Annotated in this window: 105 protein-coding genes and 3 pseudogenes (1 of these 108 only partly in view); 44 read left to right on the plus strand and 64 right to left on the minus strand. The window is 62.0% G+C overall.

Annotation, left to right across the window (positions count from 1 at the left end; translation table 11 throughout):
- Window positions 1–46: 46 nt before the first annotated feature.
- The gene (gene rnt / locus M5C01_RS24595; protein WP_103494165.1) at window positions 47–724 is read right to left on the minus strand and encodes a ribonuclease T; all 678 of its coding nucleotides are present in this window, start codon (window positions 722–724) and stop codon (window positions 47–49) included.
- Entirely contained in the window at window positions 721–1,767 is a 1,047-nt protein-coding gene (pyrC, locus tag M5C01_RS24600) for a dihydroorotase (protein WP_152741343.1), read from the minus strand. Before pyrC ends, rnt begins: the two co-directional genes overlap by 4 nt.
- Before the next feature lie 158 nt (window positions 1,768–1,925).
- On the opposite strand from pyrC, the gene M5C01_RS24605 reads away from it, so the two are divergent.
- Window positions 1,926–2,849: an OmpA family protein gene (locus M5C01_RS24605; protein ID WP_177102766.1), complete on the plus strand. Its 924-nt coding sequence runs from the start codon at window positions 1,926–1,928 to the stop codon at window positions 2,847–2,849.
- A 129-nt stretch (window positions 2,850–2,978) separates the two neighbouring features.
- Window positions 2,979–4,196: an argininosuccinate synthase gene (locus M5C01_RS24610; protein WP_100944481.1), complete on the plus strand. Its 1,218-nt coding sequence runs from the start codon at window positions 2,979–2,981 to the stop codon at window positions 4,194–4,196.
- A 63-nt stretch (window positions 4,197–4,259) separates the two neighbouring features.
- Here M5C01_RS24610 and M5C01_RS24615 read toward each other — a convergent pair whose 3' ends face one another.
- Window positions 4,260–4,802 carry a hypothetical protein gene (locus M5C01_RS24615; protein WP_152741342.1) on the minus strand — a complete coding sequence of 181 codons (543 nt, stop codon included), beginning with the start codon at window positions 4,800–4,802 and terminating at the stop codon, window positions 4,260–4,262.
- Window positions 4,803–5,694: 892 nt separating this feature from the next.
- Here M5C01_RS24615 and M5C01_RS24620 point away from each other — a divergent pair.
- Complete coding sequence (locus M5C01_RS24620) at window positions 5,695–6,321, plus strand: response regulator transcription factor (RefSeq protein ID WP_040070340.1); 627 nt, start codon at window positions 5,695–5,697, stop codon at window positions 6,319–6,321.
- 187 nt (window positions 6,322–6,508) lie between these two features.
- On the opposite strand, the gene M5C01_RS24625 is transcribed toward M5C01_RS24620, so the two are convergent.
- From M5C01_RS24625 to metG, 8 genes and pseudogenes are all read right to left on the minus strand, one after another.
- On the minus strand, window positions 6,509–6,688 hold the full coding sequence (locus M5C01_RS24625; RefSeq protein ID WP_100944479.1) for a hypothetical protein: 180 nt from the start codon (window positions 6,686–6,688) through the stop codon (window positions 6,509–6,511).
- 107 nt (window positions 6,689–6,795) lie between these two features.
- Window positions 6,796–7,434, minus strand: coding sequence for an endonuclease III (gene nth / locus M5C01_RS24630; RefSeq protein WP_103494161.1), 639 nt, complete (start codon window positions 7,432–7,434; stop codon window positions 6,796–6,798).
- Window positions 7,431–8,054, minus strand: coding sequence for an Rnf-Nqr domain containing protein (locus M5C01_RS24635; protein WP_152741341.1), 624 nt, complete (start codon window positions 8,052–8,054; stop codon window positions 7,431–7,433). Before M5C01_RS24635 ends, nth begins: the two co-directional genes overlap by 4 nt.
- Window positions 8,047–8,646 (minus strand): RnfABCDGE type electron transport complex subunit G, encoded by a 600-nt coding sequence (locus tag M5C01_RS24640; RefSeq protein ID WP_152741340.1) that lies wholly within the window; start codon window positions 8,644–8,646, stop codon window positions 8,047–8,049. The genes M5C01_RS24635 and M5C01_RS24640 overlap by 8 nt, the downstream gene beginning before the upstream one ends.
- Window positions 8,643–9,635: an RnfABCDGE type electron transport complex subunit D gene (locus M5C01_RS24645; protein ID WP_152741339.1), complete on the minus strand. Its 993-nt coding sequence runs from the start codon at window positions 9,633–9,635 to the stop codon at window positions 8,643–8,645. The genes M5C01_RS24640 and M5C01_RS24645 overlap by 4 nt, the downstream gene beginning before the upstream one ends.
- A 19-nt stretch (window positions 9,636–9,654) precedes the next feature.
- Window positions 9,655–10,452: pseudogene (gene rsxB / locus M5C01_RS24650) on the minus strand (electron transport complex subunit RsxB); the annotation flags it as partial.
- Window positions 10,449–11,036, minus strand: coding sequence for an Rnf-Nqr domain containing protein (locus M5C01_RS24655; RefSeq protein ID WP_152741338.1), 588 nt, complete (start codon window positions 11,034–11,036; stop codon window positions 10,449–10,451). The gene M5C01_RS24655 and the pseudogene rsxB, both read right to left, overlap by 4 nt.
- Before the next feature lie 112 nt (window positions 11,037–11,148).
- Window positions 11,149–13,200 carry a methionine--tRNA ligase gene (gene metG / locus M5C01_RS24660; RefSeq protein WP_152741337.1) on the minus strand — a complete coding sequence of 684 codons (2,052 nt, stop codon included), beginning with the start codon at window positions 13,198–13,200 and terminating at the stop codon, window positions 11,149–11,151.
- 142 nt (window positions 13,201–13,342) lie between these two features.
- On the opposite strand from metG, the gene apbC reads away from it, so the two are divergent.
- Window positions 13,343–14,437, plus strand: a complete 1,095-nt coding sequence (gene apbC, locus M5C01_RS24665) for an iron-sulfur cluster carrier protein ApbC (RefSeq protein ID WP_152741336.1) — start codon at window positions 13,343–13,345, stop codon at window positions 14,435–14,437.
- 247 nt (window positions 14,438–14,684) lie between these two features.
- On the opposite strand, the gene M5C01_RS24670 is transcribed toward apbC, so the two are convergent.
- The gene (locus tag M5C01_RS24670) at window positions 14,685–14,894 is read right to left on the minus strand and encodes a cold-shock protein (RefSeq protein ID WP_002554837.1); all 210 of its coding nucleotides are present in this window, start codon (window positions 14,892–14,894) and stop codon (window positions 14,685–14,687) included.
- 374 nt (window positions 14,895–15,268) lie between these two features.
- On the opposite strand from M5C01_RS24670, the gene dcd reads away from it, so the two are divergent.
- From dcd to M5C01_RS24685, 3 genes are all read left to right on the plus strand, one after another.
- On the plus strand, window positions 15,269–15,835 hold the full coding sequence (gene dcd / locus M5C01_RS24675; protein ID WP_100944471.1) for a dCTP deaminase: 567 nt from the start codon (window positions 15,269–15,271) through the stop codon (window positions 15,833–15,835).
- 109 nt (window positions 15,836–15,944) lie between these two features.
- Window positions 15,945–16,178, plus strand: coding sequence for a hypothetical protein (locus M5C01_RS24680; protein WP_103498263.1), 234 nt, complete (start codon window positions 15,945–15,947; stop codon window positions 16,176–16,178).
- 188 nt (window positions 16,179–16,366) lie between these two features.
- The gene (locus M5C01_RS24685) at window positions 16,367–17,212 is read left to right on the plus strand and encodes a transporter substrate-binding domain-containing protein (protein ID WP_103498264.1); all 846 of its coding nucleotides are present in this window, start codon (window positions 16,367–16,369) and stop codon (window positions 17,210–17,212) included.
- Between the two features lie 13 nt (window positions 17,213–17,225).
- Here the strand turns inward: M5C01_RS24685 and M5C01_RS24690 are convergent, their stop codons facing one another.
- From M5C01_RS24690 to M5C01_RS24715, 6 genes are all read right to left on the minus strand, one after another.
- Window positions 17,226–17,990, minus strand: a complete 765-nt coding sequence (locus M5C01_RS24690) for an ATP-binding cassette domain-containing protein (RefSeq protein WP_103498265.1) — start codon at window positions 17,988–17,990, stop codon at window positions 17,226–17,228.
- Window positions 17,991–17,997: 7 nt separating this feature from the next.
- Entirely contained in the window at window positions 17,998–19,116 is a 1,119-nt protein-coding gene (locus M5C01_RS24695) for a succinylglutamate desuccinylase/aspartoacylase family protein (protein WP_152741335.1), read from the minus strand.
- An 11-nt stretch (window positions 19,117–19,127) separates the two neighbouring features.
- Window positions 19,128–19,838, minus strand: coding sequence for an ABC transporter permease (locus M5C01_RS24700; RefSeq protein ID WP_100944466.1), 711 nt, complete (start codon window positions 19,836–19,838; stop codon window positions 19,128–19,130).
- On the minus strand, window positions 19,835–20,563 hold the full coding sequence (locus tag M5C01_RS24705; protein ID WP_103498267.1) for an ABC transporter permease: 729 nt from the start codon (window positions 20,561–20,563) through the stop codon (window positions 19,835–19,837). Before M5C01_RS24705 ends, M5C01_RS24700 begins: the two co-directional genes overlap by 4 nt.
- A gap of 58 nt (window positions 20,564–20,621) precedes the next feature.
- Window positions 20,622–21,401 carry a transporter substrate-binding domain-containing protein gene (locus tag M5C01_RS24710; RefSeq protein ID WP_152741334.1) on the minus strand — a complete coding sequence of 260 codons (780 nt, stop codon included), beginning with the start codon at window positions 21,399–21,401 and terminating at the stop codon, window positions 20,622–20,624.
- Window positions 21,402–21,713: 312 nt separating this feature from the next.
- Window positions 21,714–24,167, minus strand: a complete 2,454-nt coding sequence (locus M5C01_RS24715) for a penicillin acylase family protein (RefSeq protein WP_152741333.1) — start codon at window positions 24,165–24,167, stop codon at window positions 21,714–21,716.
- Window positions 24,168–24,289: 122 nt separating this feature from the next.
- On the opposite strand from M5C01_RS24715, the gene M5C01_RS24720 reads away from it, so the two are divergent.
- On the plus strand, window positions 24,290–24,886 hold the full coding sequence (locus tag M5C01_RS24720; RefSeq protein ID WP_152741332.1) for a cysteine hydrolase family protein: 597 nt from the start codon (window positions 24,290–24,292) through the stop codon (window positions 24,884–24,886).
- On the opposite strand, the pseudogene M5C01_RS24725 reads toward M5C01_RS24720, so the two are convergent.
- Window positions 24,845–25,060 (minus strand): annotated as a pseudogene (locus tag M5C01_RS24725) (ABC transporter ATP-binding protein); the annotation flags it as partial. The gene M5C01_RS24720 and the pseudogene M5C01_RS24725 overlap by 42 nt on opposite strands.
- A gap of 352 nt (window positions 25,061–25,412) precedes the next feature.
- On the opposite strand from M5C01_RS24725, the gene M5C01_RS24730 reads away from it, so the two are divergent.
- Entirely contained in the window at window positions 25,413–26,300 is an 888-nt protein-coding gene (locus M5C01_RS24730; RefSeq protein WP_152741331.1) for a hypothetical protein, read from the plus strand.
- 20 nt (window positions 26,301–26,320) lie between these two features.
- On the opposite strand, the gene M5C01_RS24735 is transcribed toward M5C01_RS24730, so the two are convergent.
- The 9 genes and pseudogenes from M5C01_RS24735 to M5C01_RS24770 form a co-directional block, all read right to left on the minus strand.
- Window positions 26,321–27,418 carry a DUF1513 domain-containing protein gene (locus tag M5C01_RS24735; protein ID WP_152741356.1) on the minus strand — a complete coding sequence of 366 codons (1,098 nt, stop codon included), beginning with the start codon at window positions 27,416–27,418 and terminating at the stop codon, window positions 26,321–26,323.
- Window positions 27,419–27,420: 2 nt separating this feature from the next.
- Entirely contained in the window at window positions 27,421–28,485 is a 1,065-nt protein-coding gene (locus M5C01_RS24740) for an imelysin family protein (RefSeq protein ID WP_152741330.1), read from the minus strand.
- A gap of 12 nt (window positions 28,486–28,497) precedes the next feature.
- Complete coding sequence (locus M5C01_RS24745; RefSeq protein ID WP_152741329.1) at window positions 28,498–29,919, minus strand: di-heme oxidoredictase family protein; 1,422 nt, start codon at window positions 29,917–29,919, stop codon at window positions 28,498–28,500.
- A gap of 124 nt (window positions 29,920–30,043) precedes the next feature.
- Window positions 30,044–30,121 (minus strand): annotated as a pseudogene (locus M5C01_RS32995) (outer membrane lipoprotein carrier protein LolA); the annotation flags it as partial.
- A gap of 43 nt (window positions 30,122–30,164) precedes the next feature.
- On the minus strand, window positions 30,165–31,505 hold the full coding sequence (locus M5C01_RS24750; RefSeq protein WP_152741328.1) for an imelysin family protein: 1,341 nt from the start codon (window positions 31,503–31,505) through the stop codon (window positions 30,165–30,167).
- Window positions 31,506–31,677: 172 nt separating this feature from the next.
- Window positions 31,678–33,729 (minus strand): bifunctional diguanylate cyclase/phosphodiesterase, encoded by a 2,052-nt coding sequence (locus tag M5C01_RS24755; RefSeq protein WP_152741327.1) that lies wholly within the window; start codon window positions 33,727–33,729, stop codon window positions 31,678–31,680.
- Window positions 33,730–34,015: 286 nt separating this feature from the next.
- Window positions 34,016–34,612: a superoxide dismutase [Fe] gene (sodB, locus tag M5C01_RS24760; protein ID WP_103498275.1), complete on the minus strand. Its 597-nt coding sequence runs from the start codon at window positions 34,610–34,612 to the stop codon at window positions 34,016–34,018.
- Window positions 34,613–34,791: 179 nt separating this feature from the next.
- Window positions 34,792–35,394, minus strand: coding sequence for a LysE/ArgO family amino acid transporter (locus M5C01_RS24765; RefSeq protein ID WP_103498276.1), 603 nt, complete (start codon window positions 35,392–35,394; stop codon window positions 34,792–34,794).
- Window positions 35,395–35,399: 5 nt separating this feature from the next.
- The gene (locus tag M5C01_RS24770) at window positions 35,400–35,801 is read right to left on the minus strand and encodes an ACT domain-containing protein (protein ID WP_103498295.1); all 402 of its coding nucleotides are present in this window, start codon (window positions 35,799–35,801) and stop codon (window positions 35,400–35,402) included.
- Window positions 35,802–35,896: 95 nt separating this feature from the next.
- Here M5C01_RS24770 and M5C01_RS24775 point away from each other — a divergent pair, with 95 nt between their 5' ends.
- The 4 genes from M5C01_RS24775 to M5C01_RS24790 all read left to right on the plus strand — a co-directional run bounded on the left by M5C01_RS24775 (window position 35,897) and on the right by M5C01_RS24790 (window position 39,394).
- Complete coding sequence (locus M5C01_RS24775; RefSeq protein ID WP_152741326.1) at window positions 35,897–36,790, plus strand: LysR family transcriptional regulator ArgP; 894 nt, start codon at window positions 35,897–35,899, stop codon at window positions 36,788–36,790.
- A gap of 52 nt (window positions 36,791–36,842) precedes the next feature.
- Window positions 36,843–37,841 (plus strand): NAD-dependent epimerase/dehydratase family protein, encoded by a 999-nt coding sequence (locus M5C01_RS24780; protein ID WP_152741325.1) that lies wholly within the window; start codon window positions 36,843–36,845, stop codon window positions 37,839–37,841.
- A gap of 114 nt (window positions 37,842–37,955) precedes the next feature.
- Window positions 37,956–38,804 carry an ATPase gene (locus M5C01_RS24785; protein WP_152741324.1) on the plus strand — a complete coding sequence of 283 codons (849 nt, stop codon included), beginning with the start codon at window positions 37,956–37,958 and terminating at the stop codon, window positions 38,802–38,804.
- Between the two features lie 272 nt (window positions 38,805–39,076).
- The gene (locus tag M5C01_RS24790) at window positions 39,077–39,394 is read left to right on the plus strand and encodes a hypothetical protein (RefSeq protein WP_152741323.1); all 318 of its coding nucleotides are present in this window, start codon (window positions 39,077–39,079) and stop codon (window positions 39,392–39,394) included.
- 15 nt (window positions 39,395–39,409) lie between these two features.
- Here the strand turns inward: M5C01_RS24790 and M5C01_RS24795 are convergent, their stop codons facing one another.
- A complete protein-coding gene (locus tag M5C01_RS24795) occupies window positions 39,410–40,528 on the minus strand; it encodes an enoyl-CoA hydratase/isomerase family protein (protein WP_152741322.1) in 1,119 nt (372 codons plus the stop codon).
- 130 nt (window positions 40,529–40,658) lie between these two features.
- Between M5C01_RS24795 and ung the strand changes: the two genes are divergently transcribed.
- Window positions 40,659–41,351 carry a uracil-DNA glycosylase gene (gene ung, locus M5C01_RS24800; RefSeq protein ID WP_152741321.1) on the plus strand — a complete coding sequence of 231 codons (693 nt, stop codon included), beginning with the start codon at window positions 40,659–40,661 and terminating at the stop codon, window positions 41,349–41,351.
- 142 nt (window positions 41,352–41,493) lie between these two features.
- On the opposite strand, the gene M5C01_RS24805 is transcribed toward ung, so the two are convergent.
- Genes M5C01_RS24805 through M5C01_RS24815 form a run of 3 tightly spaced genes read right to left on the minus strand, consistent with a single transcriptional unit; the run spans window position 41,494 to window position 44,506 of the window.
- A complete protein-coding gene (locus M5C01_RS24805) occupies window positions 41,494–43,008 on the minus strand; it encodes a tripartite tricarboxylate transporter permease (RefSeq protein WP_103498283.1) in 1,515 nt (504 codons plus the stop codon).
- 1 nt (window position 43,009) lies between these two features.
- Entirely contained in the window at window positions 43,010–43,468 is a 459-nt protein-coding gene (locus M5C01_RS24810; RefSeq protein WP_152741320.1) for a tripartite tricarboxylate transporter TctB family protein, read from the minus strand.
- Between the two features lie 57 nt (window positions 43,469–43,525).
- Window positions 43,526–44,506, minus strand: a complete 981-nt coding sequence (locus M5C01_RS24815) for a tripartite tricarboxylate transporter substrate binding protein (RefSeq protein WP_103498285.1) — start codon at window positions 44,504–44,506, stop codon at window positions 43,526–43,528.
- Between the two features lie 244 nt (window positions 44,507–44,750).
- Here M5C01_RS24815 and M5C01_RS24820 point away from each other — a divergent pair, with 244 nt between their 5' ends.
- Both M5C01_RS24820 and M5C01_RS24825 read left to right on the plus strand, forming a co-directional pair.
- The gene (locus tag M5C01_RS24820) at window positions 44,751–45,422 is read left to right on the plus strand and encodes a response regulator (protein ID WP_103498286.1); all 672 of its coding nucleotides are present in this window, start codon (window positions 44,751–44,753) and stop codon (window positions 45,420–45,422) included.
- Window positions 45,415–46,806, plus strand: a complete 1,392-nt coding sequence (locus M5C01_RS24825; RefSeq protein WP_152741319.1) for a sensor histidine kinase — start codon at window positions 45,415–45,417, stop codon at window positions 46,804–46,806. The genes M5C01_RS24820 and M5C01_RS24825 overlap by 8 nt, the downstream gene beginning before the upstream one ends.
- Here the strand turns inward: M5C01_RS24825 and M5C01_RS24830 are convergent.
- Together M5C01_RS24830 and M5C01_RS24835 are read right to left on the minus strand one after the other, a co-directional pair.
- Window positions 46,803–47,624, minus strand: coding sequence for an HDOD domain-containing protein (locus M5C01_RS24830; RefSeq protein ID WP_103498288.1), 822 nt, complete (start codon window positions 47,622–47,624; stop codon window positions 46,803–46,805). The two genes, M5C01_RS24825 and M5C01_RS24830, sit on opposite strands and share 4 nt — an antisense overlap.
- A 23-nt stretch (window positions 47,625–47,647) precedes the next feature.
- Complete coding sequence (locus M5C01_RS24835; protein ID WP_152741318.1) at window positions 47,648–48,589, minus strand: folate-binding protein YgfZ; 942 nt, start codon at window positions 48,587–48,589, stop codon at window positions 47,648–47,650.
- Between the two features lie 151 nt (window positions 48,590–48,740).
- Here M5C01_RS24835 and M5C01_RS24840 point away from each other — a divergent pair, with 151 nt between their 5' ends.
- Together M5C01_RS24840 and M5C01_RS24845 are read left to right on the plus strand one after the other, a co-directional pair.
- Window positions 48,741–48,995, plus strand: a complete 255-nt coding sequence (locus M5C01_RS24840; protein ID WP_100944438.1) for a succinate dehydrogenase assembly factor 2 — start codon at window positions 48,741–48,743, stop codon at window positions 48,993–48,995.
- A complete protein-coding gene (locus M5C01_RS24845; RefSeq protein WP_177102744.1) occupies window positions 48,979–49,431 on the plus strand; it encodes a protein YgfX in 453 nt (150 codons plus the stop codon). The genes M5C01_RS24840 and M5C01_RS24845 overlap by 17 nt, the downstream gene beginning before the upstream one ends.
- Here M5C01_RS24845 and nadB read toward each other — a convergent pair.
- Entirely contained in the window at window positions 49,400–51,016 is a 1,617-nt protein-coding gene (nadB, locus tag M5C01_RS24850; RefSeq protein ID WP_103498291.1) for an L-aspartate oxidase, read from the minus strand. The genes M5C01_RS24845 and nadB overlap by 32 nt on opposite strands.
- Before the next feature lie 541 nt (window positions 51,017–51,557).
- Between nadB and rpoE the strand changes: the two genes are divergently transcribed.
- From rpoE to M5C01_RS24870, 4 genes are all read left to right on the plus strand, one after another.
- Window positions 51,558–52,139 carry an RNA polymerase sigma factor RpoE gene (gene rpoE, locus M5C01_RS24855; RefSeq protein WP_017127586.1) on the plus strand — a complete coding sequence of 194 codons (582 nt, stop codon included), beginning with the start codon at window positions 51,558–51,560 and terminating at the stop codon, window positions 52,137–52,139.
- Between the two features lie 31 nt (window positions 52,140–52,170).
- Window positions 52,171–52,764, plus strand: a complete 594-nt coding sequence (locus tag M5C01_RS24860) for an RseA family anti-sigma factor (protein WP_103498292.1) — start codon at window positions 52,171–52,173, stop codon at window positions 52,762–52,764.
- Between the two features lie 8 nt (window positions 52,765–52,772).
- The gene (locus M5C01_RS24865; protein ID WP_152741317.1) at window positions 52,773–53,750 is read left to right on the plus strand and encodes a MucB/RseB C-terminal domain-containing protein; all 978 of its coding nucleotides are present in this window, start codon (window positions 52,773–52,775) and stop codon (window positions 53,748–53,750) included.
- A gap of 206 nt (window positions 53,751–53,956) precedes the next feature.
- Window positions 53,957–55,390, plus strand: a complete 1,434-nt coding sequence (locus tag M5C01_RS24870; RefSeq protein ID WP_152741316.1) for a DegQ family serine endoprotease — start codon at window positions 53,957–53,959, stop codon at window positions 55,388–55,390.
- Window positions 55,391–55,453: 63 nt separating this feature from the next.
- Here M5C01_RS24870 and M5C01_RS24875 read toward each other — a convergent pair whose 3' ends face one another.
- From M5C01_RS24875 to M5C01_RS24960, 18 genes are all read right to left on the minus strand, one after another.
- Entirely contained in the window at window positions 55,454–55,939 is a 486-nt protein-coding gene (locus M5C01_RS24875) for an RDD family protein (protein WP_152741315.1), read from the minus strand.
- A gap of 115 nt (window positions 55,940–56,054) precedes the next feature.
- The gene (locus M5C01_RS24880; RefSeq protein ID WP_003175786.1) at window positions 56,055–56,267 is read right to left on the minus strand and encodes a cold shock domain-containing protein; all 213 of its coding nucleotides are present in this window, start codon (window positions 56,265–56,267) and stop codon (window positions 56,055–56,057) included.
- A gap of 426 nt (window positions 56,268–56,693) precedes the next feature.
- Window positions 56,694–57,818: a glycine cleavage system aminomethyltransferase GcvT gene (gene gcvT, locus M5C01_RS24885; protein ID WP_103494223.1), complete on the minus strand. Its 1,125-nt coding sequence runs from the start codon at window positions 57,816–57,818 to the stop codon at window positions 56,694–56,696.
- Between the two features lie 59 nt (window positions 57,819–57,877).
- Window positions 57,878–59,254, minus strand: coding sequence for an L-serine ammonia-lyase (locus M5C01_RS24890; RefSeq protein WP_152741314.1), 1,377 nt, complete (start codon window positions 59,252–59,254; stop codon window positions 57,878–57,880).
- Between the two features lie 265 nt (window positions 59,255–59,519).
- Window positions 59,520–62,369: an aminomethyl-transferring glycine dehydrogenase gene (gcvP, locus tag M5C01_RS24895; protein ID WP_152741313.1), complete on the minus strand. Its 2,850-nt coding sequence runs from the start codon at window positions 62,367–62,369 to the stop codon at window positions 59,520–59,522.
- 9 nt (window positions 62,370–62,378) lie between these two features.
- Window positions 62,379–62,756, minus strand: a complete 378-nt coding sequence (gene gcvH / locus M5C01_RS24900; RefSeq protein ID WP_152741312.1) for a glycine cleavage system protein GcvH — start codon at window positions 62,754–62,756, stop codon at window positions 62,379–62,381.
- 310 nt (window positions 62,757–63,066) lie between these two features.
- The gene (locus M5C01_RS24905; RefSeq protein ID WP_152741311.1) at window positions 63,067–64,575 is read right to left on the minus strand and encodes a sigma-54-dependent transcriptional regulator; all 1,509 of its coding nucleotides are present in this window, start codon (window positions 64,573–64,575) and stop codon (window positions 63,067–63,069) included.
- A 111-nt stretch (window positions 64,576–64,686) separates the two neighbouring features.
- Window positions 64,687–65,046: a DUF5064 family protein gene (locus M5C01_RS24910; protein ID WP_103494217.1), complete on the minus strand. Its 360-nt coding sequence runs from the start codon at window positions 65,044–65,046 to the stop codon at window positions 64,687–64,689.
- Window positions 65,047–65,101: 55 nt separating this feature from the next.
- A complete protein-coding gene (gene arcC / locus M5C01_RS24915) occupies window positions 65,102–66,031 on the minus strand; it encodes a carbamate kinase (RefSeq protein WP_152741310.1) in 930 nt (309 codons plus the stop codon).
- Window positions 66,032–66,181: 150 nt separating this feature from the next.
- A complete protein-coding gene (locus M5C01_RS24920; RefSeq protein ID WP_152741309.1) occupies window positions 66,182–67,192 on the minus strand; it encodes an ornithine carbamoyltransferase in 1,011 nt (336 codons plus the stop codon).
- 158 nt (window positions 67,193–67,350) lie between these two features.
- A complete protein-coding gene (gene arcA / locus M5C01_RS24925) occupies window positions 67,351–68,607 on the minus strand; it encodes an arginine deiminase (RefSeq protein WP_103494214.1) in 1,257 nt (418 codons plus the stop codon).
- Between the two features lie 34 nt (window positions 68,608–68,641).
- Window positions 68,642–70,069, minus strand: coding sequence for an arginine-ornithine antiporter (gene arcD / locus M5C01_RS24930; RefSeq protein WP_152741308.1), 1,428 nt, complete (start codon window positions 70,067–70,069; stop codon window positions 68,642–68,644).
- Window positions 70,070–70,735: 666 nt separating this feature from the next.
- The gene (locus tag M5C01_RS24935; RefSeq protein WP_152741307.1) at window positions 70,736–72,088 is read right to left on the minus strand and encodes a CoA transferase; all 1,353 of its coding nucleotides are present in this window, start codon (window positions 72,086–72,088) and stop codon (window positions 70,736–70,738) included.
- Window positions 72,089–72,345: 257 nt separating this feature from the next.
- Window positions 72,346–72,753 carry a YbaN family protein gene (locus M5C01_RS24940; protein ID WP_152741354.1) on the minus strand — a complete coding sequence of 136 codons (408 nt, stop codon included), beginning with the start codon at window positions 72,751–72,753 and terminating at the stop codon, window positions 72,346–72,348.
- A 199-nt stretch (window positions 72,754–72,952) separates the two neighbouring features.
- On the minus strand, window positions 72,953–73,561 hold the full coding sequence (locus M5C01_RS24945; protein WP_152741306.1) for a biliverdin-producing heme oxygenase: 609 nt from the start codon (window positions 73,559–73,561) through the stop codon (window positions 72,953–72,955).
- A gap of 114 nt (window positions 73,562–73,675) precedes the next feature.
- Window positions 73,676–76,261, minus strand: coding sequence for a TonB-dependent receptor (locus tag M5C01_RS24950; protein ID WP_152741305.1), 2,586 nt, complete (start codon window positions 76,259–76,261; stop codon window positions 73,676–73,678).
- A 118-nt stretch (window positions 76,262–76,379) separates the two neighbouring features.
- A complete protein-coding gene (locus M5C01_RS24955; protein WP_152741353.1) occupies window positions 76,380–77,285 on the minus strand; it encodes a FecR domain-containing protein in 906 nt (301 codons plus the stop codon).
- A gap of 164 nt (window positions 77,286–77,449) precedes the next feature.
- Window positions 77,450–77,968: an RNA polymerase sigma factor gene (locus tag M5C01_RS24960; protein WP_178129965.1), complete on the minus strand. Its 519-nt coding sequence runs from the start codon at window positions 77,966–77,968 to the stop codon at window positions 77,450–77,452.
- A 387-nt stretch (window positions 77,969–78,355) separates the two neighbouring features.
- On the opposite strand from M5C01_RS24960, the gene M5C01_RS24965 reads away from it, so the two are divergent.
- Window positions 78,356–78,685: a hypothetical protein gene (locus M5C01_RS24965; protein WP_178129966.1), complete on the plus strand. Its 330-nt coding sequence runs from the start codon at window positions 78,356–78,358 to the stop codon at window positions 78,683–78,685.
- 311 nt (window positions 78,686–78,996) lie between these two features.
- Here M5C01_RS24965 and M5C01_RS24970 read toward each other — a convergent pair whose 3' ends face one another.
- Together M5C01_RS24970 and gap are read right to left on the minus strand one after the other, a co-directional pair.
- Window positions 78,997–79,461, minus strand: coding sequence for a methylglyoxal synthase (locus tag M5C01_RS24970; RefSeq protein ID WP_100944170.1), 465 nt, complete (start codon window positions 79,459–79,461; stop codon window positions 78,997–78,999).
- Between the two features lie 35 nt (window positions 79,462–79,496).
- Window positions 79,497–80,498 (minus strand): type I glyceraldehyde-3-phosphate dehydrogenase, encoded by a 1,002-nt coding sequence (gap, locus tag M5C01_RS24975; RefSeq protein WP_103494206.1) that lies wholly within the window; start codon window positions 80,496–80,498, stop codon window positions 79,497–79,499.
- Window positions 80,499–80,710: 212 nt separating this feature from the next.
- On the opposite strand from gap, the gene edd reads away from it, so the two are divergent.
- The 4 genes from edd (at window position 80,711) to M5C01_RS24995 (ending at window position 85,891) form a co-directional block, all read left to right on the plus strand.
- Window positions 80,711–82,537 carry a phosphogluconate dehydratase gene (edd, locus tag M5C01_RS24980; RefSeq protein WP_103494205.1) on the plus strand — a complete coding sequence of 609 codons (1,827 nt, stop codon included), beginning with the start codon at window positions 80,711–80,713 and terminating at the stop codon, window positions 82,535–82,537.
- Entirely contained in the window at window positions 82,534–83,493 is a 960-nt protein-coding gene (locus M5C01_RS24985; protein ID WP_103494204.1) for a glucokinase, read from the plus strand. The genes edd and M5C01_RS24985 overlap by 4 nt, the downstream gene beginning before the upstream one ends.
- Before the next feature lie 216 nt (window positions 83,494–83,709).
- Complete coding sequence (locus M5C01_RS24990) at window positions 83,710–84,441, plus strand: response regulator transcription factor (RefSeq protein WP_100944075.1); 732 nt, start codon at window positions 83,710–83,712, stop codon at window positions 84,439–84,441.
- Complete coding sequence (locus tag M5C01_RS24995) at window positions 84,431–85,891, plus strand: HAMP domain-containing sensor histidine kinase (RefSeq protein ID WP_103498587.1); 1,461 nt, start codon at window positions 84,431–84,433, stop codon at window positions 85,889–85,891. The genes M5C01_RS24990 and M5C01_RS24995 overlap by 11 nt, the downstream gene beginning before the upstream one ends.
- On the opposite strand, the gene M5C01_RS25000 is transcribed toward M5C01_RS24995, so the two are convergent.
- Window positions 85,860–86,504 (minus strand): AP2/ERF family transcription factor, encoded by a 645-nt coding sequence (locus tag M5C01_RS25000; RefSeq protein WP_152741304.1) that lies wholly within the window; start codon window positions 86,502–86,504, stop codon window positions 85,860–85,862. The two genes, M5C01_RS24995 and M5C01_RS25000, sit on opposite strands and share 32 nt — an antisense overlap.
- A gap of 303 nt (window positions 86,505–86,807) precedes the next feature.
- Between M5C01_RS25000 and M5C01_RS25005 the strand changes: the two genes are divergently transcribed.
- The 7 genes from M5C01_RS25005 to M5C01_RS25035 all read left to right on the plus strand — a co-directional run bounded on the left by M5C01_RS25005 (window position 86,808) and on the right by M5C01_RS25035 (window position 95,136).
- The gene (locus M5C01_RS25005) at window positions 86,808–88,046 is read left to right on the plus strand and encodes an AGE family epimerase/isomerase (protein ID WP_152741303.1); all 1,239 of its coding nucleotides are present in this window, start codon (window positions 86,808–86,810) and stop codon (window positions 88,044–88,046) included.
- 150 nt (window positions 88,047–88,196) lie between these two features.
- Window positions 88,197–89,483 carry an ABC transporter substrate-binding protein gene (locus M5C01_RS25010; RefSeq protein ID WP_152741302.1) on the plus strand — a complete coding sequence of 429 codons (1,287 nt, stop codon included), beginning with the start codon at window positions 88,197–88,199 and terminating at the stop codon, window positions 89,481–89,483.
- Window positions 89,484–89,637: 154 nt separating this feature from the next.
- Entirely contained in the window at window positions 89,638–90,546 is a 909-nt protein-coding gene (locus M5C01_RS25015) for a sugar ABC transporter permease (RefSeq protein WP_152741301.1), read from the plus strand.
- Window positions 90,539–91,384 (plus strand): carbohydrate ABC transporter permease, encoded by an 846-nt coding sequence (locus tag M5C01_RS25020; protein ID WP_103498592.1) that lies wholly within the window; start codon window positions 90,539–90,541, stop codon window positions 91,382–91,384. Before M5C01_RS25015 ends, M5C01_RS25020 begins: the two co-directional genes overlap by 8 nt.
- A 2-nt stretch (window positions 91,385–91,386) precedes the next feature.
- Window positions 91,387–92,547, plus strand: a complete 1,161-nt coding sequence (ugpC, locus tag M5C01_RS25025) for a sn-glycerol-3-phosphate ABC transporter ATP-binding protein UgpC (protein ID WP_152741300.1) — start codon at window positions 91,387–91,389, stop codon at window positions 92,545–92,547.
- A gap of 161 nt (window positions 92,548–92,708) precedes the next feature.
- Window positions 92,709–94,055, plus strand: a complete 1,347-nt coding sequence (locus tag M5C01_RS25030) for a carbohydrate porin (RefSeq protein ID WP_152741299.1) — start codon at window positions 92,709–92,711, stop codon at window positions 94,053–94,055.
- 226 nt (window positions 94,056–94,281) lie between these two features.
- A complete protein-coding gene (locus tag M5C01_RS25035; protein WP_103497606.1) occupies window positions 94,282–95,136 on the plus strand; it encodes a D-hexose-6-phosphate mutarotase in 855 nt (284 codons plus the stop codon).
- A 120-nt stretch (window positions 95,137–95,256) separates the two neighbouring features.
- On the opposite strand, the gene M5C01_RS25040 is transcribed toward M5C01_RS25035, so the two are convergent.
- Complete coding sequence (locus M5C01_RS25040; RefSeq protein WP_177096979.1) at window positions 95,257–96,117, minus strand: MurR/RpiR family transcriptional regulator; 861 nt, start codon at window positions 96,115–96,117, stop codon at window positions 95,257–95,259.
- 226 nt (window positions 96,118–96,343) lie between these two features.
- Between M5C01_RS25040 and zwf the strand changes: the two genes are divergently transcribed.
- From zwf to M5C01_RS25055, 3 genes are read left to right on the plus strand one after another with little or no spacing between them, the layout of a single operon-like run.
- Entirely contained in the window at window positions 96,344–97,813 is a 1,470-nt protein-coding gene (gene zwf, locus M5C01_RS25045; protein WP_152741298.1) for a glucose-6-phosphate dehydrogenase, read from the plus strand.
- Complete coding sequence (gene pgl, locus M5C01_RS25050; RefSeq protein ID WP_152741297.1) at window positions 97,800–98,513, plus strand: 6-phosphogluconolactonase; 714 nt, start codon at window positions 97,800–97,802, stop codon at window positions 98,511–98,513. The genes zwf and pgl overlap by 14 nt, the downstream gene beginning before the upstream one ends.
- Before the next feature lie 17 nt (window positions 98,514–98,530).
- Window positions 98,531–99,196 carry a bifunctional 4-hydroxy-2-oxoglutarate aldolase/2-dehydro-3-deoxy-phosphogluconate aldolase gene (locus M5C01_RS25055; protein ID WP_100944088.1) on the plus strand — a complete coding sequence of 222 codons (666 nt, stop codon included), beginning with the start codon at window positions 98,531–98,533 and terminating at the stop codon, window positions 99,194–99,196.
- A gap of 134 nt (window positions 99,197–99,330) precedes the next feature.
- On the opposite strand, the gene M5C01_RS25060 is transcribed toward M5C01_RS25055, so the two are convergent.
- Both M5C01_RS25060 and M5C01_RS25065 read right to left on the minus strand, forming a co-directional pair.
- Window positions 99,331–100,515, minus strand: coding sequence for an aminotransferase class V-fold PLP-dependent enzyme (locus M5C01_RS25060; protein ID WP_152741296.1), 1,185 nt, complete (start codon window positions 100,513–100,515; stop codon window positions 99,331–99,333).
- Between the two features lie 26 nt (window positions 100,516–100,541).
- Window positions 100,542–100,778, minus strand: a complete 237-nt coding sequence (locus M5C01_RS25065) for a DUF3820 family protein (RefSeq protein WP_027619874.1) — start codon at window positions 100,776–100,778, stop codon at window positions 100,542–100,544.
- Between the two features lie 208 nt (window positions 100,779–100,986).
- On the opposite strand from M5C01_RS25065, the gene M5C01_RS25070 reads away from it, so the two are divergent.
- Window positions 100,987–101,451 (plus strand): PA2169 family four-helix-bundle protein, encoded by a 465-nt coding sequence (locus M5C01_RS25070; RefSeq protein ID WP_152741295.1) that lies wholly within the window; start codon window positions 100,987–100,989, stop codon window positions 101,449–101,451.
- Between the two features lie 51 nt (window positions 101,452–101,502).
- Here M5C01_RS25070 and M5C01_RS25075 read toward each other — a convergent pair whose 3' ends face one another.
- Complete coding sequence (locus M5C01_RS25075) at window positions 101,503–101,973, minus strand: MaoC family dehydratase (RefSeq protein ID WP_017126221.1); 471 nt, start codon at window positions 101,971–101,973, stop codon at window positions 101,503–101,505.
- 72 nt (window positions 101,974–102,045) lie between these two features.
- Window positions 102,046–102,990 (minus strand): alpha/beta hydrolase, encoded by a 945-nt coding sequence (locus M5C01_RS25080; protein WP_152741294.1) that lies wholly within the window; start codon window positions 102,988–102,990, stop codon window positions 102,046–102,048.
- Between the two features lie 242 nt (window positions 102,991–103,232).
- On the opposite strand from M5C01_RS25080, the gene fadD2 reads away from it, so the two are divergent.
- Together fadD2 and fadD1 are read left to right on the plus strand one after the other, a co-directional pair.
- A complete protein-coding gene (gene fadD2, locus M5C01_RS25085; protein WP_152741293.1) occupies window positions 103,233–104,921 on the plus strand; it encodes a long-chain-fatty-acid--CoA ligase FadD2 in 1,689 nt (562 codons plus the stop codon).
- Between the two features lie 405 nt (window positions 104,922–105,326).
- On the plus strand, window positions 105,327–107,024 hold the full coding sequence (gene fadD1, locus M5C01_RS25090; protein ID WP_152741292.1) for a long-chain-fatty-acid--CoA ligase FadD1: 1,698 nt from the start codon (window positions 105,327–105,329) through the stop codon (window positions 107,022–107,024).
- A gap of 58 nt (window positions 107,025–107,082) precedes the next feature.
- On the opposite strand, the gene M5C01_RS25095 is transcribed toward fadD1, so the two are convergent.
- The gene (locus M5C01_RS25095) at window positions 107,083–107,463 is read right to left on the minus strand and encodes a hypothetical protein (RefSeq protein ID WP_103497597.1); all 381 of its coding nucleotides are present in this window, start codon (window positions 107,461–107,463) and stop codon (window positions 107,083–107,085) included.
- A gap of 210 nt (window positions 107,464–107,673) precedes the next feature.
- Here M5C01_RS25095 and M5C01_RS25100 point away from each other — a divergent pair, with 210 nt between their 5' ends.
- From M5C01_RS25100 to def, 3 genes are all read left to right on the plus strand, one after another.
- Window positions 107,674–107,865, plus strand: a complete 192-nt coding sequence (locus M5C01_RS25100; protein ID WP_103497596.1) for a CsbD family protein — start codon at window positions 107,674–107,676, stop codon at window positions 107,863–107,865.
- A 186-nt stretch (window positions 107,866–108,051) separates the two neighbouring features.
- A complete protein-coding gene (locus tag M5C01_RS25105; RefSeq protein WP_152741291.1) occupies window positions 108,052–108,996 on the plus strand; it encodes a YihY/virulence factor BrkB family protein in 945 nt (314 codons plus the stop codon).
- A gap of 2 nt (window positions 108,997–108,998) precedes the next feature.
- Window positions 108,999–109,538 (plus strand): peptide deformylase, encoded by a 540-nt coding sequence (gene def / locus M5C01_RS25110; protein WP_152741290.1) that lies wholly within the window; start codon window positions 108,999–109,001, stop codon window positions 109,536–109,538.
- Between the two features lie 22 nt (window positions 109,539–109,560).
- On the opposite strand, the gene M5C01_RS25115 is transcribed toward def, so the two are convergent.
- Window positions 109,561–110,397 (minus strand): class I SAM-dependent methyltransferase, encoded by an 837-nt coding sequence (locus tag M5C01_RS25115; RefSeq protein ID WP_152741289.1) that lies wholly within the window; start codon window positions 110,395–110,397, stop codon window positions 109,561–109,563.
- Window positions 110,398–110,456: 59 nt separating this feature from the next.
- Complete coding sequence (locus tag M5C01_RS25120; protein WP_152741288.1) at window positions 110,457–110,894, minus strand: GNAT family N-acetyltransferase; 438 nt, start codon at window positions 110,892–110,894, stop codon at window positions 110,457–110,459.
- A 317-nt stretch (window positions 110,895–111,211) separates the two neighbouring features.
- Between M5C01_RS25120 and M5C01_RS25125 the strand changes: the two genes are divergently transcribed.
- Window positions 111,212–111,819: the 5' portion of a fatty acid desaturase gene (locus M5C01_RS25125; protein ID WP_152741287.1), read on the plus strand. Its footprint extends 334 nt past the window's final position; the window shows 608 of its 942 coding nt (coding positions 1–608); it begins with the start codon at window positions 111,212–111,214; its stop codon lies beyond the right edge, outside the window.

Genomic DNA, 111,819 nt, shown 5'->3' on the forward strand with positions numbered 1-111,819 from the left:
TTGATGACCGGTTTTTTTATGGGCGGGGATTGCTTCGTCGACCGGATCAGTCGTTGTAGTCTTCCCAGCCACCCATTTGTTTCCAGCGGTTGACGATGCCGCAGAACAGATCGGCGGTCTTCTCGGTGTCGTAGCGGGCCGAGTGGGCTTCGCGTCCGTCAAAGTCGATATCGGCCGCCTGGCAGGCCTTGGCCAATACGGTCTGGCCGTAGGCGAGGCCGGCGAGGGTGGCGGTGTCGAAGCTGGAGAACGGGTGGAACGGGTTGCGCTTCATGTCCAGCCGCGCCACGGCGGCGTTGAGGAAGCCCAGGTCGAAGCTGCTGTTGTGACCGACCAGGATCGCGCGTTTGCAACCGTTGGCCTTCAGGGCCTTGCGCACACCACGGAAAATGTCGGTCAGTGCGGCTTCTTCGCTGACCGCCATGCGCAGTGGGTGATCGAGCTTGATCCCGGTGAACTCCAGGGCAGCGGCTTCGATATTGGCGCCTTCGAACGGTTCGACGCGGAAGAAATAGGTGTGCTCCGGGAACACAAAGCCTTTTTCGTCCATGCCGATGGTGGTCGCGGCGATTTCCAGCAGGGCGTCGGTGGCGGCGTTGAAACCTCCGGTCTCGACATCGACGACAACCGGCAGGTAGCCACGAAAGCGTGCGGCCATCGGGTGCCGGGAACCGGTACCGCCGCCATTGCCTTCTTGTTCGTCGTCGAAATGCTCTTCACTCACAGCGTTTTCTCCAGCAGGCGCCAGCGCAGTTTTTCACCGGCGCGCAGCGGGATGACTGACAGCTCGCCAAATGGCAGGCTGGTCGGGGCGGTCCATTCTTCACGGACCAGGGTGATCTGTTCGGTGTTCGCCGGCAGGCCGTAGAAGCGCGGGCCATGCAGGCTGGCGAAACCTTCGAGCTTGTCCAGCGCATTGCGCTGTTCGAAGGCTTCGGCATACAACTCGATCGCGGCATAGGCGGTGTAGCAGCCGGCACAACCGCAGGCGGCTTCCTTGGCGTGCTGGGCATGGGGCGCCGAGTCGGTGCCGAGGAAAAACTTCGGATTGCCGCTGGTCGCTGCCGTCAGCAGGGCTTCCTGGTGCGTGCCGCGCTTGAGGATCGGCAGGCAGTAGAAGTGCGGGCGGATACCGCCCACCAGCATGTGGTTGCGGTTGTACAGCAGGTGATGGGCGGTAATGGTCGCGCCGACGTTGGCCGGGGCCTCGCTGACAAACTGCACCGCATCCGCCGTGGTGATGTGTTCGAACACCACCTTCAGGCTCGGGAAACGCTCGACGACGCGGCGCATATGCTCGTCGATGAAGAGTTTTTCGCGGTCGAACACATCGACCTCGCCACGGGTGACTTCACCGTGGATCAACAGTGGCATGCCGACTTCGGCCATGGCTTCCAGGACCGGGAAGATCGTGTCGATGCGGGTCACGCCGGAGTCCGAGTTGGTGGTCGCGCCGGCCGGGTAGAGCTTGGCGGCGTGGACGAAACCACTGGCCTTGGCGGCGCGGATGTCCTCGGGCTGGGTCCGGTCGGTGAGGTAGAGCACCATCAACGGTTCGAAGCGGCTGCCGGCCGGGCGCGCAGCGAGAATACGCTGGCGATAGGCGTCGGCTTCCGCGGCGTTGCGCACCGGTGGCAGCAGGTTTGGCATGATGATGGCGCGGCCGAAGGTGCGCGCAACATCCGCGACAGTGTGGGGTAACGCAGCACCATCGCGAAGATGAATATGCCAGTCGTCGGGACGCAGCAGGGTCAGGCGGTCGGACATTGGGGATTCCAGGCGGGTCGAACTGAAGGGAATGCTACCGGAAAAGACGGCCTCAGGCACTCGCTATCAAGTTTTGCCACGGGCAACCGATACCACAGAGGTAGGGCGTGGAATCGGCATGCCTGTCTTGACGATGTAGACATTCAGTGGAGCCTCCCGTGCGCCAGCGTTATTTAGCCTTGCTCAGTATGTTCGCCAGCCTGCCCGCCATGGCCATGACTTTCCAGACCCGTCTGGAGAGCATCGAGTGGAAGGTGGAAGGGGACAAGTTCGAGTGTCGGCTGAGCCAGCCGATCACCGACTTCGGTGCCGGTGAGTTCGTGCGCCGGGCCGGCGAGCAGGTGATCTTTCGCCTGAAATCCTACAACCACGTACTCGGTGGCGGTTCGGCGACCCTGCTGGCCGCTGCGGCACCGTGGCAGCCGGGGCGCGGCGACATCAACCTGGGCTCGGTGCAGATCGGCAGTGGCGATGTGCTGTTTAACAGCTCCCAGGGCCAGGCCGGGCGTCTGGTCAGTGGCCTGATGGAGGGCCGCAGCCCGTTGGTTCGTCACTACTCCAGAGACGGTGGCGTTTCGGAAATACGCCTGCTGCCGGTGAAGTTCAGCAAGGCCTACAGCGACTACCAGGAGTGCACCGCGAAACTGCTGCCGAAGAATTTCGAGCAAGTGAAACAGGCGCAGATCGGTTTTCCCGGCACCGGCGTCGACCTCGATGCCCAGGCCAAGGCCGAGTTGCAGGTGATGCTCGACTTCATCAAGGCCGACCCGACCGTCAACCATATCGAGCTCGACGGGCACTCCGACAATGCCGGCAATCGCCTGGCCAACCGTGACCTGTCACGCCGCCGGGCGCTGGCGGTGATGGACTTCTTCAAGGCCAATGGCATCCCCGAATCGGAGATTGTCATGCGCTTCCACGGCGAACGTTATCCGCTGGTGCCGAACAACAGTGCGGCCAACCGGGCGAAGAATCGCCGGGTCAATATCCATCTGGAGCGTGTCCCGGTCGCCGAGAAGTCCGCGCCGGCTCCTGCTCCCGCGCCTGTCGCCAATGCGGCGAGTGCCGCGAAGACCTCCTGAAGCGGCTGTTTTCGTCGCCGCCTCGACATTATCTGTCGCTTTGCCGTCCTAAGCTGTCGCGCCTCTGTAAATCCACCGGTTTGAGCGTTAGAATCGACGCCTTTCCGTACAACCCCGTGGAGTGATGGCATGGCCGACGTAAACAAGGTCGTTCTGGCGTATTCCGGCGGCCTGGACACTTCGGTGATCCTCAAGTGGCTGCAGGATACTTATAACTGTGAAGTGGTGACCTTCACCGCTGACCTGGGTCAGGGCGAAGAGGTCGAACCTGCACGTGCCAAGGCGCAAGCCATGGGCGTGAAAGAGATCTACATCGACGACCTGCGCGAAGAGTTCGTGCGCGATTTCGTGTTCCCGATGTTTCGTGCCAATACCGTCTACGAAGGCGAGTACCTGCTGGGTACTTCCATTGCGCGTCCGCTGATCGCCAAGCGCCTGATCGAAATCGCCAACGAAACCGGCGCCGACGCCATTTCCCACGGCGCTACCGGCAAGGGCAACGACCAGGTCCGTTTCGAACTGGGTGCCTACGCCCTCAAGCCCGGCGTGAAAGTCATTGCTCCGTGGCGTGAATGGGACCTGCTGTCCCGTGAAAAGCTGATGGATTACGCTGAAAAGCACAACATCCCGATCGAGCGTCACGGCAAGAAAAAATCCCCGTACTCGATGGATGCCAACCTGCTGCACATTTCCTATGAAGGCGGCGTGCTGGAAGACACCTGGACCGAGCACGAAGAAGACATGTGGCGTTGGACCGTCTCCCCGGAGAACGCGCCTGACAAGCCGCAGTACCTGGAACTGACCTACCGCAACGGCGATATCGTCGCGCTGGACGGCGTCGAAATGACCCCGGCCACCGTGCTGGCGACCCTGAACCGTATCGGTGGCGAACACGGTATCGGTCGTCTGGACATCGTCGAGAACCGTTATGTGGGCATGAAGTCCCGCGGCTGCTACGAAACCCCGGGCGGCACCATCATGCTGCGCGCGCACCGGGCGATCGAGTCGATCACCCTGGACCGCGAAGTCGCTCACCTGAAAGACGAGCTGATGCCCAAGTACGCCAGCCTGATCTACACCGGCTACTGGTGGAGCCCTGAGCGTCTGATGCTGCAGCAGATGATCGATGCTTCCCAGGCCCACGTGAACGGTGTGGTTCGCCTGAAGCTGTACAAGGGCAACGTCATCGTCACCGGCCGCAAGTCCGACGAGTCGCTGTTCGATGCCAACATCGCCACCTTCGAAGAAGACGGCGGCGCCTACAACCAGGCCGACGCGGCCGGCTTCATCAAGCTCAATGCGCTGCGCATGCGCATTGCGGCGAACAAAGGCCGTCGCTTGTTCTGATCGGTTGTTGCCCTGAAAAGCCCCGGCCACTGGCCGGGGCTTTTTTTTGCCGCCGGGACGGTATTATTCATCCCGATGGTCGTTGCGGTGATTGAGTTCGAAGCGGTAGTTTTTCCCGAGTTCGCAGACCTGGCGCACGGTCAGGTCGAGTTTTTGTGCGATTTCGATGGCGGTGTAACCGAGCGCGCAATAGTGCATGGCATGTCCGGCTATCGCATCCTGGGCGAACTCCGCGGTGGCGGAGTGCGACGCCCGGCATTTTCGAGTGAGGTGCAGCGAGCGGCTCTGGACGATCTTCAGACCGTTTTCCCGGGCCATGCGCTTTATCTCGTTCTTGTTCATCTTGAGCGAGTACTGCAGGGCGCAGATGCCCGCTCCTTTGGTAATCAGCTCGCGCAGCAGTTCGGTTTTGCGGGCTCTTTCCTGTTCCTCTTCCTCCGATGTGGGGGCGTGATCACCAGTGTCCGGCGGTGCTTGCTCGCAGACCGGGCCTTGCACGCGATCAATGGTGCCGCCGCGTTTGAGGAAGTCGTCTATGGCCAGATCCAGGTCAAGATCCAGAGGTTTGTGTGGGCTGAGATGCTTTTTGAAGGTGTGGTCGTTCATTATATATGGCCTGCTCGTCCGAGTCGTAGGATAGACCTTTGCTAATGTCATTCGATGTTAGGAATTGAATAAACGATTGGGTGGTGTTCGAAGGTCTTGAAGTGAGTCAGCAAGTATCGAGTTTGCAGCCCGCCAGGAAAGGATCAAGTCAGAGGGGGGGCTTTCGGGCGATGCTTGTAGAATTGAAGGTAAGCGTTCTTGGCGGGGTGTAGTCCATTTCCTGTTCTTTTTATCGGTTGTGGATTGGCGTTTTTAAAGTGTGAGGTTTTACGGCTGTTAATGCTGAGGGCCGGGCGATATGGAGGTTGAACGACTCGGGGCAGATTGTGTAGGGGCGCGCGAAGAGCGCATGCAAGTTGTCAAACGTTTCTGGTGACTGAATCTTAGAATAAACATCTTTTTGATAATGCGGTCTTTACTTATGTGTATGCCGGAGCGTTTTATGGCCACTTCCCAAGCCTGGCCCCGTGTGGCCCATGGACACGGGTGTCACCTGTCCAGGCAACGAGCGCGGGGGGGGGCGGCCAGGGCAGGGCTTGCCGCACAGGGATGCATTATTTCTTGTTGCAGAAATCCATTAGACACACCATCGCCTTGCGTTCTAATGTTTGAAACCGGCAAAACGAAGCAAGAGGATGTCGTTCTGCTGGGGCCATAATGAAACTCTTCCGGGGAGGGGTGTTTATCATGGACTGTATGGCGCCCGGACGACTGGTTGTCCTCTGAGGCGTTGCACTTTTTATGATGGTGCTTTTTTTGTAGGGCAAATCTCTGTTGTTTGTAGGGAATGTCTTTGGCTGGTACTGCCCGGTGGAGGCGCTATGCCCAGGAGGGTATGACTAGGCTATTGTGCTGACTCTGAAAATTCGAACAGCGAAAATTGGACTTGCCCATGAATAAAGTGCTGATCGTGGATGATCATCCCGTCATTCGTCTTGCTGTACGTATGCTGATGGAACGTCATGGCTACGAAGTCATTGCGGAGACGGATAACGGTGTAGATGCTTTACAGCTGGCGCGGGAACATGCGCCGGACATTGTTATACTCGATATCGGGATCCCCAAACTGGACGGGCTGGAAGTCATTGCCCGTTTAACGTCTATGGGACTTTCTTTCAAAGTTCTGGTGTTGACCTCGCAGGCCCCGGGGCATTTCTCCATGCGTTGCATGCAGGCCGGCGCCGCGGGTTATGTGTGCAAACAGCAGGACCTGACTGAAATGCTCAGCGCCATCAAGGCGGTGCTATCCGGCTACAGCTATTTCCCCAACCAGGCCTTGCACACGGTGCGCTCCAGCCTGGGGAATGCCAGCGAGGCCGATATGGTCAACCGGCTTTCCGGCCGTGAAATGATGGTGTTGCAGCAATTGGCGAGAGGGAAGAGCAACAAGGAAATTGCCGATGGCATGTTCTTGAGCAACAAGACCGTCAGTACCTACAAAACGCGTTTATTGCTCAAGCTCAATGCCCGCTCGCTGGTTGACCTGATCGAGCTGGCACAGCGCAACGGTCTGGTTTAACGGCTGGCATTTGGCAGAGGACGCTTGGAGAAGGGGGAAGGCAGCAGGGACGACAAGGAGAGCCCCTGGTATTTAGCCGGCAGGAGAGGGCCGCCGGTGCGGCATCGATGATGCTCCGTGTGAACAACGACACCTCTATAAACCGAAAAGCCTCCGCAAAGGAGGCTTTTGAGTGGGCGCATGTTAATTACAAGTCGAAATCATAATCTGCCAATTGCCTTTTCAGGCGGCGCTCTTCCAGCAGGTTATCGATGGTGCGGCGCTTGCTGAGGTTGGTTTTGGCGACTTCCACCACGGGTTCGCTGTCCTCGGTTTCGGCAGCGATGAAGTCGTCTTCTACGTCCAGTTGCTCTTTGTCGGTGCTCATAAACATAACTCCGGGCTAAGACTGCCGTTGGCGCCCCTTATATCGATAAATGCCCGTCTGGTAAAAAAGATTTTTTCAATCGCCTCATCAATAAAACCAATAGCGCCTCAATCGTCCGAGGTCTTGTCCTTGTAATCGCACAGGTCTTCGATCCGGCAACTGCCACAACGCGGTTTGCGCGCCTGGCAGACGTAACGCCCGTGGAGGATCAACCAGTGGTGGGCGTCGAGCAGGTAAGGCTTGGGTACAAACTTCATCAATTGCTTCTCGACCGCCACCACATCTTTGCCTGGCGCCAGGCCGGTGCGGTTGCTGACCCGGAAAATATGCGTGTCGACGGCCATGGTCAGCTGCCGGAACGCGGTGTTGAGCACCACATTGGCGGTCTTGCGGCCGACGCCGGGCAGGGCTTCCAGGGCCTCGCGGGTTTGCGGCACTTCGCCGCCGTGGTTTTCCACCAACAGGCGGCAGGTCTCGATCACGTTCTTGGCCTTGCTGTTGAACAGGCCGATGGTCTTGATATACGCCGACAGCCCTTCGACCCCGAGGGCGTGGATGGCTTGTGGGGTGTTGGCAACGGGATAGAGCTTGGCGGTCGCCTTGTTCACGCTGACGTCGGTGGCCTGGGCGGAGAGAATCACCGCGATCAACAGTTCAAAGGGGCTCGAGTAAGCCAGCTCGGTCTTGGGATCGGGATTGTCTTCGTGGAATCTGCGAAAGATCTCCAGGCGTTTGGCGGCGTTCATGGGGCGGTGGATTCCTTTGAAATTGAGGTTGGGCCCGGCTTGGCTGGCTGGCGCTGGCTCCAGGCCTGCCTGGCGGCCAGCAGCAGGCCCAGAAGGATAAAGGCCCCCGGCGTCAGGCTGGCCAGGTGCAGCCCGTCCTGGGTGGTCCACAGGCGTGGCAGCTCGCTCGCGCTCGGGACCAGCCAGCGCATATGATCCAGCAAGGTGCCGTTACCCAGCAGTTCTCGTAGCGCTCCCATGAGCAGCAGGCCTACCCCGAGGCTGGCGAGCAGGGTGGCGCTGGTCGTCAGGTGACGGCGCTCGAATGCTCCCAGGCGTTCCAATAGCAGGCATTGCAGGCTGATCAGGGCCGGGTAGATGCCCAGGGCCTGGTGCAGTTCCCAGGCCCAGGCCTGAAGGCCGAGGGACAGGCAACTGACCAGGGTGGCGGCGAGCAGGATGCCGCCCAGCGCGGCCAGACCCGGGTGAATCCAGGGTTTGAGAGCCCGGCTCAACAAGCCATAGGCGCTGATCGTGATCAGGCTCAGGAGCCCGATCGAGAACGCCTTGAGCAGCGAGTCGCTGGCACCGAGCAACGGCGCCAGGACCAACGTTCCCTGGAACATCGCGGGTCTATTCATGAGCGGTTGTCCCCATGAGTGGCGCCAGGTGTTCATCGAAGTAGCGCAGGGCATCATGAATGGCGTCGACGGCGGCGCGGGAGGTGATCGTTGCGCCGGCGATCTGGTCGAATTGCCCGCCATCTTTTTTCAGTTTCCAGTCGTTATCGGGGGTATCCGCACTGGATTTGCCCAACCACTGTCGCCACCAGAGATTACCCGGGTCAGCGATTTTTGCTCCCAGCCCGGGTGTTTCCGAGTGCGACAAGGTCTTGACCCCGAGCAACCTGCCGTTGGCGCCAATCCCGATCATCAGTTCCAGCGGGCCAGCGTAACCCTGGGTCCGACTTTGCAGGACAACCGCTGCCGGTTGTCCATCCTTGAGCATCAGGACGGCGCTGATCAGCAGGCTGTGGGGTTGCTGCGGCGCCTCCAGCAACAGAGGGCGGTTCTGGTATTGCCCTGGCGGCAAAACATCGAGCAGCCTGCGGTTTTCAATCGCCTCGCGTTGCTCCTGGACCCGCGGCCACGCGTGTTGCCGTGCCTGCCAGGTCAGGCCGATCCCCAGCCCGGCGATGGCCAGCAGGATAAGTGCCGAGGCGGTTCTGTTCATGCTGTCGGCTCCTTCACAGGGCTGGCCGTCAGGCGTTCCAGGGACGGTACCGCGAGGTTCATCAGCAGCACGGCAAAGGCCACGCCATCGGGGTAGCTGCCCCAGGTGCGGATCACGTAGGTCAGCGTGCCGACGCCGATGCCGAACAGCAGGCGTGCCCTGGGGCTTCTGGCGCCGGAGACCGGCTCGGTGACGATGAAAAATGCACCGAGCATGGTCGCGCCAGTCAGTAGGTGAAACAGCGGCGAGCCGTGGGAATCCGAGCCGGAACCATTCCAGAACAGCAGGCTGAGGATAAACAGGCTGCCCAGCATCCCCGCCGGCGCATGCCAACTGAAGACTTTTTGCCTGAGCAGAAAGGCGCCGCCGGCAAGAAAGGCCAGATTGAGCCATTCGCTGCCCTTGCCGCCAAAATGCCCGAACGCGGGGTTGCCGGCAAAGAGCTCGTCCATGGTCAGGCTTTTGTTGATACGCAGGGTATCGAGTGCGGTGGCCTGGACCCAGGCGTCCGGCTGCCCGTCGAGATGCACACCGAAGACCGATTGCAGGCCGCCGAGCAGGTCCAGGCCATGGTTGATCGACCAATGGGTCATGGTGCCGGGAAAGCTGACGAGGACCAGGGCATAACCGAGCATGGCCGGATTGAATGGATTTTTCCCCACCCCGCCATACAGGTGTTTGCCCAACAGCAAGGCGCTGGCCGCCGCGGTGACGGTCAACCACCAGGGGCAATAGGGCGGCAGGGCGATGGCCAGCAGGACGGCGCTGACCAGGGCGCTGCCGTCCATCAACGCGGGGCGTACCGGACGGCGACGCAAACCGAGGGCCAGCGCTTCGGCCGCCAGCGCGGTGGTACCGGCCAGCAGCAGGTTGATCAGGATGGCCCAGCCCGTGAGCCAGAGCAGCACCGCGATTCCAGGCAAGGTGGCGAGCAACACCCATTGCATGGCCTGGCGGGTGCGTTCGTCTGGCGTTTCAAGGGGCCGCATGGGCTTTCTCGGCGTCGCGCAGGGCCTGTTCCGCCGCCTCGAATTGCTCTTGCAGCAGCACCAGTTGCGCGGCCTGTTCGGCAATGGGCGGGTGGCCGAAAGCTTTCAGCGATTTGTTCAACTGCGCCCGGCTCATGGCCAGAGTGATCTTGGCTTTTTTCAGGGCCGCGTCGGCGGCCTCGGCTTTCTGCGCCTTGATCCGCGCAATGGCGTCCTGCACCGGGTTGGTCGCAACGGGCTCGGGTTGCGCCGCACGCTGCGTACGGGCCAGGCGTTCGGCCTGCTTGCGCTGTTCTTCGGCGTGCAGCCGGGCGTTACGGTTTTCGAAGCGCCGCCGGGCGCGATTGCGTTTTTCCGTGCGCGCCTGTCGTTCTTCGGTGCTGTTGGCCAGGCCGCCGACCACCGGCACGACCTGGGCGATGGGCAGCGGATGCATTTCGATGCAATCCACCGGGCAGGGCGCCACGCACAGGTCGCAGCCGGTGCACTCGTCGACGATCACGCTGTGCATCCACTTGGCTGCGCCGACAATGGCATCCACCGGGCAGGCCTGGATGCACTTGGTGCAACCGATGCACTCGGCCTCGCGGATAAACGCGACCTGGGCCGGGGCGCTGCCGCGTTCCGGATCCAGCAGCAGGACCGGCACGTGCAGCAGTTCGGCCAGGGCGGCAATGGTTTCGCCACCGCCCGGCGGGCATTTGTTGATCGCTTCGCCCTGGGCGATGCCTTCGGCGTAGGGCTTGCAGCCCGGGTGCCCGCATTTACCGCATTGGGTCTGCGGCAGCAGGGCATCGATACGTTGAATCAGGCTCATGGTTTGACCAATGCAGTGAAACCGAGGAAAGCCACGCCCATCAAACCGGCGCCGATCAGCTCGATCGGCAGGCCGCGAAAGGGTAATGGAACCTCCTCGTGGAAAGTACGCTGGCGCAGGTCGTTGAACAGGCTCAGGACCAGCCAGAAACCCAGTCCGGCACCCAGGCTGGTGAGGAGCGCCTGGGCCAGTCCCTGGTCATTGGCGGCGTTGAGCAGGCTCAAGCCGAGGATGCCGGCATTGCCCAGCAGCAGCGTTGTGAGTCCGGCAAACGGCAGGCGTGGCAGGCAGCGCGCAAGCAGGGTCAGGACCGGGCCGATCAGCAATACGCTGGTGGGCAGGAAGACGAACAGCTTGAAGGCCTCCAGACCCTGGGGCAGCAGCACATAGTGGTAGAGGCTGTGGCTGATCAGCGTTGTGATCAGCATCAGGGTGCTGGTGGCAATTCCCAGCGCGTGGAGTGCCAGGCGTTCGCCGGCGGCGTCTGGCCTGGCCTGCAGCAGTGGATCGACGCCCAGGGGCCAGTGCAACACGAAATTGTTGAGCAGGGCTGCGCTGACGAGGGGAAAAACAAAATCGATCATGATCATGCCGGATTAGCGAACAACACTGATTATCCGGCAAGGAGGGACTGCGTACCAGTTTTGCGACATCGCGGGCCATGAATGCACATGGCCCGCGAGCAGGGGCGGACGGTTACTTGATCCGCTGGCCTGGCTTTGCGCCGGTATCCGGGCTCAGCAGGTAGATTTCTTCACCGCCGGGGCCGGCCGCCATCACCATGCCTTCGGAGATGCCGAAGCGCATTTTCCGTGGCTTGAGGTTGGCGATCATCATGGTCAGGCGACCTTCCAGTTCGGCCGGGTTCGGGTAGGCGCTCTTGATCCCGGAAAACACGTTGCGTTGCTCATCGCCGATATCCAGGGTCAGGCGCAGCAGCTTGTCCGCGCCTTCGACGGCTTCGGCCTTGAGAATCAGCGCTACGCGCAGGTCGACGGCGGCAAAGGCGTCGAAGTCGATTTCCGCCGACAGCGGGTCCTTGGCCAGCTCGCCGTTGCCTTGCGGGGCGGCGCTACCGGTGTCGGTCTGGCTGGCGGTGAGGTCTTCCTTCGAGGCGTCGGTCATGGCTTGTACTTTTACCGGGTCGATACGGGTCATCAAGGGCTTGAACTCGTTCAACTGATGGTTGGCGAGCAAGGTGGCGTGATCGTTCCAGGTCAGCGGCGCGACATTCAGGAAGGCCTCGGCATCGGCGGCCAGCAGCGGCAGCACCGGCTTGAGGAAGATGATCAACTGGCGGAACAGGTTGATGCCCACGGCACAGACGGCCTGGACTTCATCCTGCTTGCCTTCCTGCTTGGCCAGGGACCAGGGTGCCTTGTCGGCGATCCAGGCGTTGGCGCGGTCGGCCAGACCCATGATTTCGCGCATGGCCCGGGCGAAATCCCGTGCCTCGTAGGCCTCGGCGATGCTCGGGGTGGCGGCGAGGAAGGCGTCGGTCAGTTCCGGCGCGGCGTTGCCGGCCACCAGCACACCGGCATTGCCCTTGTGGATAAACCCGGCGCAACGGCTGGCGATGTTGACTACCTTGCCCACCAGGTCCGAGTTGACCTTCTGCACGAAGTCTTCCAGGTTCAGGTCGAGGTCGTCGACGCCTTTGCCCAGCTTGGCCGCGTAGTAGTAACGCAGGTATTCCGGTGACAGGTGGTCCAGGTAGGTACGGGCCTTGATAAAGGTGCCGCGGGACTTGGACATTTTCTGGCCGTTGACGGTCAGGTAGCCGTGCACGTTGATCCCGGTCGGCTTGCGGTAGCCCGCGCCTTCGAGCATCGCCGGCCAGAACAGGGCGTGGAAGTTGACGATGTCCTTGCCGATGAAGTGGTACAGCTCGGCGGTGGAGTCCTTGCCCCAGAACGCGTCGAAGTCCAGTTCCGGACGCCGTGCGCAGAGGTTCTTGAAGCTGGCCATGTAGCCGATCGGCGCGTCCAGCCAGACGTAGAAATACTTGCCAGGCTCATCCGGGATCTCGAAGCCGAAATACGGCGCATCGCGGGAGATGTCCCACTGTTGCAGGCCGGCATCCAGCCATTCGGCGATCTTGTTCGCCACGGCGTCCTGCAAGGTGCCGCTGCGGGTCCAGGTTTGCAGCATGGCCTGGAAGTCCGGCAGCTTGAAGAAGAAGTGCTGGGAATCCTTGAGCACCGGCGTCGCCCCGGAAATCGCCGATTTCGGGTCTTTCAGGTCGGTCGGTGCATAGGTGGCGCCGCATTTCTCGCAGTTGTCGCCGTACTGGTCTTCGGTGCCGCATTTCGGGCAGGTGCCCTTGATGAAGCGGTCGGCCAGGAACATCTGCTTTTCCGGGTCGAAATACTGGGTGATCGAACGCGTGGCGATATGCCCGGCGTCGCGCAGGCGCAGGTAGATCTGATTGGACAGTTCGCGGTTTTCCTCGGCGTGGGTCGAATGGAAATTATCGAACTCCACGAGGAAGTCGGCGAAGTCGCCGCTGTGCTCGACCTGGACGTTGGCGATCAACTGTTCCGGGGTGATGCCTTCCTTCTCGGCGCGCAACATGATGGCCGAGCCGTGGGCGTCGTCAGCGCAGACGTAGATGCATTGATTGCCGCGGTGCTTCTGGAAGCGCACCCACATGTCCGTCTGGACATACTCGACCATGTGGCCAAGGTGAATGGAACCATTGGCATAGGGCAGGGCGCTGGTGACGAGGATCTGGCGTGGCTCGGACATGGGGCTCGGCTACTTGAAGTGAAACGGAGATCGGCCACTATAAAGCCCCGGCGCACATAATTCACCCCTTGTGGAATGTCTCTGCGCTTCAGAACGGTTAGGATAGCTGCCTGTTTTACTCAGTCTTTTTCGGGAGTTGCCCATGAGCGCAGTCAATCGCGCAGCGGTGGAGGCCGTCCTCCGCCAGTACACCGACCCTTATCTGAACCAGGACCCGGTCAGCGCCGGCTGCGTGCGGGCCATCGATATCCAGGGTGATCGCGTAACGGTCCGGCTGGAGCTGGGTTATGCCGCCGGCCTGTTCAAGAGTGGCTGGGCGCAGATGCTGCAGATGGCCGTCGAAGGCCTGGACGGCGTGGCTTCGGCCAAGGTCGAGATCGATTGCGTGATCGCCGCGCACAAGGCCCAGGCGCAGATTCCGGGCCTGGCCAACGTGAAGAACGTGGTGGCGGTGGCCTCGGGCAAGGGCGGGGTGGGCAAGTCGACCACGGCGGCCAACCTGGCGCTGGCGCTGGCTCGCGAAGGGGCTCGGGTGGGGATTCTCGACGCCGATATCTACGGGCCGAGCCAGGGCATCATGTTCGGCGTCGCCGAAGGCGCGCGGCCGAAGATCAAGGACCAGAAATGGTTCGTGCCCATCGAGTCCCATGGCGTGGAAGTGATGTCCATGGCTTTCCTAACCGACGACAACACGCCGATGGTCTGGCGCGGTCCGATGGTGTCCGGGGCTTTGTTGCAATTGGTGACCCAGACCGACTGGGGCAACCTGGACTACCTGGTGATCGATATGCCGCCCGGGACTGGCGATATCCAGCTGACCCTGGCGCAGAAGGTTCCGGTGGCCGGCGCGGTGATCGTCACCACTCCCCAGGACCTGGCCTTGCTGGATGCGCGCAAGGGCGTGGAGATGTTCCGCAAGGTGAATATCCCGGTGCTGGGTGTCGTGGAGAACATGGCGGTACACATCTGTTCGAACTGCGGTCATGCCGAGCACCTGTTCGGCGAGGGGGGCGGTGAGAAGCTGGCGAGCCAATATGGTGTCGAGCTGCTGGCTTCGTTGCCGTTGTCGATGCTGATCCGTGAGCAGGCCGATGGTGGCAAGCCGACGGTGATCGCCGAGCCGGACAGCCAGATCGCCATGGTCTACCAGGAGCTGGCACGGCATGTGGGCGCGCGGATCGTGTTGCAGGAAGCGGCCAGCCAGGCGATGCCGAATATCACCATCAGCGACGATTGATGCCGTTGCGCCTCAATCGAGGCGCAGCGCGGTCCCTGTAGGCGCCGGCTTGCTGGCGATTGCGATCTGACAGTCGACATCATGGTCGCCAGATAAACCGCTATCGCCAGCAAGCCGGCTCCTACAGGATTTGTGTCGTACGCTGGGTTGGCCTAGGTCCCGGTACCTGGCGCAAGCTGGCAAAAACACCCGGGCACAAAAAAGCCCCGCTTTTGAGGGCGGGGCTTTTTTACTGGATCAGTACAAGTTAGATAACTTGAACTTCTTCAGCTTGCATGCCTTTCTGACCGCGGGTAGCGATGAAAGAAACCTGTTGGCCTTCTTTCAGGCTTTTGAAGCCGTCGGATTGGATTGCTTTGAAGTGTACGAACAGGTCGTCACCGGATTGTGGAGTGATGAAGCCGAAGCCTTTTTCATCGTTGAACCACTTAACGGTACCGGTTTGGCGATTAGACATTTGATGTCTCCTTGGACAAAGTTAACTGCGACTCAGGAAAAGCCCTGGCCGAGACTGAGTGCAAAGAGCAGGAAAAATTCTTGGAGATGGTTGGATCGAAATTCAACATCGTGTAGAGATTCTCAGTGACACAAGCAGCACAGTGGCGCCACCATACCCCACTTTCCGAGACGTGCCAATGGTCTTCACCAAGGTTTCTCCTATTTCGTGACTGACGGCGCTCGGCCAGGGGGACAACCCCGCTCAAATAGCCGATTTGTCAGGCCCGGGGACAACGTCATCGCGAGAAGCGGCGTCGGCGCTTTAACCCGGCGGCGCACCCCGGTAAGATGCCGGACAGAATTTCTCCACCTCGCTATATCAGGACACCCGCCATGAGCATCAAATCGGACAAGTGGATTCGCCGCATGGCGCAAGAACACGGCATGATCGAGCCTTTCGTCGAGCGCCAGGTGCGTGGCGAAGCCGACAACCGGGTGATTTCCTTCGGTGTCTCGAGCTATGGCTACGATGTGCGCTGCGCCGACGAATTCAAGGTGTTCACCAACATCAATTCGGCGACCGTCGATCCGAAAAACTTCGACGCGGGCAGCTTCGTCGATGTGAAGAGCGACGTCTGCATCATTCCGCCCAACTCCTTCGCCCTGGCCCGCACCGTCGAATACTTCCGTATTCCGCGCAATGTGCTGACCATCTGCCTGGGCAAGAGCACCTACGCCCGTTGCGGGATCATCGTCAACGTCACGCCGCTGGAACCGGAATGGGAAGGCCACGTGACCCTGGAGTTCTCCAACACCACCACGCTGCCGGCGAAGATCTACGCCAACGAGGGCGTGGCGCAGATGTTGTTCCTGGAGTCCGACGAAGAATGCGAAGTGTCCTATAAGGACCGTGGCGGCAAGTATCAGGGCCAGCGTGGCGTGACCCTGCCGCGCACCTGACGAAGGGCGCGTCGAAACAGGGAATTCTTCGGCGCGGGTGTACTCTACTGAGCGCACTGTCCCGGTTTGTGCAAGACAGACCGGGCTTCCACGCTCAGGAGTACCCCCCATGAAGAACGATCCAAGTATCAGCGCTCAACTGGCGAAACTTGAACCCAATCAAGTGGGGCTGTTGGCCTGGTCGCTGCTGGCGCATCCCCAGGGCATGACCAGCGGCATTCCGGGTATCCCGGGGCAGCCTGATCCGGATACGCCGCAACCCTCCGAGCCCACCACGCCCACCCAGCCGCCCGATAACGGCGAGCCGCTCATTCCCGACAATACGCCTTCTCCCGACGCCTGAGCCCTGTTTTGGCCTTTCGACGGGCTTCGATCGAGCGCGACTCCTGTAGGCGCGTGGCTTGCCAGCGACTTTTTTGGCGGCCTCAAGGGCCATTTCGCAGGTAAGCCATGCTCCTGCAGGACGGTGTCGACTCTCGATCATCTATACGATACAAAGCTGTGGCCAAGACCCAGAAAAAAAGGCCACCCATGACGTTTGCCATTCCCGCGTATTTTTCCCGCTGCTTGTTCGCCGGGTTGTTACTGACCGGCACTGCCATTGCCGCGCCACAGCCGCTGACCAGTAGCGCTGTTTCCCAACAGGAAGCCACCAGCAGCCGACTTGACCGTATCGTTCAGCAGGGCGTATTGCGCGTTGGCACCACCGGTGACTACAAACCGTTCAGCTACAAGAATGCGGATGGTTTTATCGGCCTGGATATCGAGCTGGCCGAAGGGTTGGCGGCGTCCCTGGGGGTCAAGCTGGAACTGGTGCCGACCACCTGGCCGACGCTGATGGGCGATCTGCTGGCCGACAGGTTCGACCTGGCGATCAGCGGAATCTCGGTGAACATGGAGCGCCAGAAGCTGGCGTTTTTCTCACAGCCTTACCAGCGTGACGGCAAGACGCCGATCACCCTCTGCTCCCGGCAGCAGGACTTCCAGACCCTGGCCCAGATCGACCGGCCGAATGTCCGGGCTATCGTCAATCCCGGCGGGACCAACGAGAAGTTCGCCCGTGCCAACCTCAAGCAGGCGCAGATCCTCGTGCATCCGGACAATGTGACGATTTTCCAGCAGATCGTCGACGGCAAGGCCGACCTGATGATGACCGACGCGGTGGAGACCCGGGTGCAGCAGAAACTGCATCCCGAGCTGTGCGCGGTGCATCCGGACCAACCTTTCGATTTTTCCGAGAAGGCCGTGTTGCTGCCCCGTGACATCGTGCTCAAGCAGTATGTCGACCAGTGGCTGCACCAGGATATGGAAAGCGGCCGCTTCGCCAAGCGCCTGGAGACGTGGCTGGCCTATCCATGGCCGGCGGCGCACGGCTGAAGAGCCGTTTCGATTACTTCAGATTGCCACTGAGGAACTGCCGCAGCCGCTCGCTCTGCGGATTGCCCAACACATCGTCCGGCGCGCCCTGTTCTTCCACCAACCCCTGGTGCAGGAACAGCACCTGGCTGGAAACCTTGCGGGCGAAGCTCATCTCGTGGGTCACCATGATCATGGTCCGGCCTTCCTCGGCCAGCCCCTGGATCACCTTGAGCACTTCACCCACCAGCTCCGGGTCCAGCGCCGAGGTCGGTTCGTCGAATAGCATCACTTCCGGCTCCATCGCCAGCGCCCGGGCAATTGCCACGCGCTGCTGCTGGCCGCCAGACAGGAATGCCGGGTACTGATCGGCAACCCGCGCCGGCAGGCCGACCTTGTCCAGGTAGCGACGGGCACGGTCCTCGGCGTCTTTCTTGCTCACCCCCAGCACCCGGCGCGGGGCCATGGTGATGTTTTCCAGCACGCTCATGTGGCTCCACAGGTTGAAGTGCTGGAACACCATGGCCAGGCGGGTGCGCAGGCGCTGCAACTCGGCGTCGTCGGCGACGCGCATGCCGTGCTTGTCGCTGACCATGCGGATCGCCTGGCCGTCGAGGCTCATGGCGCCGTCATTGGGCGTTTCGAGAAAGTTGATGCAGCGCAGGAAGGTACTCTTGCCCGAGCCGCTGGCGCCGATCAGGCTGATCACGTCGCCGGTCTTGGCCTTGAGCGAGACGCCCTTGAGCACCTGGTGTTCGCCATAGCTCTTGTGCAGGCCTTCAATGGTCAGTTTGTACATGGGCACCTCAAGGAGAAAGTAGATAGCCGCTGCGATAGGCTTCGCGGCCGGCGACATGGGCAATCACCATGCCGGCCGTGGCCATGCGGCGTAGCGAGCGGGCATAGAGCAGGCCCGCCGCGCTGCAATGAACAGGGGTGACGCGGTCGCTGAGCGGGTCGATGATCTCGGCGATCAACTCTCCGGCTTCCAGGTATTGCCCCGGCACGGCGCTGAACACCAGCAGCCCGCCCAGCGGCGTGCTCACCGGCTCGACACCGGCCAGCGGCGTTGCCGGGTGCGGCAGCTCCGGCAAGGGCGCGGGCTCGCCGGCGATGGCGCCGAAGTGCGTCAGGTAGTCGAGGATCGCCTGGCAGTCGAGACGTGCCTGGGGATGATTCACATCGCCCTGGCCGCGCAGTTCCACGGTCACCGAAAAACTGCCCTGGGGAATCGCGAACCGGTCGCCGAAGCGCTGGCGCAGGTCCCACCAGAGCAGGGTGAAGCATTCGTCGAACGACTGGCCGCCGGAATCGGTCGCCAGCAGGCTGGCTTGCGAGCCGATATAACGGGCCAGCGGTTCAACCTGCGGCCAGGCTTCGGGCGTGGTGTACAGATGGGCCACGGCTTCGAAGTCGCAGTGCAGGTCCAGGACCATGTCCGCGTCGCAGGCCAGTCGTTGCAACGCCAGGCGCTGGGATTGCAACTGGGTCGCCGGCACCTCCGCCGCCAGGGCGGTCTTGAGGTGGCTGCGGATCAGTTGCAGGTTGTGCGCCGGATCGTCGCTGAGTTGCTCTTCGATCTGGTTGCCGATCTCGTCACTCAGATCGACGAACCAGCGATTGAAGTTCTGCCCGCTTTCCAGCTCATAGCGCCCCAGCGGCACGTCCATCAGCACCTGTTCCAGGCCGATCGGATTGGCCACCGGTACCAGCACGATTTCGCTGCGCAGGGCGCCGGCCTGTTCCAGCTCGGCCAGGCGTTGCTTGAGGTGCCAGGCCACCAGCATGCCGGGCAGTTCGTCGGCGTGCAGGGACGACTGGATGTAGATCTTGCCCGCGGACCGCGACGGACCGAAATGAAAGCTGTGAATCTGCCGGGTCGTGCCCGGCAGGGGAGCCAGCAGCTCGTGAGTCAGATGACGCATGCTCTGGAGTCCTAGTGTGCCGGGCCGAGAAAGGCCAGCCAGCGGCGCTCGGCCAGACGGAACAGACCGACCAGGGTAAAGGTGATCGTCAGGTAGATGATCGCGGCGATACCGAACGACTGGAAAGTCATGTAGGTCGCCGAGTTGGCGTCCCGGGCGATTTTCAGGATGTCCGGGATGGTCGCGGTGAACGCCACGGTGGTGGAGTGCAGCATCAGGATCACTTCGTTGCTGTAATAGGGCAACGAGCGGCGCAGGGCCGAGGGCATGATCACATAGGCGTAGAGCTTCCAGCCGCTCAGGCCATAGGCCTTGGCCGCCTCGACTTCACCGTGGTTCATGCTGCGGATCGCCCCGGCAAAGATCTCCGTGGTGTAGGCGCAGGTGTTCAGGGCGAAGGCCAGGATGGTGCAGTTCATCGCATCGCGGAAGAACGAGTTCAGCAGCGGCTGTTCGCGGACCGCTTCCAGGCTGTAGATCCCGGTGTAGCAGATCAGCAGTTGGATATACAGCGGCGTGCCACGGAACAGGTAGGTGTAGAACTCCACCGGCCAGCGGATGCGGCGCTTGGGCGAGACCCGGGCGATGGACAGCGGGATCGACACCAGGAAACCGAAGAAGATCGAGGCGCTGAGCAGCCACAGGGTCATGGCCAGGCCGGTGATGTGCTGGCCGTCGCTGTAGAGGAACGGCCGCCAGTATTGCTGCAGGAGTTCGATCATCGCACGGCCTCCCGGGCGCCCGCGGCGTAGCGGCGTTCCAGCCAGCGCAGGACATAGTTCGAAGCACTGGTAATAAGCAGGTAGATCAAGGCGGCGAGTACCAGGAAGTAGAACAGTTGATAAGTGCTCTTGCCCGCGTCCTGGGCAGCCTTGACCAGGTCGGCCAGGCCGATGATCGAGACCAGCGCGGTGGCCTTGAGGATCACCATCCAGTTGTTGCCGATCCCCGGCAAGGCGAAGCGCATCATTTGCGGAAAGGTCACGAAGCGGAACCGCTGGGCCCGGGTCAGGCCATAGGCGGTGGCGGCTTCAAGCTGTCCGCGTGGCACGGCGAGAATCGCGCCACGGAAGGTTTCGGTGAAATAGGCACCGTAGATAAAGCCCAGGGTGATGACCCCGGCGGCAAACGGGTCAATCTCGATGTAGTCCCAGTCCATGGCATCGGTCAGGGTCGAGAGCCAGGTTTGCAGGCTGTAGAAAATCAGCAGCATCAGCACCAGGTCGGGCACCCCGCGAATCAGCGTGGTGTAGAGCTGGGCCGGAATGCGCAACAGGCTGAAGCTGGATAATTTGGCACTGGCGCCGAGCAGGCCCAGTAGCACGCTGACCAGCAGCGAGAGGATGGAGAGCTGGACGGTCATCCAGGTGCCTTGCAGCAGGATCGGGCCAAAGCCCTTCAGGCTGAAGGCCGAAAGCCCCAGAATTTGCAGGAGGTTGTCGAACATGAAAAATCAGACCTTTGGCAGTCGAAAAGGCGCCCCTCGGGCGAGGGGCGCCAAGGGATCACTTCCCGCTGTACAGGTTCAGATCACCAAAGTTCTTCTTCTGGATTTCCGCGTACTTGCCATCTTTGTGTAACGCGTCGATACCTTTATCCAACAGGGCTTTCAGCTCTTTGTTGCCTTTTTTGATACCGACCGCGGTTTTAGCCGGCAGCAGCGGATCGTCGATCGGCTTGCTGACTTCGTAGCCGGCGCCCGCTGGCGACTTCAGGAAGCCCAGTTCAGCTTGCAGCATATCCTGCACCGAAGCGTCGAGGCGGCCGGAGGTCAGGTCAGCATAAACCTGGTCCTGGTTGGCGTAGGCCTTGGTGGTCACACCAGCCTTGTCCAGTACGGCCTTGGCGTAGGCTTCCTGGATGGTGCCTTGCTCGTAGCCCACGGTTTTGCCCTTGAGGGACTCAGGCGTGGAGAAGTTCGCACCCTTTTTGAACACCAGGGAAGTCGGGCCGGAGAACAGCTCCTTGGAGAAGTCGATGGCCTTCTCGCGGGCTTCGGTCACGGTCATCGACGAAATCACACCGTCGAACTTGTTGGCATTCAGGCCCGGGATCATGCCGTCGAAGTCACTTTCGACCCATTTGCACTTGACCTTCAGCTCGGCACAGATGGCGTTGCCCAGATCAATGTCGAAGCCGACCAGGCTGCCGTCTGCGGCCTTGGATTCGAATGGCGCGTAGGAAGGATCGACGCCGAAGCGCAGTTCCTTGTATTCCTTGGCCATAGCGGAGCCGGCGGCCATGCAGAGAGCCAGTGCAGAAAGGGTCAGCAATGCTTTTTTCATTATTTATTCCCTAAAAACCAATATGAGCGCTTGTGGCGCACTGAGTACTGTTACTGGAACGCGTATGACCTGATAAAAGTAGCAATTTCCGAACCAGAGTCACGAACAAGTGTTTTAAAAGGCAGGAATATGGCTCCGAGCCAGCTAATCATGCCCGAAATTGGGCGGCTGAAATAAATTGCACAATATTGGTGCGTCCGCGAGTGAGAAAAGAGTGCAGTTACGCGGCGGGAAGGGTGACATCCGTAACTTTAGGAACCGGCCTGCCAGCGATGAGGCCATCGCTGGCAGGCCGGACCCGGCCGTGGAGTGTTACTTGCCGGGCGTCAGGGTCAGGCGCGTGGTGCCGTAGGCCTTGTCGAAGTTCTGCTGCTGCATCGGGAAGCTGACGTACTGGGCCTTCAGCCAGCCATCGATACCGCTGGCGTAGCTCGGGCTGGCCGGGTTGCCGGACTGTCCGGGGCTCTGCTGGCCGCTCATCGGTTCGATCTGGCCGAAGTCGACGATCATGCGCACGCCGGGCACCTGGGTGACATCGAAGTTCCCGCCGCCCCAGGCATAGGCCGAGGTGTTCAGCGTGGTGTGGTCGCCGCCGGCCTGGATCGGTCCGCGAATCACCTGGCCGGCGCCGTTCTTCCAGCTATAACGGTGCAGCGTGCCCCATTGCCAGGCCTTGTGATTGCTGCCCAGCAGGCTGTCACCGGCGCTGATCGCCGCCGCCAGGCTGCGGGCCAGGATCGCCGGCTTGTCTTCTTTCTGTGGCGTGCGGCTGTCATCCCAGAACGGGCTATCCTCGCGGCCCAGCAGGTGATCGGCCTGGGCCGAGTAGGACAGCTTGCCGTTGGCGACAAAGGCCTGCCACACCGGACCGTTTTCCGGGCCGAGTTTGTCGAGGAAGATCTGCTTCATGCTTTCCTGCAGGAACAGTTCGTACAGCGCGGCGTCGGCCGAGGTCGCGCTGAGCCTGCCGTCGAACGCCATCAACCGGCTGAGGGCTTCGCGTGCCTTGCCGCGTTCGGCTTCCGGCAGGGCGTCGATGGCCTGCTTGAGCGGCAAGGCCATGCCTGGCGCTTCGAACATCTTCTTCAGCTTGTTGGCGAACGTGGTGCTCTGGTCGTATTGCATGGCGATGGTGCTGCGGCTGTCCTGCTTGCCGGCCGCGGCCAGTTCAGCCAGGCGTTCGCCGCGTTCCGGGTAGTACCAGGCGTTGGACAGTTGCATGCCGTAGCCGCGCGCCGCCGTGCGCTGGTTGGCGGTGCCCAGCCAGCCCTGGCCCGGGTCCTGGTCATAAGGGTGGAGCATCGCGTCGGCGTAGCCGTCCCAGTCGAAGCGGCCGTCCCAGCCCGGCGACGGCAACAGGCCTTCGCCTTCGCGGCGGTTGGGGAAGCGCCCGGTGACCTGCCAGCCGATATGACTGGCGTCGGCAAAGACCATGTTCAGCGCGATGGCGCGGATTTCCCGGCTGGCATCCGAGGCTTTCTCGGCGCTCTGGGCACGGGACAGGTCGAAGAACGCATCCAGGCTCTTGTCGTCCTTGAACGAGGCGCTCTGCAGGGCCAGGCCGTAGCCGCCGGTCAAGGCGCTGTTGTCCAGTGCACTGTTGAGCAGCGGGCCGTGGCGGGTTTCGAACACCGTCTCGCGGATCGAGCGCTGGCCCTTGATGAAGTAGGTTTCGTTGCGCACGATGGCCGGCAGCCACTTGCCGTCGGCTTCGTAATAGAGCGCATTGCCCTGGCGCTTGAGTTTTTCCAGGAACAGGTCCTGGTTGTCCCCCGGGACGGCGGCCATGCTCCAGGCCACCTTGCCGTTGAAACCGGACAGCAGCATCGGCAGGCCGGCGATCGAGGTCCCGGCGGCCCGGTACTTCGGCGCGTAAATCTGTACGTAGTTCCAGGCGGCGGGGGCGCTGGTCGGCTGTTGCAGGTCGGCGGCCAGCAGGCTCTTGCCGCTGCGGGCGCGTTGCGGGCCGATGGCCCAGTTGGTCGAGGTGCCGGAGCCGAGGATATTCAACGCGGCGACTTGCTCGGCGGCCTTGTTCAGCGCGCCGAGGCCCGAGACCTGGCTCAGGGCGATGCCCTTGAGTTTCTCGGCTTCGGCCAGGGGCAGCGGTTCGTCCGGGGCGGCCGGGGTCAGCCAGGCGAGCTTGTCGACGCCGACTTTCTGCGCCAGGACCAGGCTGGCAATCTCTTGCTGCAGGTTGGCCGACAGGTTGAAGTTGAGCAGGCAGAAGATCAGCGCCGAATCTTCCGGTTTCCAGTATTCCGGCTGGTAGCCGCTGCTGGCCAGGTCCGGCGGCAGCTTGTCGCGGTAGCGGAACAGGTAGGCGTTGACGCCGCGCGCATAGACTTCGAAGAAGCGCTTGAGCCGTGGCGACGAGGCGTTGTACAACTCGCCGGCGCTTTTCTTCAGGTTGACGGCGCGCATGAATCGGTCGCTGTCGAGGGCGTCCGGGCCGTTGATTTCGGCGAGCCGGCCCTGGGCGAGCAGGCGCAGGGTGACCATCTGGGTGATGCGGTCGCTGGCGTGGACATAACCGAGGGTGAACAGCGCATCGTGAAAGCTGTTGCTTTCGATCAGCGGCATGCCGAGGCTGTTGCGGCGTACCGAGACGTTCTGTGCCAGGCCCTTGATCGGCTGTACGCCGGAGGTCGGTGGCAGGCTGTCCTGGGAGTTCCAGGTCTGGCAACCAGTCAGGCCGAGCAGGCCCGCCATGGCGGCGGCAACGCCACATTGCTTGAGAGAGAAGGAAAAGGCTGGCGAGGCCATGGCAAAGCTCCTGCGGGGGGTAGCGTCAGTAAAGGCGCTACGTTAGTGAGCAGGAGGAAGGCGCGCAAGACAGCGGGCGGGCTTATTTCGAGTTTTGAGCGATAAATCGGAAGGGAAAAGGCATGAACAGGGATATCCAGGTAAACGCGGCGTTGATCCTGATCGACCAGCAGCAAGGCATTCTTCATCCGCGGCTGGGACCACGCAACAATCCCGAGGCCGAGGCGCGCATGCTTGAGCTGTTGCAACACTGGCGTGAAACCGCGCGTCCGATTGTGCATGTCCAGCATCTGTCGCATTCGCCGGAGTCGGTGTTCTGGCCCGGACAGTCGGGAGTCGAGTTCCAGCAGCGCTTTGCGCCGGGGGAGGGCGAACGGCTGGTGCGCAAGCGGGTGCCGGATGCGTTTTGCGCGACCGGGTTGGAGGCTTGGCTACGCGAGAGCGGTATCGAGCAGTTGGTGATTGTCGGCGTAGCGACCCATAACTCCGTGGAGGCGACCGCGCGGACGGCCGGCAACCTCGGGTTTGAGACCTGGGTGGTGGAGGATGCGTGCTATACCTTCGACAAAACCGACTATTTTGGTACGCCCCACACTGCCCAGGAGGTTCATGCCATGTCCCTGGGCAATCTGCATGGCGAGTATGCGACGGTGGTGTCCAGCCGCGTGCTGCTCGGGCTACAGGGCGTGGTTGACCATGACCTGCACGGTGTCCCGTGAACAGCGCTCGATCCACGCCTGCACGCCATACACTTCGGCAAACAGCCTCGGGCTGAGAATCGCCTGGGGCGCGCCGTTGGCAAACAGGCGACCCTGGCGCAACACCGCCAACTGATCGGCATACCGCGCCGCCAGGTTGTTATCGTGTAATACCACCACGGCAAGCAGGCTGTGCCGGCCTCTTCGCGGGCAAGCTCCGCTCCCACATTGGAATCGTGGTCGTACGACAAACTTGTGCCTTACTCGGTCAGTGTGGAGGCGGCGCTTGCGCAACCGCGAGGGAGCTGGGTGGGAAGTGACATCGGCGTTCGAGCGCCAGCCTGAATAGAGCACCGCTGACACTAACGAAAAAAACCGGAAAAAGGCCTTCGCCGTTTGTCTGAACTGTCAGAAATGACAGTAGTGACAACCGGACGCCTGCGGCTAAATTCAATGGGACAGAAAGATATCCCCTGAAACGGGGTCCTGAATGACTTTGCATTGAGCTTTAAAGCCCTCTAGGTCCCAATGCACGAGTGATGAAAAAATGAAAAAACAATTAGAGGCATTCGTTTCACCTCTTACCGCCTTCTCGATTATTAACTACGAGAGAGGGGAAGTGCTTTCTTTATCACCTTCGCTCTATCAGAGATTACTGCCGGCAGAGAATTACCTTGTTATTGATAGTTGGGGCGCGGGGGTTGCGGGAGGGCGCTTGTCAGCGAGCACACGTGTGAATGAGCACGGACGGAGAGTGAGCTATAATTCGGCTCCGTTCACGTTGTCGATAAAGGGGGCGTCAACCCAGTGCGTGTTCAATATAAGTCAGCATGGGGGGCAAGTTTTTTATACGTCCACGACCCCTCACGGAACCGTTTACCCACGAGCAGTTCTTTATAATGACGTCATTGGAGGTGTGGCCTTAATGGTCAAGGAACCGGCAGAAATTGCTCGCAAGAAAAATGTAAAAAACCCCACAAAGTCTCATGGCAGGTCTTACTTATCAGAGGATGGCTGTAAAACCAAGGGAGTCGCCTCCGTCACCGCATCCAGTTCTATCGTAATTCCCGATACCGAGAAATTCTCATTTCTGACCAACGCAAATATGTACTTTTCAGGGACGCTTTATGAGGTGATGGATGGCGTGCTGGTGAGAGTTCATGATCGGATTATAGACGACGCAGGTTCCTGGGGGGGCTGGGGGGGAGATTGTGCGCTTACCGATGACGAGAATAACCTTTACCCTGATGGTATATCCATGTTGATGATAGACGATGGGTTTTCAGAGGGTAAGGCGACCATTGAATTCAATCACAATCCCCTCGATAAAACCGTCACTATCACGGTGCTGTCACACACCAGTAAAGTATGTGACCTCAGAGATTTGACGGAGGTTGGAGAGCCTTTCCCCTATACAATTTGTTTTGCCCTGTAAACAGGTTGGAGGCGCGGGATTCAGACCAGATGCAGATGGTTGTCCCACAACCCCGCCGGCAGCTCCAGCGGTTGAGCTGTCAGCTCTTTCTGGCGGCAATCATAGAAACGGCAGCGGCCCTGGCCGGAGGTGACGACAAAGCCGTCCGCCACCGCGCCGACGCCCGCGCAGTCCGGTAGCGGCGCATCCAGGCGCACGGCGCCGCTGTCCAGATCCCAGATAAAGAAGCTGTTGCCCCGAGGCGCGGTCAACGCCACCAGCCGCAATTCGCTGTGCACCGCGACGCTGGCGGTGTAATGCGCCATGGCCTGCAACTGCTGCTCGGCCACCGGGAAGGCGACAAAGGGCCGGCCGGGACGCTTGATCGCCAGCAACTCGGAGGACTCATGGGATGGTCCCATGAACTGCTGGCCGGCAACGATGGTGCCGTCACTGGCCACGCCCAGATGGCGCACGCTGTTCATCTGCTGGGGCAGGGTTTCCTTGCTCAGCAGGGCGCCGTCGCGCTGCATCAGCACCAGGCTCGGCTCCATGGCATCGAGGTTCATCTCCACCCGGCTTTCGGCTTCGGTGCGAATCCCGCCGTTGGCGACGACCAGGGTCTCGCCATCGGGCATCCACGACACCTGGTGTGGGCCGATGCCATGGGTCGAGATCTCGCCACTATGAACCAGACGCTCACCTTCGAAACGATACACACCCAACAGGCCACGGCCCGGATCGGTGGTGTCATTCTCGGTGGCGTATAACCAGTCGCCGCTCCTGTGGATTACCGCATGCCCATAGAAATGCCGGTTCGGCTGTGAAGCGAGGGTCTGCAGCAGGCGGCCATCCCGCAGGTCGATCAGGTAACTCTCGGTGCCGGGACGTCGCGCGACGAACAGCGCCAGGGGCTGGCTCGGGTGGTTGATGATGTCGTGGCAACGCTGGCCGACCCGGGTGGCGAAGACCTGCGTCCCGTCCAGCCGATAGCCCACGGCATAGTGCCCGCCGTCGCTGTCGTCACGGGCAGAGAGCAGCAGCGGGCTTTGGTCTTTTTGCCGGAGCAGGCGCCAGCCGCCCAGCGTCAATGCGCTGAGCAGCAGGCTGCCGAAAGTCAGGGCCTGGCGTCGCAACATCATCAATCCCCGTCGTTGGCGTTGAAGCCCAGTTGGATACCCAGCGCCTTGGCCAGTTCGCCTTCGTGCAGGCGGTGGACGACGTTGAGGCTGTCGTAGAGGTCGTTGAGCTGCTGGCGCCCGGCATCGTCGCCGAGCAGGTCGGTGAGCGAGCGCTGGGTGCTGTCGAACAACTTCAGGGACGCGGCATAGGCGGCGTCGATCTTCTCGGCCAGCGGCTTCTGTTCCGCCGGCAGCAGGTTGCGCAGGCCCTTGTTGTCGACCCCGACCCAGACGGTCCGGGCGGCGGCCAGGCTGGCGCGCATACCTTGCAGCGACGTCTGGCTGCGCCAGGCCTCGGCCTGGAAGGGCTGCGGGATGCCCTTGGTCTGGCGGCCCATGGGCGTGCCGAGTTTTTTCTTCAGGGTATCGAGGGCGGTGACCTGGACTCGCAGCAGATCGGCGATGGCTTCGTGGGAGTCGGCGTAGCGCTGGTTGGGGAACTTGCTCATCTGCGCGAGCATGCCGTCGCTGGTTTCCCAGCGCGAGAGGATCTCTTCGGCGAGGACTTTCTGGCGTTTGCCGATGGCCGTCAGCAGTGGGCAATAGCGGGCTTTCTGCGCGCTGTCGGCCATATCGATCTTGCTGTCGTAGAGGATGTATTCGTAGGCCGAGAGGCCCTGGACCACGACGCTGGACTTGGCCAGGGCGTCGGCGTCGATCTGCGGCTGGGCGCTGACCAGTTGCTCGACCTGGCGACCTACCAGGTTTTTCTTGTCCGGCCAGAACTGCACCTGCCAGGAGCGATTGCCTTCGGCCAATGGCCCGATCAGCAGCGGCTGCAATTCCGCCCAGGCTTTCTGCGCATGGAGGAAGTCGGCGCGGGCGGTTTCCAGGCTCTCTTTGCCTTCGCAGAAGGCCAGGGCGCTGATGGCCAACTGGCGGTCGGCGTCGACCCAGCGGCTATAGGTCGGCAGGATTACCTGCTTGGCGATCGCGGCGGAGGTCAGCGCCTGCGGGTCCTGGGGCGAGCAGGCGCCGAGGACGAGGGCGGCCAGGCTGGTGAACAACAGTTTCGGGCGGAACATGTCCGTGTCCTCTTACAAAGAATTCAGGAATGCCAGCAACGCGGCGCGTTGTTCGGCATTGAACGACAGCACCTGCTGCTGCGCCGGCAAGGCCTCGCCGCCATGCCAGAGCACGGCTTCGAGCAGGTTGCGGGCGCGGCCGTCATGCAGGAACTGGGTGTGGCCGCTGACGCTCTGCGTCAGGCCGATGCCCCACAGCGGCGGGGTGCGCCAGTCATTGCCGTCGGCCAGGAACTCGCTGCGCTGGTCGGCGAGGCCGGGGCCCATGTCATGCAGCAGCAGGTCGCTGTAGGGCCGGATCAACTGGTTGGCCAGCTCGGGTTCGGCGGCCGTGGCCGAGGTGGTGAACTGCGGGGTGTGACAGGCCTGGCAACCTACCTGGTAGAACAGGCTCTTGCCGGCCAGCACCTGCGCCGCGCCGACGTCACGCCGTGCCGGCACGGCGAGGTTGCGGGTGTAGAAGGTCACCAGGCGCAGGATGTTGTCGCTGACTTCCGGCTCGCCGTCCGGACCGCCGCCATGGGGCGCTTGCAGGCAGTCGGTCTGGGTCGGCGTGCAGTCGTCGAAGGGGCGCAGGCTGGTGGTCAGGCCCATGTCGCTGGAAAACGCGTGGACGTTCTGTTGATTGATATTCGGTTGCCCGGCCTTCCAGCCGAAGCGGCCGAGGACGGTCTTGCGCTGGGCATCGTCCCAGACCCGGTTCGGCCGGCCGTTGACCCCCAGCCGTTGTTGCTGCCGGGCATTGGCCAGGATCGCTTCTTCGGGAATCGCTTCGAGCAGGCCGAGGCCGATCATCGGCGGGGCGATGCGCGCGGAAAACAGTGTCTGTGGGTGCATCGGGCCGTAGCCCAGTTGGGTGATGCGCAGCGTCGGTCGGCGCAGTTCGATTTCGGTGCCGTCCTTGAAACGTATCGGCACCGCTTCGTAGTCGACCCGCACCTTGCCTTCCGGGGTGACACCGGGGATGGCCATGTCCTGCAACTGTCCGCCATAGACGGGTTCCGGTACCACGCCCTGGCGTTCGATCAGATTGGCGTACATCGGGTTGTTGGGAATCGACAGGCGCACCAGCATCGACACCGCGTTATCCGCCCCCGGCGCCGGCGGATGGCCGCGGCCGTCCTTGATATGGCAGTTCTGGCAGGCGTTGGTATTGAACAGCGGGCCGAGGCCGTCGCGGGCTGTGGTGGTTGAAGGCGCGATGACCCAGGGGCTGCGGAAGAAACTGTTACCGACGCTGAAGTCCAGGCGCCGTTCCGGCGAGAGGTTGGCCGAGGGTTGCGAGAAGGCATTGCGATCGTGTTTGCCCACCGTGGTGGTGCCACCGGATCGGGCTTCGCCGGGTTCGGGCCTGGTAAAGCGCGGGGCGTCGTCGCAGGCGCTCAGGCCAAGGGCCAGGAGCAGCGTCGACAGGCGAAGGGGCAGCGAGGGCATCGGTGTCCAGGGGGTGAGAGGGATCGGGCGCGAGTTTATCAGTCTCGATACATTTGAATAAGAGGGATTAGCATTTACTTGATTTATGACACTGCGCGGCTTTGTGGGGGCTGGCTTGCCCTCATGTAGGAGCGAGCTTGCTCGCGATGGTAGCCCAGGCACCGCGGGGTATCAGATGCCCCGTGTCATCGTTGACGACCATCGCGAGCAAGCTCGCTCCTACATGAGGGGGGGACAAGGGCCGATCAGAAATCGTGATCGGCGTTATCCGGGTTCAGGTCGCTGATGCCCAGCTTGGCCGCCGCCTGCTCGATGGAACCGGTCTGCTTGACCAGCGCGGAGATGGCGTCACGGACGATCTTGTTGCCAGGCTCGTTGCCGGACGCGATCAACTGGTCGTAATGCTCACCCTTGTTGGCGTGGTCGACCATGATCTGGATCTTCGCTTCGGTGGCCTGCAGGTCGTTCTTCAGTGCTTCGTCGGTCGCCGGGTCGGCCTTGGCCACCAGGGAGGACAGGCTCGGGCCGGTCAGCTTGGTGCCGTCGATACGGGTGTATTCACCCAGGTAGACGTTGCGAATGCCCTTGGCATCGTAGAAGTGCGAGTTATGGGTGTTGTCGCTGAAGCAGTCCTGCTCGTCTTCCGGCGAGTTGGCCTCCAGCGACACCTTCATGCGCTCGCCCGCCAGTTCACCGAGGGACAGGCTGCCCATGCCGAACAGCATCTTGCGCAGGCCACTTTCCGCCGGCTCGGCTTCCAGGCTGGCGCGATAGTTGTCGGCCACACCCGGTTTCCAGTTGCCGACCATCTCTTCCAGGTCGTTGACCAGCAGTTGGGTCACGGCCTTGAGGTAGGCACGCCGACGATCGTTGTGCCCGCCAGTGGCGCCGGCACCTTCCAGGTAGTCCGAGGCCGGACGGTTGCCGGCGCCCGGGCCGGTGCCGTTCAGGTCCTGGCCCCAGAGCAGGAATTCGATGGCGTGGTAGCCGGTGGCGACGTTGGCTTCGGAGCCACCCAGCTCGTTCAGGCTGGCGAGTTTTTCCGGGGTGATCTCGCTGACATCGACCTTGTCTTCGCCGACCTGGATCTGTGGATTGGCGATGATGTTGGCGGTCGCGGCCGGATTGCCCAGGGCATGTTCGTAGGAGCTGTCGACGTAGTCGATCAGGCCTTCATCCAGGGGCCAGGCGTTCACCTGACCTTCCCAGTCGTCGATGATGGTGTTGCCGAAGCGGAACACTTCGCTTTGCAGGTACGGCACGCGGGCGGCGATCCAGGCGGCGCGGGCGGCCTTGAGGGTCTCTTCGTTCGGCTTGGCGAGGAAGGCGTCGACAGCGGCTTGCAGGTTCTTCGCGGTGGATTCGGCATCGCTGAACACGGCGAAGACGATCTCGGTGTAGTGGGCGACCACGGCCTTGGCGGCGGCTTCATCGACCTTGGCGGCGGCATCGTCGGCGGGCGCCTGGGCGGCCGCGGCAGGGGCCTGGGTGGCCGCTGTGGATTTTTCCTTGTCCTTGTCGCCACAACCGGCGAGGGTGATGGCGATGGCCAACAGACTGGCGGTGGCCAGAGGCATGCGAATCATGGCGAACATCCTGCTTCGAGAGGGGGGATGGGGGCGCTCGGCCCCGCAAAACCGGCACATAATGCGAAGGATTTGCATTCTGTGTAAAGGGCTTAGTGATTGAAATATTTGGTATTAAAACCCGGCTTGATCCCGGCGGATTTTGCAGGAGCGAGCTTGTTGGCCCTGGGCTTTACAAGATCGCCGCATTGCTGCGCTGTGCCTGCTTGAGATACGCCGCCAGCTCCCGGGCCGGCAGCGGCTTGCTGTAGTGGTAGCCCTGGCCCTCGTGGCAGCCTTCGGAAATGATGTAGGCCTCCTGCTCGACGGTCTCCACGCCTTCGGCGATCACCTGCATGCCGAGGCTCTTGCCCAACTGGATGATCGCCCGGACGATGGTCGCGTCGTCATCGTCATCGAGCAGGTCCTGGACGAAGCTCTTGTCGATCTTGATCTTGTCCAGCGGCAGGCTCTTGAGATAGCTCAGCGACGAGTAGCCGGTACCGAAGTCATCGATGGCGATCAGCGCGCCGGAGCGGCGCAGGCTCAGCAGGTGCTGGGCGGCGGTGCTGATGTCTTCCATCAGGCCGGTCTCGGTGACTTCCAGTTCCAGGCTGCGCGGCGGCAGGCGGTACATCTGCAGGAGGTTGTTGACCACCCGCGGCAGCTCGGCGTGGTGCAGTTGCACGGTGGACAGGTTGACCGCCATGCGCAGGTCGCTGAAGCCCTGGTCGTGCCATTCGCGCAACTGGCGGCAGGCCTGGTCCAGCACCCACTCGCCGATGGCGATGATGGTGCCGTTCTGCTCGGCCAGGGGAATGAACAGATCCGGCGGTACCAGGCCGTGTTCCGGGTGCTGCCAGCGGATCAGAGCTTCGACGCCCACCACTCGATGGTCGCGGTAGCTGATCTGCGGCTGGTAGACCAGGTAGAACTGATTGCGGTTGAGGGCTTCGCGCAGGTCTTTTTCCAGTTCGCGACGGCGGCGCATTTCGCTGTCGACGCTGGCGATATAGAACTGATAGCGGTTGCGCGAGCGGGTCTTGGCCAGGGTCATGGTCTGTTCGGCTTTCTGCAGCAGCTTCTCGGTGCTGTCGCCGTCTTCCGGGAACAAGGTGATGCCGATGGTGGCGCGCAGGCGGATTTCCTGGTGATCGAGGGCAAACGCCGCTTCCAGGTCGTCAAGGATACTCTGGGCCAGCTCGGCCGCTTCATAGGGTTGTTCGATATCGGCCTGGACCAGGGCGAACTGGTCGCCACCCAGCCGGGCCAGGGCGCCGAGGCGACCGCTGTGGGCGCGCAGGCGGTCGGCCAGGGCCAGCAACAGTTGGTCGCCGACCTGGTAGCTGAATTGTTCGTTGATGCCCTTGAAGTCGTCCAGACCCACGCAAAGTACCGCGACCCGACGTTGCAGGCGCCCGGCGTCCACCAGGATCTTGTCCAGTTGCTGTTGCAACTGCTGGCGATTGGGCAGGCCGGTGAGGAAGTCGTACTGGGCCATGCGCAGCAGGCTGTTTTCCGCTTCGTGACGCAGGTGGGTGTTGCGCTCGATGGATGCCAGCAACTGGTTGGCGGTGTTGACCCAGATGCCCAGTTCGTTCTTTTCATGGCCCTTGAGCTGCGGCAACTGATGTTCACTGGGGCGATCCGGGTTGACGGTACTCAGGTGCCCGATGATCCGCGACAGCGGTTTGGTCAGCAGCCAGTGATAGACCAGGTACAGCACCAGGCCGAGGAACAAGGCCCGCAGCACGCCGGAGATGAAGATGATCACCGAGTTGACCAGGAACCCCTGGCCGTAGGTGGCGGTGTCGAGGGTGATGCTCAGGTCGCCGTAATATTCGCTGTAGGGGCCGCGACCGACCAGTTGTGTGCTGAAGGTGCTTTCCTGGCCAAGGATAGGATCGGTCAGCCAGCGGCTGGAAGTCTTTTGCAGATCGCGGGATTTTTCCGCGAGCATGGCCTCGTTGGGATGGCCGATGGAGGCCATGCGCACGGCGTCATCCTGGAACAGGCCTTCGATCACTTGCATGCCCATCTCGCGGTCGAGGCTGTAGACGGCCTGGGTCGAGGGGTCGCGGAACATATCGAGAATACGCTGGGCATCGCTGGCCACGGCCTGCCGGGTCTTGTAGGCATCAAAGACGATCTGCGCACAGCTCAGTACGGCGCCGACAATCAGCGCCGACAGCAGCACGACCCGGAGCAACTTCACCGACAAGCTGTTCTTGAGTTCCAGCTTCAAAGGGCTATTCCTTGTTCCGTGCGGATGGCATCAAGTTGCCATGAGTATTGGCAATCCGGCCCGGTCAGTCAAAGGGACAATGCAAGCGGCGAGAACCCGTGCTCATGCTTGGCCGATCAGGTGGCTCCCGGACTCTTCAGGCCATGGAGACTGTGTCGGTCGCTCAAGCCGTCTACTTGAGGGGCTAGCGCGTCATTTTCCCGGATTATTCAGGTTAGTTCCTGTCGGCGTGGCAGGCATAAAAAAACCCGGCGAGGCCGGGTTTTTTTGCGCAGCGGGTTCAGTCTCAAGCGGTGAAGGCTTTGCCTTCGAACTGTTCGGCGACGAATTTCCAGTTCACCAGGTTCCAGAACGCCTCGACATACTTCGGACGGACGTTGCGGTAGTCGATGTAGTAGGCGTGTTCCCAGACGTCGCAGGTCAGCAGCGGGGTGTCGCCGCTGGTCAGCGGGTTACCGGCGCCGATGGTGCTGGCCAGGGCCAGGGAGCCGTCAGCCTTTTTCACCAGCCAGCCCCAGCCGGAACCGAAGGTGCCAACGGAAGTCTTGGTGAACTCTTCCTTGAACTTGTCGAAGGAACCGAACGCGGCGTTGATGGCTTCAGCCAGCTTGCCGGTCGGTTGACCGCCGGCGTTTGGCGCCAGGCAGTTCCAGTAGAAAGTGTGGTTCCAGACCTGAGCGGCGTTGTTGAAGATGCCGCCGGAGGAAGACTTGACGATTTCTTCCAGGGTCTTGCCTTCGAACTCGGTGCCTGGCACCAGGTTGTTCAGGTTCACGACATAGGTGTTGTGGTGCTTGTCGTGGTGATACTCCAGGGTTTCCTTGGAGATGTGCGGCTGCAGGGCATCATGTGCATAAGGCAGCGGAGGCAATTCGAAAGCCATGGTGATTCTCCTAATCAGGTCAGTTGCGGTGAGCGCAAGGCCGATCACGGCGGCCATACAGGCGTGCGCCGGGGAGTTTGTACTCTTTGCGGCGCAAGACTCGGATCATAGCACCGGGGTGGCGGCTTAACCACGCAACAACTGTGTGGAATAGAGGTTCCAGAGCCTTTTGGAATAAGTCAGCCGGCGCCGATCAACTGGGCGGCGACGCTGAACATCATCACGGCCACCAGCAGATCGAGCAGGCGCCAGGTGGCCGGACGCGCCAGCCACGGGGCCAGCCACGCCGCGCCCAGGGCCAGGCTGAAGAACCACAGCAGCGAAGCGCTGGCGGCGCCCATCACGTAGGCGCCGGGCTCGGTCTGCTGGGCGCCGAGTGAACCGATCAGCAGCACGGTGTCGAGGTACACGTGGGGGTTGAGCAGGGTCACGGCGAGAGCGCTGAGCAGTACGGCGCGCAGTGAACGCACGGTCTGGCCTTCGCCTTGTTGCAGGCTCTGGCGGGAAAAGGCCCGGCGCAGTGCCAGGCTGCCGTACCAGAGCAGGAAGGCCGCGCCACCCCAGCGGGCGAACGCCAGCAGCGTCGGGTTGTGTGCCAGGACGGTGGCGAGGCCGAAGACCCCCGCGGCCACCAGGATCGCATCGCAGAGTACGCACAGGGCCGCCACCGGCAGGTGGTGTTCGCGACGCAGGCTCTGGGCCAGGACAAAGGCGTTCTGTGTGCCGATCGCCATGATCAGGCCGGCGGCCACCAGCATGCCATTTAGATAGCTCTGCCACATGACGCTTACTCCCCGTGTTCGGCCAATTGCCGCAAGACCTGCAGGGCGCGTTCGGCGTCGTCGCGACCGACGAACAGGTGGTCGTGGTAATAACCGGCGATCACGTTGCAACTGATACCGGCTTTGCCCAGGGCGCCGGCGAAAGCGGCGGTGAGGCCGACTGCTTCCAGGGCCGAGTGCACATTGAGGGTGATCCAGGCCGCCAGATAGTCGAACGGCAGGCCGAGGGCCTGGGCGTCTTCGCGACGCAGGATGACGGTCAGGCCCTCGCGTTCGCGAAAGCTGCCGATGGGCTCGCGGCCATTGAGCCGGCTGGCGTCGGTCAGGCTGCAGAAAACGTAGTCGCCCTCGTTGAGTTCGGGGCTCATGCTGCGCAGCAGCACGCTCAGGGAAGTTTCGCCGGCCATGTTGGTGTCCTTGGATAAACAGTGGATGTGGGCATTCTGCGGGGCGATGTTGTATAAGAAAAACAAATAGTGCTGATCGCCCATTAGGAAAACTGATGTTCGACTATAAATTGCTCTCCGCCCTGGCGGCCGTGGTCGAGCAGGCCGGCTTCGAACGGGCGGCCCAGGTGCTGGGGTTGTCGCAGTCGGCGATTTCCCAGCGGATCAAGTTGCTCGAAGCCCGGGTCGGCCAGCCGGTGCTGGTGCGGGCCACGCCACCGACCCCGACCGAGATCGGCCGGCGCCTGCTCAATCATGTGCAGCAGGTGCGTCTACTTGAACGCGACCTGCAGAGCCAGGTGCCGGCGCTGGACGAGGAGGGCCTGCCGGAACGCCTGCGTATTGCCCTGAATGCCGACAGCCTGGCGACCTGGTGGGGCGAGGCGGTGGGGGATTTCTGTGCTCGTCAGCACCTGCTGCTGGACCTGGTGGTGGAGGACCAGACCGTGGGCCTCAAGCGCATGCGTGCTGGCGAGGTAGCCGCGTGTGTCTGCGCCAGCGAGCGCCCGGTGGCCGGCGCCCGCAGCGTATTGCTGGGGGCAATGCGCTATCGCGCGCTGGCCAGCCCGGTGTTCATTGCCCGGCACTTTCCCCAAGGCATCGATGCGCAGACGCTGGCCCGCACGCCGGCGTTGGTGTTCGGTCCGGACGACTTTCTGCAACACCGTTACCTGGCGGCACTGGGCGTGGAGGGCGGTTTCGAACATCATCTGTGCCCGTCATCGGAAGGTTTTATCCGCCTGACCGAGGCCGGCCTGGGTTGGGGGCTGGTGCCGGAATTGCAGGTGCGCGGGCAGCTGGCCCGGGGCAGCCTGGTGGAATTGATCGCGGATAAAACCATCGATGTGCCGTTGTACTGGCATCATTGGCGCAACGGCGGGCAATTGCTCGGGCAGTTGACCGAGCACCTGGCACGTTCGGCGGCGCAATGGCTGGTGCCTCTGGCATGATCGGCGGCGTCCAGGTAGCAGGCAGGACGAATCAAGGTATGTGGAGCAATCGATGAAAATTCTGGTTACCGGCGCAAGCGGCTTTATCGGCGGGCGCTTTGCGCGTTGCGCCCTGGAGCAGGGCCATGAGGTGCGGGTCAATGGCCGCCGGGCCGAGAGTGTCGAGCATCTGGTGCGGCGTGGCGCCGAGTTTATCCAGGGCGACCTCAGCGACCCGCAGTTGGTGCGCGAGCTGTGCCACGATGTCGAGGCCGTGGTGCATTGCGCCGGCGCGGTGGGTTTGTGGGGGCGCTACCAGGACTTCCACCAGGGCAATGTGCTGGTCACCGAGAACGTGGTCGAGGCCTGCCTCAAGCAGCAGGTCCGGCGCCTGGTGCATCTGTCGTCGCCGTCGATCTATTTCGACGGTCGCTCGCACCTGGGCTTGACCGAGGAGCAGGTGCCCAAGCGTTTCAAGCACCCTTACGCGGCGACCAAGTACCTGGCCGAGCAGAAGGTCTTCGGTGCCCAGGAGTTCGGCCTCGAAGTCCTGGCGCTACGCCCGCGCTTCGTCACCGGTGCCGGCGATATGAGCATCTTCCCGCGCCTGCTGAAGATGCAGCACAAAGGCCGGCTGTCAATTGTCGGCAACGGCCTGAACAAGGTCGATTTCACCAGCGTGCACAACCTCAACGAAGCCTTGCTGAGCAGCCTGCAGGTCGGTGAATCAGCCCTGGGCAAGGCCTACAATATCAGCAACGGCACCCCCATTCCGTTGTGGGATGTGGTGAACTACGTGATGCGCCAGATGCAGGTGCCGCAGGTGACCCGCTACCGCTCCTTCGGCCTGGCCTACAGCGTCGCGGCCTTGAACGAAAGTGCCTGCGCCCTCTGGCCGGGACGCCCGGAACCGACCCTGTCGCGCCTGGGCATGCAGGTGATGAACAAGGATTTCACCCTCGACATCAGCCGCGCCAGGCATTATCTCGGGTACGACCCCAAGGTCAGCCTGTGGGCGGCCCTCGACGAGTTCTGTGCCTGGTGGAAAGCCCAGGACCCGGCGGCCGTTTAAATATTCGGTTACCACAACTGAACCGAGTTCCGGGTTCAGGGTCGATCAGAGCGGTGGGTTGGGCGGTTATACTCGCTGCATTTCGCTATCACTGCGGTTCAGAAAGGTTCCTTCATGCGTAACGATGCCAACGACGATTTTGATGATGTGCCCAGCCTGCGTGCCGATGCGGACGACCATGAGGAACATGTGGGCACCGCGCCCGTGCGTGAACGCACGCGTACCCAGGTCGCCGCCACGCCACGGCTCAAGGTCAAGGTGCCGAGCACCGGGCCGCTGTGGGCGCTGGTCGGGGCCTTGTTCATTGCCTTCGCTGGCCTTGCCTGGTGGAGTTTCCAGCAGATCAGCCTGATGGAGCAGCAACTGGTGGCGACCCAGGAAAGCTTTGCGCGTATCAGCGAGGAAGCGGCTGGGCGTTTGCAGGCGATTTCCGGGAAAGTGGTCGCCAGCGAGTCAAGCGTCAACAGCGACAGCGAAGCGCTGAAGTTGCAGATCCGTCAGCTTGAAGGCAAGTTGCTCGAGCAGGGCCGCCAGCAACAGGGCGTTGCCGGGCAGGCCACCGGCCTTGAGCAGCGGCTGCAACAGATGAGCGCGTTGACGGCGGACCAGCAGACCGCCAACACCCAGTTGCAGGCCCAGGTCAAAAGCCTGACGGCGGAACTGGCCAGCCTGAAGGCCGGCCAGGGCGACGCGGGCAAGCTCGACGCGCAGGTGAAGAGCAACGCCGCCGAAATTGCCGCCTTGAAAAAGCAGGGTAATAGCAGCGCGGCGGTCGAGCGTATCGAACAGGAACTGATCGTGCTCAAGAGCGAGCAGGACAACCGTCAGGCCGCGGGTGGACAGGCGGCTGGCAACACGGCGGAGTTCGATGCCTTCCGTGGGCAGGTCACGCGCAATATCACCACCCTGCAGAACCAGATCCAGAACCTGCAGGAGCAGATCAGCGCCAAGCCCGGAGCATAGCGCCTGGCTTCAGGGCCTCTTCGCGGGCAATCGAGCGTCGACCGGCCGCTCCTACAGTTTCGTGTCGTACACAAGATTTGTATTCGACGCTGAACTGTAGGAGCAGGGCTTGCCCGCGAAGCTTTTGGCGACCACGCGGTATGGCGGGGGAATTTTTGGTTTCAGGGCACTCGCCAAGGGTTTCACGGTCTGATCAGGTGTAGGCGGGCATTGGCCCGCCTACGTCGGTCAGCGTCGCTGTCCGGCGCCCCTTAGCGGTCCAGGAGGCCGCCATGTACCCTCGAATCCTTCTCGCTGCAAGCCTGTCCCTGCTGCTGTCCGCGTGCGTGCCCTACTACGATGGTGGGGCCACCTACTACCGCTCCGATGTCTACACCGCCCCGGCCCCGGCCTATTACTACGGCGACGGCTCCTACTACCGGCGCGACTATTATGTACCCGCGCCACGCTATTACGCACCGACCTATCGCCCTTACCCGAACCGGGGTTGGGGTTGGGATCGGCATCAATGGAGCGGTGACGACCATGGCGGCCACGGCGGTCACCGTGGCGACGGTGGCCGTGGACACGGCAACGGCAACGGACGCTGACCCGGGCAACTTCGATCAGTAGTCCGACAAGTCCGCCAGCGGGTGACGTCCCTCCCAGGCCTTGTGGAAGTGCGCCTCGACCACCGCTTCCGGCACGGCGGCGATATCCGGCCAATGCCAGCGCGGTTCGCCGTCCTTGTCGATCAGCCGTGCCCGCACGCCTTCGCTGAACTCCGGATGACGGCAGCAGTTGAGGCTCAGGGTGTATTCCATCTGGAACACTTGCGCCAGCGACAGGTGCCGGGCCCGGGCGATCTGTTCCCAGACCAGGTGCGCGGTCAGCGGGCAGCCTTCCTTGAGTTGCCTGGCCGCCCGGGCCAGGCGTTTGTCGGCGTCTTCGGCCAATTGCGCAATGGCCTTCCAGGCACAGTGCACATCGCTGACATCCAGCAATTCATCGATGCGATCGCGTAGCGGCAACCATTGCGCCTGCGGCTGCGGTTGCTGATCGCGGGCCTGACGCTCCAGGGCCTTGAGCAGGCTGTTGAGCTGCATCGCCGTCTGTTCCTGCCAATTGAGTTGCAACAGCCCTTCGATCAGCTCTTCCTGTTGATCGTCGCTCAGCAGCCGGTCGGCCAGGCCCAGGTCGATGGCATCGCGAGCGTTCATCTGCGCGCCGGTCAGGCCGAGGAACAACCCCAGCTTGCCCGGCAGTCGCGACAGGAACCAACTGGCGCCGACATCCGGGTACAAACCGATGCCGATCTCCGGCATCGCCAGGCGGCTGCTCGGGGTGACGATACGAATGGACGCGCCTTGCAGCAGGCCCATGCCGCCGCCGAGGACATAACCATGGGCCCAGCACAGCACCGGCTTGGGATAGGTGTGCAGGCGATAGTCGAGGCGGTACTCCGAGGCAAAGAACACGCTGGCCAGCGGAGGTACGGCGCCGGGGTGCGCCTGGCAGGCCTGGGCCAGGCTGCGCACTTCGCCGCCGGCGCAGAAAGCCCGGGCGCCGTTGCCGCGCAACAGCACGCAGGCAATGTTCGGATCCCGCGCCCAAGTCTCCAGATGTTCGTCCAGATCCTGGATCATCGGCAGGGACAGCGCGTTGAGGGTGTGTTCGGCATCCAGGGTGGCGATACCCAGGCGGGCACCGTTGATACCGGTGAGTTCTTCGAAATGCAGGTTCATCGTGACCTCGCTACTCGTTGAATGCACAGTATGATCCTTGTGTGGGAAAGTGCCGGTTCTGTCGCGGATCAATTGACAAGCGTGATGGGCTTTCCTAGTGTCCGCCCCATTGTTATTTCCGGACACGATCATGACCGACGAAGACCGCATCAAACTCGAGCCCAGCTGGAAGCAGGCGCTCCGTGAAGAGTTCGACAAGCCCTACATGAGCGAGTTGCGAGAATTTCTGCGCCAGGAGCGTGCCGCCGGCAAGGAAATCTATCCGCCGGGCCCGCTGATCTTCAATGCCATGAACACCACGCCACTGGATCAGGTGAAGGTGGTGATCATCGGCCAGGACCCCTACCACGGCCCCGGTCAGGCCCATGGCCTGTGCTTTTCGGTGCAGCCGGGTGTTCCGGCGCCACCGTCGCTGGTCAATATCTATAAGGAATTGCAGCGCGACCTGAATATCGACATTCCCCGGCACGGCTACTTGCAAAGCTGGGCCGAGCAGGGCGTGTTGCTGCTCAACACCACCATGACCGTGGAACGCGGCATTGCCGCCTCACACGCCAATCGTGGCTGGCAGTTCTTTACCGATCGGATTATCGAGGTGGTCAGCGAGCGCCAGGACAAACTGGTGTTCCTGCTGTGGGGTGCCCATGCCCAGGGCAAGCAGAAGCTGATCGATGCGACCAAGCACCTGGTGCTGAAGTCGGTGCACCCGTCGCCGTTGTCGGCCTATCGCGGGTTTATCGGTTGCGGGCATTTCAGCCGGACCAACAAGTTCCTCGAACAGAACGGCCTGGCGCCGATTCAATGGGCGTTGCCGCCGCTCTGACGGTCTTGCCCACCCCCTGTAGGAGCGAGCTTGCTCGCGATGGACGACCAGACACCACGGGGCATCAGACTACCCGCGTTATCGTTGACCACCATCGCGAGCAAGCTCGCTCCTACAGGGAGAAGTGACAGTTCGTCAGTTCTCAAGCATTCGCCAATGCGCGGCGCTGGGCCGAACGCTTGCGCCAGATCCGCAGCAGCGGCATCAGCAGCATGATCGCCGTCAGTGCCCAGACCCCCGCCGTGATCGGGCTCGACCAGAGAATTTCCAGCGCACCGTTGGAAATCGACAGCGCCCGGCGCAGGTTCGACTCCATCAATCCGCCGAGGATAAAGCCGAGCAATACCGGCGACAGCGGGAAATCCAGTTTGCGCAGGATATAGCCGAAGATACCGATGCCGACCATCAGGAACAGGTCGAAGGTGGTGGCATGGACGGCGTAGACCCCGATCGCGGTGATGATGGCGATCACCGGCACCAGCGCCCAGTTCGGCACGGCGAGGATGCGGGTGAAGATACGGATCATCGGGATATTGAGGATCACCAGCATGACGTTGGCGATAAACAATGACGCGATCAGGCCCCAGACGATGTCCGGCTGCTGCTGGAACAACAGCGGGCCGGGGGTGATGTTGTACAGCGACAGGGCGCCGATCATCACCGCCGTGGTCCCGGAACCGGGGACGCCGAGGGTCAACATCGGCACCAGGGCACCGCAGGCCGAGGCGCCGATGGCGGTTTCCGGTGCGGCGAGGCCACGTTTGTCACCTTGGCCGAAGGTGCCGCTGGCACCCGCCAGGCGTTTTTCCGTCATATAGGCCACGGCACTGGCCAGTGTCGCGCCGGCACCCGGCAACACGCCCATGATGAAACCCAGCAGGCCGCAACGGATATTCACCACGAACACCGAGGCGGCTTCCTTGAAGTTGAACATCATCCGCCCGGTAGCTTTCACCGCTTCCTGGCCGCGATGGGTCTTTTCCAGCAGCAGGAGGATTTCACTGATGGAAAACAGGCCCAGCACCAGCACCACGAACTGGATGCCGTCGGTGAGGTGGATATTGTCGCCGGTGAAACGGTACACACCGCTGTTGGCATCGATCCCGACACTCGACAGGAACAGGCCGATCAGCGCCGCGATAAAAGTCTTCAGCGGTCGGTCGCCGGCCATGCCGCCAAGGCAGACGATGGCAAAGACCATCAGCACGAAGTACTCCGCCGGACCGAAGGCAATCGCCCATTTCGCCAGCAACGGGGCGAACAGCACCATGCCGCAGGTGGCGATAAAGGCACCGATGAACGAGCTCCAGGCCGACAGCGACAGGGCTACGCCGGCCAGGCCCTGGCGGGCCATGGGGTAGCCGTCGAGGGTGGTCATCACGGTGGAGGCTTCGCCGGGGATATTGAGCAGGATCGAGCTGATCCGCCCGCCGTATTCGCAACCCAGGTACACCGCCGCCAGCAGGATCAGCGCCGACTCCGGCGGCAGGCCGAGGGCGAAGGCAATCGGGATCAGCAGCGCCACGCCGTTGATCGGGCCCAGGCCCGGGAGCAGGCCGACGACGGTGCCGATCAGGGTCCCGCACAGTGCGGTCACCAGGTTGTAGGGGCTCAGGGCGACGCCGAAGCCCTGGCCCAGATAGCCGAAAGTATCCATGTCAGTTCTCCAGTACGTCGAGCAATCCGAGGGGCAGCGGCACGTCCATGGCTTTATCGAACAGCAGATAAAGTCCGATGCTCATCAGGCTGATGATCAGCGCGCTCGGCAACCAGCGGCCGCCGTACAGGCGCGCCATGGGGATGCCCACCAGGATGCTGCTGAGGATGAAACCCAGGGATTCGAAGGTGGCGGCGAACGCCAGCAACAGCACCACGCAAACACCGATCTTGCGCAAGGTGGCAGGGTCCAGCGGCGGCTCTTCTTCGCTGTGCACAATGGGGGTGGGACGAAACAGCAGGTACAGCAAGCCCAGGCCCATCAGGCCGAGCATCAGTAGCGGGTAGGCGCGGGGGCCGACCGGTTCGTAGGAAAAAGCGGCCTGATAGGGCCAGGCCATCAATGCCAGGCCGGCGCAGGCCAGCAGCAACACGACGGCAAACAGTCGTTGTAAAAGCATGGGACGAACTCCTGTGGCGCGCCCCTTTGCAGGGGCGCGAACGCTAGGCGCGGATGATCACTGGATCAGGCCGAATTCCTTGGCCAGCACCTTGTAGTCGGCGACCTGTTTCTTCACATAGGTGTCGAGCTCGGGGCCGGTCATGGCGAAAGGGAAGAGTTCGCGCTGGTCACGCAGCTTGGCGAAGTCTTCCGAGGCCAGGAGTTTGTCGAAGGCGGCTTTCCACCAGGCGTAGTCTTCGTCACTGACCTTTGGCCCCAGGTAGAAACCGCGCACCACCGGCCAGACAATGTCGTAGCCCTGTTCCTTGGCGGTGGGGATGTTCTTCATTTCCTCTTCGTCCAGGCGCTTTTCGGCGAACACCGCCAGCAGGCGCATATCGCCGCTCTGGATATGGGGCATGGAGTCGGAAATGTCGGTGCTGCCGACCTGGATATGTCCGCCCATCAGCGCGGTGACGATTTCACCGCCGCCTTCGAGGGCCACGTAGCGCAGATCACGGGGGTTGATCCCGGCGGCCTTGGCGATCAGCGCGGTCTGCATCCAGTCCTGGCTGCCGACGGTGCCGCCGGAGCCGATGACCACCTTGCTCGGGTCGGCCTTCAGCGCCTTGACCAGGTCGTCGAGGGTTTTATACGGCGAGTCGCTTTTCACCGCGATGGCCCCGTAGCTGGTGCCGACGGCCGCCAGCCAGCGCACCGCGCCTTCGTCGAAGCGGCCGAACTTGCCTTGCGCCAGGTTCAGCAGCGAACCGCTGGACCAGGCCACGAGGGTGCCGGCATCGGCCGGGCGCTGGGCGACCACGGCGTTGTAGGCCACGGCCCCGACGCCACCGGGCATGTAGGTGACACGCATGGGTTTGCTGAGGATCTTTTCGTTGACCAGGGCACTTTGCGCCAGCTTGCAGGTCAGGTCGAAACCACCGCCGGGGGAGGCCGGGGCAATGCATTCGGGGCGTTTGGGTTCGGCGGCGCAGAGGTGTCCGGCAAACAGCAGGCAGCCGGCGGCGAGGGCGAAGGTGCGCAATGGCAACATCATGGGTGACTCCATTATTGTTCTTATTCGAACGAAAACGCATCGAGGCGTTTTCGGGTTTCCAAGGACCTGCTCCGACGGTGGTCGTCACTGTCCGTGAGGGGACTCTAATGGGTCAACCTTTCACCAGGCTTTCAGCGCAAAAGGTCCGCTGAACTCGGCCGGCGATGGCTAGCGGCGCTTTGTTTATCCGGTAGACTCCCGGCCAAAAGGGCGTTTAAGTCAGCCCGGTCGAGGTAGGAAATCCATGCGCGTGCTTCTGGTCGAAGACCATCCCCAACTGGCTGAAAGTGTTGCCCAGGCGCTCAAGAGCGCGGGTTTGACCGTGGATGTGCTGCACGATGGGGTGGCCGCCGACCTGGCCTTGAGCAGCGAGGAATACGCCGTGGCGATCCTCGACGTGGGCCTGCCGCGCCTGGACGGTTTTGAAGTCCTGGCCCGTTTGCGCGCCCGCGGTAAGAACCTGCCGGTGCTGATGCTCACCGCGCGCAGTGATGTGAAGGACCGCGTCCATGGCCTGAACCTGGGGGCCGACGATTACCTGGCCAAGCCGTTCGAACTCACTGAGCTGGAAGCACGGGTCAAGGCGCTGCTGCGCCGTAGCGTGCTCGGCGGTGAGCGCCAGCAACGTTGTGGGCCGCTGGTCTACGACCTGGACACCCGGCGTTTCAGCCTCGGTGACGAACTGCTGACCCTGACTTCGCGCGAACAAGCGGTGCTCGAGGCACTGATTGCCCGACCGGGTCGGGTGATGAGCAAGGAGCAGTTGGCCGCGCAGGTCTTTGGCCTGGACGAGGAGGCCAGCGCCGATGCCATCGAGATCTACGTGCACCGCCTGCGCAAGAAGCTCGACGGCCAGGCGGTGGTCATCGTCACCTTCCGTGGCCTCGGCTATCTGCTGGAACACCGCGATGCATAAGGCCGGCAGCCTGCGTTGGCGGCTGCTGTGGAACCTGGCGTTGTTGCTGGTGGCATTGATGCTCGCCAGCGGCTGGAGCGCTTATTACAACGGTCGCGAAGCGGCGGATACGGCCTATGACCGTACCTTGCTGGCCTCGGCGCGGACCATCGCCGCCGGCCTCTCGCAACGCGACGGCAGCCTGAGCGCCAACGTGCCCTACGTGGCCCTGGACACCTTTGCCTATGACAGCGCCGGGCGGATCTACTACCAGGTCAACGACATCCACCAGCAGTTGATTTCCGGTTACGAAAACCTCCCCGCACCGCCGCCCGGCACGCCGCGCACCGATGACTATCCGGCGCTGGCGCGCTTCTACGACGGCCAATATCGCGGGCAGAACGTGCGGGTGGTGAGCCTGCTCAAGGCGGTCAGCGAACCGAACATGAACGGCATGGCGGAAATCCGAGTGGCCGAAACCGATGAGGCGCGGGTGAACATGGCCCGTAGCCTGATGGCCGACACCCTGCTGCGCCTGGGAATGCTGGCGGGGGGCGCGTTGCTGCTGGTGGGCTTTGCCGTGAGCGCGGCCTTGCGTCCGTTGGAGCGTTTGCGCGCGGCGGTGGAAGAGCGCCAGCCGGACGATCTGCGGCCCTTGCCGCTGGTGGAGGTGCAGCATGAACTCTGGCCATTGGTGCGCTCGCTCAATCACTTCACCGAACGCCTGCGTCGGCAGTTCGAGCGCCAGGGGCAGTTTATCGCCGACGCCGCCCATGAACTGCGCACGCCGCTGGCGGCGCTCAAGGCGCGTCTTGAGCTGGGCTTGCGGGCGAACGAGCCGGCGATCTGGCGCGAGACCCTGGAAACCACGGCCCAGGGTACCGATCGCCTGACCCATCTGGCCAACCAGTTGCTGTCGCTGGCGCGGATCGAAAATGGCGCGCGGGCGATTGCCGAGGGCGGCGCGCAGTTGCTCGATCTCAGTCAGCTGGCGCGGGAGTTGGGCATGGCGATGGCGCCGCTGGCCCATGCGCGGGGTGTGGCGTTGGCGTTGGAGGCCGACGAGCCGGTGTGGTTGCGGGGTGAGCCGACCTTGCTCAACGAGTTGTTGAGCAACCTGGTGGACAACGCCCTGGCCCATACACCGTCCGGTGGCAATGTGATCCTGCGGGTCGGCTTGCCGGCAGTGCTGGAGGTCGAGGACGACGGGCCGGGGATTCCGTTGGAGGAGCGGGGGCGGGTCTTCGAGCGTTTTTACCGGCGTCATCAGCAGGGCGTCGGTGCCGGGCTGGGTTTGGCGATTGTCGGCGAGATCTGTCGGGCGCATCTGGCGCAGATCAGTCTGCATGAGGCCCAGCCCCACGGTTTGAAGGTCCGTGTGAGCTTTATCGCCGGATCAGTCTAGCGGAACATCTCCCGCGCTTCGTTGAGCTGGTCACTGAGGGCGCTGCTCTGCGCATCCAGCCCCAGCTTGATAAAGGCTTTCAAGTCGCCCAGGGCGATTTGCCCGAAAGGATGCGCCGTGCCCTGATGGCAAAACACACTGGCGATCTGCACCAGGCCGATATAGTCGACGCCCTTGCTGTCACGCTCCAGGTTCAGGTATTGCCCGGGCAGCTTGGCGAGCATCTCCGGAAACTCCCAGACCTTCAGCAACTCGTCGCCGAGCAACGGGTGAATGCTGTCGATCACATGATCCAGGCTCAGCGGATCGGCGAGCAACTCATAGTGGTCCTCGGCATAGGTCAGGATCGGCAGAACGCCGATCTGGTGCACGAGCCCACCCAGCGCCGCCTGGTCCGGCTTGAGCAGGGTGAAGTTGCGGCACAGCACGTAGCAGACCCCGGCGATCTCCAGGCTCTTGCGCCAGACCTCGCGCATCTTCTGTTCCACCACCTCGGAGCGGGCATGGAAAATCTGCTCCATGACCAGGCCGATGGCCAGGTTGCTGCTGTAGTTGACGCCCAGCCGGGTGATAGCCGTGTGCAGGTCGGTAACTTCATGGCTGGCCCGCAGCAACGGGCTGTTGACCACCTTGATCAGGCGCGCCGACAAGGCAGTGTCGCCACCGATCACTTTGCTCAAGGTGCTGACACTGATCTCCGGATCTTCCGCCGCCTTGCGAATCTTCAGGGCCACTTCCGGGAGGGTCGGCAGAACCAGGTCATCGTTGTCGATGGCCTTGACCAAATCCCGTTGGACCTTTTCCGCCAGCTTGTTCATTTCAATTCTCTAGGGCGGTGCGTTTAACGCTGGATTTCGCTGTCGCGGTCCAGTTGATAGGGCAAGTCCAGTAATGTCAGGGCCGGACCTTGCAAATCGCCCAGGTGCACATGACCTTCCTGCGCAGCTTCGGCTTGCAGAACGGCCAGGAGTTCAATGCCATTTTCCGCTCTGGCGGCGATCACCACTTCACCGATGGCGCTGCCATGGGAGGGAGCGAACAGCGTACTACCCGGTTCCGGCAGCTGGTCGGCCACCAGCGCCAGACGATAAAGGCGGCGCTTGAGCTTGCCCAGGTACTGCATGCGGGCGACGATTTCCTGCCCTGTATAGCAGCCTTTCTTGAAGCTTACGCCACCGACCGCCTGCAAATTGAGCATTTGTGGAATAAACAGTTCGCGGGTCTGCGGCATGACCTGGCCGATACCGGCACGCACCTGGCCGAGCAGCCAGGTGTTCAGATCGGCTTCATGCAGCTGTGCGGCCAGATGCTCGCGCACCCGGGCGGCCTGATCCGCTGGAACCCAGAGTTCGCTGCGTCCCGGGGAAACCCGCAGGGCGATCAGATTGTCCGCGCGGACCACCGCGTCGGTCTCTGTCGGCAGCTCAAGACCCAGGCCGCGCAAGGCGGCGTCGCCGTCGCCGAGGCCGAAACGGACCCAGCCGGCGCTTTCGTCGGTGAGCTTGGATTTGGAGAACACCGCGTATTTTTTCAGGTCCGCCAGTTGCGGCTCCAGCAGCTCGCCGGCCATCGCCAGCAGCACGCCGTCACCTTCGAGCAGGATACGGAAGCTCGACTGCATGCGGCCTTTTTGCGTGCAGCGGGCACCGAGGCTGGCCCGCACGTCACTCAGGTAGTTGAGGTTGCAGGTCAGCTGGCCCTGGAGAAACTTGGTGGCGTCGGAGCCGCGGACGGCAAGAACGCCTTCGTGGGTCAGCGTGCAGAAAAAAGCGGAATCGGCCATGGGTCATCGCAGCGGAATAAAGGATGGGAGACATCATAGAGGGGCGCCTGGCAAATGGGTAGTTCACAACAGTGCCCGTGCCCCCGACCAAAGCCGACTGTCCGCACGCGCGCAGGGCTGTATACTTGCGCTCAAATTTGAGGAGCGCTCCATGGTCGAAGATGTAGAACTCAATCGCCTCTATTGGCACAGCCGGCGCGGCATGCTGGAGCTGGACGTGTTGCTGGTACCGTTCGTCAGGGAGGTGTACCCGCATCTGAGCCAGGCTGACCGCGACTGCTATCGCAACCTGCTCGAATGCGAGGACCAGGACATGTTCGGCTGGTTCATGGAGCGCTCCGAATCGGAAGATCCTGAGTTGCAGCGAATGGTTCGCATGATCCTGGATCGTGTCCAGCCCAAGTAATCTGTTCGAATGCCGCTGGCAGGCCTCACGGCTGCTGCCGGCGGCGTATCTCGGGGCCCTGGGCCTTTCGTTGGTTTCGCTTTGTCTGCTGGATATTCCGCGCTGGGCCAGTCTGTCCGGGGCTTTGCTGTGCCTGCTGCATGGCGCCTGGGTGTTGCCACGGCAGTTGCTGCTGAGCCATCCGTCGGCTTTTACCGGCTTGCGCCGTGACGAGCAGGGCTGGCAGCTGTGGAGCCAGGCCGCTGGCTGGCAGCCGGTGCAGTTGTGTCGCGACAGCCTGGCCCTGCCGTGGCTGGTGCTGCTGCGTTTTCGCCTGCCGGGCGAGCGCCGGGTCCGTGCGCTGTGTGTTCCCTGGGATGCGCAGGCGCCGGATGTGCATCGGCGCCTGCGCGTACGCTTGAAGTTCAGCCGACGTAGGTGGGCGGCACCAGGATAGTGTCCAGAGCCTCGGGCAGCAGGTCCGGGTAGTCGAGGGTGTAATGCAGGCCCCGGCTTTCCTTGCGTTCCATGGCTGAACGAATCATCAGTTCGGCGACCTGGGCCAGGTTGCGCAACTCGATCAGGTCGCGGCTGACCTTGTAGTTGCTGTAGAACTCATCGATCTCGTCCAGCAGCAGGCGCACCCGATGTTGCGCCCGTTGCAGGCGCTTGTTGGTGCGCACGATCCCGACGTAGTCCCACATGAAGCGCCGCAGTTCGTCCCAGTTGTGCGCGATGATCACGTCCTCGTCGGAGTCGGTCACCTGGCTCGCATCCCAGCTCGGCAGGGCGGCCGGCACGGCGATCTGCGGCAGTTGCTGGAGAATGTCCGCCGCCGCCGAGCGGGCGTAGACGAAACATTCGAGCAGCGAGTTGCTGGCCATGCGGTTGGCGCCGTGCAGGCCGGTGAAGCTGGTCTCGCCGATGGCGTACAGGCCGGGCACATCGGTACGGCCCTGTTGGTCCACCAGCACGCCGCCACAGGTGTAGTGCGCGGCCGGGACCACGGGAATCGGGCCTTTGGTGATGTCGATGGAGAATTCCAGGCAGCGTTCGTACACCGTCGGGAAGTGCGCCTTGATAAAGGCTTCGGGCTTGTGGCTGATGTCCAGATAGACGCAGTCGATGCCCAGGCGCTTCATCTCGTGGTCGATGGCCCGGGCCACGATGTCCCGTGGTGCCAGTTCGGCCCGTGGATCGAAGCGCGGCATGAAGCGTTCGCCGTTGGGCAGCTTCAGGTGCGCGCCTTCGCCACGCAGGGCCTCGGTGATCAGAAAACTCTTGGCCTGGGGGTGATACAGGCAGGTGGGGTGGAACTGGTTGAACTCCAGGTTCGCCACCCGGCAGCCCGAGCGCCAGGCCATGGCGATGCCGTCGCCGCAGGCACCGTCGGGGTTGCTGGTATAGAGGTAGACCTTGGCCGCGCCGCCCGAGGCGAGCACGGTGAAACGCGCGCCATAGGTGTCCACCTCGCCGGTGCCGCGGTCAAGCACGTAGGCCCCCAGGCAGCGGTCGCCGGCCAGGCCCAGGCGTTTTTCGGTGATCAGGTCGACGGCCACCCGTTGTTCCAGCAGCTCGATATTGGGCCGCCGGCGGGCTTGCTCCAGCAGGGTCTTGAAGATCGCCGCGCCGGTGGCGTCGGCGGCATGGATGATCCGTCGATGGCTATGGCCGCCCTCGCGGGTCAGGTGGAACTCGAAACCGCCGTCATCGGCACTGGCCTCTTCGTCGCGGGTAAACGGCACGCCCTGGTCGATCAGCCACTGGATGGCCTCGCGGCTGTGCTCGACGGTGAAGCGCACGGCGTCTTCGTGGCACAGGCCACCGCCGGCGTTGAGGGTGTCCTCGACGTGGGACTGCACGGTGTCGGTATCGTCGAGCACCGCGGCGACTCCGCCCTGGGCCCAGAAAGTCGAACCGTTGGCCAGGTTGCCCTTGCTCAGGACGGCAATGCGCAGATGGCTGGGCAGGGTGAGGGCCAGGCTCAGGCCGGCGGCACCGCTGCCAATCACCAGCACATCGTGTTGAAAATGTCGGCTCATCAGAAACATCCGAAAAAAGCGCCCGGGGGCAGTTGCCGGGCCCCGCCCGACAGCCCACTAGTATATGGCTGGGGGGAGCGGCACAATAGCCGGGCCTTTGTGGCATTGTGAAAGGGCTGTGGGCGCTGAGTGTGCGCCAGTCCATGCCGCCATGCATGCGCTTTTGCAGGGTAAGGCAATGATTTTTCAGCTATAACCAAGGCTCAGGCAGCCGTGGTCAGCACAGCCATTACAATGCCATTACCCGCAGGGGGTTCCGGGAACTTTTACGGGGCTCCGGGCTCCCATGCGGGGTGCCTGAAAGAAGGGGACAGCGTCGGCTTTATGCGAGGTGCCTGAGACGGCCTTCGCAAGCAGATTCGACGACCAGATTATTCACGCAGTCGGCGCTGGCCGTGCTGCGTTTTTCGTGTGTGTCCGTTCGGCGGGCCACAGGAAACTTGCTTGAAGGGGGAGAACTTTTGCCAGAAGCCCGAGTCTATGTTTGCAAGCCTGGTCAATTCGCGATGCACGCCTCCTTCAGGTCCTATGAGGAGTGTTCATGCTAACCCAGGAAGAGGATCAGCAGCTGGTCGAGCGCGTTCAACGCGGCGACAAGCGGGCATTTGATCTGCTGGTGCTGAAGTATCAGCACAAAATTCTCGGGTTGATCGTGCGATTCGTGCACGACACCCATGAAGCCCAGGACGTTGCACAGGAAGCCTTTATCAAAGCCTACCGTGCATTGGGCAATTTTCGCGGTGACAGTGCTTTTTACACCTGGCTCTACCGCATCGCCATCAACACGGCGAAGAACTACCTGGTGTCCCGCGGTCGCAGGCCACCGGACAGCGATGTGAGTTCAGAGGACGCGGAGTTCTACGACGGCGATCATGGCCTCAAGGACCTCGAGTCGCCGGAGCGTGCATTGTTGCGGGATGAGATCGAAGGCACCGTCCATCGGACCATCCAGCAATTGCCAGAAGATTTGCGTACGGCTTTAACTTTACGTGAATTCGACGGTCTGAGTTATGAGGACATTGCAGCCGTCATGCAGTGTCCGGTGGGCACCGTGCGCTCCCGGATTTTCCGCGCTCGGGAGGCCATCGATAAAGCCCTGCAGCCGTTGTTGCAGGAAACCTGAGACAGCGGCGACAGCCAAGAGAGGAACCGCCATGAGTCGTGAAGCCCTGCAGGAATCGCTGTCCGCGGTGATGGATAACGAAGCGGACGAACTGGAATTGCGTCGGGTGCTCAATGCCCTTGACGATGCCGAGACCCGTGCCACCTGGTCTCGTTACCAAATCGCCCGGGCAGTGATGCACAAGGAACTGTTGGACCCGCGCCTGGACCTGGCCTCGGCCGTTTCCGCGGCCCTGGCCGGCGAAGAAGTCCCGGCTAAAAACACTCGCGGTCCGTGGCGTACCCTCGGTCGCCTGGCCGTCGCGGCCTCGGTCACCCTGGCCGTACTGGCCGGTGTGCGTCTGTACAACCAGGATGACATTGTCGGTGCCCAACTGGCCCAGCAATCGAACCAGCCAGGCTTGGTTGCCCCTACGGCCAAAGGCCCGGCGGTGCTGGCCGGCTACACTGAAAGCAGCGACCAGTCGACCGGCCCGATGGCCAACGGCGTGCTGCAGCAAGGCCAGTCCGGCTGGCACGATCAGCGTTTGCCAGGCTATCTGCGCCAGCATGCGCAACAGGCCGCACTCAAGGGCTCTGAAAGTGCTCTGCCCTACGCCCGTGCCGCCAGCTTGGAAAACCGTTAAGGAGGATCATGCGCGCGCTACCTCTTCTAACGCTGGTGCTCAGTGGCTGGTGGGTTCTTCCAGCCCAGGCCGATGAGGCCCAGGACTGGTTGAACCGTCTTGGGCAAGCCGAGCAGCAGCAAAGCTTTCAGGGCACTTTCGTCTACGAGCGCAACGGTAGTTTTTCTACCCATGGCATCTGGCACCTGGTGCGCGATGGCAAGGTTCGTGAGCGTCTGATCCAGCTCGATGGCTCGGCACAAGAGGTTGTTCGCGTCGATGGTCATACCCAGTGCGTCAGTGGTGCGCTGGTGGCGGGGCTCGGCGATATGCCCGATTCCCATACCCGCTCCCTGGACACCCAGACCCTCAAGACCTGGTACGACATCACTGTCGTCGGCAAGTCGCGGGTGGCCGGTCGTGCCGCCGTGGTGGTCTCGCTGACGCCGCGTGACCAGCATCGTTATGGTTTTGAACTGCATCTGGATCGTGAGACCGGCTTGCCCTTGAAATCATTGTTGCTCAATGACAAGGGGCAGTTGCTGGAGCGTTTCCAGTTCACCGAATTGAATACCACCCAGCCTCCCGAGGAAAGCCAGGTACAGCCGAGTGCCGAGTGCAAGCCGGTGATCCTGTTGACCAACCAGGCCCAGCCCAAGGTGCAGGCGCTGGGAGCAGCGGCGGCCCAGTTGTGGCATTCGGACTGGCTGCCGCCGGGTTTCGAACTGGTCAGCAGCACGGCGCGGGTCGACCCGGCCACCAAGGTCGAGGTCAGCAGCTTGATGTATGACGACGGTCTGTCGCGTTTTTCGGTGTTCCTTGAGCCCCTCAACGGTGCCACGGTAACCGACGCCCGGGCCCAGTTGGGGCCGACGGTCGCGGTGTCGCGGCACCTGACCACGCCGAGCGGCGACATCATGGTCACGGTGGTGGGGGAGATTCCCATCGGTACCGCCGAACGGATTGCACTGTCCATGCGTTCCGGCGACGCGCAGGCCAAGCAGTGAGCTGCTGAATCATGGGGGCTGTGGGAGGCTGGTGCAGAAATGTTTGGTGATCAAATTCATTTGCAAATATCCCTGAATTTTCCTATAGGTCAGAGCCCCTCAGCTCTGGCCTTGTTTGCTGTTTCCGGTCCGAAAGTCCCGGTGTTTCATGCCTGGGGCTTGCAAGGGCCTATCGCTTAATCATGCTCGTTGTTCACGGGAGCCATATGTCGATACCACGCTTGAAGTCTTATCTGTCCATTGTCGCCACCGTCCTGGTGCTCGGCCAGGCGATGACCGCCCAGGCCGCTGACTTGCCCGACTTCACCGAACTGGTGGAGCAGGCTTCGCCGGCGGTGGTCAATATCAGCACCACCCAGAAACTGCCGGATCGCAAGGTTTCCGACATGCAGGGGCTAGAAGGCCTGCCGCCGGAAATCCAGCAATTCTTCCGCGGTTTCCCGCAGCCGCGCAGTCCGAAAGGTGGTGGCGGTGGCGGCGGTCGCCAACGTGAAGCCCAGTCCCTGGGATCGGGCTTCATCATCTCCAAGGACGGCTACATCCTGACCAACAACCATGTGGTCGCCGATGCCGACGAGATCGTGGTACGCCTGGCTGATCGCAGCGAGCTCAAGGCCAAGCTGGTGGGCACCGACCCACGTTCCGACGTGGCACTGTTGAAGATCGACGGCAAGGACCTGCCGACCCTCAAGCTCGGCAAGTCCAAGGACCTGAAAGCCGGTCAGTGGGTTGTGGCCATCGGTTCGCCGTTTGGCTTTGACCATACCGTGACCCAGGGCATCGTCAGCGCCGTGGGCCGCAGTCTGCCGAACGAGAACTATGTCCCGTTCATCCAGACCGACGTGCCGATCAACCCGGGTAACTCCGGTGGCCCGCTGTTCAACCTCAAGGGTGAAGTGGTCGGGATCAACTCGCAGATCTATACCCGCTCCGGTGGCTTCATGGGGGTTTCCTTCGCGATCCCGATCGACGTGGCCATGGACGTCTCCGACCAACTGAAGGCCGGTGGCAAGGTCAGCCGTGGCTGGTTGGGCGTGGTGATCCAGGAGGTCAACAAGGACCTGGCCGAGTCGTTCGGTCTGGATAAACCGGCCGGAGCCCTGGTCGCCCAGGTGCAGGACGGTGGTCCGGCGGCCAAGGGTGGCCTGCAGGTCGGTGACGTGATCCTCAGCCTGAACGGCCAGCCGATCGAGCTATCGGCTGACCTGCCGCATCTGGTCGGCGCGTTGAAGGCCGGTGACAAGGCATCCCTGGAAGTGATTCGTGAAGGCAAGCGCAAGACCGTGGACCTGACGGTCGGTGCGATTCCGGACGAAGGCAAGGAAATGGATCTCGCCAAGGCCAACGGTGCCGAGCGCAGCAGCAACCGCCTGGGGATTTCCGTGGTCGAGCTGAGCGATGAGCAGAAGAAAGACAACGACCTCAAGGGGGGCGTGGTCATCAAGGATGTCCAGGACGGTCCCGCAGCCTTGATCGGCCTGCAACCGGGCGATGTGATCACCCACCTGAACAACCAGGCGATCACTACCGCGGCGCAGTTCACCGACATTGCCAAGGCCCTGCCGAAGAATCGTTCGGTGTCCATGCGCGTACTGCGTCAGGGACGTGCCAGCTTCATTACCTTCAAATTGGCTGAATAAGCCCGACTGAAGTCGCTGTATGAAAAAGCCCGCCTCGAAACAGGCGGGCTTTTTTGCGCCGGCTTACTTGGAAGGTTTGGGCAGGTGGACCAACTGGCTGTTGGAGTAGATGTCGTGCCAGCTGCGCTTCTGCTTGTCGACCAGCGACCAGAGGAAGCCCAGGCCGAAGATCCAGGAGGCAATGGATACGATAAACCGTAGCAGCGCCTGCCAGAGACTGATGGCTGTACCGTCGGTGTTCTGTACGCGAATGCCCCAGACCTGCATGCCCAGGGTCTGGCCCTTGTAGGTCCAGAACTTGGCGAAAAAGCCGAACAGCACGAACAGCAGGATTGTCGACAGCAACGGATCGCCGTCCAGCGCCCCGGCGTCGGAGAGCTTGCGCAGTTGCTGTTCGCCGACGATCGCCATCTGCACCAGCTTGTAGATAAAAGCAGTGACGATCAGCAGCGCGGTGCACAGCAGGAAATCATAGAACATCGCGGCCAGGCGACGGCCCAGGCCGGCGGCGGGGAAATCACCCTGGGGGCTCAGCACGTGTTTTGACATGGTGGCTCTCTCCGTGAGGACTGAAAAAAGCCAGTTTACGAAATTGCGCCCATAAAAAAGCCCCTGATATCAATATCAGGGGCTTTTCATTGCAAGAAAACGGGCTCCCTGGGGATCAGGCTTCCGCTTGCACTTCATCAGCCTGCATGCCTTTCTGGCCCTGCACGGCGACGAAGGTCACTTTCTGGCCTTCTTTCAGGCTCTTGAAGCCGTTGCCCTGAATAGCGCGGAAATGGACGAACAGATCCGGACCGCTTTCTGGAGTGATAAAACCAAAACCTTTCTCGTCGTTAAACCACTTGACGGTACCGCTCTGACGTTGGGACATTTTCTTATTTCCTTGACGCTAAAATTAATGACAGTCCCTTTCATATGAAAGAGTACTGGGCTGGGTTGCAGGAAAGTAAGAGGCGTCGAACGGGTTGTAGCAAACTTCAGGCTACTGCCCAGGTCACGATTCCAAGCGACCCATGCAAACACAGTAGAGAAACTCTACGCCAACTCCGGGAGAAAAAACAAGCCCTGCGAAACCCCCAGGTTTATGGCTGTTTATGGGGGGTTGCAGGGCCTTGCAGGCGGTCGCTGGCCATCCACGTGGGTGGGCTTATTTTAGACTGTTATAACGCAAGTTCATTGACGCATATATGCACTGTTTTGTGGCGGTTGCGTGACAAGGTAGTGCACTGTTTCAACGTCGGCTTAGTTGTTACTGTAAGTATCAACAGGGGTATCGGCCCCTGTTGAAGACGCTGTATCAGCCCCTGTAGTAACGCTGTGGCACAAACGGCATTTTGCTCACCTTGAGCGGTACGCGCTTGCCGCGCACGATGGCCCAGACTTCGCTGTCCAGGGCGGCCTGCGAGCTGTCTACATAGCCCATGGCCAGAGGCGCGCCGAGGGTCGGACCGAAGCCGCCGCTGCAGACATTGCCAATCACCTGGCCGTCCTGGTCGACGATTTCCGCGCCTTCGCGCACCGGTGTGCGTTCCTGCGGTAACAGGCCTACACGTTTGCGTGACACACCCTGTTGCTGCTGGGCAAAAACCGTCTCGGCACCGGGGAAACCACCGGCCCGTGCACCGTCGACGCGGCGGACCTTGGAGATCGCCCAGAGCAGGCTGGCCTCGACCGGCGTGGTCTCGCTGTTCATGTCGTGCCCGTACAGGCACAGACCGGCTTCCAGGCGCAGGGAATCGCGGGCGCCGAGGCCGATGGCCTCGACTTCGGTTTCGGCCAGCAGGCTGCGGGCCAGGGCTTCGGCGCTGGCCGCCGGTACGGAAATTTCGAAACCGTCTTCGCCGGTGTAGCCGGAGCGGCTGACGTAGCAGTCCACCCCCAGCAGGCGCACGCTGGCGAACTGCATAAAGGTCATTTTTGTCACTTCAGGGGCCAGGCGCGCCAGGACGCTGACCGCGGCCGGGCCTTGCAGGGCGAGCAGGGCGCGTTCTTCGAACAGAGGCAGGACTTCGCACAGGTGGCCCAGGTGTTTTTGCAGGTGCGCCAGGTCCTGTTCCTTGCAGGCGGCGTTGACCACCAGGAACAGTTCGTCGTTGCCCAGGTTGGCGACCATCAGGTCATCGAGGATGCCACCGGCTTCGTTGGTGAACATCGCATAACGCTGCATGCCCACCGGCAGGTCGATGATATCCACCGGTACCAGGGCTTCCAGGGCCTTGGCGGCAGCGGCGCCGACCAGGCGGATCTGGCCCATGTGCGAGACATCGAACAGCCCGGCTTTTTCACGGGTGTGCTGGTGTTCTTTCATCACGCCCAACGGGTATTGCACCGGCATGTCGTAGCCGGCGAACGGCACCATGCGCGCGCCGAGTTGCAGGTGCAGGGCGTGCAGCGGGGTTTGCTTCAGGGATTCGGTGGACATTGCAGCTCCTTAAATGGGGTGTGGAGGGGATGGCCAGAACCACTCCCCTTGAATGAGGGTCAGCACTCGATGATGTTGACGGCCAGACCGCCGCGCGCGGTCTCCTTGTATTTGCTTTTCATGTCGGCGCCGGTCTGGCGCATGGTGCGAATCACCTTGTCGAGGGAGACGAAGTGCTGGCCGTCGCCGCGCAGGGCCATGCGCACGGCGTTGATGGCTTTCACCGAGCCCATGGCGTTGCGTTCGATGCACGGCACTTGCACCAGGCCGCCGATGGGGTCGCAGGTCAGGCCGAGGTTGTGTTCCATGCCGATTTCAGCGGCGTTCTCCACCTGTTGCACGGTGCCGCCGAGCACTTCGCACAAGGCCCCGGCGGCCATCGAGCAGGCCACGCCGACTTCGCCCTGGCAGCCGACTTCGGCACCGGAGATCGAGGCATTTTCCTTGTAGAGAATGCCGATGGCGGCGGCGGTGAGGAGGAAACGCACCACGCCGTCTTCATTGGCACCGGCAATAAAGCGCATGTAGTAATGCAGCACGGCGGGGACGATCCCGGCCGCGCCATTGGTCGGTGCGGTGACCACGCGACCGCCGTTGGCGTTTTCTTCATTGACCGCCAGGGCGTAGAGGTTGACCCAGTCCAGCACCGACAGCGCATCGCGCAACGCCGCTTCCGGGTGCTTGCACAGCTGGCGATGGAGTGCCGCGGCGCGCCGCTTGACCTTCAAGCCGCCGGGCAGGATGCCTTCATTGCGGCAACCGGCGTCGACGCAGTCCTGCATCACCTGCCAGATTTTCAGCAGGCCGGCGCGGGTTTCCGCTTCCGGGCGCCAGGCGCTTTCGTTGGTCAGCATCACCTGGCTGATGGACAGGCCGTAGGTGGTGCAATGGCCGAGCAGTTCCTTGGCGCTTTTGAACGGGAAGGTCAGCGGCGTGCTGTCCTCGACGATACGGTCGGCGCCGGCGGCGTCTTCATCGACCACGAAACCGCCGCCTACCGAGTAATACTCGCGGCTGCGGATCTGGATGCCGGCGGCGTCGAAGGCGCGGAAGATCATGCCGTTGGGGTGATAGGCCAGGGGTTTCCTGATCATCGCCAGGTGGAGTTTTTCATTGAATTCGATGGAGTGCTCGCCGAGCAGATTCAGGCGGCCGTTACTGCGAATAGTGTGCAGGCGGGCGGCCACGGATTCTGTATCGACGGTATCCGGGTGTTCACCTTCCAGGCCCAGGAGCACGGCCTTGTCGCTGCCATGGCCTTTGCCGGTGGCGCCGAGCGAGCCGTACAGCTCGACTTTGACGCAGGTGGTCTGTGACAGCAGTTGCTCGCGCCGCAAACCCTCGACGAAACGCGCGGCTGCGCGCATCGGACCGACGGTGTGGGAGCTGGAGGGACCGATGCCGATCTTGAACAGGTCGAACACGCTCAGGGACATGTGGGTTCTCCGGTTTTTTCTTTTAATTATCGGCTAAAAAACAACACGGACACTGTAAAGGTAGGGCTTGCCAGAGAAGCTTTTGGTGTTCTTGAGGGCCTCTTCGCGGGCAAGCCCTGCTCCTACAGTTCGGTGTGTTACCCAGATTCTGTAATCGACGCAGTACTGTAGGAGCAGGGCTTGCCCGCGAAGCTTTTGGCGATCTTGAGTGCTCCTTCGCAAGCAAGTCCTGCTCCTACAGGGAGGCGTTCCTTTACAACTCAGGTCAGGCGTAGTTCTCGATCGACGGGCAGGCGCAGACCAGGTTACGGTCGCCGAACACGTTGTCGACACGCCCCACCGGCGGCCAGTACTTGCCTTCGATCAAGGACGCCACCGGGTATACCGCCTGTTCGCGGCTGTACGGATGGAACCACTCGCCGACGATTTCCGCCGCGGTGTGCGGGGCGTTCTTCAGCGGGTTGTCGTCCTTGTCCAGGCTGCCGTTTTCCACCGCGCGGATTTCTTCGCGGATGTGGATCATGGCGTCGCAGAAGCGGTCCAGTTCTTCCTTGGATTCGCTTTCGGTCGGCTCGATCATCAGGGTGCCGGCCACCGGGAACGACATGGTCGGGGCATGGAAACCGAAGTCGATCAGGCGCTTGGCGACGTCATCGACGCTGATGCCGCTGCTGTCCTTCAACGGACGCAGGTCGAGGATGCACTCGTGGGCCACCAGGCCGTTGCTGCCGCTGTAGAGCACCGGGTAGTGCTCTTCCAGGCGCCGGGCGATGTAGTTGGCATTGAGGATCGCCAACTGCGAGGCGCGCTTGAGGCCTTCGCCACCCATCATGCGGATATACATCCAGGTGATCGGCAGGATGCTTGCGCTGCCGAACGGCGCCGCGCAGACCGCGCCTTCCTTGCGCTCCATGGTGCCGTGACCCGGCAGGAACGGCGTCAGGTGCGACTTCACACCGATCGGACCGACGCCCGGGCCGCCACCGCCGTGGGGAATGCAGAAGGTTTTGTGCAGGTTCAGGTGCGATACATCGCCGCCGAACTTGCCCGGGGCGCAGAGGCCGACCATGGCGTTCATGTTGGCGCCGTCGATATACACCTGGCCGCCGTTGTCATGAATGATGCCGCAGATTTCGCGGATACCTTCCTCGAACACACCGTGGGTCGACGGGTAGGTGATCATCAGCGCGGCGAGGTGCTCGCGGTGTTCGATCGCCTTGGCCCGCAGGTCTTCGATATCGACGTTACCGCGGGCATCGCAGGCGGTGACGATCACGCGCATGCCGGCCATGTTCGCCGTGGCCGGGTTGGTGCCGTGGGCCGACGACGGGATCAGGCAGATATCGCGGCGCTCGTCGCCACGGCTCTGGTGGTAGGCACGGATCGCCAGCAGGCCGGCGTATTCGCCCTGGGAACCGGCGTTCGGTTGCAGGGAAATCGCGTCGTAGCCGGTGGCGGCGCAGAGCATCGCTTCCAGCTCATCGGTCAGTTGCTGGTAGCCGGCGCTCTGCTCGGCCGGGGCGAATGGGTGCAGGGCACCGAATTCGGCCCAGGTCACCGGGATCATTTCGCTGGCGGCATTGAGCTTCATGGTGCAGGAGCCCAGCGGGATCATGGTGCGATCCAGGGCCAGGTCCTTGTCGGCCAGCTTGCGCAGGTAGCGCATCAGCTCGGTTTCCGAGTGATAACGGTTGAATACCGGGTGGCTGAGGATGGCCGACTGGCGCACCAGGGCTGCCGGGATACGGCTTTCGACCGACGCGGCCAGGACGTTGAAGTCCGGCACGGCCTTGCCGCCGGCCAGCAGTTTCCACAGGTTTTCGATATCGGCCTGACTGGTGGTCTCGTCCAGGGACAGGCCCAGGCGCTGGGCGTCCACGACGCGCAGGTTGATGCGCTGGGCATGGGCCTGTTCGTGCAGGGCCGCGGTCTGGGCGCCGGTGTTGAGGGTCAGGGTGTCGAAGAAGTTGTCCTGCTCGACCGCCAGGCCCAGGGCGCTCAGGCCCTTGGCGAGGATCGCGGTGAAGCCGTGGATACGCTTGGCAATCTGGATCAGGCCTTTTGGACCGTGATACACCGCGTACATGCTGGCGATGTTGGCCAGCAGGACCTGGGCGGTGCAGATGTTGCTGGTGGCTTTCTCGCGACGGATATGTTGCTCGCGGGTCTGCATGGCCAGGCGCAGGGCCGGCTTGCCGAAACGGTCCACCGAGACGCCGACCAGACGGCCGGGCATGTCGCGCTTGAACGCATCGCGGGTGGAGAAGTAGGCCGCGTGCGGGCCACCGAAGCCCAGCGGGACACCAAAGCGCTGGGCGCTGCCGATGGCCACGTCGGCACCGAACTCGCCCGGCGGGGTCAGCAGGGTCAGGGCCAGCAGGTCGGCGGCGACCGCCACCAGGGCGTTGGCCGCATGGAAACGCTCGGTCAGGGCGCGGTAGTCGAACAGATCACCGTTGCTTGCCGGGTATTGCAGCAGGGCGCCGAAGAACGGGCTGACGTCGGTCAGTTGGTGTTCATCGCCCACCACCACGTTGATACCCAGGGGCTCGGCACGGGTGCGCAGGACGTCGAGGGTCTGCGGATGGCAGTGCACGGAGGCGAAGAAGGCATTGCTGCCCTTGTTCTTGCTCAGGCGCTTGCAGAAGGTCATGGATTCGGCGGCGGCGGTGGCTTCGTCGAGCAGCGAGGCGTTGGCGATCGGCAGGCCGCTGAGGTCGCTGATCAGGGTCTGGAAATTCAGCAGCGCTTCCAGGCGACCCTGGGAGATTTCCGGTTGGTACGGGGTGTAGGCGGTGTACCAGGCGGGGTTTTCCAGGAGGTTGCGCAGGATCGGCGACGGCGTATGGCAGTTGTAGTAGCCCTGGCCGATGTAGGTCTTGAACAGCTGGTTTTTCGCGGCGATGGCCTTGATCGACGCCAGGGCGTCGGCTTCGCTTTGCCCTGCCCCGAGGTCAAGGACGCTGGTGCCCTTGATGCTGTCGGGAATCACGCTGGCGCTGAGGGCTTGCAAGGAATCGAAACCGAGGGTTTCGAGCATGGCCTGTTCGTCTGCCTGGCGCGGGCCGATATGACGGGCGATAAATTCGTTGGCGGTGCTGAGATTGACAGTCATGACAGTTCCTCAGGCGTTGGCTTTGATCAGTTGGTCGTAGGCATCCTGATCCAGCAGTCTAGCGACTGCCGAGGCATCGGTTGGGCGGAAGCGGAAAAACCAGCCTTCGCCCAGCGGATCTTCGTTGACCAGCTCGGGGCTGTCTTCCAGCGCCGGGTTGAATTCGAGCACTTCACCGTCCAGGGGCATGTACACGCCGCTGGCGGCCTTGACCGATTCCACGGTGGCGGCTTCGGCGCCTTTGTCGTACTGCTGCAGTTCCGGCAGTTGCACAAACACCACGTCGCCCAGGGCGTTTTGCGCGAAAGCCGTGATGCCGACCGTGACACTGCCATCGGCTTCGGTACGCAGCCATTCGTGGTCTTCAGTAAAACGCAACTCGCTCATGGAAACTCCTAAGGGGGCCAGACTCGTCGTCAGGTGGACGCAGGGGATGCGGGATCGACGTCCCGCTGAATGGGAGTTCCCATAGCAAGTTTGTGGCCAATACTGCGCGGGGCTTGTAAATCAAGGGTTTGCGGGTTTTTTGCGCACACTGGATGGCCGCAGCTGTAGCGAAATCGCTACAGCTGGAGGGCAGAAAAAAAGCCTAACAGGATCAAAGCCTTGTGCAGTGGGGATTGGCTTGAAGTGTAGCGAAATCGTTCCACTGTAGCGCTTTCAGTACAGATGGAGGTCGCTTTTCGTGCGTGTTGCCTCAGGGCTTGCCGGGAATGCCGTATTTGCGCAGGCGATGGGCAATGGCCGTATGGGAGGTCTGCAGTCGACTGGCCAGTTGCCGGGTCGAGGGATACTGCACGTAGAGCTTTTCCAGCAGGGTCTTCTCGAAATCCTCGACCGCCTGTTCCAGGCTGTCGATCTCCGGGTCGCTCTGACGTGCCACCGAGGTTCCGGCAATGTCCAGGTCGCCGATATCCACCACACTGCTCTCGCAGATCGCCGCCGCGCGGAAGATCACGTTCTGCAATTGCCGCACATTGCCCGGCCAGCGGTTGTCCAGCAACGCTGGATAGGTTCCGGGTGCCAGCCGGCAGACCGGACGCTGGATCTGCGTGCAGGCCTGCTGCATGAAATAGCGTGCCAGCAACAGGATGTCCTGGCCACGCTCGCGCAGCGGCGGGACTTCGACATTGAGCACGTTCAGCCGGTAGAACAGGTCTTCGCGAAAACTGCCTTCGCTGACCATCTTCTCCAGGTTGCGGTGGGTGGCGCTGAGAATCCGCACGTTGACCTTGACCTCGCGGTCCCCGCCGACGCGACGGAAGCTGCCGTCATTGAGAAAACGCAGCAACTTGGCTTGCAGGTATGGCGACATTTCGCCGATCTCATCGAGAAACACCGTGCCCTGGTTCGCCAGCTCCATCAGTCCCGGCTTGCCGCCGCGCTGAGCGCCGGTAAAAGCGCCGGGGGCGTAGCCGAACAGTTCGCTTTCGGCGAGGTTCTCCGGCAGGGCCGCGCAGTTCAGGGCCAGGAAGGGCGCACTGTGGCGCGCACTGATGGCATGGCAGGCCCGCGCCACCAGCTCCTTGCCGGTGCCGGTTTCGCCCTGGATCAGCAGCGGCGCGTCGAGGGCCGCGACCCGCTGGGCACGGGCCTTGAGGGTGCGGATCGCCGGGGACTCTCCGAGCAGCGCGTCGAAACCTTCGGCATGGTCGTGGTGCAGAGCCGACAGACGCTCGCCGATGCGGTTCGGCTGGTACAGGGTCAGCAGTGCGCCGGCATCGGTGATCGGCGTGGCGTCGAGCAGCAGGGTCTGGCCGTTGACGGTGATTTCCCGCAGCGGCAGGCGGAAACCGTTTTCCAGCAGGGTGTCCAGGAGATTGGGGTCGGCAAAGAGTTCGGCGACGCTTTCACCCGCCGGCTCGCGACCGTACAGGGCAATCAGCGCCGGGTTGGCCAGCAGCACGTGGCCGGCGCTGTCCAGGGCCAGCACCGGGTCGGTCATGGCCGCGAGCAGGGCGTCGAGTTGCAGGTGGCGGCGCTGTCCCGGGAGGATATCCACCACCGTCACCGCCTCTACGCCACGGACGCTGAACAGCGCGTCGCGCAACTCCTCGAGCACTTGCGGGCTGAGGGTCGGGGCGTCGATATAGACGTTGGGCGGAACCATCTCCACCGCATCCAGGTTGAGATTGCGTCCACCGAGCAGGGCCAGGACTTCCTGGGTGATGCCGACGCGGTCGATGAAACTGACGTGGATACGCATGGGGCGATTCGGTGTTCCGGGCGCGAGGGCGGCAATTATGCCTTGGCGTGTGGGGTTTGGTGAAATCTACCGCGTGAACGCCCCTGTCCTGTTACTGGAACGAGCCTCTGGTCAGCTCAGATGTTCAAGCTTCATCGGGTCGCCTGACTTGACGTCGAGCTTGGCCCGCACATCCTCGAACATCTCGTCGTAGTATTTGTGCAGGGAAATGATGCTGGCATTTTTCGGCATGCCGTATTTCTGCGCGATATGGCTGGCGACGCGGGCAAAGTCGAAGGCCTGGTCCTTGGGCATGAAGAACGACTCGTCGAGGGACTTGCCCTCGATGGTGCCGTGCAAGGTAAAGCGCATGCCGGTGCCTTCCTTCGGGTCCTGGGCGACTTCATAGTCGAAACTCAGGTTGTAGCTGAAATCGTCCTTGTTCAGCGCATGGCGCTCGATATGCAGGTGACCGGGCGTGAACGTGGCCATGGTGTTCTCCTTCAAGGCATGGAGTAGGGCAGACCACGGGCCTGCCCGATGGTTCTCATGAATAAGTGATGCCGGGCTGTGCCGTACTGATCCGCGTACCCGCCTTACCTTGGACTATCGCCTCGATATCCGCCAGTGAACCGATCACCGCGGCCTTGCCGGTGTGCCGGGCGAACTCGCAGGCGGCCTGGACTTTCGGGCCCATGGAGCCGGCGGCGAAACCGAGTTTTTCGAGATCGTCCGGATGGGCCTGGATAATGGCCTTCTGGGACGGCTGGCCCCAGTCGACAAAAGCGGCATTGACGTCCGTGGCGATCACCAGCAGGTCGGCCTCCAGCTGTTCGGCCAGCAGCGCCGAGCACAGGTCCTTGTCGATCACCGCTTCGATGCCCTTGAGCTTGCCGTCCTCGCCGTACATTGTCGGGATGCCGCCACCGCCGGCACAGATCACGATGCTGCCCTTGTCCAGCAGCCATTTGATCGGACGGATCTCGAAGATGCGCTTGGGTTTCGGGCTGGCGACCACGCGGCGGAATTTGTCGCCGTCCGGGGCGATGCTCCAGCCTTTTTCAGTGGCCAGTCGTTCTGCTTCGGCCTTGCTGTAGACCGGGCCGATGGGCTTGCTCGGATGCTGGAAAGCCGGGTCCTCGGGGTCGACTTCGACCTGGGTGAGCAGGGTGGCGAAGGGCACTTCGAAGTCCAGCAGGTTGCCCAGTTCCTGTTCGATGATGTAGCCGATCATGCCTTCGGTTTCGGCGCCGAGCACGTCCAGCGGGTAGGGCGAGAGCTGGGTGTAGGCGGCCGCCTGCAACGACAGCAGGCCGACCTGCGGGCCGTTGCCGTGGGCGATGACCAACTGGTTGCCGGGGTAGATCTTGGCAATCTGTTCGGTGGCGATACGGATATTGGTGCGTTGATTGTCCGCGGTCATGGGTTCACCACGACGCAGGAGGGCGTTACCGCCCAATGCGACGACGATACGCATAAGTACTGTCCTTCCAGAGGTTGCATGAGTTCCCCTGTAGGAGCGAGCTTGCTCGCGATGGAGGTCGACGATAACGCGGGGTACCAGGTGTCACAGGGCGCCCGTGCGATTATCGCGAGCAAGCTCGCTCCTACAGGGGGAGCGCCGGTCCTAGATATCCGCCAGCGCCGACACCAGGATCGCCTTGATCGTGTGCATGCGGTTTTCCGCCTGCTCGAAGGCGATATTGGCCGGCGACTCGAACACTTCCTCGGTCACTTCAACCCCATTGGCCAGGTGCGGGTAACGCGACGCGATATCCTTGCCGACCTTGGTCTCGCTGTTGTGGAACGCCGGCAGGCAGTGCATGAACTTGACCCGGGGATTGCCCGAGGCCTTCATCATTTTCGCATTGACCTGATAAGGCATCAGTTGCTCGATACGCTCGTCCCAGGCCTCCACCGGCTCACCCATGGACACCCAGATATCGGTGTGGATGAAGTCCACGCCCTTGACCGCTTCCTGCGGGTCTTCGGTGATGGTGATGCGCGCGCCGTTTTCCTCGGCAAAGGCCTTGCACTGGGCGATGAAATCTTCATGGGGCCACAGCGCCTTCGGCGCGCCGATGCGTACGTCCATGCCCAGCTTGGCGCCGATCATCAGCAGCGAGTTGCCCATGTTGTAGCGCGCATCGCCAAGGTAGGCGTAGCTGATGTCATGCAGCGGCTTGTCGCTGTGCTCGCGCATGGTCAGGGTGTCGGCGATCATCTGTGTCGGGTGGAACTCGGCGGTCAGGCCGTTGAACACCGGCACGCCGGCGAACTTCGCCAGTTCTTCGACGATCTCCTGTTCGAAGCCCCGGTACTCGATGGCGTCGAACATCCGCCCCAGCACGCGGGCGGTGTCCTTCATGCTTTCCTTGTGGCCGATCTGCGACGACACCGGGTCGATATAGGTGACGTGGGCGCCCTGGTCATGGGCCGCGACTTCGAAGGCGCAACGGGTGCGGGTCGAGGTCTTCTCGAAGATCAGCGCGATGTTCTTGCCCTTGAGGTGCTGCTGCTCGGTGCCGGTGTACTTGGCGCGCTTGAGGTCGCGGGACAGGTCCAGCAGGTAGTGCAGTTCGCGATTGGTGTGGTGCATCAAGCTCAGCAGGCTGCGGTTACGCATATTAAAAGCCATTTCTTGGATCTCCTCGGGTATGGGTTATCCGCCTGTCCCGGTCGGGTGCCGCCGTCCTGTAGGAGCTGGGCTTGCCCGCGAAGGCGTCTTCAAGATCGCCAAAAGCTTCGCGGGCAAGCCCGGCTCCTACCAGGGGCAAGGGCAGGCTTGAATATCGGTCAGTAATCGATCGGGTCACGGATGATCGGGCAGGTCATGCAGTGACCACCGCCGCGGCCACGGCCCAGTTCGCTGGCGCTGATGGTGATGACCTCCACGCCGGCCTTGCGCAGCAGGGTGTTGGTGTAGGTGTTGCGGTCGTAGCCGATCACCACGCCGGGCTCCACGGCCACCACGTTGTTGCCGTCGTCCCACTGTTCGCGTTCAGCGGCGAAGCTGTTGCCGCCGGTTTCCACCACCCGCAGGGCCTTGAGGTTGAGGGCCTGGGCGACGGTGTCGAGGAAGTTGGTTTCTTCCCGGCGGACATCGATGCCACCGGGCTTGCTCTCGTCAGGGCGCAGGGTGAAGGCGACGATCTGGTTCACTACTTCCGGGAAGATGGTCACCAGGTCGCGGTCGCAGAAGCTGAATACGGTGTCCAGGTGCATGGCCGCGCGGGACTTCGGCAGGCCGGCGACGATCACCCGCTCCACGGCGTTGTGCTTGAACAGGTTCAGCGCCAGCTGGCCGATGGCCTGGCGCGAGGAGCGTTCGCCCATGCCGATCAGCACCACGCCGTTGCCCAGGGGCATCACGTCGCCGCCTTCGAGGGTGGCGTTGCCGTGCTCCTGGTCCGGGTCGCCGTACCAGACCTGGAAGTCGGCGTTGACGAATTCCGGGTGGAATTTGTAGATGGCACTGGCCAGCAGGGTTTCCTGGCGTCGCGCCGGCCAGTACATCGGGTTGAGGGTCACGCCGCCAAAGATCCAGCAGGTGGTGTCGCGGGTGAACTGGGTATTGGGCAGCGGCGGCAGGATAAAGCTGGAGTGGCCGAGGAAGTCGCGGAACATCTCGATGGTCTTGCCGCCGAAGCTGTTCGGCAGGTCATCGGCCGAGACGCCGCCGATCAGGAACTCGGCGATCTTGCGCGGTTCCAGGCTGCGCAGCCACGAGTCGACCTCGTGGACCAGCCCCAGGCCGACCTGGTTGGCGGTGATCTTGCGTTCGAGGATCCAGTCCAGGGCTTCCTTCTGAGCGACGATATCGGTCAGCAGGTTGTGCATTTCCAGCACGTCGATATCGCGTTCGCGCATCTTGGTGACGAAGTCGAAGTGATCGCGCTTGGCCTGGGCCACCCAGATCACATCGTCGAACAGCAGCTCATCGCAGTTGTTCGGAGTCAGCCGCTGGTGCGCCAGGCCCGGTGAGCAGACCAGCACCTTGCGCAGCTTGCCGGCTTCGGAATGAACGCCGTATTTCACTTTTTCCGTGGTCATTGCAGATCCTCCAGGGAACGAAACAATCAGGGTGTCAAAGGGTCAGGAAGCCGTCGTACAGGCCATAGGCAGCCACCAGGGCGCCTATGACCACCGCGGCGAAAATCAGCTTCTCGACAGTGGTGAAAATCGCTTTGCCCAGCTCGTGCTTGGCCTTGGCGAACAGAATCACGCCGGGGGCATAGAGCAGGGCGGAGAGCAGCAGGTACTTGGTGCCGCCGGCGTACAGCAGCCAGATCGCGTAGATCAGGGCGATGGCGCCGATGACCAGGTCCTTGCGGCGTTCGCCCGGGGCCTGTTCATAACTTTCGCCGCGCACCGCCAGCAGCACGGCATAGGCCGCCGACCACAGGTAGGGCACCAGGATCATCGAGGTGGCGAGGTAGATCAGCGACAGGTAGGTACTGGCGGAAAACAGCGTGATGATCAGGAAGATCTGCACCATGGCGTTGGTCAGCCAGAGGGCGTTGGCCGGTACCTGGTTGGCGTTCTCGCGGCGCAGGAACTCCGGCATGGTGTGGTCCTTGGCGGCGGCGAACATGATCTCCGCGCACAGCAGCACCCAGGACAGCAGGGCGCCGAGCAGCGAGATGATCAGGCCGACGCTGATCAGCACCGCGCCCCAGTGGCCGACTACATGTTCGAGCACGGCGGCCATGGACGGGTTCTGCAGTTTCGCCAGTTCCGGCTGGGTCATGATCCCCAGGGACAGGACGTTGACCAGCACCAGGAACAGCAACACGGTGATAAAACCGATGACCGTGGCCTTGCCCACGTCCGAGCGTTTTTCCGCGCGGGCAGAGAAGATGCTCGCGCCCTCGATGCCGATAAACACCCAGACGGTGACCAGCATCATATTGCGCACCTGGTTCATGACACTGCCCAGGCTCGGGTTCTTCACGCCCCAAATGTCGGCGGTGAAGATATCCAGCTTGAAAGCGAACAGCGCGATCAGCAGGAACAGCAGCAGCGGCACGACCTTGGCCACGGTGGTGACCAGGTTGATGAAGGCCGCTTCCTTGATACCGCGCAGTACCAGCCAGTGCACGGCCCACAACAGCACCGAGGCCCCGACGACGGCGGCCACGGTATTGCCTTCGCCAAACACCGGGAAGAAGTAACCCAGGGTGCTGAACAGCAGGACGAAGTAGCCGACGTTGCCCAGCCAGGCACTGATCCAGTAACCCCAGGCGGACGAGAAACCCATATAGTCGCCGAAACCGGCCTTGGCGTAGGCGTAGACCCCACCGTCCAGGTTCGGTTTGCGATTGGCCAGGGTCTGGAACACGAAGGCCAGGGTCAACATGCCCACGGCGGTAATCGCCCAGCCAATCAATACCGCGCCGACATCGGCGCTGGCAGCCATGTTTTGCGGCAGGGAAAAGATACCGCCGCCAATCATTGAACCCACCACCAGAGCGACCAGCGCACCTAATCGCAGTTTTCCGGGTGATTCAGACATTGCATGACTCCAATCCATGGGAATTGAGGCGATAGGGTAGGCCAGGGGCAAAAACGAAAAATGATATAGATCAGATCATTGGCACATTCCGTTGTTTATGAACGACTTTTGGGGCCGCGCGGACACGCGGGCCTGCGTCTTAAGACACCCGTCCTAGAGCGGTCGAATGAGCGTTGAAAAGAATATTTCGTATTGCTGTGGAGGCTTAAACTAGACAAACCTGTGGATTGTGCAAATTTCGGACAGCGTTTTTTTAAACGCGTTCGATTTATTGGAAACAGCCCACAGGATCATCGAGTCGAACGGGTTTCATAGGTGCTATCGGTCTTGAGCGACTACTTTTTTCATCCCTATCGAATAAACGTAGTGGCACATTGGATAATTAATCGAGTGAGCATTTGTTGCTTTGTTAAATATTGAAACAATTAAGTAATCAAGATGACGCATATATCAAGTGACGACCTGAGAACTGCGCTTCGGCGTGGTGATGGGGTCTACGAGGGAGGAGCATTGATGCTGAATCCCCGGGGGATCCTTGAGGTGGTTGATGATCCAGAGGGCCTCTTCGCGGGCAAGCCACGCTCCTACAGTTTTGCGTGAAAACGAAATGTCATGTACGACACCAAACTGTAGGAGCGTGGCTTGCCCGCGAAAGCGGTTTCGAACTCACCACCACTGCGGCGGATGAGTCCCCAGCTTCGTAGCAGCCAAGGCCCACTGCAACGGCACCGCCCCGACCTTCAGCGGCGACAGCAAACGTTGCGCCGGGCCCCAGGACGTCTGTTCCAGCACCGGGTTCCAGTCCTGCGCCCCTGCGGGCAACAGCGCTTCGGTCCCATTGACCGCCCCCTGTTCCACCAGCAACTTCGCCGTACGGGCCAGTGACAAACGCGCCGACCCTCCCAGCCCGCTGTGCAACCGTTCGGTCAGCGCGCGGATCGCCGCGGCCGCCATCAGGTAGCCGGTGGCATGGTCCAGCGCTTGCACCGGCAGTGGGACGGGCTTGTCCGCCTGTTTCCACAACATGCCGGCCTGGGCGATACCACTGCTCATCTGCACCAGGCTGTCGAAGCCCCGGCGATTGCGCCACGGGCCGCTCCAGCCGTAGGCGTTCAGGCTCACATCGATCAGCCCGGGGGCCAGGCGCTGGCGCCGTCGGGCATCGTAGCCGAGCCCGTCCAGTGCATCGGCGCGGTAGCCGTGCAGGAGGATATCGGCCCCGCCGAGCAGGCCTTCGAAGATCTCGCGATCAGCCGCGTCATGCAGGTTCAGGCGGGCGCAGTGCTTGCCCAGGGTCACGTCCGGGGTCAGGGCCGGCTCGTCCCAGCTCGGCGGATCGATGCGCAGCACCTCGGCACCCAGCCCTGCCAGCAAGCGGCTGGCCACGGGGCCGGCGAGTACGCGGGTCAGGTCGAGAACTTTGATGCCTGCCAATGGCCGTACCTGCGAGCCGAGCCAGGTCCGTGAACCATGGCTGTCGTGGGTGTTTCGCTGAACCAGAGGCTCGGCATTGACCGCAAGCCCTTGGGGGTGTTCCTTCCAGGCGGCCCATGAGCGCATTTGCGCGGCGCAGCCACCGGCCTCGACCACCGCCAGCTCCAGCTCGTCGGCCGCCCATTGGGCAACTTTTTCAGCCATGGCGCTGCGATCCGCCGCCAGTCCCAGGACGCGCTCGGCGGCGCGGCGATGATGGGGGGCGTTGGTGTGCAGGCGGATCCAGCCATCGGCGCTGGCGTAGTCGCCGGCAATCGGGTCCCAGGGCGGCGGGATTTCCCAGCCTGCGGGTTGTACCGCCGTGCCGAACCAGAGTGAAGCCAGGCGCCGGTCGACTTCGACGGCGGGGCGCTGCCCGTTCTGTTGCAGCAGCAGTTCGGCGACGGCCTGGCCGGCAGCGGCGAGTGTGGCGCCGGCCAGTTCGGTAACGGCAAAAGTCGAGGGTAGAACGCCGCTGCCGGTGAACAGTGGCGGCGAGAGGGGCAGGTCGAGTGCGGCTTGAATGGACGTCAATAGATCGGTCATCGAAGGCTCTCCGTGAGAAGGGCCATTGCACCTGAAATACGGGCGATTGTCGATGTCGGGTGTGGCCTCCAGACCGTCAATATATTCTTGATCCTGGCCCTGCTATTCCGATCCATGCGGTCCCTGTAGGCGCCGGCTTGCTGGCGATCCGGGCGACGCGGATTAACAGGAAACCGCGTCGCTGCCATCGCCAGCAAGCCGGCTCCTACAAGTCGGTGTTTGCCGAAAAATCCCCTCCCGCAGGAACTGACGGGGGCTCAGGACGCGTCGGGCACCGCAAGCCGCTCCGGACGCGACCAGATCCACAGGTTGCCCAGGCTCATCCCGGCGATGGCCAGGTAGATCGGCCAGCCGTGTTCGAGCATCACCAGCATCAGCGTCGCGCAGAGCAGCATGCTCAGGGTGGCGCTGACCTTGGCCTTGCGGGCAATGATCTTGCCGTTGCGCCAGTTGCTCAGGATCGGGCCGAACAGCCGGTGGTTTTCCAGCCAGGCACTCAAGCGCGGCGAACTCTTGGTGGCGGCCCAGGCGGCCAGCAGGATGAACTCGGTGGTCGGCAGGCCGGGAATGACAATGGCGACCAGGCCGATACCCAGGCTGACATAGGCGAGCAGGCCGAAGAGCACGCGGACGAGTTTGGAGGAGGAGGGTTTTGGCTGGGTCATGGCGTCAATTGTGCGGCGATGGAGTGAATGGCTCAAGCCCCGGATCCTGTGGTTGCCTGTGCAAAGGGGTGTACGCAAGATTAGGGCGCTACGCGTAACGTGTAGGAGCGAGCTTGCTCGCGATGGTCTGAAGAGCGCTGCGGTGCTCCAGTTATCCTGCGTCATCGTTGACGTCCATCGCGAGCAAGCTCGCTCCTACTCAGGCCAGCTCCGGCGCCGTGGCGTAAGCCTGTTCCAGCAACAGGGTAAAGCGTACGAACGCATCAATCGCGCCTTTCTCCGCAGCGGCTTCTTCTTCGGCACTCAGCTCCAGCCCGTCGAGGGTCCTGGTAAAGCTTTTCCAGCCCTCGGCGCGCCCGCCGGCCGGTTCGCCCAGGTGGCGGGCACCGAAGGTTTCGCTGAGGCCCAGGCCCACGGCGCGCTTGATCAGGAACGCGGCGCCGAGCTTGGAACCCTCGGAAACGAAGAGCCAGCCCAGGGCTTCGGCCTTGCTCGGGTTCTTCACGGCACCGGCCACCGGCGCGGGCACTTCGGTGTCCAGGTCCGCCAGATCGGCCTTGGCCGCTTCCGCGCGGCAACGTTCGGCCAGGTCCGGGACGATGGCGATCAGTTCGGGATCGTTGTACAGCGACACCAACTCCGACTGGAACAGGTACTGGGCCACCACGAAACGGGCGAAATTCGCCTGGGTTTCGAACGGCGCATGGGCTTTGACCAACTGGTCGAGCCTGGCATGGGGTTCATGGGTGATCTGGTTCAGGCGTTGCGAGCGCAGGCTCGGGCGTTGGGTGTTGTCCGGGGTGGTCATGAGCATGTCCTTGAGAATGAGAGGCACTGTCTGACGAGACGAATCAGAAGACGCGCGACAGTAAAAAAACTCACCCGGGCCCTGCAATATTCGGCCGGGTGAGTTGCGGTCCGGTCAGATATCCCAGACCAGGTTGACCGAGAAGTTGCGTCCCGGGGCGGTCAGGCGCTCGAGGTTGGCCGGGTTCAGCACACCGGCTTCGCCGACGCTGTCGTAGCCGCGTACGTCATCCCAGTTCCAGTACTTCTTGTCGGCCAGGTTGTAGAGACCGGCATTGACGGTGATGTCATGGCTGACCTTGTAGTAGCCGGTCAGGTCCAGCAGGCCGTAGCCCGGGGTCTTGAACTGCTCGCCCTTGCCGTCCGGGGAGAAGAAGTTGCTGCTGTCGACCAGGTTCTTGCGTTGCACCAGCGTCCAGCTCAACAGGCCGCCGTAGTTGTCCTGGTCGTAGCCCAGGCCCATGACGGCAGTGAGGGGGTTGACGCTGTTGAGCGGTTGCCCGGTGTCGTTGTTGCGGCCATAGGCATAGGCCACGGAAACCTTGCTATAGAGACCCTGCGGCGCACCGAAGGCATCCAGGTTGAGGCGACCCTTGAGTTCGGCACCCTTGATGGTGGCGTGCCGGATGTTGTTGGTCTGGAAGGTCAGCTCGCTGTAGCCGGGGGCGATGGCGTCTTCGTTGATGAAGTCGCGGTACTGGTTGTAGAACACCGCCAGGTCAAACGAGCCAGCGTCGAACTTGCCGCGCAGGCCGGTCTCGTAGCTCTTGCTCTTTTCCGGTTGCAGGTTCGGGTTCGGTGCGACCTGATAGCCGGTGCTCAGGTTCTGGAAGCGACCGTACAAGGCCTTGGCCGACGGGGTGCGGAAACCTTCGGCGTACTGGCCGTACCAGGTGTACTGGTCGCTCAGGGCGTAGGTCAGGCCGAACTTGGGCGAGACGCGATGCCAGGTCTTGTTGGAACCGTCGACGGCGCCGCCGCCCGCCGCGGCGATGGTGTTGAGGAACTCCTGGGTGATATGCGGCTTGAGCTGGGTGTAGTCATAGCGCAGGCCCGGCAGGAAGGTCCATTGGTTCCAACTGATCTGGTCCTGGGCGAACAGGCTGTAGCTGTCGATGGTCGGGTCGGGGAAGTCGCTGGATTTGACCAGTCGGTCGGACGGGCTGTCGGCGCCCACGGCGGTACAGCCCCGGCCCACGGCCAGGCAGACCCCGGAACCGCTACGGGAACCGGTGACCTCCTGTTGCTTGAGGGTGGTGCCATAGGTCAACAAGTGATCGGTCGCACCGATAGTGAAGGCCTTGTCGGCCTGGGCATCGAAGACCCATTGCTTCTCTTCATAGACCGTATCGCGGCTGCGCAGGACATTACGGGTGAACGGGAAGTAGTTTTCCAGGGTGCTCTGGTCGGTCTTCGCGATCTGGTAGTTCAGGCTCAACTTGAGATGATCGGCCACGGCGCTGTCCAGGCCGAAGCTGTTCTCGATGCCGAAGCGTTCACGGCTGATGGTGTCGTTGCCGGTGCGCGAGCGGTACATGCCCAGCGGCTGGCCGACGTTGAACGGGCCGCCGACGGCGCTGCGCTGGTTGGTATCGACTGAGTCCTTGTAGCGCTCATAGGTCAGGCCCAGGCGCGAGGTGTCGTTGTAGTTCCAGCCCAGTTTGGCCAACACGTTGGTGGCCCGGGCTTTCTCCGGGTTCGCGGCGGTGCGGTTCAGGCCGTTTCCGCCGGTATCGCCATAGGACTCGGTCTCACGCCCGTTGCGCTGGCTAAGGTGCAGCAAGCCGTCGAAGTCGCCGCTGCGTCCGGCGACGGTGCCGGAGGTCAGCCAACTGTTATCGGCCGAGCTGTAGCCGCTTTTCAGGCGGGCGCCGACGTCCTGGCCGGGCTTGATGATGTCCTCCGGGTCGAGGGTGTAGTAGCTCACGGCGCCGCCGATGGCGTTGCTGCCGTAGAGCACCGAGGCCGGGCCGCGGAGGATCTCCACGCGTTTGATGATTTCCGGGTCGACGTAATTGCGCTGGGTGTTGGCGTAGGGACCGTTGAAGAAACTGTCGGGAATTTCGACGCCGTCGACCTGGGTCAGGATCCGGTCGCCGTCGATGCCGCGAATGTTGTAGTTGCTGATGCCACCGCCACGCTGGCCGGTACCGCCGACCGAGACACCGGGTTCGTCACGCACCAGTTGCTTGAGGGTGTTGACGTTCTGGCGGTCGAGTTGCTGGCGGTCCTTCACCGTCACGGTGTTGGGCACCGCGTTGACGTCCTGCTCCTGGCGGGTGGCGCTGATGGTTACCTGCTCCAGGTTCAGGGTGCTGCCGCTGGCGCGTTTTTCCAGGACGATGCTGTTGTCGCCGACTTTGCGGTAGCTCAGGTTGGTGCCGACCAGCAGGCGTTCGAGGGCTTTTTCCGGCGGCAGCGCACCGCGTACGCCCGGCGAGGCCACGCCCTGGCCGAGTTCGGCGGGCAAGCCGACCTGCCAGCCGGTGATCGAGGTGAAGGCGTTGAGCGCCGAGACCAGGGGTTGTTGCGCGATCGAGAAACTGTAGTTGCCCAGGCTCCTGGCCGGTTGTTCGGCGCTACCGGCGGCCAGCACTGGCGTTACTTGTGCGCCGGCCAGCAGGACGGCGGCGGTCAGCAAGGACAAAGTGCATTGTTGCAGGCCGCCGGCGCGGGCCTTGGAGGTGAAACGAGTGGGCATCGATAGCGCTCCCGGGTGGACGAGTCGTTATAGGTGTTGCGTGATTCAAAGTGAGAATCAATCGCATTGGCTATAACGAGACGAATCACCTGGAGCTATCGAGTAAAAATAATTGTTCTCAGTTGAGAATCACCAGCGCGGGGTACTCCGAAACCTTGGCGGACGTGATCTGGGCCAGGGAGCGGACCACGTCCAGGGGCTTGTCCAGACGGTAGTTGCCGGTGACGGCGACCTGGGCCAGGTGCTCGTTGTTGTTGACGATCCAGCCGGGGTAATAGCGCCGCAGTTCGGCCAGGACCTGGCCCATGGGGCAGTTTTCGAACACCAGGCGGCCCTGGACCCAGGCCAGGTCCTTCTGCGCATCGAGTTTTTCCGGGCGGCCGAAGCCATGGGGCCCGACCTTTACGCTGTTGCCGGCGGAGAGACGCAGGCGGGCGCTGTCGTCGAGGGTGCGCAGGTCGACATCGCCGCGCTGGACCTGCACCTGCGCCTCGCCATCGAGGTAGCGCACGGCGAAGCTGGTATCGCTGACACTGGCGCGCACTGGTCCGGCATCGATTTCCAGAGGGTGTTCGCGCTCGGCGGCGACCTCGAAGAACGCCTCGCCCTTGTACAGCCGAGCCTTGTGTTGGCGGCCGCTGAAGTTGCTGGAGAACGCTGAATTGGTGTTGAGCAGGACTTTCGAGCCGTCCTCGAGTTGCAGATGCTGGCGTTCGCCGGCCACGGTCAGGTGATCGGCCTGCAGGCGCAGGGGCAGATTGCTGTAGCTGCCGATGGCGATCAGCAGCACGGCGGCGGTGGCCAGGGGTTTCCAGTGTGGGCGCAGGCGCCGCAGCAGTGACGGGCGCCGCCGTTGTTGCAGGACCTGGGCGGCGGCAAACACCGGCGGCGCGTTCCAGGCGCCGCTGGCGCGCGCATAGGCCTGGGCATGGCGCGGGTCGGCGGCCAGCCAGGTGTCGAAGGCGGCCTGCTGCTCGGCGCTCGGGCACTCCATCAGGATCAGCCAGTCCAGTGCCTGATCCATGGCTGCGTCATGGGGCACCGTCCCGGAGGGGCGCGGGTCTTGACTGTCTGTCACGGGTGTTCCTCGGCAACGTTTGCCACGGTTTGGTTCAACGATCTTATGGTTTTGCGTGATAGAGCTGTAGGACGTTTGAGCGGATTATCCACGCTATCGGGCAGCAGAGCTTAAGGGCGATCCAGGCGTTCGGCCACACCGACACAGATCGCCATGATCAGCTTGAGCTCTTTTTGCACGGTGCTCAGGGACACATCGAGCTCGTCGGCGATCGCCTGGTAGCTGTAGCCATGGAGGCGGCTGAGGATGAATATCTGCTGCTGGCGGGCACTCAACTGGCCGAGGCTGACGCTCAGGCGCTTGAGCATCTGCTCGGCGTGGATGGCGTCTTCCGCGGTGCTCAGGGGCGCGGCGACATTCTGCATGACGTCCAGCGGCACATCGTCCATCAGGGTGCGCGACTGGATACGTAGCGCGCGCAGATGATCCAGGGCCAGGTTGCGGGCGGTCTGGAAGACGAAGGGTTCGAGGTGATCCACCGGACGTTCGCTCAGGGCACGGGTAACCCGCAGGTAGGTTTCCTGCAGCAGGTCCTCGGCGGTGCTGGGATTGTTGACCATGCGCTGCAAGGTCCGCAGCAGCGTGACACGCTGGGCGAGGAAGACAGTGTTGAAGTGGGACTGACTCACGGAAGCACCGGACCGATTGCAAGCGAATGATAATGCTTATCATCTACCTTGTAGGTCAAGTCTTAATGTATTTCGCCGTTGGTGTCTTGCTCCTACAGAGTGGCTGAATGGATTTCGAAAATGTCTGATATTTCCTACTGTCTGCGGAGGTGGAAGAAGATTGCAGGTGCAAAAGGTGAGCGCTAGATTTGGTCGTCGCTGAAAATTCAGCGATACGGGGTTTGCAGCCCGGAGTTAAGCAAAGGCGCACAACGCCGCGAAAGCGGTTTAAGGAGCGTCACCGTGACAAAGAAAACCATCTCCGATTCGCTTCTCTCTCGTAAAGCACCCAGCACAGTCGACAAAGAGAAGTATCTTCGTAAAGTCTCTGATGATCCTTCAACGGAGATCGAACCGGTTCCGGCAAACACGCCTCGTTTGCTCGATACCCTCGCGTTCACCTGCTCCAAACCCGTCATCCCCGAAGCCCCGCACAAGCCGACGCTGTTTGCCATCCAACCGGGCGTCAATGCCCAGGATGCGCTGATCTATGTTTCGAATCTGCTCGAAACGGCGGAGCTCAATGGCGACGAAATCAGCCTGCATATCAACCCCGTCGAGCGGGCGTTGTTCTGGGGCATGCTGCATTCGGTGGAAGTGGCGCGTGCGGTGGTGGATGCGCTGCTGGAAGGTTCGCGTGCAACTGATCCCGGGTCACCTTCGTTGGGCGGTCGATAGGCGAAATCGGAAAAGTCCGCAAAGGTGCAATGTTGTCCACCCGATGGGGCGGTTGAAGGCAGTCCCAGTGGGAGCGGAGCTTGTCGGATCGCCGCACCGCCGAGAAGCTTTTGGCGTTCTCACGGGCCCCTTCGCGGGCAAGCCCTGCTCCTACAGTTTTGTGTCATGTACAAAATTGCGGCACGACGACGCACTGTAGGAGCAGGGCTTGCCCGCGAAGCTTTTGACGATCTCACGGGCGCCCTCGCTACGATGGGGTGTCCCGGCAAGCCAGGTTCCACAACGGATCGTGTTTAGTCTGCTGACCGACGTTAACGCCGTGCCGCCAGATACGCCTCATAGTCCGGCACCCGATACTCATGGGCCTGTTCCATCATCGGGCTGCTGAGCAGGTAATCGGCGGTGCACTCATTACAGGCCACGGGAATATTCCACACCGCCGCGACCCGCAACAAAGCCTTGATATCCGGATCATGGGGCTGCGGCTCGAACGGATCCCAGAAGAACACCAGCATGTCCACCCGCTGCTCGGCGATGCGGGCACCCAGTTGCTGGTCGCCGCCCAATGGGCCGCTGATCATGCTTTCCACCGCCAACCCCAGGCGCTTGTTCAGCAACAACCCCGTGGTGCCCGTGGCCACCAGTTCATGCTGGGCCAGACGATCTTTCTGGCGCTCGGCCCAGTCCAGCAAAAACACCTTGCAATGGTCGTGGGCCACCAGGGCGATACGCTTGCGCGCCGCCATGGTGGCCTGGGTAAAGCTGATCCCTATCATCGGTTCCTGCTCCACGCCTGTTCCTCGTTCCGCATTTACTCGGCGTTGCACAGCGCCAGGCAGTTATCCAGCATGCGGTTGGAGAAACCCCACTCGTTGTCGTACCAGGCCAGGACCTTGAGCAGTTTGCCGCTGGCCTTGGTGTGGTTGGCGTCGAAGATCGACGACAGCGGGTTGTGGTTGAAGTCGCTGGAAACCAGCGGCAGGGTGTTGTAACCCAGGATCTTCGAGTGCTGGCTGGCTTCCTTGAGCAGGGCGTTGACTTCTTCCGCCGTGGCCTCGCGCTTGAGCTGCACGGTCAGGTCCACCAGGGACACATTGATCACCGGCACACGCACGGCCATGCCGGTCAGCTTGCCCGCCAGTTCCGGCAGCACCAGGCCTACCGCTTCGGCGGCGCCGGTCTTGCTCGGGATCATGTTCTGGGTCGCCGAACGCGCGCGGTACGGGTCGGTGTGGTAGACGTCGGTCAGGTTCTGGTCGTTGGTGTAGGCATGGATGGTGGTCATCAGGCCACTTTCGATACCCAACTCGCGGTGCAGCACCTGGGCCACCGGGGCCAGGCAGTTGGTGGTGCACGATGCGTTGGAAATGATCTGGTGCGATTGGCGCAGGATGTCATGGTTGACCCCGTACACCACGGTGGCATCGGCGCCTTTGGCCGGTGCGGAAATAATCACTTTGCGGGCGCCGGCGGTCAGGTGCGCGGCGGCCTTGGCACGGTCGGTGAACAGACCGGTGCATTCAAAAACCACGTCGATCTTCTCGGCGGCCCAGGGCAGTTCGGCCGGATTGCGGATCGCGCTGACCGAAATACGGTCACCGTTGACGGTCAGGCTTTCATTGTCGTGTTCTACGCTGGCATCAAAGGTGCCGTGAACCGTGTCGTACTTGAGCAGGTGAGCATTGATGGCGCTGTCGCCCAGGTCGTTGATGGCGACGACCTGCAGGTCCTGGCGGTAACCTTGGGTATAGAGTGCACGCAGGACGTTGCGGCCGATGCGGCCAAAACCGTTGATTGCGATTCGTAGAGTCATTTAGGGAAGCGCCTGTCATAGTTTTGTTGTTGGAATTACAAGATTATTCGCATAAAAATAGAAAACAAGCCTTTTTAGTGGCAATATTTTGTTTTATCTACAACGAGTGACCTGAATCAACAGGTCCAGATGATTGAAAAGCCCCGCCGTACGAGGCTTTCGGTCAGCTTGGAACCACAGGTCGCCACATCCGTTAGCCTGGAGTTCTACACATGCATCCCCGCGTTCTTGAGGTCACCGAACGGCTTGTCGCCCGTAGCCAAGCCACTCGCCAGGCGTATCTGGCACTGATTCGCGGTGCCGCCAGTGACGGCCCGATGCGCGGCAAGCTGCAATGCGCGAACTTTGCCCACGGCGTGGCCGGGTGTGGCACCGACGACAAGCAGAACCTGCGCCTGATGAACGCCGCCAACGTGGCGATCGTTTCTTCCTATAACGACATGCTCTCCGCCCACCAGCCCTACGAAACCTATCCGCAACAGATCAAGCAGGCCCTGCGCGAGATCGGTTCGGTCGGCCAGTTCGCCGGTGGCGTGCCAGCCATGTGCGATGGCGTGACCCAGGGCGAGCCGGGCATGGAGCTGGGCATTGCCAGCCGCGAAGTGATCGCGTTGTCCACCGCCGTGGCCCTGTCCCACAACATGTTCGACGCGGCGATGATGCTCGGCATCTGCGACAAGATCGTGCCCGGCCTGTTGATGGGCGCCCTGCGCTTCGGTCATCTGCCGACCATCTTCGTGCCCGGCGGGCCGATGGTCTCGGGGATTTCCAACAAGGAAAAAGCCGATGTGCGCCAGCGTTATGCCGAAGGCAAGGCCAGCCGCGAGGAGCTGCTGGAGTCGGAGATGAAGTCCTACCACAGCCCCGGCACCTGCACCTTCTACGGCACCGCCAACACCAACCAGTTGCTGATGGAAGTCATGGGCCTGCACCTGCCGGGCTCGTCCTTCGTCAACCCGAATACCCCGCTGCGTGATGCCCTGACCCGCGAAGCGGCGCACCAGATCACCCGCCTGACCAAACAGAGCGGCAGCTTCATGCCCCTGGGTGAGATTGTAGACGAGCGTTCGCTGGTCAACTCCATCGTTGCCCTGCACGCCACCGGCGGTTCCACCAACCACACCCTGCACATGCCGGCGATTGCCCAGGCGGCCGGTATCCAACTGACCTGGCAGGACATGGCCGACCTCTCCGAAGTGGTGCCGACCCTGTCCCACGTCTATCCGAACGGCAAGGCCGATATCAACCACTTCCAGGCGGCGGGCGGCATGGCCTTCCTGATCCGCGAACTGCTGGAAGCCGGCCTGTTGCACGAAGATGTGAATACCGTCGCCGGCCACGGCCTGAGCCGCTACACCCAGGAGCCGTTCCTGCAGGACGGTGAACTGGTATGGCGCGACGGCCCGATCGAAAGCCTCGATGAAACCATCCTGCGCCCCGTGGCCCGTGCCTTCTCCCCTGAAGGTGGCCTGCGGGTGATGGAAGGCAACCTCGGACGTGGTGTGATGAAAGTCTCCGCCGTGGCCCTGGAACACCAGATCGTCGAGGCACCGGCGGTGGTGTTCGAGGACCAGCAGGACCTGGCAGACGCGTTCAAGGCCGGCTTGCTGGAGAAGGACTTTGTCGCGGTGATGCGCTTCCAGGGGCCGCGTTCCAATGGCATGCCGGAGTTGCACAAAATGACGCCGTTCCTCGGCGTATTGCAGGACCGTGGCTTCAAGGTCGCGCTGGTCACCGACGGGCGGATGTCCGGGGCCTCGGGCAAGATTCCGGCGGCCATCCATGTCTGCCCCGAAGCCCATGTGGGTGGGGCGCTGGCGCGGGTCCGCGATGGCGACGTGATCCGCGTGGACGGGGTCAAGGGCACCTTGCGGGTGCTGGTGGACGACACCGAATTCGCCGCGCGCGCGCCTGCGATCGGCTCGTTGGGTAATAATATCGGCTGTGGCCGGGAACTCTTCGGCTTCATGCGCATGGCCTTCAGCTCGGCGGAGCAGGGCGCCAGTGCGTTCACTTCGGCCCTGGAGCACCTTGAATGAAGTTGGCGTTGGTAGGCGACATTGGCGGGACCAATGCGCGGTTCGCGTTGTGGAAGGACAATGCCCTGGATGAAGTGAAGGTCCTGGCGACCGTCGATCACAGCAGCCCCGAGGAGGCCATCAAGGTCTACCTCGACGGCCTGGGCCTGGCGCTGGGATCGGTCGGCGCCGTGTGCCTGTCGGTGGCCGGCCCGGTGGGCGGCGACGAGTTTCGTTTCACCAATAACCACTGGCGGCTGAGCCGTCGGGCGTTCTGCGAAACCTTGCAGGTCGACGAGCTGTTGCTGGTCAACGACTTTTCGGCCATGGCCCTGGGCATGACCCGCCTGGAGCCGGGTGACTACCGCGTGGTCTGCGAAGGCACGCCGGAGCCGTTGCGTCCGGCAGTGGTGATCGGCCCTGGCACCGGGCTCGGTGTCGGCACCCTGCTGCACTTGGGCGAGCAGCACTTCATGGCCTTGCCGGGGGAGGGCGGGCATGTCGACCTGCCCCTGAGCAGCGTGCGTGAAACCCAGCTTTGGCAGCATATCCACAGTGAAATCGGCCATGTCAGCGCCGAGACTGCCTTGAGTGGTGGCGGTTTGCCGCGGGTGTACCGGGCGATCTGCGCGGTGGACGGGCATGTGCCTGTGCTGGAAACTCCGGAGTCGATTACCGCTGCCGGCCTGGCCGGCGATCCGATTGCCCGGGAAGTGCTGGAGCAGTTCAGCTGCTGGCTGGGTCGGGTGGCCGGCAACAACGTGCTGACCACGGGCGCGCGCGGTGGGGTGTATATCGTCGGTGGGGTGATCCCACGGTTTGCCGACTTTTTCATCAACAGCGGTTTTGCTCGGAGCTTTGCTGACAAAGGCTGCATGAGCGATTACTTCAAGGGGATCCCGGTGTGGCTGGTGACGGCCCCGTATTCCGGGCTGATTGGCGCGGGGGTGGCGTTGCAGCAGGCTTTCGCGCACTGATCCCGTTACGTGGCGCGTTCTTCGCGGGCAAGCCCTGCTCCTACCGTACGTCGTCGTACCTAGATTTTGTACACGACATCAAACTGTAGGAGCAGGGCTTGTCGGATCGCCGCACCGCCGCGAAAGCGTCCGGCCAGGCAACACATGCTTCACGGCTTAATCGATTAAGGCATAATCCGCATTTCAGTCCTCCCCACAACAACAAGGACGATTTCCGTGAGCGTATTCAGTAAGTCCATTCTCCTGGTCGACGACGATCAGGAAATCCGTGAATTGCTGGACACCTACCTCAGCCGTGCCGGTTTCCAGGTGCGCACCGTCGGCGATGGCGCGGGCTTTCGCCAGGCCCTCAACGATGCCCACAGCGATCTGGTGATCCTTGACGTCATGCTGCCCGACGAAGATGGTTTCAGTCTCTGCCGCTGGGTCCGCCAACACCCGCGCCAGGCCCAAGTGCCGATCATCATGCTCACCGCCAGCTCCGACGAGACCGACCGGGTCATCGGCCTGGAACTGGGGGCCGACGATTACCTGGGCAAACCCTTCAGCCCACGGGAACTGCAGGCGCGGATCAAGGCCCTGTTGCGCCGCGCGCAGTTCGGCCAGGAGCGCAACGGCAGCGAGGTGCTGGCCTTCGATGACTGGCGCCTGGACACGGTCAGCCACCGGCTGTTCCACACCGACGGCGAAGAAGTGATTCTCTCCGGTGCCGACTTCGCCCTGCTCAAGCTGTTCCTCGATCACCCCCAGGAAATCCTCGACCGTGACACCATTGGCAATGCCACCCGTGGGCGTGACCTGATGCCCCTGGACCGGATCGTCGACATGGCGGTCAGCCGCCTGCGCCAACGCCTGCGCGACACCGACAAGCCGCCGCGACTGATCCGCACCGTGCGCGGCAGCGGCTATCAGTTGGCGGCCAATGTCACCGCGGCCAATGCCCTCTGAGCTGCGCCGGCGCCTGCCGGTTCCGCGCTCGCTGCTGGGGCGCATGTTGCTGCTGACCCTGTTGGCGGTGCTGATCGCCCAGACGCTGTCCAGCGTGATCTGGCTTTCGCAGTTGCGCGCGACGCAGCTCGAAGGCCTGGTCACCAGCGCCCGCAGCCTGGCCCATTCGATGACCGCCAGTGTCAGTTACCTGCGCTCGCTGCCGCTGGCCTATCGCCCGCTGGTGCTTGATCAATTGCGCAGCATGGGTGGTACGCGGTTTGTCGTGACCCTCAATGACAAGCCCCTGGATATGCGCCTGCTGCCGGCCACGCCGCGCAAGACCGCGGTGCTCGACGCCGTGCACGAGGTGCTGCGCCAGGCGCTGGGCAACGAGGTGGATATCTCGGTGCAATTCGTCAGCCCCGACGACCTGCGGATTTTCAACGGTGGCCTGAAGCTCGACGAGCTGCCGCGTTCCTGGGCCCACTACGCGCTGACCCTGGAACCGGTCAATCCGCCGGTGCTGGTGACGCAGATCCAGATGTCCCCCGGCGAATGGCTGTATATCGCCTCCCTGCTGCCCGAGCCCTACACCAGCCTGGAAGAGGAAGGCCTGCCGTCCCAGCAGGTGTGGTTTATCGTCCTGACCAGTGGCTTTCTGCTGTTATTTATCGGCCTGCTGGTGCACTGGCAGAGCCGTCCCCTCAAACGCCTGGCGCGGGCCGCGCGGGACATGTCCCTCGGCGATGCGCAGGTACGGCCGGTGGCAGAAGGCGGTGGCAGCGAAGTGGTGGAGGTGGGCCGGGCGTTCAACGCCATGCGTGAGCGTATCAGCCGTTACCTGACCGAACGCAGCCAGTTGTTCAGCGCCATCTCCCACGATCTGCGCACCCCCATCACCCGCCTGCGCCTGCGGGTCGAGCTGCTGGAGGACGAGAAGCTGCAGTACAAGTTCGGTCGCGACCTCGACGAGCTGGAGATGCTGGTCAAGGGGGCGCTGCAATGCGTGAAGGACACCGATATCCACGAGAACATCGAGCCGGTGGACCTCAACCACGCCCTCGATTGCCTGATCGAACCCTACCTGCCACCCAACGGCAACGGTCGGGTCTCGCTGGACGGTCGCGCCCACGGGGCCTTTCCCGGCAAACCGCTGGCGCTACGACGTTGCATGGGCAACCTGATCGACAACGCCCTCAAGTATGGTGACAAAGCCCACCTGCATATCGAAGACGACGACGAAGCCTTTGTGCTGCACGTCGATGACGAAGGGCCAGGGGTGCCCGAGCAGCGCCTGGAGCAGGTGTTCGAGCCGCACTTTCGCTTGTCCGGCCAGCAACAGGGCTACGGCCTCGGGCTGGGCATCGCGCGCAATATCGCCCACAGCCATGGCGGTGAAGTGAGCTTGCAGAACCTGCGCGACGGCGGGTTGCGGGTTACTTTGTACTTGCCGCGAAATGCCGACTGATCGACAGGAGCGCCTGTTCCGCACTGATATTCAGTGCCGGCTCGAGCGGGTCCGGCGGAAGGATATCGGCTGAGGCCCGCACCTCCCGCGGTCGCGCCATGGCCGCGCGGATGCGGTGCTCGCGCACGCGGTTGTTGCTCTGGCTGAAGTAGCGTTGCAAGGCTTCCATCGCCTGTTCATAGGGCTCGTTGCACAACGCCAGTTGCCGTTCACGCTCACGCAACGCCAAGCGCTTGGCCTGCTCCTCGCCGTGGCGACGCACACTGAAACTGCGGCTCAGGCAATAGCCATGAATCCGCGTGCTGGCCCGCCAGTAGCCGGTGTTGTTGGTCTCGACCCGGATCACTCCGGGATGTCCGCTGGTGTTATGAGGCATCAGGCGCTGACGCTCTGCATAGCTTTGCGAAGGCTGCATTTTCAGCACCAGGGCATTGCGGTAGGACTCGGCCATGCACCGGGCCGGTTCCTCGCCACCACACTCGGCGAAGCTGAAAACACCGCCCAATTGGGCGCCGCCACGCATGACCTCGACCCTCCAGGCACACAGACCTTGTCCGTTGTAGACCGGGAAAATGCAGCATTGGCGGGGGTTGCGCAGGTGGGGGGCAACCATGGATCACACCTCCTTGGGGGCGCTTGACCGGCGCACCTGAAATGAAGAAGTGCAGCAGATTCGCCGAAGTAAAGGAGTGCTTCAATGTGGGAAAAGACGTTAGGGATCGCTCCTACATTGGAAAGGGAAACGACTTATTCAGCAATTTTCCTACCTCGCAGAGTCTGGGGCCGAAGGGACCTTCTCTGTTTTTTGTCACTGTCTGGTGACATTTGCGCGGGGCTTCGTGACCTGGCAGCGAAGAATGGCTGGCTAGAATCGCCGGACAATCGTTTGGCTCCTAACAACAAGAAAGGTACTCCGATGGACACCCTTGAACTGCCGTTCAGCAGTTGGCTCAATGCCCCGGCTCATCGTGCCTGGTTGTTGGCCGAAGGCCGGCGGCTGCTGGCGTTTGCCAAGGCTTCGCGCCTGGCCGAAGGCTTCGGCAATCTCGACGAGCACGGGCAACTGGCGGACGATGCCATGGCCGAAACCATGAACACCGCGCGCATGACCCACAGTTTCGCCATGGCTCATCTCCAGGGGATTCCCGGTTGCCTGGGGTTGGTCGATCACGGTGTCGCCGCCCTCTGGGGGCCGTTGCGCGATGCCAGCCACGGTGGTTGGTATGCGGTCCCCGATCACCGCGACGGCAACAGCGGCAAGGCTGCCTACCTGCACGCCTTTGTGGCCCTGGCCGCGAGTTCCGCGGTGGTTGCCGGCAGTGCCGATGCCCCGCGCCTGCTGGCCGAAGCGATCCGGGTGCTCGAGACGCATTTCTGGAACGAGGAGGAGGGCACCCTGCGCGAATCCTTCACCCGCGATTGGCAACAGGAAGAAGCCTATCGCGGTGCCAACAGCAATATGCACGGCACCGAGGCCTTTCTCGCCCTGGCCGATGTCACCGGTGACAGTCGCTGGCTGGATCGCGCGCTACGCATCGTCGAGCGGGTGATCCACCAGCACGCCGTGGCCAACGATTTCATGGTCATCGAACACTTCGACCGCCAGTGGCAACCCCTGCGCGAGTACAACCACGACAACCCGGCGGACGGCTTTCGCCCTTATGGCACCACGCCCGGTCACGGCTTCGAGTGGGCGCGGCTGGTCCTGCACCTGGAGGCCGCGCGCCGCCAGGCCGGCTTGTTCACCCCCGATTGGTTGTTGAACGACGCCCGCGGTTTGTTTGACAGCGCCTGCCGCCATGGCTGGCACGCTGATGGCGCGGCGGGCATCGTCTACACGCTGGACTGGGCCAACCGCCCGGTGGTCCGTCAGCGCTTGCACTGGACCCATGCCGAAGCCAGCGCCACGGCCGCCGCCTTGCTCCGGCGCACCGGCGAGGCGCAGTACGAAACCTGGTATCGACGCTTCTGGGATTTTATCGATGTGCACTTCATCGACCTGGAACTGGGCAGCTGGCATCACGAACTGGATGAGCACAATCGACCCGATGCCAAGATCTGGGGCGGCAAACCCGACCTCTATCATGCCTTTCAAGCGGTGCTGCTTCCGGGGCTGCCACTCGCCCCGAGCCTCGCGAGCGCTCTGGCCCGGTAATCCTGGGCTGATAACGGCAACGAAATTTATGTAACCATGCAGTGACATTTGCACGTCCCTTCGTTACCTGCGAAGGGCCTTGCCTTGACTAGAATCCCATGCAGCGCAAGCACCAGACTTGCATGCATAACAACAAGAAAGGTACTACAGATGAATTCGATTTCCCGCCTCGCCGCCGTCGTTTCTCTCGCCTCGTTGTTTCCTCTCAGTGCATTGGCCGCCGAATCCAAAGGAACGGTGGAAGTGGTTCATTGGTGGACTTCCGGTGGTGAAAAGGCCGCGGTCGATGTCCTCAAGGCCCAAGTTGAAAAAGACGGCTTTATTTGGAAAGACGGTGCGGTAGCCGGCGGCGGCGGTTCCACTGCCATGACCGTGCTCAAGAGTCGCGCCGTAGCCGGCAACCCACCGGGTGTCGCGCAGATCAAAGGTCCGGATATCCAGGAATGGGCGTCCACCGGGCTGCTCGACACTGACGTTCTGAAGGGTGTTGCCAAAGAACAGAAATGGGACAGCCTGCTCGACAAGAAAGTCTCCGATACCGTGAAGTACAACGGTGATTACGTGGCCGTGCCGGTGAATATCCACCGCGTCAACTGGCTGTGGATCAACCCGGCGGTCTTCAAGAAAGCCGGCATCGAAAAAGCACCGACCACCCTCGAGGAATTCTACGCCGCCGGCGACAAGCTCAAGGCCGCGGGTTTCATCCCGCTCGCCCACGGTGGCCAGCCTTGGCAGGACAGCACCGTGTTCGAAGCGGTGGTGTTGTCGGTCATGGGCGTCGATGGCTACAAGAAAGCCCTGGTCGACCTGGACAATGCTGAGCTGACCGGTCCTGGAATGGTCAAGGCGCTGACCGAACTGAAGAAAGTCGCGACCTACATGGACCAGGACGGCAAAGGCCAGGACTGGAACCTGGAAGCGGCCAAGGTCATCAACGGCAAGGCCGGCATGCAGATCATGGGTGACTGGGCCAAGAGCGAGTGGACGGCGGCCAAGAAAGTCGCTGGCAAGGACTACGAATGCGTAGCCTTCCCGGGCACTGACAAAGCCTTCACCTACAACATCGACTCCCTGGCGGTGTTCAAGCAGAAAGACAAGGGCACCGCGGCGGGCCAGCAGGACATCGCCAAGGTTGCCCTGGGTGAAAACTTCCAGAAAGTCTTCAGCATCAATAAAGGCTCGATCCCGGTTCGCAACGACATGCTCCACGAAATGGACAAGCTCGGTTTCGACGAGTGCGCCCAGAAGTCGGCCAAGGACTTCCTGGACGATGCCAAGACCGGCGGTCTGCAACCAAGCATGGCGCACAACATGGCGACCACGCTGGCCGTACAGGGTGCGTTCTTTGATGTCGTGACCAACTACATCAACGACCCGAAAGCCGATCCAGCCGATGCCGCCAAGAAACTCGGCGCGGCGGTCAAGTCCGCCAAGTAGTTTCAGCACCGCAGGTTCCCTTGCAGGAGCCGGCTTGCTGGCGATTTTTATCTGACAGTCAACATCGTCGTTGGATGAGCAATCGCCATCGCCAGCAAGCCGGCTCCTGCAGAGGATCTGCATGTAGTCCCTTTTCCCTGTAGTGGATTTTCCCATGAGTTCTGTTGCTGTGTTCAGCAAAGCCTCGCCGTTCGATGCATTGCAGCGCTGGCTACCCAAACTGGTGCTGGCGCCCAGCATGTTCATCGTCCTGGTGGGCTTTTATGGCTATATCCTGTGGACGTTCGTACTGTCGTTCACCAACTCGACTTTCCTGCCGTCCTACAAATGGGTCGGCCTGGCGCAATATGTGCGGTTGTTCGACAACGACCGCTGGTGGGTGGCGAGCAAGAACCTGGCGCTGTTCGGCGGCTTGTTCATCGGTGTCACCCTGGTGATCGGCGTGCTGCTGGCGGTGTTCCTCGACCAGCGCATCCGGCGCGAAGGTTTTATCCGCACCATTTACCTGTACCCGATGGCGCTCTCGATGATCGTCACCGGTACCGCCTGGAAATGGCTGCTCAACCCGGGCATGGGCCTGGACAAACTGTTGCGTGACTGGGGCTGGGAAGGCTTCCGCCTGGACTGGCTGATCGACCCCGATCGCGTGGTTTATTGCCTGGTGATCGCAGCGGTCTGGCAAGCCTCGGGGTTCATCATGGCGATGTTCCTGGCCGGCCTGCGCGGTGTCGATCAATCGATCATCCGTGCCGCCCAGATCGATGGCGCGAGCCTGCCGAGGATCTACTGGAAAGTGGTGCTGCCCAGCCTGCGTCCGGTGTTCTTCAGTGCGGTGATGATCCTGGCGCACATCGCGATCAAGAGCTTCGACCTGGTGGCGGCGATGACCGCCGGTGGCCCGGGCTACTCGTCCGACCTGCCTGCCATGTTCATGTATTCCTTCACCTTCAGTCGCGGCCAGATGGGCATGGGCTCGGCCAGTGCGATTCTGATGCTCGGTGCGATTCTCGCGATCATCGTGCCTTACCTGTACTCCGAGCTGAGGACCAAGCGTAATGACTAGTCTCGCCCACAAACCGGCGATCAGCCTGAGCCGCATCGCCATCTACGCGGTGCTGATCCTCGCCGTGCTGCTCTATCTGGTACCGCTGGTGGTCATGCTGTTGACCAGCTTCAAATCACCGGAAGACATCAGCACCGGCAACCTGCTGAGCTGGCCGACGGTGATTACCGATATCGGCTGGGTCAAGGCCTGGGCCACGGTCAACGGCTACTTCTGGAACTCGATCAAGATCACCGTTCCGGCGGTACTGATCTCCACGGCCATCGGTGCGTTGAACGGCTATGTGCTGTCGATGTGGCGCTTTCGCGGTTCGCAGTTGTTCTTCGGTCTGTTGCTGTTCGGCTGCTTCCTGCCGTTCCAGACCGTGCTGCTGCCGGCCTCGTTCACCCTCGGCAAGATGGGCCTGGCCAGTACCACCACGGGCCTGGTGTTCGTGCACATCGTTTATGGCCTGGCGTTCACCACGCTGTTCTTCCGTAACTACTACGTGAGCATTCCCGATGCGCTGGTGAAGGCGGCACGCCTGGATGGCGCGGGTTTCTTCACCATCTTCCGGATGATCATCCTGCCGATGTCGACCCCGATCATCATGGTCTGCCTGATCTGGCAGTTCACCCAGATCTGGAACGACTTCCTCTTCGGCGTGGTGTTCTCCAGTGGTGATTCGCAGCCCATCACGGTGGCGCTGAACAACCTGGTCAACACCAGTACCGGGGTCAAGGAATACAACGTTGATATGGCAGCGGCGATGATCGCCGGGCTGCCGACCCTGCTGGTCTATGTGGTCGCAGGCAAGTATTTCGTGCGCGGGCTGACGGCCGGCGCAGTCAAGGGGTAATCATGGCAACGCTCGAACTTCGCAATGTAAACAAGACCTACGGCGCCGGTTTGCCGGACACCCTGAAGAACATCGAACTGTCGATCTCGGACGGTGAGTTCCTGATCCTGGTCGGGCCTTCGGGCTGTGGCAAGTCGACGCTGATGAACTGTATCGCCGGCCTGGAGAACATCACCGGCGGCGCGATCATGATCGGCGACCAGGACGTCAGCGGCATGAGCCCGAAGGATCGCGACATCGCCATGGTGTTCCAGTCCTATGCGCTGTACCCGACCATGAGCGTGCGCGAGAACATCGAGTTCGGCTTGAAAATCCGCAAGATGGCCCAGTCGGCCATCGACGAGGAGGTCGCGCGGGTCGCCAAGCTGCTGCAGATCGAACACTTGCTCAACCGCAAGCCCGGCCAGTTGTCCGGTGGTCAGCAACAGCGTGTAGCCATGGGCCGTGCCCTGGCGCGGCGGCCGAAGATCTACCTGTTCGACGAACCGCTGTCCAACCTCGACGCCAAGCTGCGGGTCGAGATGCGCACCGAAATGAAACTGATGCACCAGCGCCTGAAAACCACCACGGTCTACGTGACCCACGACCAGATCGAAGCCATGACCCTGGGCGACAAGGTGGCGGTGATGAAGGACGGCATCATCCAGCAGTTCGGCACGCCGAAGCAGATCTACAACGACCCGGCCAACCTGTTTGTCGCCAGCTTTATCGGTTCGCCGCCGATGAACTTCATCCCCCTGCGCCTGCAACGCAAGGATGGTCGCCTGCTGGCTCTGCTCGACAGCGGCCAGGCCCGTTGCGAGCTGCCGCTGGGGGTGACCGATGCCGGTCTTGAAGACCGCGAAATCATCCTTGGCATGCGCCCGGAACAGATCAGCCTGATGCAGGGCGAGCCCAATGGCTTGCCGAGCATTCGTGCCGAAGTGCAGGTGACCGAGCCGACCGGTCCGGACACCCTGGTGTTCGTCAACCTCAACGGGACCAAGGTCTGCTGCCGACTGGCACCGGACGTGGCGCCGCAGGTGGGTGAAACCCTGACCCTGCAATTCGATCCGGCCAAGGTGTTGTTGTTCGACGCCCAGACCGGTGAACGCCTGGGCGTGGTGGCCAAGCCGCAAGTCCAGGTGCATAGCGACAATGTGGCGCAATTCAAGGGCCGCTGACTGTGAAGAAGGGGCTTGCTCCCGAGGGTCGCGAAGCGGCCCTCAAACCTGAGGCCGGGATGTATCAGGAAAAGCGTCTGCCAAAGAGATTTGACGCATTACAGACGATGTAAACCACGTTCGATAAAAACCGTTAATAACAATAAGACGAGGATGTAGGGATGAAAAAGAAAAACACCAATGCCCGCCTGTTCTGCCAATTGTCGGCGGCGGCAACACTGGTCCTGGCTGGCCACGCAATGGCGGACGATGCGTTCAGCGCCAATTCCAAATGGATGACCGGTGACTGGGGCGGAGAGCGCACCAAGCTGATCGAAGAAGGCATCGACATCAAGATGGATTATGTCGGTGAGGTCGGTAGCAACCTGCATGGCGGCTACAACAACGACCATACCTCGCGTTACGCCGACCAGTTTGGTCTGGGCGTGGCGTTGGATCTGCAAAAGCTGTGGGGCTGGGATAACACCCAGGCCAAGATCCAGCTCACCAACCGTAACGGTGAGAACATCTCCAATGATCGCATCGGCGACCCACGCGCCGGCACCTTGAGCTCCTCCCAGGAAGTCGACGGTCGCGGCCATATGGTTCGTCTGACCCAGTTCTGGATCCAGCACCAGATGTTCGACAACAAGCTGGATGTGAAACTCGGTTACTTCGGTGAAGGCGAAGACTTCAACACCTTCCCGTGCGACTTCCAGAACCTGTCGTTCTGTGGCTCCCAGGTGGGTAACTATGTCAACACCTGGTACAACTGGCCCGTCGCCCAGGCTGCTATTCGCGTGAAGTACAACATCACGCCTGAGCTGTATGCGCAAATCGGTGCGTACAACCAGAACCCGTCGCAGTTGGAACACGGTAACGGCTTCAAGCTCAGCGGCAGCGGCACCAAGGGCACCGTCCTGCCGGTCGAACTGGTCTGGTCGCCGAAGGTCAACGACCTGCCGGGCGAATACCGTGTCGGTTACTACAAAAGCGCGGCTCCGGCTAATGACGTGCTCCGGGACAACAATGGTGGGGACGCTGCAACGAGCGGCCTGCCTTATCGTGTCCACAACAGCAAGCACGGTTACTGGTTCGTGGCGCAGCAGCAACTCACCAGCCACAACGGCGACGCTTCACGCGGTCTGAATATCGCGGCGAACGCGACCTTCCACGACAAGGCCACCAACCTCGTCGACAACTACCAGTCGGTGATGTTCGTGTACAAAGGGCCGTTCGATGCGCGTCCGAAGGATGACGTCGGGATCGGTTTCGCCCGTATCCATGTCAACCAGGACGTGAGGGAAAACGCCGAGTTGGAAAACGCCGCCAATAACGTCAGCGACTACAACAACCCGCTGTACTCGCCACTGCGCGACACCGAGTTCAACACCGAAATCAACTACGGCTTCCACGTCACCAACTGGTTGACCGTACGTCCCAACCTGCAATACGTCACCCACCCGGGTGGTGTGAATCAAGTCGACAACGCTGTGGTTGCCGGCCTGAAAATTCAGTCGGTCTTCTAAGGCTTCGACTGATAAGCTCTCTCTCTATGTGCGCATCTTGCGGATGGTCCACCAGACCGTCCGCTTTTTTTTGCCGCACACTGTAGGAGCGAGCTTGCTCGCGATGAATGCAAGGGTACCGCGTGTCTCCAGTTGCCCCGCGTTATCGTTGACGTTCATCGCGAGCAAGCTCGCTCCTACAGGTGGATAGATGCAAATGGTTTGGTGATTTCAGGATTCGCGGCACATGCATGAGCAACCGCTACAACGCTTTTTCAAATCCCGGCGCGAGCAACCGGTGTTCCAGTGGGAGCGCTTTCAACAGCGTGAAGTGCTGGTGATCGACCATCCCTTGTGCCAGGCGGTCTTCAGCCGCCAGGGTGCGCAACTGTTGCACTTCCAGCCCCAGGGGCAGAAGCCCTGGTTGTGGTGCGCGGCCAAATGGCCACAGGTTGGGGCGATTCGCGGCGGGGTGCCGGTGTGCTGGCCCTGGTATGGTCGGCACCCGAGCGAAAACGCCTGGCCGTCCCATGGTTGGGCAAGGCTGATCGACTGGAAACTGCTGGAAAGCAGTAGCGACGAGGAGGGCGTCAGCCTGCACTGGCGTTTGCAGCTCTGCGACTGGCAGGTCGACCTGCATGCGCGCCTGGGAGAAAGCATGGACCTGCGCTTGAGCACCGAGCATCAGGACAGCGAACCGTGCCAGTTGAGCCATGCGCTGCACGCCTATTGGCGTATTGGTGACGTCGGTGAGATAGCGCTGTCTGGGCTCGACGGCGCCGAGGGCTATGACCAGTTGAATCGTCAGGCCTGCCGGCAGGAAGGTGAGTTGCGGGTCGATGGCGGTTGCCAGCGGGTGTTCCAGCATGACGGTGAACTGCACCTCAAGGATCATGCCTGGCAGCGGGAGTTGTGCATCGATACCGGCGACAGCGCCGACACCGTGGTCTGGCATCCGGGGCACCGGCCGTTGCTGGGGGTGAGTTGGAATGAAGTGATGGGGTTTGTCTGTGTCGAGGCCGCCAGTGGCGGCACCGACAGCCTGTGCCTGGCGCCCGGGGAGCGGGCGCATCTGAGTTTGCAGGCGCGTGCTTCGGTTTAGGCGGCGTGGCGGATGACGTCTTCGCGGGCAAGCTCCGCTCCCACAGTTTGACCGCGAATCACCTGTGGGAGCGGAGCTTGCCCGCGAAGGCGATATCAGCGTTTCACCTTGCTCAGGGCCTCAGTTGAACTCGTCTCCCACCGGATAACGGCTGGCGTTGAGGCTTTCCTTGATCTTGCGCAGGTGCGGCTGGAAATCCACGCCACGGCGCAGGGTCATGCCGGTGGCCAGCACATCCAGCACCGTCAACTGGATGATCCGCGAGGTCATCGGCATGTAGATGTCGGTGTCTTCCGGCAGCGGAATATTCAGGCTCAGGGTACTGGCCTTGGCCAGGGGCGAACCCGCCGCCGTCAACCCCAGCACCGACGCGCCGTTCTCCCGGGCAATACGCGCCACTTCCACCAGTTCCCGGGTACGCCCGGTATAGGAAATGATCACGAACAGCTCACCGGTGTGGGCCACCGAAGCGATCATCCGCTGCATCAGCACATCGGCATGGGCGGTGACCGCCAGGTTGAAGCGGAAGAACTTGTGCTGCGCATCCAGGGCCACCGGTGCCGAAGCGCCCAGGCCGAAGAAGTGGATCTGCCGGGCCTGGATCAACAGGTCGACGGCGCGGCTGATCAGGTTCGGGTCCAGGGCCTGGCAGGCGCTGTCCAGGGACGCGATGGCGCTGCCGAAGATCTTTTGCGTGTAGGCCTCGGGATTATCGTCGGCCTCCACCGCACGGCTCACATAGGCCGCGCCGCTGGCCAGGCTCTGGGCCAGTTGCAGCTTGAGTTCGGGATAACCGCTGACACCGAACGAACGGCAGAAACGGTTGACCGTCGGCTCGCTGACCGAAGCCGCCTGGGCGAGGGCGGCGATGCTGAAACGGGTCGCCTGCTGCGGGTTGAGCAGGATGACTTCGGCGACTTTGCGCTCGGCCTTGTTCAGGTCTTCGAGGCGGCTCTGGATCTGCTCCAGTAAATTTCGCACGCGGTCCATTTGGTGATTCCTTGATTCGAGGCAACTTGGGTTCTGCAAGGCCCGGAACAATGCCCTTGGGCAGCTCCCGGCGGTGGCCTATCCTACTGATGGCGTGTGATGACCACCACTCGGAATCATCATATTGATAAAATGTTGTGGTTATTACTACATTTTTCCTTGAGTGATGCCTCGAAAAAAGGTATTTATCGTTTAACTTGATAAAAGAACAAACATCATGCCTTCGATAACGGTTGAACCGTGCACCTTTGCCTTGTTTGGCGCCCTGGGCGACCTGGCGCTTCGCAAGCTGTTTCCTGCCTTGTATCACCTCGATGGCGCAGGCCTGCTCCATGAGGACACGCGCATCCTGGCCTTGGCCCGGGAGCCCGGCAGCAATGCCGAGCACCTGGCGACCATCCAGGAAGAACTGCGGGTCTTTGTCGAGGACCGGGAAATCGACGAAGTGGTGCTTGAGCGCTTCCTCGCCCGCCTCAGCTACCTGCACGTGGACTTCCTCAAGCCCGACGACTATGTCGTCCTGGCCGAGCAAGCCGGCACCAGCCAGTGCCTGATCGCCTATTTCGCCACGCCGGCCTCGGTCTATGGTGCGATCTGCGAGAACCTGGCCAAGGTCGGCCTGGCTGAAAACACCCGGGTGGTGCTGGAAAAACCCATAGGTTCGGACCTCGAGTCGTCGCGCAAGGTCAACGACGCCGTGGCGCGCTTCTTCCCGGAAAACCGCACTTATCGCATCGACCACTACCTGGGCAAGGAGACGGTGCAGAACCTGATCGCCCTGCGTTTCGCCAACAGTCTGTTCGAAACCCAGTGGAACCAGAACTACATCTCCCACGTGGAAATCACCGTGGCCGAGAAGGTCGGTATCGAAGGCCGCTGGGGTTACTTCGACAAGGCCGGCCAGCTGCGGGACATGATCCAGAACCACCTGCTGCAACTGCTCTGCCTGATTGCCATGGACCCGCCGGCCGACCTCTCGGCCGACAGCATCCGTGACGAGAAGGTCAAGGTGCTCAAGGCCCTGGCGCCGATCAGCCCGGAAGGCCTGACCACCCAGGTGGTGCGCGGCCAGTACATTGCCGGGCACAGCGAAGGGCATTCGGTGCCGGGTTACCTGGAGGAAGAAAACTCCAACACCCAGAGCGACACCGAGACCTTCGTCGCCCTGCGCGCCGATATCCGCAACTGGCGCTGGGCCGGCGTGCCGTTCTACCTGCGCACCGGCAAGCGCATGCCGCAGAAGCTGTCGCAGATCGTCATCCACTTCAAGGAGCCGTCGCACTACATCTTCGCCCCCGAGCAGCGCTTGCAGATCAGCAACAAACTGATCATCCGCCTGCAACCGGACGAAGGTATTTCCCTGCGGGTGATGACCAAGGAGCAGGGCCTGGACAAGGGCATGCAACTGCGCAGCGGGCCGTTGCAACTGAATTTCTCCGACACCTATCGCAGTGCGCGGATTCCGGACGCCTACGAGCGTCTGTTGCTGGAAGTGATGCACGGCAACCAGAACCTGTTTGTCCGTAAAGATGAAATCGAAGCCGCGTGGAAGTGGTGTGACCAGTTGATCGCCGGTTGGAAGAAGTCCGGCGATGCACCCAAGCCGTACGCGGCGGGGTCCTGGGGGCCGATGAGCTCCATTGCACTGATCACGCGGGATGGGAGGTCGTGGTATGGCGATATCTGAATTGAAACTGCCCCAAGGCGTGCAGGCGCACGAATTCAGCAGCCCGGCGCTGTTGGCCGAGGGCCAGGCGCAAGCCGTGGCCGAGCAACTGCGGGCGGCGATTGCCGCACGCGGCGCGGCGACCCTGGTGGTGTCCGGCGGGCGCAGCCCGGTGGCGTTTTTCCAGAGCCTGGTGAAACAGGACCTGGACTGGTCCCGTGTGGTGCTCAGCCTCGCCGACGAACGCTGGGTACCGGTGGAGCACGCCGACAGCAACGCCGGCCTGCTCAAGCGCTATCTGCTCCAGGGCCCTGCGGCCAAGGCGCGGTTTATCGGCTTGTACAGCGCCGCGGCAAATCTGGAGGCGGCGGCCGAACAGGCCGATCAATTGCTTGCAGAGCTGCCGGCTATCGACGTGCTGGTCCTGGGCATGGGCGATGACGGTCACACCGCCTCGCTGTTCCCTGGCAGCCCGAACCTAGCGGCGGCCCTGCAAGTGGATGGCAGCCGACGGGTCTGGCCGATGCTGGCGCCGACCGTGCCGCACCAGCGCCTGACCATGAGCCGGGCCTTGCTGGCTTCGGCGACCTTCACCGTGCTGGCGATTTCCGGCCAGTCGAAACTGGCCACCCTGAATGCCGCATTGGCCGGCGATGACCTCGCGGCCATGCCGATTCGCGCTTTCTTGCAACCTACCCTGAATATTTACTGGTGCCCATGAGTCAAGGATCCGCTGCTATGACAAAAAATGTCCCGACCGTCTCCATGGCAGACAAGGTCGCCCTGATCGATGAGCTCTGCACCCGTGCACGGATTCTTCCGGTGATCACCATTGCCCGTGAGCAGGATGTCCTGCCGTTGGCCGATGCCCTGGCCGCCGGTGGCCTGACCGCGCTGGAAGTGACCCTGCGCTCGCAGTTCGGTCTCAAGGCCATCCAGATCCTGCGTGAAGAGCGTCCGGAACTGGTGACCGGTGCCGGCACCGTGCTCGATCGGCAGATGCTGGCGGCGGCGGAGGCGGCGGGTTCGCAATTTATCGTCACCCCGGGCATTACCCGTGACCTGCTGGAAGCCAGCGTCGACAGCCCGATTCCGTTGTTGCCCGGCATCAGCAATGCCTCGGGGATCATGGAGGGCTACGGCCTGGGTTATCGTCGCTTCAAGCTGTTCCCGGCGGAAGTCAGCGGCGGCGTGGCGGCGATCAAGGCCCTGGGCGGTCCGTTCGGCGAAGTGAAGTTCTGCCCGACCGGCGGCGTCGGCCCGGCCAATATCAAGAGCTACATGGCGTTGAAAAACGTGATGTGCGTGGGCGGTAGCTGGATGCTCGATCCCGAGTGGATCAAGAACGGCGACTGGGCGCGGATCCAGGAGTGCACCGCCGAGGCGCTGGCCCTGCTGGACTGATTCATCGTTACTGAGTTTCGTTGTGTGTTCTACGGCTTTACGGTGCGCTTGGTCGGCGCACCGTTTTTTTTTGCCCGATGAAAAGTTTTCCGGTCCGAAGGTTGGGTGTTTGTGCCGGCCCCTTCGCGGGCCATTCAACCGCTTAGTTCGCCCAAGGCCCGCGCCAACAGCTTCAGGTCCTCGGCCGAGTTGGCCAGGCCCGGCGTGACCCGGATGCAATTGCCATGTGCCGTGCCTTCACGGACCACGGTAAACAGGTTGTACTCCGCCAGGAGTCGCTCGACCATCCGCTGCTGGTCCGGCTCATGCCGAAAGCGCAGCGAGGTGATACCGCAATACAGCCGCGGATCATCCGGTGTCAGCACCTCGATACCCGGCATCCCGCGTGCCGCGCCCACCCAGATATCCCGCAGGTAATTGAGTCGTGCGCCCTTGGCCGCCGAGCCACCCAGTGCCCGATGTTCCTCGAAGACCAGGGGCAAGGTCATCCAGGCTGGGATATTCGGCGTGCCATAGGGGGCGCGGGAGCGGATATCGGTGGGCGCATAGCGCTCCTCGCCCATGTCCGGGTCGATATCCGCCAGGCGCTTGGGATCGATATAAAGAAAGCCCAGGCTCAGCGGCGCCCCCATCCATTTCTGCAAGTTGAAACCGGCAAACAGGATACCCAGCGCTTCGAGGTTGAAATCGATCTGGCCCAGGGCGTGGGCACCGTCGAGGATCACATCCACCCCGTGTTTGCGGGCGGCGGCAGCGATGGCCTGGACCGGCATCACCAGTCCACTGCGATGGGTGACGTAGGTCAGGGCCATCAGCTTCAGTCGGGGATAACGCTCGAACGTTTCCTGATAGGTGTTCACCAGACTGGCGAAGCTCACCGGGAAGGGGTGGCTGATCTCGATCAGCTCGACGCCGCGGTTGCGCGCCAGCCAGCGCATGGCACCCAGTACGCTGGGGTATTCCTGGTCGCTGACCAGTAACTGATCACCGGGCCGCAGGGCGTTGTAGTTGCGGATCAGCGCGTGCAGGCCATCGCTGGCGCAGCGGGTCAGGGCCACGGCCTCGTGATGGCTGCCCAGCAGGTCGGCCAACTGCGCGCGAATCTCCAGGCTTTCGATGGTTTCGAAGCGCTGGCGCACATACACCGAGTTGCTGCGGTTGATGAACTCGATATGGCCTTTGTAGGCCTCCACGACACTACGGGTCATGCGGCCGAAGTAGCCGTTTTCCAGGTTGATCGGACCGGGCTCTACATCGTAGCGCTCGGCCACGTTTTGCCAGAAGTGTTCATCGCGGGCGTGTTCTTCATTCCTTGGCATGGCGCGGCTTCTCTCGACAACGGGGATCAATGGCGGGGTTTGGGTTTGCCGTGCTTGGCGCGTAGCGGGTCGAGCAGGTCGGACAAGCCGTTGTGGTCGATCTCCTGCATCAAGGCGAGCAGGCCACCGAGTTCACCGTGGGGGAACCCCTCGCGGGCGAACCAGTTCAGGTAGGGGCCGGGCAGGTCGGCGATGATCCGCCCCTTGTATTTGCCGAACGGCATTTCGCGGGTGACCAGCAGTTCGAGTTTCTCGGGATTCATGGGGCGACCTTGTCTTGCGCTGTTCAAGCGTCTTGGAAAATACAGGCATTCTGCATGCAGGCCAATTGACAGTTCATGCAAATAACCGCCAAACAGATCTTTGGAATATTTTCAAGTATATGAAATATAAGTAAAAAATAATCGATCAAGGCTTGGCATGGTGACTGCAACCGTTCCTGTAACTTTCACCACCAGAAGGAATTGAGCCATGACCAACATCAATAAAGAAGCCGTATCGATTCTTAACCATCTGATTGAAGTCAGCAAAGATGGTCAGAAAGGTTTTCAGACGTGTGCGGAGGATATCAAGCATCCCGAGCTGAAGGCGTTGTTCGTGCAACGGTCCAACGAGTGTGCGAACTCGGCGATGCAGCTGCAAGCCGAGGTGCGCAAACTGGGCGGCGATCCGGAGACTTCCACCAGTGTCGCCGGTGACCTGCACCGTCGTTGGGTGGACGTGAAGGCGCTGTTCACCGGCAAGGGTGAAGAAGCGGTGCTCAACGAAGCCGAGCGCGGTGAAGACCACGCCAAGAAAGCCTACAGCGAAGCGCTGGTGAAACTGGCCAAGCACAATCTGGTGGGCCTTACCGACCTGGTGAACCGTCAGTATCAGGGTGTGCTGCGCAATCACGATCAGGTGAAGGCGCTGCGTAATATCGCTCGCGCCAGCTAAGTTTCACGCTGCCATAAAAAAACGCCGGTTGATCCGGCGTTTTTTTATGCATCAGCCAATGGTGATCGGCGGCGGGCTGGTCAGGGTCACGGTCTGTTGCTTGCGTGGCGCGAGGATCTCGGCTTCACCGTCGACCACCAGCTCATCGCGCTGGTTGAACACCCGGGTGGCGATGCGCACGCGGAATTTCGGCAGCTTCTCGAGGATCTCCAGGCGCACGGTCAGGGTGTCGCCGATCTTCACCGGCTTCTGGAAGCTCATCTGCTGGCCCAGGTAGATGGTGCCCGGCCCGGGCAGCTCGCAGGCCACGGCGGCGCTGATCAGCGCACCGCTGAACATGCCGTGGGCAATACGCTCCTTGAACATGCTCGCCGCGGCGAACTCGGCGTCCAGGTGCACCGGGTTGTGATCGCCGGACATGGCGGCGAACAACTGGATATCGCGCTCTTCAACGGTCTTGCTGTAGCTGGCGGTCTGGCCGACTTCAAGGGCTTCGTAAGGCGTGTTGGTAACCTGGGTCATCGCAAGGTGGTCCTGTAAGGGTGTTATTTGAAATCAACGGATTGATTTCAAAGTTGATGATTGAGCCGGCGATCATTCCGAGCGCGACGGGCGACGATGGGCCAGGGCCTGTTCCAGCCACTGGATCAGGTTGCCGGTGACTTCCTCGCGGTTGGTCTCGTTGAACACTTCATGCCGTGCCTGTGGGTAGACGTTCAATTGCAGGTTCTGGCTACCGGCGGCACGCAAAGCGCCGGCCAGATCCTTGAGACGCTTGCCCTCGCTGACCGGATCACATCCGCCGCCGATCACCAGCAGCGGCAGGCCCGGGTCGATCTGCGCGAGGTTTTTCGCCTTGCTGATCTGCTGCAGGCCGCCGAGCAGATCAATCCACAATTGGTTGGTGCAGCGGAAGCCGCACAGCGGGTCGTTGACGTATTTGTCCACTTCATCCGGGTCACGGCTCAGCCAGTCGAAGGCCGTGCGGTTGGGTTTGAAGGCCTTGTTGAACGAACCGAACGACAGCCAGTCGATCAGCGCGCTGCGCCCGGTGGGGCCCTGGCGCCAGCGTTCGAAGCGGGCAATCGCGGCGGCCGCACGGTACAGCGCCACCGGCTGGAAGTTCGAGCCGCTGAGGATCGCGCCCTGCAAGCTGGCGCTGTGGTGCAGCAGGTAGGCCTGGGCGATGTAGCTGCCCATGCTGTGACCGAGCAGGATGATCGGCACCCCCGGGTGCTGTTCGCCGATGCGCTGGTTGAGGCTGGCCAGGTCACTGACCACCGCGCACCAACCGTCCTGGTCGGCGTAGTGGCCGAGGATACCGTGTTCGGCGGTCTTGCCGTGGCCGCGTTGATCGAAGGCGTACACGCCATGGCCGACGTCGCACAGGGCATCGGCCAGGCGTTCATAGCGGCCGCTGTGCTCGGCCATGCCGTGGGACAGCAGGATTACGGCCTTCGGTGGGCCGTCCGGCAACCAGCGATTGACGTACAGGCGGCTGTGGTCACTGACGGTCAACCAGAAGGTGTCATGGATCATGGCGGTTCCTTTGCGCGGGGACGAGGCGGACATCGGCCGGGGCGTGTTGTCGCTCCATTGTATAGCGCATCCTCGCACAGGAAGCAGACCCTCCTGCGCATTGGCAGCAAGATTCATGATGTTAATGACTGTGTCCGGCATATTTGCCTGATGCCTGTTAACTGCTAACGTCCGCTAAGCACCGCTTTTTTCGCCTTGGGCGCAGGCGGCCCCGCAGAGGCTCAGGTAAGAGGACAAAAACAATGCAACCTGATTTCTGGAATGACAAACGCCCCACCGGCGTACCCCTGGACATCGACCTGGGCGCCTACAAGTCGGTGATCGAGGTGTTCGAGCGCTCCTGCAAGAAGTTCGCCGACCGTCCGGCCTTCAGCAACATGGGCGTGACCCTGACCTACGCCGAGCTCGAGCGCTACAGCGCGGCCTTCGCCGGTTACCTGCAAAGCCACACCGAGCTGAAACCGGGCGATCGCATCGCGGTGCAGTTGCCCAACGTCCTGCATTACCCGATTGCCGTGTTCGGCGCGTTGCGCGCCGGGCTGGTGGTGGTCAACACCAATCCGCTGTACACCGTTCGCGAGATGCGCCATCAGTTCAAGGACTCCGGCGCCCGCGCGCTGGTGTACCTGAACCTGTTCGGCCAGCGGGTCCAGGAAGTGCTGCCCGATACCCAGATCGAGTACCTGATCGAAGCGAAGATGGGCGACCTGATGCCCGCCGCCAAGGGTTGGCTGACTAACCTGGTGGTGGACAAGGTGAAGAAGCTGGTCCCGGCCTATGACCTGCCCCAGGCGGCCTCGTTCAAGAGCGCCTTGCGCCTGGGCCGGGGCCACGCCATCCGACCCTTGAGCGCTGGCCTGGAAGATATCGCGGTGCTGCAATACACCGGCGGCACCACGGGGCTGGCCAAGGGTGCGATGCTGACCCACGGCAACCTGGTGGCGAACATGCAGCAGGCCCGGGGTTGCCTGTCCCAGCCCGGCGACGACGGCCAGCCGCTGCTCAAGGAAGGCCAGGAGGTGATGATCGCGCCGCTGCCGCTGTACCACATCTATGCCTTCACGGCGAACTGCATGTGCATGATGGTTACCGGCAACCACAACGTGCTGATCAGCAATCCACGGGACATCGGCGCCTTTATCAAGGAGTTGAAGAACTGGCGCTTTTCCGCGTTGCTGGGGCTCAACACCCTGTTCGTGGCGTTGATGGAGCATCCGGAGTTCAAGACCCTGGATTTCTCCAGCCTGAAACTCACCAACTCCGGCGGCACCGCGCTGGTCAAGGCAACCGCCGAGCGCTGGCACAAACTCACCGGTTGCCGCATCACCGAAGGCTACGGGCTGACCGAGACGTCGCCGATCGCCTGCACCAACCCCTATGGCGACAAGGGCAAGCTGGGCACGGTGGGTTTGCCGGTGCCCGGTACGGCCTTGAAGGTCATTGACGACAACGGGGTCGAGCAGCCGTTGGGCGAGCGTGGCGAGTTGTGTATCAAGGGGCCGCAGGTCATGAAGGGCTACTGGCAGCAGGTCGAGGCCACGGAACAGGTGCTGGATGCCGAGGGCTGGTTCAAGACCGGCGATATCGCGGTGATCGACCCGGACGGCTTCGTGCGTATCGTCGACCGCAAGAAGGACATGATCATCGTCTCGGGTTTCAACGTGTACCCCAATGAAATCGAAGACGTGGTGATGGCCCACCCGAAAGTCGCCAATTGCGCGGTGATCGGGGTGCCGGACGAGCGTTCCGGCGAGGCGGTGAAGTTGTTCGTGGTGGCGCGGGATTCGGGGGTCAGCCTCGAAGAACTGAAGGCCTACTGCAAGGAAAACTTTACCGGCTACAAGGTACCCAAGCACATCGTGCTGCGTGATTCGCTGCCGATGACGGCGGTGGGCAAGATCCTGCGGCGGGAGTTGCGGGATATCGCCTAGGCCGCGATAGATGTGGCGTTATTGAGGGCCTCTTCGCGGACAAGCCCTGCTCCTACAGTTCGTCGTCGTTCACCGATTTTGTGTACGACACAATACTGTAGGAGCAGGGCTTGGTCCGGGCGGCGTTCCGACGAAGCTTTTTGGCCCTGAAATCCCCGATCCAGAGCGAGATTCCAACAAATAGAATCTTTACTCTAAAAATGACCATTGGCATTTCTTGAGTCATTTTTATGACCGTAAGGGCCTCGTTTGGCTCTAGGCGACCCTCGGCAAAGCTGCTACTCTCGGCGCGCTTTGTGACTTCTCGGCGTAGGTTAAAGCCGGATTCACCCAATAAAAAACACAGACAAATAATAATCGCATCAAATGCGGTGCTGAATTCGCGTTGCTGAGGAGTAGGCTTCCATGATCGAAGACTTTTGGAAGGATAAGTACCCGGCTGGGATTGCTGCCGATATCAATCCCGACGAGTACCCGAATGTTCAGACGGTATTGAAACAGTCTTGCCAACGATTCGCCAGCAAGCCGGCCTTCAGCAACCTCGGCAAGACACTCACCTATGGTGAGTTGTACGAACTGTCGGGTGCTTTTGCCGCTTACTTGCAACAACACACCGACCTGCAACCGGGCGATCGTATCGCCGTGCAGTTGCCCAACGTGCTGCAATATCCGGTCGCGGTCTTCGGTGCCATTCGCGCCGGGCTGATCGTGGTCAACACCAACCCGCTGTACACCGCGCGGGAAATGGAACACCAGTTCAACGACTCCGGCGCCAAGGCCCTGGTGTGCCTGGCGAACATGGCGCACCTGGCCGAAACCGTGGTGCCCAAGACCGGCGTCAAGCACGTTATCGTCACCGAAGTCGCCGACCTGTTGCCGCCGCTCAAGCGCCTGCTGATCAACAGTGTCATCAAGTACGTGAAGAAGATGGTTCCGGCTTATCACCTGCCCAAGGCCGTCAAGTTCAACGACGTGCTGAGCAAGGGCCGTGGCCAGCCGGTCAATGAAGCCAACCCGGCCAGCAGCGATGTCGCCGTGTTGCAATACACCGGTGGCACCACCGGCGTGGCCAAGGGCGCGATGCTGACCCACCGCAACCTGGTGGCGAACATGCTGCAGTGCAAGGCGCTGATGGGCTCGGACCTTAATGAAGGCTGCGAGATCGTCATCACCCCGCTGCCGCTGTACCACATCTATGCCTTTACCTTTCATTGCATGGCGATGATGCTGATCGGCAATCACAACATCCTGATCAGCAACCCGCGCGACCTGTCGGCGATGGTCAAGGAACTGTCGAAGTGGAAGTTCAGCGGCTTTGTCGGCCTGAACACCCTGTTCGTCGCACTGTGCAACAACGAGGGATTCCGCAAGCTGGATTTCTCCGCGCTCAAGGTCACCCTGTCCGGCGGCATGGCCCTGCAACTGGCCGCGGCCGAGCGCTGGAAAGCCGTGACCGGCTGCGCCATCTGCGAGGGTTACGGCATGACCGAAACCAGTCCGGTGGCAACGGTGAACCCGAGCCAGAGCATCCAGATCGGCACCATCGGCATTCCGGTGCCTTCGACCCTGTGCAAGGTGGTCAACGATGCCGGGGAAGAACAGGCCCTGGGCGAAATCGGCGAGCTGTGCATCAAGGGCCCGCAAGTGATGAAGGGCTACTGGCAGCGCCAGGACGCCACCGATGAGATCCTCGACAGCGAAGGCTGGTTGAAGACCGGCGATATCGCGATCATCCAGCCGGACGGCTACATGCGGATTGTCGATCGCAAGAAGGACATGATCCTGGTGTCGGGCTTCAACGTCTATCCGAACGAATTGGAAGACGTGCTGGCGACCTTGCCGGGTGTGTTGCAATGCGCGGCCATCGGCGTGCCGGATGAGAAATCCGGGGAAGTCATCAAGATCTTCATCGTCGCCAAGCCGGGGGTGACCCTGACCAAGGACCAGGTGATGGAGCATATGCGTGCCAATGTCACCGGCTACAAGGTGCCCAAGTTCGTCGAGTTCCGCGATGCGCTGCCGACCACCAACGTCGGCAAGATCCTGCGTCGCGAGCTGCGCGATAGCGAACTCAAGAAGCTGGGTCTGAAGAAAATCGCCTGACCCGCTGAAACGACAAAGCCCCGCCATGCGGGGCTTTGTCATTTATGGCATTCGCTATTCAAGACTGCTGGAATGGCGAGAAATCCACACCGGTACCAGCCGGGCGCACGTCCTTGAGGAACGAGTCCTTGTCGGCGCTCAGCTCCAGGCTCAAGGTTGGGCGGCGCTTGCCGGCGTTGCGCACCACCAGGCCTTCCATCTTCTCGCGCAGGAACGCGGTCGTCACCTTCAGGTGCAGCAACTGGTCGTTGCTCGGGGTGTGCAACAACAGGTGTACCCATTCGTACTGGCCGATCGCCAGGCGAGCCACCGGGATATCGAACCACCAGATGTTCTTGTTGCGGTTCAGTTCGGTGAAGTGACAGTTGTTGACGCCCAGCACCGCGCCGCCCAGTTCCTGGTTGCGGCGGGCGATGGCCTGCTTTTTATCGAGTTTCATGACTTTCCTACCGTTATCGATCTTCAGCGCCAGAGCCTGAATCTGGCGCGCATTCTCAGGGGTTGGCGGGCAAACATAAAGCCAAACCTGAATTCTTCGATGAAAAGCCGTGGGCAAACACCGACTGAAAATAAATGAAACTCCGCGCGCAGGCCCCGGGTCAACCTTATGTCGAGACATGACACCCGCATTTCTTATTGGAGAAATATCATGAGCAGCACCAGCGATAAAATCAAAGGCACGGCGAACGAAGCGGTGGGTAACGTCAAGCAAGCCGTCGGCAAGGCCACCGGCAACAACCAGATGCGCGCCGAAGGCAAGGCCCAGGAACTCAAGGGCGATGTCCAGAAAGCTGTAGGAAAAGCCAAGGACGCCATCAAGAAAGGCGTCGACCGGGCCTGACCCTTCGCGGGCACGGACCATGCGGCCATCCCAGGATGGCCGTTTTCGCGTGGCGGCTACACTGGTTAAGATCGAGAAATGTTTTGAGGGTCGCCAACCGCGTTGCTTTGGGTTAGAAAGAGCTGTAGTGGAACCCCTTTGAGTCGCCTTGACTCGCTACCTTTATTTGCGGCGAAAGGAGACGCTATGATTTTCCCTGAGTTGCGCGACCTGCCCCTGCATCGCGTGATGATGCGCACGGTCACAGAATTCGTCGCCGACGAAATGTCGACCTATGCCTCGGCACTGGCCTACCAGATGCTGTTTTCGCTGTTTCCCTTCCTGTTGTTCCTGATCGCCCTGATCGGTTTCCTGCACCTGCCGGACTTTTTCACCTGGCTGCGCCTGCAGTCGGAGCTGGTGTTGCCGCCCCAGGCCCTGGACCAGGTCAACCCGGTGATCGACCAGTTGCAGCAATCCAAGGGCGGCCTGCTCTCGGTGGGTATCGTCATTGCCCTGTGGACCGCCTCGGCCGGCGTGCGCCTGATGATGAGCGCGATGAACGCCGCCTACGACGTGCTCGAGGGACGGCCGATCTGGAAGCGTTTTCCGCTGTCGATCTTCTACACCGTCGGCATCGCCGTGATGCTGCTGGCCGCCGCCGCGCTGATGGTGCTCGGGCCGCAGGTGATGAGCTGGCTGGCGGCGCAGATCGGCATGCAGGAGTACGTGGTCACGCTCTGGACCTGGCTGCGCTGGCCGGTGGTGGTGCTGCTGCTGATGTTCGCCGTGGCCCTGATGTACTACGTGATGCCGGACGTGAAGCAGAAATTCCGCTTTATCACCCCGGGCTCGGTGCTCGCGGTGGTGGTCTGGATCGTCGCGTCCCTGGGCTTCGGCTATTACGTGAAAACCTTCGCCGACTACAACGCAATGTATGGCAGTATCGGGGCGATCATCGTCCTGCTGCTGTACTTCTATATTTCCGCGGCGGTCCTGTTGCTGGGGGCTGAAATGAATGCGGTGATCGAACACATGTCGTCCGAAGGCAAGAATCCTGGCAAAAAGGACTTCCACGAGCATGACGACACCCTGCCTATCTCCGGATTGGGGCGGGACCACTCCCTCAAGCCGACTATTGACGAAACCTGATCATGATCCGTGAAATCCTGAAAATGGGCGATGAGCGCCTGCTGCGTATCGCTCCGCCGGTGCCGCCGGAATTGTTCAACAGCAAGGAGCTGTGGGAGCTGATCGACGATATGTTCCAGACCATGGAGCACGTCGGTGGCGTCGGCCTGGCCGCGCCGCAGATCGGCGTCGACCTGCAACTGGTGATCTTCGGTTTCGAGCATAGCGAACGTTATCCGGACGCCGAGGCGGTGCCGCAGACCATCCTGATCAACCCGCTGATCACGCCCCTGGGGCCGCAGCTGGAAGAAGGCTTTGAAGGTTGCCTTTCGGTACCGGGCCTGCGCGGCGCGGTGGACCGCTACTCGCGTATCCGCTACGAAGGCTTCACGCCCAATGGCGAACCGCTGGTGCGGATCGCCAAGGGCTTCCACGCCCGTGTGGTGCAACACGAATGCGACCACCTGATCGGCCGCCTATACCCGTCGCGGATCAGCGACTTCAGCAAATTCGGTTTCACCGAAGTGCTGTTCCCCGACCTGGACCCGACGGCGGACGATTGACCGTCGAAGTTTCCAGTTTCCCTTACTGGGCCGCCACCTTGCCGGGTTTGACGAAGCGCAGGGTCAGGCGGTCCGATTCGCCGATGGCCACATACTTGGCCCGGTCCTGGTCACCCAGCCTCAGCGACGGCGGCAAGGTCCAGACGCCGCCGGGGTAGTCCTTGGTGTCCTTGGGGTTGGCGTTGATTTCGCTCTGGCCTTCCAGTGCGAAGCCGGCATCGGTGGCCAGTTTCACCACGTAGGCGGTGGGCAGGTAGCCGCTTTGCTTGATACTGGCCAGGTCCGCGCCGTCCTTGGCCCGGTGATCCACCACACCAAGCACGCCGCCCGGCTTCAGTACCTTGAAGAAGGCGCTGAACATCGCCGGGGCGTCATCGGCCATGACCCAGTTGTGCACATTGCGGAAGGTCAGCACGCGGTCCGCCGAGCCAGGCTTGCCGAACACCGGTGCCTGGGGATCGAACTCGACCACGCCGGCCTTGGCGTAGTGGCTCGGGTCCTTGGCGAATTTCTGCTTCAGGTTGTCGGCCGAGCGTTTGGCGAACTCACTGGTCGCGGGCGCCTGCACGGCCGCAATGTAATGGCCGTGGTCCTTGAGCAGCGGCGCGAGCACTTCGCTGTACCAGCCACCGCCGGGGGTGATTTCGATCACCGTCTGGTTGGCCTGCAAACCGAAGAACTGCAAGGTCTGTCGGGGATGGCGATAGCCGTCGCGAACGCTGTTTTCCGGCGCTCGCCACGGGCCTGCGAGAACCTTGGCGTATTGTGCGTCGGTGATGGCGCCATTGGCGGTGGCGGCCTGGCTGGCGAGAGGGGCGAGAAGGGCGGTCAAGGATAAAGCCACGAGCGTGCGTTTCATGATCATCCTGGTCAAAACGAGTGTGGGTTGGAGGCTAGCACGGGCAAATGCACCGCCGATCACACATTTTGCGCAGTCGACCTCACCAACGGTTCTATACCCAGGGCAATCATCGGCTTGCTGCGTGAGTAGCGCGCCAGGCGCTCCGCCAGCAACTGGGGCAGGGCCGGGTCGCCGTGGAAGCCCAGGCGTTCATAGAACCCGCGCAGTTCGGGATGGCAGAACAGCCAGACCGGGCCGCAGCAGTTGCCGAGCGCCTGTTGCACCAATTGCGCGGCGATGCCCTGGCCGCGTCGTGATGGGGCGACAAACAGCCCGGTAAGCCAATGTCCCTGGGCAATCGGGGTCAGCGACAACCCGCCGATGATCTCCCCTTGCCGGGCCACCCATGGCTGTCCGTCGCTGGCCGAACGCATCGGCGAGTTGTGCGCGCGGTAGAACTTGTTCAGCAGTGGCCGTAGCGCTTCCGGCAGTGGGGCGTAGTCGGGATTGGGCATGGCATTTATCGCTGGAGGGGGCTGGCGCGGGATTATAAGAGAGCCGAAGTGCTCGGATGGGTGTATACCTGAGTCTACATCCATCTGGAGTACGCATCATGAGCAAGGGCATGGATTCAAAAAAAGCCACCAAGAAGAAACCCGCCAAGAGCGCCGATGAAAAGCGTGCGGCGAAGAAGGTCAAGAAGGTTGATGTGCTCGGCCACTGAGGGGTCTAAGGATATAACCAATCGATCTGCAAGATTTTCCGTCGGTAATCCACATCAGGGGATAAAGCCGGGGTTTATCCATCGGCTGAACCTGTGTGAAGCCGACCGATGCCCAATTATCTTGATGTTGCCCAACGCGAAGAAATCCTGCACCTGAAACAGACCTTCACCGGCCGTACCGAATGGCCGACCTGGCTATTGCTGATCGGTGTCTATTCAAGCTGGTTCGCCGTGCTGCTGGCCAGTCCCTGGCTCGGCCTGTGGCCGAGCACGCTCTTGCTGATTCCCATCGTTACGCTGTGGATGTCGGTGCAGCACGAATTGCTGCACGGTCATCCGACCCGTTTCGTCTGGCTGAACAAGCTGATGGGTTATGCGCCGTTCGCCGTCTGGTATCCCTACACCCTCTATCGTGACAGCCACCTGTTGCATCACCGCGACGAGGACCTGACCTTGCCCGGTATCGACCCGGAAAGCCGCTATTTCCGTCAGCAGGATTGGCAGCACCGCTCGGCTCTGCAACGCAGCGTGCACTATTTGAACAAGACGGTCCCGGGACGCCTGCTGCTGGGAGCGCCACTGGCCTTGTTCGGCCTGGTCAAGGAGGAAGGCCAGCGCCTGCGCCGTGGCGAGCGCCAGGCCTGGCTGATGTGGCTGACCCACGGCACGCTGACCTTGTTGATGCTGGCGTTTATCGCCCATTACAGCCTGATCCC

Origin of the sequence: Pseudomonas sp. MWU12-2319 (genome assembly GCF_023242525.1) — a bacterium.
Classification (GTDB): domain Bacteria; phylum Pseudomonadota; class Gammaproteobacteria; order Pseudomonadales; family Pseudomonadaceae; genus Aquipseudomonas; species Aquipseudomonas gingeri_D.

What these genes read in the sequence shown, in the direction of transcription:
- M5C01_RS24825 (WP_152741319.1), top strand. Translation starts at nt 45,415, where the DNA reads ATGCATAAGGCCGGCAGCCTGCGTTGGCGGCTGCTGTGGAACCTGGCG.
- M5C01_RS24720 (WP_152741332.1), top strand. Translation starts at nt 24,290, where the DNA reads ATGAACAGGGATATCCAGGTAAACGCGGCGTTGATCCTGATCGACCAG.
- M5C01_RS24880 (WP_003175786.1), bottom strand. Translation starts at nt 56,267, where the DNA reads ATGTCCCAACGTCAGAGCGGTACCGTCAAGTGGTTTAACGACGAGAAA.
- M5C01_RS25000 (WP_152741304.1), bottom strand. Translation starts at nt 86,504, where the DNA reads ATGGTTGCCCCCCACCTGCGCAACCCCCGCCAATGCTGCATTTTCCCG.
- pgl (WP_152741297.1), top strand. Translation starts at nt 97,800, where the DNA reads ATGGCGATATCTGAATTGAAACTGCCCCAAGGCGTGCAGGCGCACGAA.
- M5C01_RS24835 (WP_152741318.1), bottom strand. Translation starts at nt 48,589, where the DNA reads ATGGCCGATTCCGCTTTTTTCTGCACGCTGACCCACGAAGGCGTTCTT.
- M5C01_RS24875 (WP_152741315.1), bottom strand. Translation starts at nt 55,939, where the DNA reads ATGTCAAAACACGTGCTGAGCCCCCAGGGTGATTTCCCCGCCGCCGGC.
- M5C01_RS24795 (WP_152741322.1), bottom strand. Translation starts at nt 40,528, where the DNA reads ATGAACCTGCATTTCGAAGAACTCACCGGTATCAACGGTGCCCGCCTG.
- M5C01_RS24750 (WP_152741328.1), bottom strand. Translation starts at nt 31,505, where the DNA reads ATGATTCGCATGCCTCTGGCCACCGCCAGTCTGTTGGCCATCGCCATC.
- M5C01_RS24710 (WP_152741334.1), bottom strand. Translation starts at nt 21,401, where the DNA reads ATGAAAAAAGCATTGCTGACCCTTTCTGCACTGGCTCTCTGCATGGCC.
- M5C01_RS24765 (WP_103498276.1), bottom strand. Translation starts at nt 35,394, where the DNA reads ATGTGGCAGAGCTATCTAAATGGCATGCTGGTGGCCGCCGGCCTGATC.
- arcC (WP_152741310.1), bottom strand. Translation starts at nt 66,031, where the DNA reads ATGCGTATCGTCGTCGCATTGGGCGGTAACGCCCTCCTGCGTCGTGGT.
- M5C01_RS24635 (WP_152741341.1), bottom strand. Translation starts at nt 8,054, where the DNA reads ATGAATAGACCCGCGATGTTCCAGGGAACGTTGGTCCTGGCGCCGTTG.
- M5C01_RS24705 (WP_103498267.1), bottom strand. Translation starts at nt 20,563, where the DNA reads ATGTTCGACAACCTCCTGCAAATTCTGGGGCTTTCGGCCTTCAGCCTG.
- M5C01_RS25030 (WP_152741299.1), top strand. Translation starts at nt 92,709, where the DNA reads ATGAAAAAGAAAAACACCAATGCCCGCCTGTTCTGCCAATTGTCGGCG.
- M5C01_RS24860 (WP_103498292.1), top strand. Translation starts at nt 52,171, where the DNA reads ATGAGTCGTGAAGCCCTGCAGGAATCGCTGTCCGCGGTGATGGATAAC.
- M5C01_RS24715 (WP_152741333.1), bottom strand. Translation starts at nt 24,167, where the DNA reads ATGGCCTCGCCAGCCTTTTCCTTCTCTCTCAAGCAATGTGGCGTTGCC.
- M5C01_RS24745 (WP_152741329.1), bottom strand. Translation starts at nt 29,919, where the DNA reads ATGCCCTCGCTGCCCCTTCGCCTGTCGACGCTGCTCCTGGCCCTTGGC.
- M5C01_RS24610 (WP_100944481.1), top strand. Translation starts at nt 2,979, where the DNA reads ATGGCCGACGTAAACAAGGTCGTTCTGGCGTATTCCGGCGGCCTGGAC.
- M5C01_RS24940 (WP_152741354.1), bottom strand. Translation starts at nt 72,753, where the DNA reads ATGACCCAGCCAAAACCCTCCTCCTCCAAACTCGTCCGCGTGCTCTTC.
- M5C01_RS24995 (WP_103498587.1), top strand. Translation starts at nt 84,431, where the DNA reads ATGCCCTCTGAGCTGCGCCGGCGCCTGCCGGTTCCGCGCTCGCTGCTG.
- M5C01_RS25070 (WP_152741295.1), top strand. Translation starts at nt 100,987, where the DNA reads ATGACCAACATCAATAAAGAAGCCGTATCGATTCTTAACCATCTGATT.
- ung (WP_152741321.1), top strand. Translation starts at nt 40,659, where the DNA reads ATGACCGACGAAGACCGCATCAAACTCGAGCCCAGCTGGAAGCAGGCG.
- M5C01_RS24645 (WP_152741339.1), bottom strand. Translation starts at nt 9,635, where the DNA reads ATGCGGCCCCTTGAAACGCCAGACGAACGCACCCGCCAGGCCATGCAA.
- M5C01_RS24615 (WP_152741342.1), bottom strand. Translation starts at nt 4,802, where the DNA reads ATGAACGACCACACCTTCAAAAAGCATCTCAGCCCACACAAACCTCTG.
- fadD2 (WP_152741293.1), top strand. Translation starts at nt 103,233, where the DNA reads ATGCAACCTGATTTCTGGAATGACAAACGCCCCACCGGCGTACCCCTG.
- M5C01_RS24945 (WP_152741306.1), bottom strand. Translation starts at nt 73,561, where the DNA reads ATGACCACCCCGGACAACACCCAACGCCCGAGCCTGCGCTCGCAACGC.
- M5C01_RS24865 (WP_152741317.1), top strand. Translation starts at nt 52,773, where the DNA reads ATGCGCGCGCTACCTCTTCTAACGCTGGTGCTCAGTGGCTGGTGGGTT.
- M5C01_RS24785 (WP_152741324.1), top strand. Translation starts at nt 37,956, where the DNA reads ATGCGTAACGATGCCAACGACGATTTTGATGATGTGCCCAGCCTGCGT.
- gcvH (WP_152741312.1), bottom strand. Translation starts at nt 62,756, where the DNA reads ATGAGCGAGTTGCGTTTTACTGAAGACCACGAATGGCTGCGTACCGAA.
- M5C01_RS25095 (WP_103497597.1), bottom strand. Translation starts at nt 107,463, where the DNA reads ATGAAACTCGATAAAAAGCAGGCCATCGCCCGCCGCAACCAGGAACTG.
- M5C01_RS25055 (WP_100944088.1), top strand. Translation starts at nt 98,531, where the DNA reads ATGACAAAAAATGTCCCGACCGTCTCCATGGCAGACAAGGTCGCCCTG.
- M5C01_RS24955 (WP_152741353.1), bottom strand. Translation starts at nt 77,285, where the DNA reads ATGGATCAGGCACTGGACTGGCTGATCCTGATGGAGTGCCCGAGCGCC.
- M5C01_RS24625 (WP_100944479.1), bottom strand. Translation starts at nt 6,688, where the DNA reads ATGAGCACCGACAAAGAGCAACTGGACGTAGAAGACGACTTCATCGCT.
- M5C01_RS24690 (WP_103498265.1), bottom strand. Translation starts at nt 17,990, where the DNA reads ATGTACAAACTGACCATTGAAGGCCTGCACAAGAGCTATGGCGAACAC.
- M5C01_RS24815 (WP_103498285.1), bottom strand. Translation starts at nt 44,506, where the DNA reads ATGATGTTGCCATTGCGCACCTTCGCCCTCGCCGCCGGCTGCCTGCTG.
- M5C01_RS24870 (WP_152741316.1), top strand. Translation starts at nt 53,957, where the DNA reads ATGTCGATACCACGCTTGAAGTCTTATCTGTCCATTGTCGCCACCGTC.
- M5C01_RS24920 (WP_152741309.1), bottom strand. Translation starts at nt 67,192, where the DNA reads ATGGCTTTTAATATGCGTAACCGCAGCCTGCTGAGCTTGATGCACCAC.
- M5C01_RS24695 (WP_152741335.1), bottom strand. Translation starts at nt 19,116, where the DNA reads ATGCGTCATCTGACTCACGAGCTGCTGGCTCCCCTGCCGGGCACGACC.
- M5C01_RS24985 (WP_103494204.1), top strand. Translation starts at nt 82,534, where the DNA reads ATGAAGTTGGCGTTGGTAGGCGACATTGGCGGGACCAATGCGCGGTTC.
- M5C01_RS24735 (WP_152741356.1), bottom strand. Translation starts at nt 27,418, where the DNA reads ATGTTGCGACGCCAGGCCCTGACTTTCGGCAGCCTGCTGCTCAGCGCA.
- M5C01_RS24840 (WP_100944438.1), top strand. Translation starts at nt 48,741, where the DNA reads ATGGTCGAAGATGTAGAACTCAATCGCCTCTATTGGCACAGCCGGCGC.
- M5C01_RS24935 (WP_152741307.1), bottom strand. Translation starts at nt 72,088, where the DNA reads ATGACCGATCTATTGACGTCCATTCAAGCCGCACTCGACCTGCCCCTC.
- M5C01_RS24805 (WP_103498283.1), bottom strand. Translation starts at nt 43,008, where the DNA reads ATGGATACTTTCGGCTATCTGGGCCAGGGCTTCGGCGTCGCCCTGAGC.
- M5C01_RS24740 (WP_152741330.1), bottom strand. Translation starts at nt 28,485, where the DNA reads ATGTTCCGCCCGAAACTGTTGTTCACCAGCCTGGCCGCCCTCGTCCTC.
- apbC (WP_152741336.1), top strand. Translation starts at nt 13,343, where the DNA reads ATGAGCGCAGTCAATCGCGCAGCGGTGGAGGCCGTCCTCCGCCAGTAC.
- nadB (WP_103498291.1), bottom strand. Translation starts at nt 51,016, where the DNA reads ATGAGCCGACATTTTCAACACGATGTGCTGGTGATTGGCAGCGGTGCC.
- M5C01_RS25005 (WP_152741303.1), top strand. Translation starts at nt 86,808, where the DNA reads ATGGACACCCTTGAACTGCCGTTCAGCAGTTGGCTCAATGCCCCGGCT.
- ugpC (WP_152741300.1), top strand. Translation starts at nt 91,387, where the DNA reads ATGGCAACGCTCGAACTTCGCAATGTAAACAAGACCTACGGCGCCGGT.
- M5C01_RS25065 (WP_027619874.1), bottom strand. Translation starts at nt 100,778, where the DNA reads ATGAATCCCGAGAAACTCGAACTGCTGGTCACCCGCGAAATGCCGTTC.
- edd (WP_103494205.1), top strand. Translation starts at nt 80,711, where the DNA reads ATGCATCCCCGCGTTCTTGAGGTCACCGAACGGCTTGTCGCCCGTAGC.
- zwf (WP_152741298.1), top strand. Translation starts at nt 96,344, where the DNA reads ATGCCTTCGATAACGGTTGAACCGTGCACCTTTGCCTTGTTTGGCGCC.
- M5C01_RS24810 (WP_152741320.1), bottom strand. Translation starts at nt 43,468, where the DNA reads ATGCTTTTACAACGACTGTTTGCCGTCGTGTTGCTGCTGGCCTGCGCC.
- M5C01_RS25100 (WP_103497596.1), top strand. Translation starts at nt 107,674, where the DNA reads ATGAGCAGCACCAGCGATAAAATCAAAGGCACGGCGAACGAAGCGGTG.
- M5C01_RS25020 (WP_103498592.1), top strand. Translation starts at nt 90,539, where the DNA reads ATGACTAGTCTCGCCCACAAACCGGCGATCAGCCTGAGCCGCATCGCC.
- gcvP (WP_152741313.1), bottom strand. Translation starts at nt 62,369, where the DNA reads ATGACTGTCAATCTCAGCACCGCCAACGAATTTATCGCCCGTCATATC.
- M5C01_RS25015 (WP_152741301.1), top strand. Translation starts at nt 89,638, where the DNA reads ATGAGTTCTGTTGCTGTGTTCAGCAAAGCCTCGCCGTTCGATGCATTG.
- sodB (WP_103498275.1), bottom strand. Translation starts at nt 34,612, where the DNA reads ATGGCTTTCGAATTGCCTCCGCTGCCTTATGCACATGATGCCCTGCAG.
- gap (WP_103494206.1), bottom strand. Translation starts at nt 80,498, where the DNA reads ATGACTCTACGAATCGCAATCAACGGTTTTGGCCGCATCGGCCGCAAC.
- M5C01_RS24950 (WP_152741305.1), bottom strand. Translation starts at nt 76,261, where the DNA reads ATGCCCACTCGTTTCACCTCCAAGGCCCGCGCCGGCGGCCTGCAACAA.
- M5C01_RS25120 (WP_152741288.1), bottom strand. Translation starts at nt 110,894, where the DNA reads ATGCCCAATCCCGACTACGCCCCACTGCCGGAAGCGCTACGGCCACTG.
- M5C01_RS24655 (WP_152741338.1), bottom strand. Translation starts at nt 11,036, where the DNA reads ATGATCGATTTTGTTTTTCCCCTCGTCAGCGCAGCCCTGCTCAACAAT.
- M5C01_RS24640 (WP_152741340.1), bottom strand. Translation starts at nt 8,646, where the DNA reads ATGAACAGAACCGCCTCGGCACTTATCCTGCTGGCCATCGCCGGGCTG.
- M5C01_RS24890 (WP_152741314.1), bottom strand. Translation starts at nt 59,254, where the DNA reads ATGTCCCTGAGCGTGTTCGACCTGTTCAAGATCGGCATCGGTCCCTCC.
- dcd (WP_100944471.1), top strand. Translation starts at nt 15,269, where the DNA reads ATGAGCATCAAATCGGACAAGTGGATTCGCCGCATGGCGCAAGAACAC.
- M5C01_RS24620 (WP_040070340.1), top strand. Translation starts at nt 5,695, where the DNA reads ATGAATAAAGTGCTGATCGTGGATGATCATCCCGTCATTCGTCTTGCT.
- M5C01_RS25060 (WP_152741296.1), bottom strand. Translation starts at nt 100,515, where the DNA reads ATGCCAAGGAATGAAGAACACGCCCGCGATGAACACTTCTGGCAAAAC.
- rpoE (WP_017127586.1), top strand. Translation starts at nt 51,558, where the DNA reads ATGCTAACCCAGGAAGAGGATCAGCAGCTGGTCGAGCGCGTTCAACGC.
- M5C01_RS25105 (WP_152741291.1), top strand. Translation starts at nt 108,052, where the DNA reads ATGATTTTCCCTGAGTTGCGCGACCTGCCCCTGCATCGCGTGATGATG.
- M5C01_RS25035 (WP_103497606.1), top strand. Translation starts at nt 94,282, where the DNA reads ATGCATGAGCAACCGCTACAACGCTTTTTCAAATCCCGGCGCGAGCAA.
- M5C01_RS24780 (WP_152741325.1), top strand. Translation starts at nt 36,843, where the DNA reads ATGAAAATTCTGGTTACCGGCGCAAGCGGCTTTATCGGCGGGCGCTTT.
- M5C01_RS24830 (WP_103498288.1), bottom strand. Translation starts at nt 47,624, where the DNA reads ATGAACAAGCTGGCGGAAAAGGTCCAACGGGATTTGGTCAAGGCCATC.
- M5C01_RS24670 (WP_002554837.1), bottom strand. Translation starts at nt 14,894, where the DNA reads ATGTCTAATCGCCAAACCGGTACCGTTAAGTGGTTCAACGATGAAAAA.
- M5C01_RS24770 (WP_103498295.1), bottom strand. Translation starts at nt 35,801, where the DNA reads ATGGCCGGCGAAACTTCCCTGAGCGTGCTGCTGCGCAGCATGAGCCCC.
- M5C01_RS24730 (WP_152741331.1), top strand. Translation starts at nt 25,413, where the DNA reads ATGAAAAAACAATTAGAGGCATTCGTTTCACCTCTTACCGCCTTCTCG.
- M5C01_RS24905 (WP_152741311.1), bottom strand. Translation starts at nt 64,575, where the DNA reads ATGCGTATCCACGTCAGTTTCATCGACCGCGTCGGCATCACCCAGGAA.
- M5C01_RS24680 (WP_103498263.1), top strand. Translation starts at nt 15,945, where the DNA reads ATGAAGAACGATCCAAGTATCAGCGCTCAACTGGCGAAACTTGAACCC.
- M5C01_RS24775 (WP_152741326.1), top strand. Translation starts at nt 35,897, where the DNA reads ATGTTCGACTATAAATTGCTCTCCGCCCTGGCGGCCGTGGTCGAGCAG.
- M5C01_RS24685 (WP_103498264.1), top strand. Translation starts at nt 16,367, where the DNA reads ATGACGTTTGCCATTCCCGCGTATTTTTCCCGCTGCTTGTTCGCCGGG.
- M5C01_RS24790 (WP_152741323.1), top strand. Translation starts at nt 39,077, where the DNA reads ATGTACCCTCGAATCCTTCTCGCTGCAAGCCTGTCCCTGCTGCTGTCC.
- gcvT (WP_103494223.1), bottom strand. Translation starts at nt 57,818, where the DNA reads ATGTCCACCGAATCCCTGAAGCAAACCCCGCTGCACGCCCTGCACCTG.
- M5C01_RS25075 (WP_017126221.1), bottom strand. Translation starts at nt 101,973, where the DNA reads ATGACCCAGGTTACCAACACGCCTTACGAAGCCCTTGAAGTCGGCCAG.
- arcD (WP_152741308.1), bottom strand. Translation starts at nt 70,069, where the DNA reads ATGTCTGAATCACCCGGAAAACTGCGATTAGGTGCGCTGGTCGCTCTG.
- M5C01_RS25010 (WP_152741302.1), top strand. Translation starts at nt 88,197, where the DNA reads ATGAATTCGATTTCCCGCCTCGCCGCCGTCGTTTCTCTCGCCTCGTTG.
- pyrC (WP_152741343.1), bottom strand. Translation starts at nt 1,767, where the DNA reads ATGTCCGACCGCCTGACCCTGCTGCGTCCCGACGACTGGCATATTCAT.
- M5C01_RS24820 (WP_103498286.1), top strand. Translation starts at nt 44,751, where the DNA reads ATGCGCGTGCTTCTGGTCGAAGACCATCCCCAACTGGCTGAAAGTGTT.
- M5C01_RS24910 (WP_103494217.1), bottom strand. Translation starts at nt 65,046, where the DNA reads ATGGCCACGTTCACGCCCGGTCACCTGCATATCGAGCGCCATGCGCTG.
- M5C01_RS25115 (WP_152741289.1), bottom strand. Translation starts at nt 110,397, where the DNA reads ATGAAACGCACGCTCGTGGCTTTATCCTTGACCGCCCTTCTCGCCCCT.
- arcA (WP_103494214.1), bottom strand. Translation starts at nt 68,607, where the DNA reads ATGACCACGGAAAAAGTGAAATACGGCGTTCATTCCGAAGCCGGCAAG.
- nth (WP_103494161.1), bottom strand. Translation starts at nt 7,434, where the DNA reads ATGAACGCCGCCAAACGCCTGGAGATCTTTCGCAGATTCCACGAAGAC.
- metG (WP_152741337.1), bottom strand. Translation starts at nt 13,200, where the DNA reads ATGTCCGAGCCACGCCAGATCCTCGTCACCAGCGCCCTGCCCTATGCC.
- M5C01_RS25080 (WP_152741294.1), bottom strand. Translation starts at nt 102,990, where the DNA reads ATGATCCATGACACCTTCTGGTTGACCGTCAGTGACCACAGCCGCCTG.
- fadD1 (WP_152741292.1), top strand. Translation starts at nt 105,327, where the DNA reads ATGATCGAAGACTTTTGGAAGGATAAGTACCCGGCTGGGATTGCTGCC.
- def (WP_152741290.1), top strand. Translation starts at nt 108,999, where the DNA reads ATGATCCGTGAAATCCTGAAAATGGGCGATGAGCGCCTGCTGCGTATC.
- M5C01_RS24970 (WP_100944170.1), bottom strand. Translation starts at nt 79,461, where the DNA reads ATGATAGGGATCAGCTTTACCCAGGCCACCATGGCGGCGCGCAAGCGT.
- M5C01_RS24700 (WP_100944466.1), bottom strand. Translation starts at nt 19,838, where the DNA reads ATGATCGAACTCCTGCAGCAATACTGGCGGCCGTTCCTCTACAGCGAC.